Raw genomic sequence first — 93024 nt, 5'->3', positions numbered from 1 at the left:
TTCTTGATCCTCGTGCTCATGCGTCGGCCTTTCGGGTGGTGATCTCGACGAAGGGCAGCGGGCAGCAGTCGCTGCTCGCGCACTGGTGCAGGTCATCACAGCCGGCCTCGAGCGCAGCTCGTAGGTTGTCCCGGATCGCGGCGAGGTCGGCCATGCGGGCCTCGACCTCGAGGAGCTTGGCTTGGGCGCGCGCCTGGAGCCCGGAGTCGCGGCCGCGTCGGCGGCCCACCTCGATCAGGTCGGCCGCCTCGTCGAGGGTGAACCCGAGCCGTTGTGCGGCCTTGATGATCCGCAGTGTCTGCACGGCCCGCTCGTCGTAGAGCCGGTGGCCGCCGGGGCTGCGCTCGGGCTGTTCGATCAGCCCGCGCCGCTCGTAGTAGCGCAGCGTCTCGCGGTTGACGCCGGCCGCCTGGGCGACATCGTTGATCCGCAGGCTCACGCCGCCAGCTCCCGGGCTCGCTCGGCCAGTGCGTCGAGGATTTCCTGGCGGGCCGGCGGCACCGAGATGTCCAGGGTGAGGTCCTGGTCGGTGCCCTCGACGGTGAAGGCGAAGAACGAGCAGCACGACGTCTCGCGGGCCGTCAGGGCACGGACCCGCTCGGCGAGGCCGTCCTCGCCGGCAAGGCGCATCCGTACCTCGTCGCCGCGCCGCTCGACGCTACGGACGGTGGAAGCGAACAACGCATCGAACTCTGCCAGCCGCAATGGCCGCTCGGTGGTAGGCATCGTGCAGGCATCGGTGTTCAGCAAGGTCTCCATGCGGCAACCGTAAACCTGGACCCAGGTACAAGTTGCAAGTCGTCGGAAGGAGAGGGGTGTTCGGAAATCGGCCGTTTGCTGTCGCAGCAGGCCTTGACAAATCAGCGCCAATTGACTCTATTATCGCCGAATGGCGATGATAGAGAAGAGTGCGGCGCCGGTCGACGCGCATGAGGTCGACGAGGCGGCCGCTGGCCGGGCTGCAGCCTGTCTGTTCCGAGGGATGGGTGATCCCTCGAGAGTGGCGATCTTGCGCCATCTGCTGCTGGGTGAGCACAACGTGGCCGAACTGACAGCACACCTCGGCCTGGCGCAGTCCACGGTGTCCAAGCACCTCGCCTGTCTGCGGGACTGTGGCCTGGCCGAGTCCCATCCATCCGGGCGGTCCTCGGTCTTCTCCCTGGCGCACCCGCAGGCGGTGCTGAAGCTCTTCGCCGCGGCCGAAGAGCTCCTGGCCGCCACTGGCGACGCCGTCGCTCTGTGTCCCACCTACGGCGAAGAGGCGAACCGATGAGCACTCTCGCCGACCACGTGCACGCGGTGACCTACGTCGAGGATCCGAAGCGTCGGCAGCAGCTCGGCCGCCGTGCCCAGCTGCTTGCGGCCGCATCCGTGACCTACAACCTCATCGAGGCGGTCATTGCCATCAGCGCTGGACTGGTGGCCGGCTCGATCGCCCTGGTCGGGTTCGGGCTGGACTCGGTCGTGGAGGTCAGCAGCGGGCTGATCATCCTGTGGCAATTCCGCCACCCACTGCCCGAGTCCCGAGAACGGCGAGCGCTGCGCCTGATGGCGCTCTCCTTCTTCGCCCTGGCCGCCTATGTCACCTTCGAATCGGCTCGGGCTCTGATCGGTGGCCACGAACCCGACCACTCCACAGTCGGGATCGCCCTCGCCGCGGCCTCACTGGTGATCATGCCGTTCCTGTCGTGGGCACAACGCCGCACCGGCAAGAGCCTCGGATCCAACGCGGTGGTGGCCGACTCCACCCAAACCCTGTTGTGCACCTACCTCTCCGCGGTGCTGCTGGCCGGCCTCCTCCTCAACACCACCCTGGGCTGGTCCTGGGCCGACCCCATTGCCGGCCTGATCATCGCCGCCGTCGCCGTGCGCGAGGGCCTGGAGGCCTGGCGAGGAGAAGGCTGCGCCTGCGGCCCCACCCCTGCTGGCTCCATCCCCGCAGATTCAGCCAGCACGAGCTGCTCGGACGGATGCTGCGCCAGCGAGAAGGCGTGACCAGAAACGGCCGAAGTCGAACGCTCTCTCGGCACATCCCGGGGAGCGGGTCGGGGAGCAGGGGCAAAACGAGGACCGCGAGCCCCAGGTCTGTGCCGGGGCCCGCGGCCGATGGCGCACATCGTGGTGTCACGCTCCCGAGAAACTGCAGGGGAGTAGGCACCCAGACCGCACTATTGATGCGCCACGGTACCCACGCCTGCGCCTCGGATGCGCGAGGCCGAGGAGCTCGCGTGCGTCGCGAAAACGGCGAAGGGTCGCGCTGAGCACCTCAGGGCCGGTGGTGAGGCATGGGGGCGGGGCCGCTCTAGGTGTGATGCCCAGCCAGGTTGTTCAACCGGGTGATGGGTGCGGCCTTCCCGATTGCTGAGTGGGGCCGGTGGTGGTTGTATTCGTGGACCCATGCTGGCAGAGCCGCGAGTCGGGCTGACTCGGAGTTGTAGAACTTCTTGAATGCCCAGCCCTCGGCCAGGGTGCGGTGGAAGCGCTCGATCTTCCCGTTGGTCTGTGGCCGGTAGGGACGGGTCTTCTTCGGGACGATCCCGAGGTTCGCGCAGGTCTCGAGCCACATGCGGCTGCGGTAGCAGCTGCCGTTGTCGCTGAGAACCCTGGTCACGGTGACGCCGCGTTCTGCGAACCAGGCGACCGCGTTCTTGAGGACCTCGGTCGCGGTCTCCTTGGTCTCGTCGTCGTGGGCTTCGACGTAGGCGACGCGGGAGTGGTCGTCGATCACGGTGTGCAGATAGCAGGTCCCCGTCAGTGGATCGAACCGCTTGCTGCGCTGTCCGGTCCGCTCGGCGGTGAGGGCCTTGTTCCGCCTGCCCTGGTGGCGACCGACGTAGCGCCAGCCGCCGCCGTCGGGGATCTTGCCGAGCTTCTTGACGTCGACGTGAATCAGGTGGCCCGGCTTCTCGTGCTCGTAGCGGCGGATCGGTTCGCCGGTGGCCCGATCGATGTGAGTCAGGCGGTTGATCCGGCAGCGGACCAAGACGGCGTGAACGGTCGAGGAAGGCATGTCGAGTCGGCTGGCGATCTCGACCGGTCCGAGTCGCTGCTTCCAGCGCAGGTGCACGATCTTGCGGACCACGGGTGCCGGTGTCCGGTTCGGCTGATGGTGTGGCGCCGAGGACCGGTCCAGCATCCCGGCCGGCCCCTCGTCGCGGTAGCGGTCAGCCCACTTCTTCGCCGTACGCCAAGAGACGTCGTATCGCTCAGCGGCGCGAGCGGGCGGCCAGCCGTCCTCGACGATCAAACGGGCGAGTCGCAGGCGGGCGCGAGGGGTCAAAGCCGCGTTGGCATGGGTAGCGTGGGACATGAAGGCATCTCCTGGTGGCGGCACTGGTTCCTAGACAGCTCCACTCCACACCAGGGAGGCCTTCACCCATCTACACCTCAGATCGTGTCGTCACACGATCTCGACCAACGTGCCTGGGCATCACATCTAGGCCATGAACTTCAGAGCGGCCCCACGCGCGGGCCTGCCGCGACCACCTGGGTATGTGTGGCCTTTGCGAAGGGATGGCTTGGCCCGGCCTTGAACGTAGGCCGGACTGTCCGTCCTCGCAATCGCTATTGGTGCCAATACCCGATCGGGGGGAGGCCGCTGCCGTCCAGAATCGGCCATTTTCGAGCCCCCGCGGTACGCACGACCGCCACGCGTTCTAAACCCCCGTCCGCAACTCGGTGCGCTGAACCATCGCCCAATGCGTCACCGCGCTCAACGGGTTCGCTGAGGCCGGCTACGCCGCGGACACCGGTGGCCCCTGGGGCAGTCAGCCGCGCAGACTCGGCTTGGCAAACAGTGCTGGCTGGAAGGTCGCGACCGACGGCTTGACTCTGGAGTCGGCTCCAAGGTTTAGCGTGACCGCGCACCCCGGCCGGTTATCGCGAGTACGACGACGCTGCCATCGACCGTCTGAACTTCATCCAGGGCGCCCAACGCCTCGGCCTGACATTGACCGACATCCGCGACCTGCTGTCTGTGCGGGATACCGGCGAGTGTCCGTGCGAACCGGCCGAGCAACTGCTCGCCCGCCGGATAGCCGAGATCGACACCCAGATTGCCCGGCTGACGTCCCTGCGCACCGAGATGGCCGCCATGCAAGAAGCCCTTCCTGCCGGAGACTGTCCCCCGCCGACGCCGGGGACATGGCGCCCAACGAAGGGAGGTGACGACTCATGATCAAGCACGTGACCATCGACTGTTGCGACGATCCGACCTGCCCGCCCGAGGAGTGCGGCTGCGACTGCTGATCTCGCACGGGGAGGGGGCCACCCGCGGCCCCCTCCGCAGGCCGGTAGGACGGCGGTGCTGGGGCCAGTCGTCGCAAGTAGGGGTGAGGCTCGGGCCGGTGTCCGGCGTGGTCCGTCACACTGGCTTGCATGACTGCCGCTACGACATCGGCGGTGCGAGTCACCGCCCGCCGCCAGTCGGTGACATGGCCTTTCGCGGCCGGAGCGCTGATCGGGATCCTCGGTGGCCTCATCGGGCTGGGCGGCGCCGAGTTCCGGTTGCCGCTGCTGATGGCGCTGTTCGGGTTCGCCGCACTCCAGGCGGTCATCTTGAACAAGGCCATGAGCCTGGTCGTGGTGATCGCGGCGCTGCCCGCCCGAGCCTTCGCCGTCCCGTGGGACGACGTCGCCGGCCACTGGTGGATCGTGGTGAACCTGCTCGCCGGGTCCCTGGTCGGCGCCTGGGCGGCCGCGGGCTGGGCCACCCGGATGCACTCACGCACCCTGCACCGCGTCCTTGCCCTTCTCCTCGTGGCGATCGCCCTTGTGCTCGCCGGCACCCACTACGCCCAGCTCGGCAGCCTCGACCTCCCGCCGGCGGCCCGAGTCATCGCCGGCGTCATCGCCGGCGTGCTGATCGGCATGGTCGCCGCCTTCATGGGCGTCGCCGGTGGCGAGCTCCTTATCCCCACCATCGTCCTGCTCTTCGGAGCCGACATCAGGCTCGCCGGCAGTCTCTCGCTGCTGGTGTCGCTCCCCACCATGCTCGTTGCCTTCACGCGCTACAGCCGCGATGGTGGGTTCACCGTGCTCCGGCCGAACCTGCGGTTCGTGGCCCTCATGGGAGCAGGCTCCGTCGCCGGTGCCGTGGCCGGCGGTGTGCTGCTGCAGTACGTCGCTGGACCTGCCCTGATCGGGGCACTGGCCCTCATCTTGCTCGTCTCGGCTACCAAGGTGTGGCGCCATTCCGACGACACCTGAGCGGCGGCTCCGCAGAGCGGTCTGAATCATCACGTCCCCAGGGCCGCTTCCGCCGATAGTTACCTCTATCGGCGGAACCACCCCGCCGGGACCGCCGATAGAGCGGCCCGAGACTGTCGGTGCTCAGCGGTAGCGTCGCCGGCGACCTACCGCCGATAGTGCGATCCGCCGTCGATCGCAGAGGGGAACCGCCATGACCGCCCACCAAGGCGACCTGGAGAACTGCAGCCTGACCGGTGAGCTCACCTGGGTCGACAGGGCAGCAAGCGGTGTTTTCGCCGGAACGGCCTCCATGGCTCTCGGGGCTGGTCTCGATCCGGCTACGGCCTCAGCTGTGGCGCTGTTCGTCACCCCGGTCGCGACCGAGGCGCTGAATGCGATCCTCAGTCACCACACCAAGACGCAGTTCGCGAAGGCCGGCGCGGTTCTGAGCATCGCGGCCGACAGACGCCAGGTGGATCCAGACCAGCTTGCAGACCTGGCCGACAATCCGTCGAAGGAGTTCCTGGTGGCGACCGCCCTACGTGCTGGTGCGAACTCGACGATGCCGGCGAAGGTTGTTGCGTTGGGCAAGGTGCTGGCAGAGGGACTGTCCAACGACGACGCCAAGGTCGACACCGCCACGATGCTCGCACTCGCCTTCGGTGACCTCGAGGTAGCGCACATCCGTGTGCTCGACTACCTCGCCGGCGAGGCTGGTCCACACGGTCCGAAGAGGGCGGTGTCCGTCGTCGACTTCCTCGAGGCCAACCCGGGCTACGGATCTTCGATCTCGGCCATCGTGGCGACCCTTGAACGCCACGGGATTATCCGGACCGACGGAGAGCCGCTGAAGAACCTCGCATGGCGAGTCACGCACATGGACCACGCCCAGCTTCCGTATCGCTACGGCGTCACCGTGTTCGGGCACGAGCTACTGGCTCGACTCCGCGAAGCCGTCGATGGGCCAGCCGCGGTGCAGCCTCTCGCCGCTGAGGACGAGCAGTGACCGCGACCTCCAGCCGGCCCACGCTGCAGAAGCTCCCCAGTGCGTACGCCGCGCACCTGGAGCGCCTTCCGATCTCGGAGCACACCCGGCGCAGTTACGGCCAGGCGGTGACCCGGGTTCGTCGACTGGTTGCCGTTCCAGCTCAAGCATGACTACGACCAGGTGGTGGCCGACCCGATCGCGGCCACCCACGCGGTGCGCGACTACCGCCGCTACCTGCTCACCCAGCGCCGGCTGGGCGCCGAAGTCGGTCGACGCGGCGATGACCGGCATCGCGAACCTCTACCTGTGGTTCGGGATGCCGCGCCCTGACGTACGTTCCGCGGCCCCGAGCCGCCGGCCGGCGCCGCAGTCGCTCGAGGAGGACCAGGTGCGCGACGTGCTGCGCGCGGCCGAGCGCCGCGGGATCCGCGACCACGCCCTGGTCAACCTGCTCCACGCCTCCGGCGTACGCATCTCCGAGGCTGTCGAGCTCGACGTCGACGACGTCCCGTTCGGCGAGCGCAAGGGCATCGTCCATGTCCGTCTGGGGAAGGGCGAGAAGCCGCGCAGCATCCCGCTCGCCGGCCCGTCGTCGGCGCTGCGCGCGCTCGCGGCCTGGTGCGCCCACCGGCGCGACCAGCTCGGCATGCCCGACGACGCCGGCCCGCTGTTCGTCTCCCGCCGCGGCGAGCGCCTCGCCGAGCGCTCGATCCGCGACGTCGTGACCAAGGTCGGCACCGCGGCCGGCGTCGAACTGAGCCCGCACACCCTGCGGCACACCTTCGGCCGCGGCCTGGTCGACAAGGGCGTCGACCTCCCCACGGTGGCCACGCTGATGGGCCACAACGACGTCAACACCACCATGGTCTACACCGGTCCACGCACCGACCACCTCGAGGCGGCCACCCGGCTGATCGCGGTCGACTACTGAAGGAGCACCACCCGCGCGTACGCGCGGGTGGTGGCACCCGCGCGTGAGACGGGCTACTGGTGGTCCCGAGGAGTTTCCGGAGCAGGCAGCTCGGCCTTGATTCGCTCCCACTCCTTGTCCTGGTCTGCCTGCTCTTGCGCACGCTTCTCCAGGAGCCGGTCAACAGCCTCCTCTGAGTAGCCGGAGGCCTCGATCCTCTCGCCGTCTCGCTCGATGACGAAACGCTTCGAGTCGTGGCGCTTGATCATGGTGTTAATGACCGATGCGAGCGCCGCGAGCCCACCGCCCGCGCCCAGGGCCACGACCGCCTCAATGGCCAACTGCGGCCCCGAGGAGAACTCCAGCAGCTCGCCGTGAGCGAGATCGTGCTCGTCGAGCAGCGCTCGCACCTCATCGGCGATCGACGGAGACATGCGGAGGTTGAGCGAGCCGTCGCCAGGATGCCCGAGCGTTACGTAGAGCTTGAGCGTGTCGTCGGTCATCGAGAGCTACTCCTTACGGGCAGGGAAGGGGTTCGATAGAAGCCGGGACCTTGGTCCCAACCCTTAGCGACGAAGAGTAGTTACTTTTTCGTAAGTTTCGGAACTTGGGTTTCGTAAGTTTCGCAATTAGCCTAGCCTCTACTTCTACGAGAAGGTACGCGAGAACGTTTGGGAGAAGGTTCTCGTTTAGTTCCTAGCTCTCTTCCCCGTTGAGTCAGAGGTGAACAAGATGACCGCAGTTGCGCACGAGAACGCCCTCCCGAGCGAGGAGCTTGCCGAGCAGAGCGCCGAGGTTCTTAGTTTCATCAAGGCCCACGAGTCTCGGCACGGGAAGAAGCCGGAGCCGACCTACTTCCTCTGCGGCGCCGATGAGCACGACCGAGTCGAGCTGACTGAGGGCATCTACGAGATGTTCAAGGACCTCATCGGCGCGCTGGCCGAGCGGAAGTCGGTTCAGATCCTTGCGCTCGACCAGGAGCTCACCACCCAGCAGGCAGCCGAGCTCCTCGGCCTGAGCCGACCCACCGTGGTCAAGCTCATCAAGTCGGGCGAGATCCCGGCACACGTCCCCGGGGTGAACCGCCGCAAGCTGCGGCTCGCCGACGTCCTGGCCTACAAGGACCTGCTCTACAAGCAGCGCAACGAATTCATTGCTGAGTCCTCGGCCGCCTACGAGGTCGACGAGGACCTGGTCGACGTCGACGATCTCATCAACGAGGCGCGTAAGAACCACTGAAAGCCCGGTCGAGTGTCGGAGGTGTCTGCGACACTCGACCGGTGTTCCGCGCTGTTCTCGATACCTGTGTGCTCATCCCCAGCATGCAGCGCGATTTCCTGCTCCAGTTGGCCACCGAGGGTGCCTACTCGCCGCTGTGGGGGAGCGGCATCATCACCGAGCTCGACTACGTCCTGGAGCGCCTCGACCAGGCAAAGGGCCGTGACCCAGAGGAGAGCGCGAAGTACCGCCAGCACCTGCTCGAGCAGATGACGCGCTACTTCCCTGGCTCGACGATCGAGGCCCCGAAGACGCGCGAGTACCACTACGACATCGCCGACCCCGACGACGGGCACGTCGTCCATGCAGCGATCATCGGCAAGGCCGACGTCATCGTGACCAGCGACCAGCGAGCTGGGATGGAGACTTCGTCGGTTCTGGCTGAGGCCGCTGTCGACGTCCTGTCTGCCCATGACTTCGCCGCAAACACGGTCGCCGCCCACCCTGAGGCCGGCGCCCGGGCGGTCCTGGCGATCTCTACGCGGCTGAAGAACCCTCCACGCTCGCCAGCGGAGCTGCTCGAGCTGCTCGCCACAAAATGCAACATGTCCGAGGTCGCCGAGATCCTTTTGCCGCTGTTCGCCGACTGACAGATCCTGCGTTCCCCGCACCCAGCGGCCGCTGGTGTTCGAGTGGGCTGGGCCGACTTGGCAACTGGACCCCCAAGGAGCCGGCCAAAACTGTCGGTGCTCGTCAATAGGGTGCGGGGTATGACGAATCTGGCAGGGCTGGAAGCAGCTGACGAGTTCGATGAGATCGCAGAGGCTGGTCAACTCGAGGAGCCGGCGGCCGACCAGGTCGAGGAGCCGGCAGAGGCCGACGAGATCGAGTTTCTGCCTCCGGACAACGGCGATCACCAGCTGCGGCAGTTGGTCGCGGCGATCAACAAGAGCCCCGGCCTGGAGGTCCCGTTCACTCTTCACGTGGGCGGCGGCATCGTGACGGGGAGTCTTGTCTCGCTGAGGACGTACGCAGCAGGGGTCGCAGAGACAATGCGAGCTGCGAACCCTGATTCGCCTATCGGCGACGCGCTGGCGGGATACTTCGATTCGATGGTGGAGGAGCACGAGGCCGCGCGCGACGAGGACGAACATCCCGACGAGTGGGTGAACACGCGCTGCGTTCACCTGCGTGACGCAGTGTTCTGCGACTCGAAAGGCAACCGCGGAACGACGATGCCGTGGTGGCGTGGCCGGATCGGCGCTGTAGCTGGCTGGAGCATCGGGTTCAGGGGCGACCCCGACGATCGGGCGAACTGAGCCGGACATGCCTGCTGATCCGGACCTCATGGAGGAGATCTACGCCTTCGCCCGCGCCCGCGCCGTCGAGCGCACCCAGCGGAAGGGCATGGATCTCCAAGCTCGCCAGTTCGCGACCTCCGACCTGCGGTACCTCCAGACCGCGTACGCCAAGACCAAGTGGGACGGGACCAATGCCGCGATCTCGGCGGCCATCGACGTGTTCCGCAAAGCAGCGATGAGGGATAGCGACCACCCGGACTACGACCCGATCTGGACGCTGCCCGAGAAGTAAACTTGCCCGTGGGGTCGCTGCGCTGGCTCCTACCGTCCTTGAGAGGGCTGTAGGGCCTGGAGGAAGCCCAATGACCACACCGCGCCCGCGTCCCGAGCTCTCACGAACGGACGGCATCACCGCCGCTCGGCTGACCGGCACCGCCCAACGTCATGCCCGTGCCGGCCGCGAGCTCACCGAAGACCAGATCGCCACCGCGATCGCCGAGCTGCTCGGGATCGCCACCGAGCCCTACCAGCCACCGCGGCGCGGCCGACCTGGCCGACGTCGCCGGCTACGCCTCGACCCGCTCGAGCACGCCGCCGGCGGCCTCCTCGGAGGCTGGCTTCACAGCGACGTCTCCGGCTGGGACGGCCGCGCAGCCGCGCAACTCCTGATCCGCGCCGGCGCGGATCCCAAGACCGTGCAGGCGTACGCCGAGGACGTGTGTGAGCGCCGAGACCGTGAGCAGGGTCTGTCTGGCATCGGGAACCCACAGCCCCCACACCGGTAGCCCAACCAGCGCGGCTACTTCATCGTCGAGCGCACCTGTACGGGGCTCACGACCGGGCGTGCTGGCCGCGCGGGTGGCGCCTGACGGTCATGACTCCCGACAGACTCCATGGCGCCCGCCAGTTCATCGTCGCAGTGCTGAGTGCGGCCGGACCGCCCGCTCAGCTGTCGTGCCAGAAGTGGGTCAGCGCCAGGACCAAACGACCCACCCCGACCACGAAGTTCGCGAAGGCCAAGCCTGTACGGATTCGGCCCGCGCGGTCCTCTCTGCGGCACTCTGGGCTGCCAGACCGGCCGACGTGCTTATCATTGTTTGTCATCACAGTTCCTACCTCGTGAAGGGCTGGAGCCTGCGAGACATTTGCGGTCATGAGTTGCAGCTCATGACCGCGTCTCGCATTTGGACCATGGTCTTTCATCTCACGCGTATGCGCATCAGGTGCCGCGGGGTTTGATGCGTTTTGCCTGGTGGCACGCCGACTTCGTGTCAACCCGTGGCACGTCGTACCGCCCTGTCATCAGGCAAAACGCAATGGCTTAAGACCATGAGCGGGGTCTGGCTGAGCAGCGAGAACCCGCCGCCCGGGTGGTCCACCCGGCGCGGCTACTTCAACCAGAACACCTGCTCCCAGACCATCGCCGGCGCGTACGATCATCTTGTCCGTGGGGTCGCTGCGTGGCATCTACCGTCCTCGAGAAAGGCTGTAGGGCCAACCGCCCAACGTCACGCCCGCGCCCACCCCGAGCTCACCGAAGACGAGATCGCCGCCGCGATCGCCGAGCTGCTCGAGATCGCCACCGAGCCCTACCAGCCACCACGCCGCGGCCGCGCAGCTCCTTATCCGCGCCGGCGCGGATCCCGTGACCGAGCAGGTGCACGCCGAGGATGTGTGAGTGCCGAGCTCGTGAGCGGGGTCTGTCTGGCGCCGGGAACCCGCGGCCCCAACACCAGTAGTCCACCGGCGCGGCTACTTCAACCAGAACATCTGTTCCCGGTCGTGGTGACCTCGACGTTCGCGGATGACATGATAAGTGTCATTATCATGTCATGATTTGGTGACTGATCTGGCGCGACCGAGAGGGGTTCCGAGGTGGCCGGCAAGCGACTGCAGCAGTCTCGTCGACGCGGTGGGCAGCTCCCCGCAGGCGCGAAGAGCGTCGCCGGCACAAGCCGGTGGGCCAACCCGTACCGGCCGACCAGCGGCCACCGATCGCCCGAGGCCAACGCGGCCGCGGTCGCGGCCTACCGCGACCACCTGTCCGAGCACCCCGAGCTCGTCGACCAGGCCCGTGAGGAGCTCGCCGGCTACGACCTGGCCTGCTACTGCGAGCCCGACCTGCCGTGTCACGTCGACGTGCTCCTGGAGATCCTCGCCGCGGGCACGGAGGTGCGGCCATGAACGAGGACATCGACCAGGGCGACCGTGAGGCGGAGGCCGTGACGGCCGCGAACGTCCCCGAGGCGGAGGTCGAGCCGGTCGCCGGCGAGATCGTCGAGGCCACGCTCGACGACGTACGCGCGACGTTCCTTGAGCCGCTGTGGCAGCTCCCGCGCGAGCAGCGCGCGGGAGCGCTGAGCCAGCGCTTCCTGCTGAGCTACTCCGGGCACACCCGCCGGGCGTACGGGCTCGATCTGATCGACTGGTTCAGCTGGTGCGCCAGCCTCGGCATCGACCCGCTCGACGCGAACCGAGCCGCCGTCGACGGCTACCGCCAGCACCTGGAGACCAGTGCGGCACCGGCGACGATCGCGCGCCGGCTCTCGACCCTCGCCGGCTTCTACAAGTACGCCGTCGCCGAGGGAGTGCTCGCTAGTTCCCCGCTCGAGCACGTGAAGCGGCCCGGCATGCCGGCCGACTCGCCGACCTTGGGTCTGGACCGCGTCGAGGCCAAGGCGCTCCTGGCTGAGGCCGGGGAGCACTCCTCGCGCGCACTCGCGCTGGTGGCCCTCCTGCTGCACGACGGTCTGCGGATCTCCGAGGCGCTCAACGCCGACGTCGAGGATCTGGGGTCGGTCCGCGGTCACCGTACGCTCAGCATCACCCGCAAGGGCGGCGCGCGTCGCGACGTCGTGCTCGCGCCGGCGACCGCAGCGGTCGTCGACGCCTACGTCGGAGACCGGGGGCCCGGCCCGGTGTTCACCACCAAGAGCGGCAACCGGCTCGACCAGCCCGGGGCCTTCCGGCTGATCCGGCGGATCGCGAGGGCGGCCGGGATCGAGCACGCCGACCGGATCTCCCCGCACAGCCTGCGGCACACCTTCGTGACCCTCGCCCGCGAGGCCGGCGTCCCGCTCGAGGACGTCCAAGACGCGGCCGGCCATGCCGACCCGCGCACCACCCGGCGCTACGACCGGGGCCGACACAACCTCGACAGGCACCCGGCTTACACCCTGGCGGCCTTCCTCGCCGACTGAGATGACCACCGAAAGGGCGGTCTGGTCCCTGGGCGCGCCGTCGCGACGTACGCGGATCTTCACGCAGGACCGTTCAGTCCCAGTGCCCCTGCTCCTTGGGGCACTCGGGCACGCCGCCTACCTCGAGCTCCGGAAAGGCCTCGTCGACGGTAGGAGCTGCGGGATCGTACCGAGGAGCGTTCACGCTGCTAACCGGCCGGATTCGGAGAGTCCTGCCTCCCGGCGAACGCCACTCGATGACGTTGACCATCGCTCGCCTGACGTCACTCCGGTACCAACGATCGTGATCGTAGAACTGGATTAGGCCGCAGTTCTCGCAGGGGCTTTCATCAGCTGGTCCTGTGATGAAACCCCACCGATGGTTGCGCCGGCCCCGCCCTCGCCCTGGCTGAGGACCGACGCCGCAACATCTCCCGCAAGACCAAGAAAGGCCTTGACGCTGCACGCCGCCGAGGACGCGTCGGCGGCCGACCAACCGTCGTCGACGACGACAAACACCGCGCGATCATCGCCCGCCGCGCCGAAGGCCCAGAGCCTGCGGACCATCGCCAGAGGCACCGGAATCAGCCTCGCCGTCGTGCACCGCGTCACCACTGAGCATGAGACCCAGAACCACTCCGAGCCGCCTGAAACCGCCTCGGAACCGCTCCCAGCGAACTGACAAGCATTTCGGGACGACCCTGGTCGCCTCGAAATTCACTCAGCGTCGATCTTCTGCGTCGATCTGAGGCCCAGTCGTTCGCCGCCAGCCGTGGAGCTCCGGGCCTACAGGTAGCGGCAGACCTGGTCGGCGGTGCAGGTGTCGGGCTCGGGGTCTGAGGCTTCGTCGCGAAGGGTGGCGAGGTTGTCGTGCAGCGCGGTCAGCTGGGCGATCTGTTTTTCGATGTCTGCAAGGCGTGCGTCGAGCAGGTCACGGACGTGGCCGCAGGGGGCCTGGCCGTGGTCGCGGATGTCGAGGATCTGCCGGATCTGGGCCAGTGTGAGCCCGGCCGCCTGGCCGCGGTGGATGAAGTCGATACGGGCAACGGCCCCGGACGTGTAGTCGCGGTAGCCGGTCGGGGTGCGTTCGGTCGGCGGCAGCAGGCTCTGGTCTTCGTAGAACCGAAGGGTCTTGGTGGTGGTGCCGGTCTTCTCGGCGAGCTCCCCGATCCGCATCCCGTTCTCCCATGTGTCGCAGGTCGCTCTTGACCTTCCCCTGTACTGGAAGGTCCAGTATTGCCGCATCAGATGAATTTCCCAACCAACCGGAGAGGTATCGCGATGAGTCCGACGTACGACCTTGCAGTGATCGGGTCAGGTGGCGCAGCGTTCGCCGCAGCGATCCGCGCGAGCGGGCTGGGCAAGTCGGTGGTGATGGTCGAGCGCGGCACGTTCGGCGGCACGTGTGTGAACACCGGGTGCGTGCCGTCGAAGGCCCTGATCGCTGCCGCCGAAGCACGCCACGTCGCAACGGACGCGGGTACCCGGTTCCCGGGCATCGCTGCCACCGCCTCCGCGGTAGACATGCCGGCGCTGATCGGCGGCAAGCAGGACCTGGTCGAGGCGCTGCGCGATGAGAAGTACGTCGACGTCGCCGACGCTTACGGGTGGCGCGTCGCGCAGGGCGAAGCCTCGTTCACTGGGACCCCGGAGGCGCCGCTGCTTCAGGTCACCGCAGCCGACGGCAGCGTCGAGGTCATCGAGGCCGCCCACTACCTGGTCGCCACCGGCGCGAAGCCGTGGACCCCGCCGATAGAGGATCTGGAGGAGGTCGGCTACCTGACCTCCACCACGGCGATGGAGCTGACCGAGGTGCCGGAGTCGCTGCTGGTACTCGGCGGCGGGTACGTGGCCCTCGAGCAGGCCCAGCTGTTCGCCCGTCTGGGGTCGAAGGTGACTCTCCTGGTGCGGTCCCGGCTGGCATCGAAGGAGGAACCGGAGGTCTCCAAGGCACTGGCCGAGGTCTTCGCTGACGAGGGGATCCGGGTTGTGCGCCGGGCCCAGCCAACGAAGGTCACACGCGATGACTCGACCGGCCAGGTAGTCGTGACCGCGACCGTGTCCGGGGGCGTGCAGGAGTTCAGCGCCGACCAGGTTCTGGTGGCGCTGGGCCGCCGTCCGGTCACCGACGGGCTCAACCTCGAGGCGGTGGAGCTGAAGACCGGCGAGTCAGGGGAGATCGTGGTCACCGACCAGTTGCAGTCCTCCAACCCGCGGATCTGGGCTGCCGGAGATGTCACCGGGCACCCCGAGTTCGTCTACGTCGCGGCCTACCACGGCACGATGGTGGCCGAAAACGCTTTCGCCAGCGCCGAACGGTCGGTGGACTACACCCGCCTACCGCGGGTGACGTTCACCAGCCCCGCGATCGGCGCAGTCGGGATGACCGAGGCCCAGGTGCTCGGGGCCGGGATCCGCTGCGACTGCCGGGTCCTGCCGCTGGGCTACGTGCCCCGGGCGCTGGTCAATCGCGACACTCGTGGGTTCATCAAGATGGTCGCCAACGCCGATACCGGCGAGATCCTCGGCCTCACCGCGGTCGCTAAGGACGGCGGCGAGCTCGCTGCGGCCGGCGTCCACGTGCTCGGTAAGACCATCACAGAGGTCGCCGACTCGTGGGCCCCGTACCTGACCATGGCCGAAGGCATCCGGATCGTCGCCAAGGCCTTCACCACCGACGTCTCGAAGCTGTCCTGCTGCGCCTGACCCCGCGCACCAGACAGCCCACGCCACCCACTTACGAGAAGTGAAGGAATTGCAATGTCGAACCTCAGCATCGACCTGACTGACCGGCTGGCCAATACCGAGGAAACCGGCCTCGACGCCGGCCTGTTGATCCCGCTGCTGCGGCTGCTCGTCGACGGCAACCCCGTCACCGTCGAGCAGCTCGCCACCGCATCGGGCCGAACCGTTGGCGACGTACGCAGTGGCCTGGGCGCCGTGCCGGACACCGAGTACGACGACCAGGGCCACATCGTCGGTCAGGGCCTCACCCTGCGCCCGACCCGCCACCGGTTCACCGTGGCCGGTGAGGAGCTCTACACCTGGTGTGCCCTGGACACCCTGATCTTCCCCGCCCTCATCGGGCGACCGGCTCGCGTCGAGTCGGTTTCGCCCGTCAGCGGCGAGACGATCCGAGTCACCATCGACCCGACCGCCGGCACCACCGTGGTCGAGCCAGCAACCGCGGTGGTGTCCCTGGTCAACCCCCGCCAGATCACCTCGATCCGCTCCATGTTCTGCAACCAGGTGCATTACTTCACCTCTCCTGAGGACGCCGCCGACTGGCTGGCTGGCCACCCGGGCGCCGAGATCGTCTCCGTCGCTGAGGCATACCAGATCGGCATCGCTCTCAACGCGAGCTTCCATGACCGAGCTCAGGCCGAGTCCGTCAACAACACCGGCTCCCCCGCCTGCGACTGCTGACACCAATCGCCATTGGACAGGACCGAAACACCGATGAAAGACAACCGTGGCCACCGGTCTGGAGGCGGCGGCGTGCTCCTGGGTGTGGGCGCCGCGATCCTTATGATCGCCTGCTGCGCGCTCTTGCCCCTCCTGATCGCCGGTGGCGCCATCGCGGGCCTCGGCGGCTTCATCCGCAACCCGTGGGTGGTCGGCGTCGGGATTGCGGTGCTGGTCCTCGTCGTGATCACGAGCGCCAAACGACACCGCCGCTCCGACGACCACGACTGCTGCCCGCCCGCTCCGCCCACCCTGCCGACCCGGAACGACGACGCCGACACGAAGGACGACCAGAACCGATGAAGGTCACCCAGATCCGCCGCACGGCCCTCCCAATGGCCGCGGCCCTGGCAGCTGCGAAGCCGCCACCGCCGCCGAGAACGCCCTGCGGACCACTCACGGCGCCACAGGCAGGCACCGAAGGGCCTGCGCCCGGCCCGCAGCAGGGAGGGCGCTGCTGCTGACCAGAGGCCCGGCCAGCCTCAGTTAGCGTTTCAATCCTGGTCCGATCCTTCTCGACCCCGTACTTTGCCCCTGGGGACACGTTCGGGAGTTCCGGGCCGTCATGCTCCGTGTGCCGCTCGCCGCTGCCGCGCGAGCTGCTTCCCGTAGAACCCGTCGGGTGCCGAGATGATGCGCCTCGTCGCGTCCTCGATGTTAGGTCGCTCTTCGTAGACCGTCTTCATCGTCTGGCACGGGCAGTCCAGGGTGCCGCGGCCGAGGGAGATGCACGTCTTGCAGCGGACCAAGACGATGTCATCACCGTCCTCGATAACCTCGCGGTAGGGCACCAGCTTGCAGTCGTCGTAGGGGTCGACGAGGTGGAGCAAGTCCACTCGCATCTCTCCGCAGCAGGTGCAGCGGCTGCCGCGGATATGGAGCGCGGCGAGCTTCCGCAGCCGCGCACGGCGCTTGGCAAGAGGAGTGACGATCGTCGGTGTCACCGCTTGGACCGAGGCGATCGCGGCCTGGGCCGCGGGCACGAACTCATCGCTGGGCGCGAGATGGATCGCAGCTCGCAACTCGCCAACGGCGACATCCATCGCCGGCGACAGTCCGTCGAGCTGGTCGGCGAGGTGGGTCAGGAACGCGACCAGGTCTTCCACGTCCTGCCGGAGCTTCGTGACGACGTCGATCATCTCGACGACTTCGCTGTGCAGCTGCTCGACGTTCTCAAACGGTTCCAAGATCGATCCCCCAAGGATGCGGACGTACCCGAGTGCGACTCGCGAAAATCGTCTCACGCTGTACGTCCGTTTGCACCCCGGCTCTAGCAGGGCCAGGTGCTGAGCCCGAGCAGTTGCCAGCCTTCGGGGACCCGGGCGTCCACGGCCTCGCGCGCTTCGGCGTAGGTCGCGCGGGTAACGGTGATCTCCTGGCGCTGGCCGTCGTCGACGCCGTCGACGGGCTTAGGTCGTGCCTTGGCGTAGAGCGTCACCAGGTCGGATTCGGAAGCCACGAGTAGATCGTACGTCTGTTCGGTCCCGGCCCGCTCAGTGCAGCGGCTCGTCATGGAAGGCCTCGAGCAACTGCGTCGCGGCCGACGAGGCGGCCATGATCTGCTGGTCGTCGCTGCCGCACATCCGAAGGCAGGTGGTCGCCACCGCCTCGGCCATCCGGGGGCCGGCGGGCTCGCCAGCGCAACGCACGTTGATTACGGTGTCGACGACCTGGACGAGCATCTCGCCCAGGCTGCGTCGACCGACGAGGTCGACGATCGTGGCTCGCGCGATCGAGGCGCCAAGGCGACCGTAGGCATCGACGAGTTCGGACCGGTCGTTGCGGAACTGCTCGAAGGCCGCGCTGCTGGTGACGTCGGGGAGGCGGGAGAGCACGCCGATGTTGTTGGGCGCGGTGGCCAGGGTGCGTACGTCGACCAGGGCGAGGAGGTAGAGCGCCGTCTCGTGGGTCTCGGGTGGGACCAGCTGCTCGATCTTGTCGATCTTGTCGACCGTAGGTCGCACCGACCGCTCCAGCAGCTCGGCGAGGATCTCGTCCTTGTTCGCGAAGTGGTAGTAGAGCGAGGCCTGCCGGATCCCGACAGCGTCCGCGATCTCGCGCGTCGAGGTGGCCGCGAAGCCACGCCCGACAAACAGCCGCGCTGCAGCGTGGAGGATCTGCTCCCGGGGCGGTGCGTCGCCGCCGTACGCGATGTGTCGCGGCCGACCAGGTCGACCACGCCGCGGCGTCATCGGGCACCTCCCTGCAGCGCCAGGTCGACGACACCGTCGCGCTCATCCTCGTGACCATCGGAAGCCACGCTGTAGTCGTGGCTCTTGCTGGCCACCTCGCGGTGCTCGCGGGTGACGGTCCGATACTCGTCGAGGACCAGCTCCTCGGGAGCGGCGCCACGATCGAGCTGGTTCGCCAGCGTGAGCGCAAGCGCAGCCCGCGCTCGCCTCGCCGACTCCGTCTGCTCCTGGCGGCGCGCGCGGAGTGCCGCGCCGGCGTCTGCGGCCCACATCAGCTGGCCGCCGTGACATCAGAAGTGCGCTGGTTGGTGCTCAGAACTCTCATGGGTCTACACCTCGAACTCGGGCTATCCGGTTGTCCTTACTTCATCTTGCCTAGCCTGGCTAGCCAAGTCAATAACGATTGGTCTATTCAACCTAGGCAAGTTGTTACGCTGGTGCGGTGAGCCTTGACCCCGACGACCCTCGACCGCCGTATCAGCAGATCGCCTCGGCGCTGCGCGCCGCGATCCTGACCCGCAAGATCGGGCCGGGCGAGAAGCTGCCGAGCCAGCACGAGCTGAGCCAGACCTACGGCGTTGCTCGGATGACCATCCAGCAGGCGCTGCGAGTCTTGAAGGACGAGGGCCTCACCGTCTCGCGCCAGGGCAGCGGCGTGTTCGCTCGCGTACGTACCGAGCGACCCGTCGGCCTGCGGCCGCACATCGAGGCGGCCTTCGAGGCCGAGCACGTCACCATCGACTTCGTGGGCTACACGTCGGAGACGTTGTACGGCGTGCTCGCCGAACCGCTGGACAAGGTCCGCGCCGGCCGGCTGACGCCGAAGTCGCTGCAGATCCGGCTGCTGCTCTCGGACATGAGCCGGCCGCTGTCGCTTCCCGTGCTCGCCAACAACCGGCCCGAGGACTCAGCCGCGGTCCGTGCCCGGATGGCCGACATCAGCGCTCGCTACGCCGGCGCGCTGCACGAGAGCGTCCTGGAGCTCGCCGACCTCGAGCTCATCCCCGAGGCGAGCATCGAGACCCGCCTCCATGGCACGGCACCCTTGTTCAAGGCGTTCATCATCAACGGCACCGACGTCTTCTTCGGCTTCTACCCCGTGGTCGCTCACGACGTACGCATCGACGGTGAGACCGTTGCCATCCTCGACCCGATGGGCAAGGATGCCGCGATGTTCCAGCACACTGATGACGGCGACCCAGAGGCCGCCGATACGCAGTTCGTCGACCAGACTCGGCGCTGGTTCGACAGCATCTGGACCACGGTCGCGACCGAGGAACAGAGGTCACTACGACACCGACGACCTGAGGATCGTGCGCACGGCGAAGGAGCTCGCCGAGTTCGGGAGACAGGCGCGCCATCTGCCGCGCACCAGTGACCACCGCGGCCAAGCTCCTCGCCGACGCCGAGGCGCTCCTGCTCGACTTCGACGGGCCCCTTGCTCGGCTGATGCCGACGCCGGTCAACGCGCGCGCCGCGGACGCGGCTCGCGAAGTCATCGGCCAGCTGGACCTTCCGCCGGCGATCGCCACGACCACCGACCACCTGGCAGTCCTGCGGCACGTCCTCGAGCACCATCCCGAGCAGGTCGCTGAGGTCGAAGAGGCCTGCACCCGGGCCGAGGTCGCCGCGGCTCGCACCTGTGCCCCGAGCGTCCACGCCACGAACCTCTTCGAGCTCATCAGCCGCCGACGCATGCCGGCCGCGGTCGTGAGCAACAACTCCGACCAGGCGGTCATCGCCTTCCTCGAGCGCCACGGCTGGACCCGACACGTCGCCGTGCTCTCGTGTCGTCGCCCCGACGATGTCGGCCGGCTGAAGCCGGATCCGTTCCTGGTGCAGCAAGCGCTGCGCTCGCTCCGGGTCGACCCTGGCGAGGCGCTGTTCCTCGGCGACACCACCAGCGACGTACGGGCCGGCGCGGCCGCCGGCGTCGGCGTCCTGGCGTTCGCCAAAGACGAGCACCTCCGCAGCGAGCTCACGCGCGCCGGCGCGGCGGCCGTGACAAGCCTCGGTGATCCCCGAGGCCTCGAAGCGTAGACTCGGTCGCCTAGGGGTCGATCCAACTACTGGAGGCGACCCCTTGCCATACCCGCACCACCGCGAACGCCGCTACCCGCCGACGCCGTACCCGCCGCACTCCACGGCGACTGACGCGTATCGGACGGCGTACGACCTCGGCATGAAGCACCTGGGCACCATCAGCGGCCCAGACGTCCTCAGGTACGACGCCGGCCTGACGCCCGGCTCGCCGGAGCAGCGCGGCTACCGCGACGGAGTCACGGCCGCGTACGTGCGCCTGCAGAAGCTCGAGAAGTTCGGACGCGAGCAGGCCCATCGCGACCTGGCCGAAGCGATCGAGGAGCGCCGGCGATCGGCGCATCAAGAGCGTCCTTACTGACCGGCTAGATGGTCAGTGACACCCCGACGAGCCCATCCAGGAACCAGAGCCCGAATCCGCCGATCCCGATGATCAGGATGAGCCAGCCCCAGTCGTAGCTGCGCTGGTTCGGGGTGCTCTCGATGAGCAGGAGTCCGCCGACTCCGATGGCGGTCAGAGCGAACAGCAGGACGGTCATGGTTCCTCCGGGGTGTCGGTTCGATGGCTCGGTCCGACCCGGATCTCGGGTCTTCCCTCGGCTCCGTTTCGGGGCCGATCGTCTGCCACCTGTCGGTGACGGACCTCTGCCATCTCGGAGCTGTCGCACACCTCCCCGCTGCCCCCGATACCGGCTAGGACCAGGGCGCGGCGGAGTGCGTCAACCCGAAGGGCGCGGGCACGAAAGTTCTGACGCGAAATAAGCGAGCGCGAGCGAGCGCGTGTCAGAAGTTTCGGGGTCGCGGGGCGCAGCCCTTGACGCAGTCTGTCGGGTCCGGATGATGTCTCGCCGGGGGCAGCCCTCCCCCGTTCCCGCGCCCGCAAGGGCGGCCCGCGGAGCGGGCCATCGTTGTCGGCGCCCGAAGGGTGCCGGCAGTCCGTCGCGAACCAGCTCTGCGGCGAACCGAACGCTGCGCGTCTCAAGGCACTCCGTGAGCAAGTAGAGGAACAGATATCTGATCCTTGCGGCTGTCGCCGCGGCCTGAGACCATGGGTCTCAGGATTCAACGCTGCGCTAGGCCTGAGAGACGTCAGGAAGGAGGCCGCCGATGCATCGTCGTGAGCGCGTCCCGGGCGGCCGCCCGGTCCAAGTCTTGGTCCGTCTGACCGAGGCAGAGGCTGGCGAGATCGGTCGGCGCGCCGACGCGGCCGGCCTGACAGCGGCGTCGTACCTGGCGGTTGTCGGGATGGCAGAGGAGGCCCCTGACATGGCACCCCGCGCCGGCGGCGCGGGTGCGGTGTCAGGTGGCAGGGGCGTGTCGATGGCAGTGTCACTGGAGTGGCGGAACGCGGCCGCGGCAGAGCTGCTGGCAGTAGTCCGTCAGGCCCGTGGTGTCGCCCGCAACCTGAACCAGCTGACCCACTACACCCACAGCGAGCGACACCTGCACGCGGAGACCGAGCAGGTCCTGGCCGAGACCCTGCAGCTGATCCGTCGAGCCGTTCAGGTGGCGAATCTGCTCGACCCGCGACGCCCGAAGGACGAGCACACCGACCCCGTCGAGGAGTCGCCGGCGGCCGCCCCCGAGAGGGCCGGCGAGTGATCATCAAGGAGGCCCCGCGAGGGTCGCGGATCCAGGGCCTCGTCTACTACGCGTTCGACGAGAAGGGCTTCACCCACGCCCACGAGAACTCGCACCTCGTGGCTGCTTGGGATGAGTCCTGGAAGACCGGTGAGCAGCTGTCGAAGGCCGAGCTCTACCAGCTCGGCCAGGAGCTCGACGCACCTCGTCGGCTGGCAGGCCACCGTCGCAACAAGGGCGACGTGATGCACCTGGTGATGGCCGTCGACAAGGGCGTGGAGGGTGAGCGAGGCTCCGACCGGCTGCTCTCCGATGAGGAGTGGCACAAGGTCGCCCGTGCCTCGCTGGCCGAGCTCGGCCTGGCCGAGACCCCCGACAAGGCGGGGGTGCCGTGGGCGCTGGTTCGGCACTCGGACAACCACGTGCACCTGATGCTGACGTTGACCCGGGAGGACGGCACCCGGGTCAACGAGGGTGAGCTGTGGACCTCGAAGGGTGTCGGTCCCGGGAAGCGACTGCGCGCGATCGCCGAGCGGTTCGAGGACGAGTTCGACCTGTACCGCACGGGCCGCGGGGCGGGCACCCGCGGGCTGTCGCGCGGTGAGTACGAGCGAGCCGGGCGCGCGGCCGAGGAGACGGCCACCCGAGGTCAGGCTGAGCCACGCGAGCCCGGGATCGAGATCCCCGCGGCCCGGTCGGCAGCGTCGTACGCGCCGACCCGTGAGCGCCTCGAAAGCCTGCTGCGCTCGGCGGGGGCCCAAGCCACGAACGAGGCTGAGTTCGTCGAGGCCCTTGGTGACGCGGGCGTGCTGGTCTTCCCGAACTGGGGTCGCGGGGCCAGGACCGAGGCCAAGGGCTACTCGGTGGCGCTGGGCCCGGCCGAGACCGACGGCACCCTGGTGCGGATCTCTGGTCGCAACGTCGCCAAAGACCTGTCCCTGGTGCAGCTGCGGAAGCGGTGGGAACAGCCCACCGAGGACCAGGCCGCGGAGAACGCGGCCGCCTGGCGAAGCGCTCAGGATGCCTCCGAGGCGGGTGCGCCTGCCCGGTCGACGAAGTCGCTCGGCCGTGACGCGGAAGCAGCCACCCCGGATGAGGCGGTGGAGGCTGAGCTGTGGCGCTCGAGCGCCAAGGTGATCGCCGGCACTCGCAAGAACCTCGAGCAGGTACCCGCCGGCGACGCCGCGACGTGGTCACGGATCGCGTCGGATGCAGCCGGCACTCTCTCGGTGCTCGCGGACCGGCTCGAGCCGGATGGGCGGGGTCCGCTGCACCGGGCCAGCCGGTCGCTCGCGGCCTCGGCGCAGCACCAGATGGGTGCCGGGCAGCCCGCGCTGAAGCAGTCCCTGATTGGGCCGGCGCCCTTCGCCACCGCGGCACGAGCCATCGGTGGTGCCTACCTGGCGTCGCGGGGTGGCTACGCCGCGGTGTTCATCTTGATCGCCCAGCTGGGGCGCACCGCGATGGCCATCCAGGCGGCGCACGAGCAGGCGGGTCGACTGCAGCACGCCCGACGCGCCCAAGCGGCCGCCGACCAGCTCCTGTCTGCCTACCGCGACGGCGAGTCCCGCGGCCTGGTTGCGGTGGCCGAGGCGCAACGACCGGCCGAACAGGCGAACACGCAGAGCGGCTCGGCGCCGCAGCGGCCGCCGACGATCGCGGAGCAGCTCGCCTGGCAGAAGGAGCAGGCCGCGCGAGGGAACACGGGTACGGGCGTCCCGAAGACGCCACCGCGCCCAGGCCAGCGACAGCGCGACGGCGAACGCGGTCACGAGCGATAGCGGGGTCGTTTCACGATGCCGCCAGCCACCCGGAGCAACTGCGGCATAGAGAGCCGCATAGAGCAGTAGAGATCACCCGACCAACACGATTCAGGGGGAAAGATCCATGGAAGAGGTCACCAGGGAGATGGGCGGCAAGACAGCCGCCGCGCTGCAGGTCGCGCTCGCCGCGGCCGAGCAGATCGCGATCCGCCGAGCTCGCGCACTGGCCACGGCCCAGGCCGAGTCCGAGACCCGCACCGAGCAGGTCCGCCGTCAGCTCCAGGCCGAGGCGGAGCTCGCCGCCGGCGCGTGGGCGGCGGCCGCCAAGGCGGGCCCCGACTGGATCGACGGGTACGCATCCGCAGTCGCTCACCGCGAGCTGGACCCACGGGCCGCGCAGGCGGCCGCCCAGATCGAGGAGCAGCTGCGCGCCCGGGGCATCGACGTGCCGGACACCAGCCGGATCAGCGAGGCCAACAAGGCTGCGCTCGAGGCCGGCTACGCCGAGGATCTCGGCGAGCGCGCTGCTCACCGCGAGGACGCGGAGACCCACGAGGAGCGTGCCCGGGACGAAGAGGCCCGGGCGGCCGCGGTCGACGAGCGGGAGCAGGCCGAGGAGTCGGTCCAGAGCCCGGCCGAGGCCGAGCACGCCGAGCCGGCCGCCGAGGGCGCGGGCGAGCCAGCTCATGCCTCACGGCTGGCCGATGAGTCACACCCGCAGCCGGTCGAGCGCCAGCTGTCGGCGTGGCAGGCATCCGGCGGGCGCCAGACCTCGAAGAAGAACCTGATCCATCAGAAGAACCGGGACCAGCAGCGCGGGCAGGCACGTACCCGCTGACGAACGCTGAATCCGCCGTGACCGAGACGGGCCAGTTACTGTCCACAGGCATCGTTCGCGACTGAGTTATCCACAGGTTCGAAGATTGGCCTCGATCCAGCGGGGAGAACAGCGCACGATGGTGCACATGAACGCTCCCAGCAACGAGCCCGACCTCGAGGCCGATCTCCAAGCCCATCTCGCGACCAGCGCCGCCCGGACGTCGGCTGATGCGATCCTCGCCGCTCTGCCACTGGAGCTGATCGGGCTGAGGGCCCAGACCCTGCTGGGGCAGGCCTGGGGTGAGCTCGACGACTTCGGCGCCGCGCCTCCCGCCCGCGAGATCGCCATCGACGAGCCGACCACCCGTGAGGAGGCCGGCGAACTGCTCGACCAGCTGGTCGACCACCTGCGGACGGTCGGGCTCGACGCGCTCGACCTGCCACATCGGTTGCGGGCGCTTCGCGCACTGGTCCTCGCGGAGGAGGCTCGCGCCGTCTTCGGTGACCACCCCGCCGCCGGCGTGAGCGCCTAGGCAGGATCTTCGTCGCATGCTCGGGACCTACGGAGAGCACCAGGAGGCCGCGGCCGCGGCGCTCCACGAGCTGCTCAGCCACATGAGCGCACGTCGCCACTCAGGGAGAGATAGCCACGACTTCGGCACCGACGCCCAGCGGCGACTGCTGCTGCAGCGCAGAGAAGCCGTCCTCGACGCGCTCTCGGACCGCATCCGGCTCTGGGCGACTCCTGGCACGCAACCCACGACAGCAGCAAGGGTGAAGGTCTCCAATCTGGGCCATGAGACCCTGCCGCTGCTCATGGGCGTGATCGAGGAACGCGGCCGGCTGCCCCGAGAAGAGCGGCAGAGCCCGCTCGACGTCCTGAGACCGGCCGCCGGCGAGCAGAGCTCGCCAGGCGAGAGCGCCCGTGTCGACGAAGAGCTGGAGCTGTGGAGGCAGGCCGCCATCGAGCTCGCGGCCGCGAACCACGTCCTCACCACCGGTGAGCAGGACTGGTTCTACCAGCCGGCAACGCTGTGGCCAGTCCTGGCCGACACGGCCACCGCTGCCGAGGCCGTCGTCGTGCTCGATGAGGGGCTGCGCCGATCTGGCCTCCAGGCCACCGATCCCCACAGCCCGGGCGCCGCCCGTCAGGACGCCCTCACGGCGCGCCTCATCGCGGGGCACACCGTGCGGGTCGCACGCTGGCAGACCACCAGCGAGGCCGCCGACACCCTGCGCGCCCAGCCCTTCGAGTCCGTCGACGACTCCCTTCCGACTGGACCAGCAGGGCCAAAGGTCCGGCTGGTGCGCGGCGTCCACGACATCGCGCCGGCGATGCAGCAGCTGAGCCGGCTCGTAGCCCCGATCAGACTGAGCTCGGCCGCGGCCGACCAGGAGCCCCAGATGGGGGTACGCCTTCTGCGGCCCTTGGCCGCCTCATGGATCGAGGCCCTCGAACACGTCGAGCGACTGGCCGGGCCAGCCGGGGAGGGTTACCAGTTCGACAACCACCGTGACTCACTCGGCAAGCTGTACAACGCGATGCGGACCATGGTCGACACCGACCCCAAGGCTGCCGCTGCGGCGAGCCGCGACGTCGTCGCCCAGCAAAGCGAGATCGTACGTGGCCTGGCTGTCGTAGCCAAGGCCACCTCCAGCGACATCACCCTGGCTGCAGCCGAGCAGCGCGCCCTGATCGCGGCCGCCCACGAGGTTGGCCATCAGGTCGGCCGTCGCGCCAACCAGGAGGTCGACCGCCCTGACACCCAGCTCCAAGGCCGCGGCGGTTTCCCCCTCGCCTCGAGCCGCGGACGCGGCCAGGCGGCCGGCGCCGCTCGTGCGCTCACCGAGATCCCGCGACCCCCCTCGGTCGTCGAGGCGGCCAGGGCCCGACAGTGGGAAGACGCTCCACGGCCACCAGGTCGGACTGCACGGGACGGCCTACGCGCAACCCTCGATACGACACCGTCGCCGGGGACGGCCTCCGGGATCCCGGGCGGCCTCGCCGCGGAGTCCTACGCTGTGAAGGTCAGCGACCAGCTCCACGACGCCCTCACCCCGGACCAGGTCGCTGCCTACGACCGCAACGCTGCCGACCGGACCCGCAGCGGCCGGCGGCGGCGCAATTCCGACAAGGAATCGGAGCGCGATCAATGATGATGACCCTGGCAATGAGCGTGCTCGTGATCTGCGCGATGGTGTGCACCGTTGGTGCGGGGCTCCTTTGGTGGATGACGTACGCCCAGGAATGGGCGGGGCACGAGTTCGGGCATCCTCGGCTGCTGCTGCCCTCGGCGACGGTGCTCGCGAGCATCGGGGCGGCCACCGTGTGGATCGGCGTCGCCGTCCTGCAGCTCCCGTGGGCTACTGACTGACGACTCCGCAGATGCGAGCCGAGGAACGGGCTCGGCCTAGTAACTGTGGGAGCGCACGACGATGCGGCTCCTCCCCCGCAGTCGGCCGTCCCCGGGCCGCTCATCGACCTTAGGCCGCGCCGGGCCGGCGGCAAGGGAAGCGATGCCCAGCTGCGCTGGCCTTGCCACCGGCCGTACCTATGCGGCCTGGAACAGGTCACGTGGCTCGGGGAAGGCCGACTGCGGGTGGGGCGGAAGCCCCGCCTCACCCGCAACCCCAGACAACTCAAGACCCACCCAAGCTCCTCGGGGAGCACGTAGCTCGGGCCACCGAGCACGAGGGCTTCGCCACGCGGCCCGCTGCTCCCCGAGTGCCCCTCAAAGCCCGGTACTCCCGAAGCTGTCGCCGAGTGACAAGTAGCGGTCGCAGGTTCTGGCGTGTCGTCGTCAGATGTGCCTACGGTTCGTCGTTGTGCGCACCGAGTGGTCGGCCGAGGATCTGGCTGGTTCGTGGACCTTGGTCGACGAGGACTGGCTCCTTGTCGGCAACAAGTCCGGGGCGACACGGCTCGGGTTCGCCCTGCTGCTGAAGTTCTTCGAGTTAGAGGCACGTTTCCGCGTTCGGCTGAGGAGCTGCCGCCTCCGGCCGTGGCGTACGTCGCGCAGCAGCTGGCGGTTGAGCCCGACCTGCTCGCTGACTACGACTGGCAGGGTCGGGCGTTCAAGCGCCATCGGGTCCAGATCCGTGGTGCGTTCGGGTTCCGCGAGTTCAGCGAGGGCGACGAGGACACGCTTGCCGACTGGCTGGCCGCCGAGGTATGCCCGGTCGAACTGCGTGAGGAGCACTGCTCGAGGCGCTGCTGGTGCCACCGTTCGCGGGCGACTGTGGTGCTACGCCCGGCGCTAGGTGCGTACGTACTCGTGACCAGGGAGGTTGATCGGTGGCTGGGACGAGTTCGAAGTCATCGTCTGCTCCGGAACGGTTATCGTGCCGGGCTGGCTCAGCGGCGCGGCGTGAACTCGTTCAGCAGGAAGGTCGAGAGCTGCCGTGTGACGGGGGTTTCGACCGTCGCGCCCCAAGCGAGAGCGATGTCTCGTTGGTACCGGTTCCCGGCTAATGGGCGCTCTACGGCGCCTTCGGGGAGCTGTTCGTCGCGGGGAAGTAGGCCGATGCCGAGGCCGCGGCTGATGAGTGCTCGTACGGTGGTGAACTCGGTGACTTCGAGGGTGATGGTGGGGACGAATCCTGCCTCTTGGCACCATGCTTCGGTGAGTTGGCGAAGGTTGTAGCTAGCCGGGTTGGCGATGAAGACCTCGTCTTTCAGATCGTGGATCTGGACGCTGGTGCGATCGGCGAAGCGGTGTTCGACTGGGAGTACCGCATAGATCTGCTGTGTTCCGATGATCTGGTGTCGAAGGCGCTGGGGTGGCGGGATCGCGATCGCCAGGTCGAGGCGTCCCGCGAGCAGGTCGGTCGAGAGCTCAGCGCCGTGGGCCTGTTTCAGCGCCACTCGGATGCCGGGGTGGCGTCGCCTGAAAGCGGCGAGCAGGTCGGCAATGAGTACTGATCCCATGGTGAGGGGAGAGCCGAGGCTGACGGTGCCATGGTCGGGGTCTGCTTCGCCTGTGATGACCCCGACAGCCAGGTCGAGTTGACGCAGAGGGTCAAGTGCGGCGCGTGCGAGGTCCTGGGCTGCGGGGGTGAGCCGGACGATCCTGCCGTCGTGGATCAGCAGGGGCACTCGCAGTGCCTGCTCCAGTGCGTGGACGCGGCGACTCATCGACGACTGAGGGACACCGAGCGCTTCGGCTGCTCGGGTCATGTGGCCGTCGTATTCGGCCAACGCGACCAAGGCTGCCAGGTGGGGAGCGAGCCGCTCTGACCATTGATGCATAACTGGATTGTATGACGGAAAAAGTTCATTGGACGGAACGATGGTTGGAGAGTCAGGCTGGAAACACGCGTCCACGAGGACGGTTGCAGGCAACGTCCAGGAGGACGCCAGATGACACACGAACTCAACCGAGCGGCAGCGGGGCAAGAGGCGATCGACGCCGACATCGACGCCGACATCGTGCTTGTGGGAGGCGGAATCATGTCAGCAACGCTGGGCTCCATGCTCGCGGTGCTTGAACCTGATTGGAAAGTGATCCTGGTCGAGAGGGCTGACGCTCTGGCGACCGAGAGCAGCGGTCCGTGGAACAACGCTGGGACCGGCCACAGCGGCTACTGCGAGCTGAACTACATGCCTGAGGCCACAGACGACACGAAGCCGACGACCATCGCTCAGCAGTTCTTGGTGACGCGGGAGTGGTGGGCCTACCTCGCAGACCTTGGACTGCTCGACCCGGACTTATTCATCCACTCGACACCGCACATGAACGTGGTCTTCGGCGAGCACGATGTCACCTACCTGCGCCAGCGGTTCGAGACCCTCACCAAGAATCCGCTCTTCTCGCGCATGGAGTTCAGCGAGGATCCGGCGACCATTGCTGCCTGGGCACCGTTGTTGATGGCGGGCAGGGAGCCAGGCGATCGCATCGCGGCCACTCGCGTCGCTGACGGCACCGACGTCGACTTCGGTGCGTTGACGCGGGCCATGGTGCAGATCATCGATCAAGCCGGCGGAGAAGTCAGGATGGGCCACGACGTACGCACATTGACCCGCGAGGCCGACGGGCGATGGCTCGTCGGCGGCATTCGCGGGGGCAAACCGTGGACGATGCGAAGCCGACGGGTCTTCATCGGTGCTGGGGGATACGCGCTCAACCTGCTCCAGAAGGCCAAGGTCCCAGAAGTTCGAGGCTACGCGGTCCTCCCGGTCGGGGCGGCCTTTCTACGCTCCGAGACTCCTGCGGTCGTAGGTCAGCACGACGGCAAGGTCTACAGCCAGGCCCGAGTGGGTGCACCGCCCATGTCAGTGCCACATCTGGACAAGCGCATCGTCGACGGCAAGGGCTACCTCATGTTCGGCCCGTACGCGACGTTCAGCACGAAACTGCTCAAGCACGGCCGTTTGAGCGACGTCTTCCGCACGCTGCGCTGGCACAACCTGCACGTGATCGCCGCGGCGCTTGTTCAGAACCTGTCGCTGGTCGGGTACTTGATCGGGGAACTTCTCGCTCGTCCTCGCACCAAGTTCGACCAGCTTCGACGATTCTACCCAGATGTTGACCCCAGCGAGTGGGACCTCGTTCCCGCGGGACAGCGAGCTCAGCTCGTCACTCCGAACAAGCACCGGATCGGCGTTCTACAGCAAGGCACCGAGCTTGTCGTGGGCGCAGACGGCACCGTCGCTGGACTGGTGGGAGCCTCCCCGGGGGCATCCACTGCCGTACCGATCATGCTGGACCTGCTCAAACGATGGTTCCCTCAGTGCTATGTGGCCGAGTGGCGGGGCACGCTGACCCGGGCCGTGCCCGGCCAGTGGACAAGATGGGATGACCGTGCCGTCGAGTCATCGCTTCACAGCACAGCTCAGTCCCTCAATCTGAACCCAGTCCGGTCGGGTCCGTGACCGATGTCGACGCCCGAGGTCGAGGTTCGAGGTCGAGGTTCGAGGTCGCGGCAGAAGTTCATCGCAGTCTTCGACTTCGAGGCAAACCCCAACGTCAACCCCGCCATCATCTTCGCCCTCGCTACCGGCGAGCGGGTCCGCAAGGGCCAGCCGCTCTGCCTGATCGGGGACTCCGGCACCGGCAAGTCCCACCTGCTCATCGGGCTCGGGAGCGCGGCCTTGGAGAAGGGTCCTTCGCCAGGTGGACCAGCAGCGACATGCTCGCTCGCTACACCCGCGCCGGGGACTCCGAGCGCACCGCGGGACGCTGGGCCTCGGCCTCGGTGCACTCCGACGAGATCGCTCGCTGGCACGGTACCCCAGTTCCACGCCGATGTAACCGTGGTTACAATGGGGTCCGCACCGCGACTGGCGTTGTGGCGCAAGCTCAAGCGGCTTGGCGTCGCCCAACTCGCCGACGGCCTGGTCGCGCTGCCCGCCGACGCCCGCACCCGAGAGCAACTCGAGTGGGCCGCGGACGAGGCGATCCGCGCCGGAGGATCTGCCGGGGTCTGGCTCGCACGACCCATCACCAGAGCGCAGGAGCGCGAGCTGGCACGATCGATGAACGAAGCGCGCGCCGCGGAATACGACGCACTGATCGACCAGGCGACCGGTGCACTCACCGCGACCGGCGTCGAGCGCGCCCGCATCCTGCGGCGCCTCCGCGCGGAGAACAACCGCATCCGCCGGCGCGACTTCTTCCGACCCGCCCAACGCGAGCAGGCCCGCCAGGCGCTCGCAGTGCTCGCATCCACGCTTGTCGGTTCCGACAGTGCCGACCAGAACTGGAAGGACGTGGTCCGATGAAATGGGCCACCCGCGCCGGAGTGCACATCGACCGGGCCGCCTGTGCCTGGCTGATCCGCCGCCACATCGACCCTGACGCCGAATTCGTGTTCGTCACCGACCCCGACGACGTACCCGACGACTCCACGCCGTTCGACATGCGCGGCATCGACCTCGGCCATCACGGCAACGACTGCTCGTTCGAGACGATCCTGCGCCGCTACGACCTGGCCGACCCGGTGCTGTGGCGGATCGCCGCGATCGTGCACGAGGCCGACATCGAAGACGACGTCTACGACGCCCCCGAAGCCCCCCGGCTTCGACCTGATCCTCCGTGCCCTCTCGATAGCCCATGCCGACCCCGAAGTCCTTGAGCTCACCGCCCCGATCTTCGACGCCGTCCACGACCACCTCCGACGGTCCCTACTCACCGGAACGGACACCCCTTGACTCTCCTGAAGACCCGCCCCGACGACGTCATCCCGCTCGGCGAGGCCACGAAGGCCTGGTTTGGGATCTCCTTGCAGACCTTTGGCGGACCTGCCGGCCAGATCGCCGTCATGCAGCACACCCTGGTCGACGAGAAGCGATGGATCGGCCAGAAGCGGTTTCTGCACGCCCTGAACTTCTGCACCCTGCTCCCCGGCCCCGAGGCCCAGCAACTCGCCACCTACGTCGGGTGGCTGCTCAACGGCACCCGCGGGGGGCTGATCGCGGGCGGACTGTTCGTCCTGCCTGGCATGCTGGCTCTATTGGTGCTCTCGACGATCTACGTCGCCTTCGGTAACTCCGGGACCGTCACCGCCCTCTTCGCGGGAGTCGCCCCCTCGGTCATCGCCATTGTCGCCCAGGCCGTCCACCGCGTCGGCAAGCGGTCCCTGACCCATCCCGCACTGATCGCGCTGGCCGTCGGGTCTTTCATCGCGCTCACGCTGTTCGGCGTTCCCTTTCCGGCCGTGGTCTTCGCATCCGGGTTCCTCGGCTGGCTGCTGTCCCGACGCATCAAGGAGTTCGCCGAAGGCGGCAGCCACGGGCCGGCCGACGACGGGCCCGCGCCGCTGATCTCCGACGACCACCTGCACCACGAGTTGCCCTCGAAGCGCAAGTCCTTCGCAGTTCTGGCGATCGGGCTCACGCTGTGGTTCGTTCCGGTGGCACTCTTCGCCCTGTTCGTGCGCTCGACCCCCGTCTTCGTCGACCAGGGGCTGTTCTTCTCCGGCGCCGCGGTGGTCACCTTCGGCGGCGCGTACGCCGTGCTCGCCTACGTCGCCCAGCAGGCCGTCTCCGTCTACCACTGGCTCGCGCCGGGGGAGATGGTCCGGGGCCTCGCGCTCGCCGAGACCACGCCAGGGCCGCTGATCATGGTCGTCCAGTTCGTCGCCTTTGTCGGCGCCTACCGCCACCCCGGCGACCTCAACCCCTGGGTCGCCGCGGTGCTCGCCTCGCTGCTGGTGACCTGGGTGACGTTCGTGCCCTGCTTCCTGTTCGTGATCCTCGGGGCGCCGTACGTCGAGCGGCTGCGGGGCAACAAGAGCATCGCGGGCGCCCTGACCGGAATCACGGCCGCCGTCGTCGGCGTGATCGGGAACCTCGCCGTCTACTTCGCGCTGCACACGCTCTTCGACCGGTCTCGCTCCGTCGACGCTGGCCCGCTCCACTTCGACCTGCCGGTGGTGTCGTCGTGGGATCCGGTGGCGTTCGCGATCACCGCGCTGGCCTGCTACCTGATGTTCGCTCGCAACTGGAAGTCGATGCGAACCATCGGCCTGTGTGCCCTGATCGGGCTTGGCGTCTTCGGTGTCCAGTCCGTCTTCTAGTCCGTCTTCTAGGAGAACTCGATGAAGTGGATCACCCGTGAACGCCCCAAGACCGACCGGATCGCCTGCCCGTGGCTGATCCGCAGATTCATCGACCCCGAGGCCGAGATCATCTACGTCCCCGCAGCGGATGTCCTTGCCACGGCACAGGAGATCGGTGCAATCAGCTTCGACGCCCCCGGCGCGACATACACCCACCAGCCGAACCCCGCCGGTGGCGAGTGGTGCACCTTCGAAACGCTCATCGACGCCTATGGCCTGACCGACCCGGCACTGACGACGATGGCCCATATCGTGCACGCCGCCGACGTCAGCACTGACGTCGACACCCACCCGTTCGGCGCCGCCCTGGCCGCACTCGGAGCGGCCGGGCCCTTCGTCGAGGCCGACGACCAGGTGCTCCTGGGGCGCGCGTCCTACATCTACGACGCGCTCTACACCCACTGCGGCCAGCGCCTGAGGGCGGAGACTGAATCATGACCCGCTCAACACCTCACCGACGGCTCAGTTCCCTCGGCGCCGGCGTCCTCGCGCTGGCCCTGACGAGCGGCTGCGGGTCCTACGCGGATAACGGACAAGACAGCGCTGATGGCGGTGCGGCCCCAACACCCGCTGCGCTGACCGCATCCACCCGTTGGGACCTTCCCAGCGACCCCTCGGCCGGCCGCCGCCCGGCGGACCAGACACCCGATGTACCCAGTACCTACGCCTTCACGAACGGGCTCTGATCAGCGGTGGACATCCGGGGTACGACGATGGAGAAGTTGTGCAACCTAAAAAATACTCTGGCTCCGTTGGAGTCCCTCGGGAAGGAAAGCACCATGTCGTTCATGATCGCCCGCACGGTTCGTCGGGGAGCCATACCGCTGGCAGCACTGCTGCTGGTCGGGCTCGCAGCTTGCGGGACGTCCACAGACACAGTTGAACCGGCGGCAGCGACCCACTCCAGTCCGGGTCACGGGCGCCACGAGCCGATTCCCACAACGGACGCGGACTGGAAGCCTGTAACCGACGCGCTGGGGCGGACCGGGACGTTCGGCGACAACAACACCGTCTACCGGATCGGCCTGCCTCGCACCGACCTGCACGTCACCTCGCACGGCGTGGCAATCAAGCCCGGCCTGTCGCTGGGCGGTTACGCCGCCTTCGCCAAGTACCGCGACGGCGTCATGCTCATGGGCGACCTGGTGGTCACCGAGACCGAACTGCCCAAGGTCACCGACGCGCTGCAAGCCCACGGGATCGAGCAGACCGCAGTACACAAGCACCTCCTGCGGCAGAACCCGGCGATCTGGTGGACCCACATCCACGCCATGGGCGATGACCCCGCCGAGCTCGCCCGCGGGCTCAAGGCGGCGCTGGGTGCCACCGGGATCCCTGCACCCGCGCAGCCCGCGCCGCAGCCGCCGGTCGACCTCGACACTGCCGGCATTGACAAGGCGATAGGCCGCACGGGCACCGCCGATGGCGGGATCTACAAGTTCAGCGTCGCCCGCGCCGAGACCATGACCGCAGAGGGTCACGTCCTGCCCCCGACGCTCGGACTCACCACTGCGATCAACTTCCAGCCCCTCGGCGGCGGTCGCGCAGCGGTCAACGGCGACTTCGCCATGACCGCACCGGAGGTACAGCAGGTCATCCGTGCGCTCCGCGAAGGTGGCATCGCCCTCGTCGAGGTCCACAACCACTCCTTCACCGAGGAACCCCGGTTGTTCTACGCCCACTTCTGGGCGACCGGTGACGGCATCACACTGGCCAAGGCGCTCCGCCGAGCGCTGGACTCGACCGACATCCAGCCCGCCAGTTGAGCAGCGCGGCTGGTCCAACCACGATTGAGACCTGATCATCGATGCGAAAGATCGAGGGAATCGGATTCTTCCGGAAGGCCACCGCGCCGCTTGTGCCGATGTTGCTCCACGCGTTGATGGCGGGATGCTCGTCCGAGAACAAGGCGCCGACGCCGCGCAGGTCGTCTTCGGGGTTGCGCCACCGCAGGCCGCCGGCGACGTATACCTCGCGGCGGCGGACCGCGTCACGCAGCGCGACCAACACGCACAGCTCGTAGGGGACCCGCTCCATGCGGCCCTGCTCGTCGACCACCGCTTCGCGCCACGCGGCCGGGACCACCCCGTCGATTGGCGGCTGGTCGGCTGGGGCGTAGAAGCGGTGCTTCCCGTCGACGCCGTCGTAACGGGCCAGCAGATCGAGGGCGTCCATGACGGGCCGGTAGACGGTGTTGTTGCACTGGAATTCCAGCGCCGCGAGCAGCGGGGCAGCATCCGCCGGTAGTGGTGGGCGTAGCCGGAGTGCAGCACCGTACGGACACGGGCCTGGGAAGGCCCGCTGGTTGGCCTTGGCCTCACGCACCAGGTCGCGCAGGGTGCCCTCGCCGACCACCGGGAACGACGCCGTACGCACCATCTCGTCCGGGTGCTCGACCGCCGCTTGGGCGAGCACCCGGACGAGATGCCCTCCTTGCCTCGCACCCGGCGCAGATCCTCGGTCAGCTCACGCTCGACCTTCGGGTCTGCGCGGGTGTTGATCTTCAAGATCGGCGCGAGCAGCTGATCGACCAGCGCATCAGTGATCTCAGCCTGCCGGGTCCAACACAACGCCGCCAACAACGTCAGCCGCACCGGCCGCGCTGCGGCGGCCAGGTCCGAGGGATACGACCTGGTCGCCCGCGCCCGCCACGCCTCGACCAGACGCAACCCTGCACGATGCAGCCGGGCCCTGGAAGCCGATGGGCCCCGCGAGAGACGCTCGCGGGGCCCCATCCAAGTGCCGTTGTGTGTCTTCCTAGGTGCCGCTCTCATCGGTGCGCCGATGCGTCAAGATGGCTGACGTGGGCTGCATCGCGGCGAGCGTGTCGGCGATCGCCTGGGCGGCCGCGCGTGACTCAGCCGCCATGCTGTTCAGCTCAGCGACCTGACCTTCGTCGGCGCCCGTCTTGGCGAGCCAGTCGACCAACCTGTCCGAGCCGATCTCTTCGAGCTCTGCCCGGTGGAGTCGGTCGGCCGCTCGCTGCACGGCCATCACCTGGTCGCGGTACTGCTGGAGCGCGGCCAGCCGTGCCGTGGTCGAATCGAGAAGGGCCTTGCGCATCTCCGCGCTGGTGACGTTGCCGCCGCTCGTGCCCGAGGTCAGCACCCGGACACGCTCAGCGACCAGTCGGACCTCCTCGACCAGGTCGACCCGTACGCGATGCGTGTCGAACATCTCCGAGGACCAGACCTCACTGCGGGCGATCGACGACGCCGCAGCGCTCGCCCGTTGCAGCAGGGGCCGCCCTTCCCAGGAGAGTGGCTCCTGGCTCACGCACCCCGTGATGATGCCCAGCGCGCGGCGATGGCTGGTCAGGGCTGGGAGCGTCGTCTGGTGAGTGAAGAGGTCGCTGACGCTGACCTCGGCGACCTTGACGCACCAGACACCCAAGGCGGCCGCCATCGCGGCCAGGGTGGCGATGACGACGGTCGTGCCGGAGGCGAGGCTGTCGAGGAAGTCCAGATCAATGAGCTCGGCCCCTGACCACACGACGCCCAGGAGGAGGGCCGCTGCGAGGGTCAGGACGGCGGTGACGGCGCCTACTGACGCCGTCGTACCGCGCAGCTCGCGGCCCTCGGCCAGCTCATTCGCGAGGGCGTTCAAGTCCGGCACCACCAGGCCGGCGTCAGCCAGCTCGGCGCGGCACCGCGCCAGGTCGAGCACGCTGACGTCGGTGATCCGACCTGCTTGGCTCAGAGCATCCATCAGATCGTCTGTCGGCTCGAGCTCCTTGAGCGGTTTGAGCAGATCGGCTCCGGTCACCTCGGTGAGATCGTCGGCGTCCTCGGCGCGGTGGATGTCCTTGGTCATCGCGGCTCCTGTCGCATGCTGAAGATGTGGTGGTCGGGGGTGGACACCATGGCGTGGATCCCGAGGGCCATATACAGGTCGATGGGCTGCGCGACCGATGCGATCGCGAACCCGAGGCGGCGGTAGAACGCTGCTCGGCTCGGTTCGCAGCTGCCGAAGGTGATCATGCCGAGGTTGCAGCGCCGGATGACCTGCAGTGCGGTGCTGACCAGGTCGGCGCCGATCCCCTCGCCACGGAGATCCTCGCGCACGGCCACCGCGACGATCTTCGAGATCCCCAGTTGAGCCTGCAACACGAGCTTCCTCTGCTCCTCGAGGGGGAACCCGTCGAGGATATTGCTCAAGAAGCTGTAGGGCGGGCACACCGTCACCGAACCGAGGACGTCATCGTCATCGTCGTCGTCGACGGCCACCAGGGAGAAGCCCGCGACGATCCGGCCATCACCCGTCCCGGTTCCGACCTGAGTCCACTCCTGCGCGAGACCCGTGATGAAGCCGTCCTTGCCCTCACGCATCCCCGCGGTGATCGAGGGGCAGGCGATCGGGATCGTCTTGGCCGGATCGGCGACCTCGGGGTCCTCGGTCGCCTCCATGATGTAGCGGCGCAGCGCCGGCTCATCCTCGGGGCGCGCGAGCCGCACGCGAGTCTGAGTGCTGAGAGTGACCCCGTCGACGAGACCGGGCCACAGGTTCACGGTGCGGCGGTCGCGGACCATCGCTCCACGTGCTGTGGCGGCCGCCTGGCGACGTGCCCTGTTCCTGGCACCTTTACCCATCGTGGTTCCTCCCGAGTTTCCCGTTGGTGTGAGCACGCTCAGTTCGCGCGGTCACCGAGGAAGCGGTACAGAGTCCGCTCGCTCATGGCCAGTCGCTTGGCGATGTCCTTGTTCGTCAGCTCCGGGTCCTCCTCGCGGAGCTCGGCGACCCGCTGTCGGACCGTGGCTGCTCTGGCGCTGCGGGCGCGCTGGGTCGGTGCCGTGGCCGCGGTCGAGGTGGCCTTGCTCGTCCCCTCAGCGGGCACCTTCACCGTGACCAGGTGCGGTCGGGTGGAGGCCTGGGCGGACTGTGCCCGCTCGACTTCGGTTTCTGCGGGCTCGTGGTCGCCCTCGGCACCGTTGAGCTCCCCGGCGATCGTCGGGGCCTCGGCCGCAGGGAAGAGCTGCTCGACGTGCACGGTCCCGGTGTTGTGGGCCAGGTCGCGGGGCGCGCGCAGCGCGATCAGGCGCCGGCTCTCGTGGAGGCGGATGTCGGTGGTGGCGTCGGCGACGTCGACGACGGCGGCGCGCCACTCGGTGACGGCGGCGCGGACGTCGGCCGGCGGCACGGTGTCGAGGACTCGATCCTCGGCGCGGTCCTGGCGGGCCTGGGCGCGCTCGAGTTGCCGACTGGTGCGCGTGGTGTTGGCGAGCTGGTGCCGGTGGTAGGCCCGCTCAGCGATGCGGGTAGCGCGGAACATCACGGCCAGGCGGGCGTCGGCGCGGAGCTGCGCGAAGGTGCGGCCGCTGGCGAGGTGCCGATCGCCGATGAGGGCCAGGTGCCACATCAGCGCGGCGAGGAGCGGCACGATGAACCGGAACGCGGCGGCCGCGACGGGGTGACCGAGGTGGATCTCGTGCCAGCCGGCGAAGAACCCGGACGCCAGAGACATGATCCACGTGAGGGTCAGCAAGGTGCCTGCGGGGCGGCCGTGCTGGCTGGCCTCGCGAGCCATCAGCGCGACGGTGACGAGCGAGAGCTCGAAGACGCCCGCGAAGGCGAAGGCGGTGATGGTGCCCATCGCGAGCACGTCGAGGCCGAATCCGACCATCGCCTGGTAGGCCGCCGCGGTCGAGATGAGCGCGACCGAGACGGCGCCGAAGAGGATGAGGCCGCGCGATCGCTGCTGCGCCGGTGCTGCGGGCTGTGCGGTGGTGCTGGTCATCGGGATTACCTCTCCGAGTGCGGGGGACGTTGGTCAGGCGGCGTTGGAGCCGGCGTTCTTGGCGAGCCAGGTGGTCGGATTCTGGGCCCCGTCGATGACGCCGGGGCTGGATGCCGGGGTACGGACCTCCAGGTGCAGGTGGCAGCCGGTGGAGTTGCCCTCCGAGCCGACGCGCCCGATCTGCTGGCCAGCCGCGACGCTCTGTCCATTGCCGACGTCGGCGGCCTGCATGTGCGCATACCAGGTGGTGACCTGGCCATCGGTGACGCCGATCATGTTGGGGCCACCCCACGAGGTCGGCTTGTGGATCACTCGGCCGGCGTTGACGGCGTAGACCGGGGTGCCGCAGGCGACCGAGAAGTCGGTGCCGGTGTGGACGTGTGCCCAGTTGGAGCCAGACTGCCCGTAGTTGCGACGGTCGGAGCCGATCAACGACGCCGGGACGGGGTAGACGTAGGTTCCGTCGCCAGCCAATCCCATCACCGGTTCGGTGCACATCGGCGAGTTCAGGGTACCGAGTGCTGCGACGACCGAGGACCCCTTCAGCGCGGCGGTGACCGCCACGGCCTGGTCCCAGTACTTCGTGTAGTGGTTGGGGTCGGCGTTGCGCTGCGTGCTGTGCGCGACCTGGGTCGGGGTCATCGTCTCCCACTGGTCGACCTTGACCATCGCCTTGAAGAAGTTCGTCGCCGACGTCGTCGGATCCATCCGATCGTTGTAGGAACCCCACGATCCGTTGCCGCGCTGCTGGAACAGCCCGCGGCTGTCCGGGCCGACCGCGTCACCGTAGTCGAGGACCCGCAGCCCGGACTCACCGATCGCGGTCATCACCCCGATCGCCCAGGCGCGTGCCGGCAGTCCGTCGGGATAGCCGGCGTAGACGTTCTTGGCCTGGGCGGCAGCGATGATCGCGGCCGCGTTGCGCAGCTGCTCACCATCGAGCCCCGAGACCTTCGGCAGGCCCGCGGCGGTGTCGGCCGCGGGCGCGGCGCTCGGCTGCTCGCCGGGCTCGGCGAGGTCGATCTCGGCCGCGATCCAGGGGTGGTCCGAGATCATCGGGCCGGACCACGACCTGGTCGAGGTCGCACCCTGAGCGGCCGGGTAGAAGACGAAGTCGACCGCCTTCGCGTAGCTCTTGTAACCGAGCGCGCTCATCTTCGCCGGCGCAGCCCACGACTCGCGCTGGTTCGCCGAGACGTTGAAGTCTCCACCTACCAGGACCGGTCCCTTCGCCCCGAGGGTCGTGATCAGCCCGGCCAAGGCATCCATGCCCTGCCCGTAGAGCTGAGCGCGGCGAGGCCGGTCGGGCCCGTACTTCGCCGGGTTCGTCATGTGGTGAACCGAGACGACCGAGACCATCTCGCCGGCGTCGTTGGCCAGCAGCGCCCAGGTGGCGTAGCGGTTCCAGGTCCGTACCGCGCCGTTGTAGCTGACCCGATCGCCCTCGACGACCTGCACGCGGCCCGCCGAGACCTGCTCCCAGGTGTCGGCGCGCCACAGCACCGCCGTGTCGAGCGCTTGGCCCTGCTGGCCCCGGGGACCGGCGTCGTCCGAGCGGAAGCCCGCGTACCCCGGCGCCGCCGACAGGATCTGGTCCATGCTGCGGCCGGCCTGCTCGTTGAGCGTGATGAAGTCCGGCTCCACGCTGAGCAACCGGCTCATCGAGGTGCGGTAGCCGCCCATCCCGGAGCGCTGCGGGATGTTGGCCTGCGCGACCCGCACCTTCCCCGAGGCCGAGGACGCCGGCAGCGTGCCCAACGCGGTGTTCACGCCGGGACCGCAGGCAGCGGCCTCCTGGCCGGCCGGTGTCAGCAGCATGACCACCACGAACACGACCAGCACGAGCCCCGCCGTGCCGGCCCCGATGATCGGCTTTGCCCCGAGCTGCGCCATGGATCAGTGCACCCCCTCGGGGAAGGTGACCTCGGCGACCAGCCAGGCTGCAGTCTCGGATGTGCGCGACATCCGAACCCCGAACTCGCCCAGGTCGGTCGGCTGCCAGACCGTGACCGCGGTGGCCACGCTCGAGGCCTCCACACGCGGCTTGCCCGTGAGGGTGAGCGTAGGCAGGTTGGCCGGGTCGACGGCGGCGTAGTCCTGCTGCCCCTGCGGGGATAGCAGCGGCTTAACGCGCGGCCACCACTGTCCATAGGACAGGTCCGGGTTGGCCCAGGTCGTCAGAAACCGGCGGGCCGCTGTCGCGGAGTCCTGCTCGGCGGCTGGCGCGGTGGTCGGTGGCGCCTCGAGCTCGTCGTGGGGCGCCATGGTCGCCGGGGCGGAAGAGGCGCCGGCGGAGGGGGATGATGTCGGCGCGGGGTCACTCCCGCACGCGCTGAGCAGCAGCGCTGAGATAGCGAGTGATGCGGCCAGGGCGCGTCGGATCGACGTAGGCCTGATCATGACTGCTCCTCGTTGCGGATCTCGCCGGTCGCGGGGTCGTAGGCGACCTCCGCATCTGCGGTCTCGTAGGCGTTGGTGATCTGCGCCGCGGCGTCGGCGGTGTACGGCTCGAGCGGCAGCGGTGCGATCACGTCGGCGTGCCCGTCGCGGCACACGGCGAACGGTCCGGTGTAGCGGTCCGTGATCGCGGCCATCATCGGGTCGAGCACGCTGAGCCACCAGCCCGCCATCGCACCGGGGTCCGGGGCGATCCTGGCACCCTCCCACGCGCGCCAGGTCGCGCTAAGGCGGTCGACGACCTCCTCGTGCGCCCACCAGCGGGGGCACCAGTGCAGGTCATCGGCACCGCCGAGCTTGGTGTTCACCCGACGCCGCAGCATCGGGGCGAGCCACTGCTCGACGAACTCGACCACCGAGGAGAACCGCGGCTGAGGCTCCTCCGCTGCGGTCTCCGCGGGGGCAGGGGCAGCGCCGGTGTCCGGTTCGCTGGGGGCGTCACGGTCGACGAGCTGGCCGTCGGCGACGTCGTCGACGGCCAGCTCGTCGACGCCGAAAGGATCGGTCACCACGGAAGCTCCTTCGGGGCCAGCCCGTCAAGGCTGTGGACCAGGTGGGGCAGAGTCCGCGTCCCCAGCGCCTCGGTGAAGGCTTCCTTCGAGGCGGTGACGACGCGTGCAAGCTCGGGGTCACGGAAGTAGGGGGCCAGCTCGAACATGGCCGGTCGACCGGCCTGGGTGAACATGACGGCGCGCCACTTCGGCAGGGAGCCGAGGTCGTCGACGTCGAGGGTGAACTCGCGGGCGTGGTGCTCCGAGAGCGTCACCCCGCGCGGGCCTTGCCCAACCGATCGGGTGCGATCGATAACGGTGTGGCGGCCGATGAGCTCGGCCAGTGACCGCAGGAACTGAGTGTCGCCCTCTCCCCCGCCATAGACGCGGACGGTCGCGGAACCCCACAGGGCGTCCATGCCGTGCTCGCCCCACAGGTTGCGGCCCTGCTTGTAGGACTGGAGAAACGCCATGATGTTGATCCCGCGGGACCCGAAGTGGGAGTAGTACTCCGGCAGGTCTGGGAGACGGCACACGTTGGCCACCTCGTCGAGCACCGCCAGCAGGGACGGATCGAGTCGACCCATGGTGCCGGCCTTGGCCTTCGCCGCGTCGAAGATCCCCTTGACCAGCGACCCCACCAGGGCCGCCGCAGAGCCGGCACCCTTCTGGGAGTGCAGGTAGAGCGTGTTGGGGTTTTCGACGAACTCGACCGGGTCGAACTGGCGTCCGTTGCCCGGGGTCACCCACCGCGCCGTGTGTGCGTCGACCAGAGGCCTCAGCCAGATCCGAGGACCACCGTAGACACCGTCGCGCTGCTTGACCGTTGTCGTACGCAGCTCGCGCATGGAGAAGGCCGGCAGCTCGAACCCGTGATCGGCCAGCGTGCGCTCGGGCTCCTCGGTCTCGGGGTCAAGCAGCCACTTGTAGACGTCCATCAGGGTGCCGCCGCGGACCGCGGCCGCGAGCATCAGGTTCGCGGCCAGCTCCTTGCCGGCTGGGGAGAAGTACTCGTCGGTGCGCGCCTCGGGGTCTACTGCGGCGACGCGCCAGATCTCGGCCAGCTCGGCGGCCGCGACCGGCCCGTCGACCTGCGTCAGCGGGTTGTACCAGCACGCCGCCGGCGTGTTCTTGTTGACGATCAGGTGCTGGGGGTCGTAGAGGTCGACGCGACCCTTGGTCGCGCGGTGCTGCCAGGTCTCGGGGTAGAGCTCGACCTTGTTCGCCGTCGCGACCACCGGGCCGGGCGCGTCCAGGATGGCAGGGATCGCCCGCGCGGAGCTCTTGCCGCGTCGGGGGCCGTAGATGTCGATGGAGCAGTCCTCCCAGGACTGACGCAGCATCACACGACGCGGACCGGTCAGGGTCCGGCCGATCGCGGGACCAACCTCGCCATCGCCCTTCCCGAGGCCTCCGGGACGAAGTCGCTCAGCCTTCGCCCGGGCGCCGGCCGGCAGGAACTCCTCGAGGTCCTCCTTGCCGCGACCCATCCGGCCGGCGGCGTCGTCGAGGCGAGAACGCCCACGTCGTACGCCGCCACCCCAGCGGACCAGCGCGACCCACACGAGGGTCGCCGGGATCAGCACGAGCAGTGCGAAGACGATCCAGGTCGCCAGACCCGGTGCCGGCATGGAGCCGGTGACCTGCTCGATCGGCAACGAGAACGGCGTACGCCCCTGAGCGGCACCGGTGAGCAGCGCTGCGGCCCAGTAGGCCAGCAGCAGCGTCAGGACGCCGAACCCGACTAGCGGCCCGACCCAGGTCACCCAGTCGCCGGTCCGGTGCCGGTGCTCGACCGATTCGCGGCGGCTCATGCGGTGCCCCGCGCGGTCTCGCCGGCGATCGAGGCAGCCGCCGGGTCGCCGGCAGCCGAAGCCGTCGCCGGAGCCGAGGGCGCCGTGTCTTCATCGCGCAGACCCACCGGTGCCGGCGAGGTCGTGCGCGGTGGCACCCGCGTCGCCTGCAGCTTGCTCTCGGGCTCCCGCCACCTCGAGGAGGTGTCCATGAGGTGCGCGATCGCAGAGTGGTCGGTCCTGAACGGGACGCCGGGCTTGGAGCCGTACTTCATCAAGAACTTGCCCAGCGAGGCGGCGACCATCCGACCGGTGGCCGGGTCGATCGACTCTCCCTCGCCCCACGACTCGATCTCCTCGACCTCGCGTGCGGAGACCTTGCCGAGCGAGTCCCGCAACGCCTGCAGGTCGTGGGAGCGGACCTCGCCGACCACGACCATGCCCGAGCGCTCCACGAACCCTCGCGCCTTCTCTCGGGCTGACTCGTCTCGCACAGCCTCCAGGTCACGGAAGGTGTGCGTGCACAGCACGTTGGCGACCGCCTGGGTCCGGTTCGTCCGCGTGAGCGCGTCGACGCGAGCGGCCATACCGGCCGAGGCGCCGATGACCGACCACAGCTCGTCGAGCACCACCATCTGGTGACGGCGGGGGTGATGACCGGCATCGGCGATGAGGTGGTGGACCTCGATCGCCCCGAAGGTGTGTGCCCAGGACGAGTACAGGACGCCGGCCAGGAGCTTGTCCGAGGCGCCCTGCACCGCCGAGACGTCGATCGACATCGTCGGGTAGTCCATCGACACGTGCGCCGTCGACGCCCGGCCGAACGCGGCGCCGAAGTCACCTCGGTCGAAGGAAACCATGGTGCGGAGGAGATCGTGGATCGCCTCCGCGTACGCCTCCTGCGTCTCGGTCAAGGTCAGATCCCGCAGCGTCGGGTTACCGGTCCGGATCAACCGGATCAGGTCCGGCAACGTCGGGGTCGAACCCGACTCGTAGCCAGAGAGGACGATCTTGATCGCCTCGCGCAGCAGCTCGTCGTCGTTCTGGTCGAGCGGCGCACGGCGGTAGACCTCGAACATCGCCACCGTGATGTCCTGGGCCCGGCCGATCGCCTCAGCGCGGAGCTTCTCGGCCAGCTGCGGGTCGCGGTGCTTGTAGGTGTCGGCGGCCTTGAACGCGTCGCCGGGGTCCAGCATGTTCATCGATCCCGCCCCGCGGCCGAACTTGGTCACGGCCTGCGGGCCGGCCATCGCGGTGACGAACTGGGAGTAGTCGGGCTTCAGGTCGGCCGGGAAGAAGACCTGGTCACCACGCGCCAGGGCGCCGGTGGCCATCAGGGCGATCATCGTCGACTTGCCGCGCCCGGTCAGCGCGAGCACTGCGCAGCCCGGGTTCTGGATCATGCCCGCCCGGAACATCGCGAGCGGGTCACCGAACACGGCCTCACCGGAGTGCAGATGCTCCCCCAGCGGCGCACCGACGCCACCGGTGGAAGCGCCGACAACGTGCGGCCATAGGCCGCACGCCTGCACGCTGGAGGCGTGGTACTCCACCGGTGCGGAGACCCACGGCACTAGACCGCCGCCTGGCTTAGCCCAGCCGCGGCCAGGGCGCAGCGGCTCGTGACGGTCCTCGACGGCCTCGCGGTCGGGGTGCATCCCCGGAAGCGCACCCACGAGAGTGCTCGATTCCGAGCGGGTCGACTGCTGCCCACTCCCCTGCTGGGTCGTACGGCGCGCCATCAGAGGTTCTCCCGGATCACGCGGGGCATCACCGAGAGCTCGGCCGGGATGACCCCGACACCGAGCGCTGCGGTGAACCCGACCTGTTGGTGCCTCCAGCAGCGGCGCAGCGCGACGTCGGCCTGCCGGCCGGAGGCCTCCATCGCTTCCACCGTCGAGGAGACCGCGGACTCGTCGACCTCGGCGGGCATCGTGATGGTCAGGTGCATCGAGAAGTTCAGCAGCGCCGCGCCCTTGCGCAGCTCCCGCTGCGTCGAGCGGTGCGCCGACATGTCGAGGTCGTCACCGGCGTCGCCGATCTTGTCGGCGGAGGCCTTGAAGATCGAGGCCCGGATCGAGCGCTTCACCCTCGCCTGCGCCTTATCGGCTGGCTCAGGCCGCCAGGTGATGCACAGCCGCTTGCGCAGCACACCCGATTCGGCTGCCAGCAGCGGCAGGAGTGCGTTGCGGTCGACATCGCTCGAGGGTGCCTTCACCATCGACCACGAAACAGACCGACCTGAGTCGTGCAGCAGATCCCCCGGTCGCTCGATCATCGCGGCGGGGCCTGCGTCCTCCCACTCGGTAGTCCGGTGCCGGCTGATCCGCTGCTCGTCCACATCGCGCGCCGCGGCGGGGTCGTAGGCGAGGTGCAGTTCCTCGGCCAGCTCCAGGAGCTCCATCGGCCGCGCCACCCCAGCCCCCGCGGTCTGCAGGTCAGTGCAGATCGAGTTCAGCTTGGCCGCGACCCAGGTCGCCATCAGCTCGGGCCGCTCCTCCCGCGGCCGCGCCTTGATCGTCTCCGGCGTACGCCAGGTCACCGACGTCCGTGACCCGACCCTCGTCTGACCGGTGCCCTGCTTCGCGGCGGCGGCCCACATTGCTGCCTGGGCGGCCTCGGGCGCCGATGGGGTGATCTGCTTGACGATCGCGTCTCTCGCTCGGCCGCCCGGGTCCGGGACCAGCTCGACCAGCTGCTGGATCCCGACCACGTCCCTGTCGGTGGCGAAGCCTGCGAGGAACGAGCCGTGGCGGGCCACGCGGCGATCGAGGACGTCGTCGTCGACGAGGTCCTGTCCCTCGGGGTAGCAGGCGATCACTACGGTCCAGCGGTGAGCGCGGGTGTGCCACAACAGCGCGAAGCGGCGCCCGCCCGCGGCGAATTCGAACGCGTCGGTCGCTGTCAGCAGGCCCGGGAGCCGGTGGGTGCCGCCAGGCACGACCCCGAGAGGCCCTGAGAGGTAGGCGTTGTGCTTCTTCGCAGCCGCTCTAGAGCCCGTGATCGCGGCGAGCAGGCGTACCGCCGCTGGGTCGCCGTTGACTCGTATCACGAACGGGAGCGTGATCGCGGCAGTCAAGCCGAGCAGGATCAAAGGAACAAGGAAGGTGCTGGTGAGTACGAGCACCAGGATCGAGATCCCGATCCCGACTACTCCCAGCATGGTGGCCACGAGGCCCTGGCCCCACAGCCCCGCTCGCGGAGGAGCCTGGAAGTTGCCGTACGTACGCTCGTTAACCGTCGACGTGGTCACTGTGTCTATCCCCTAGGTCGAGTACCCCGAGAACGGGGTGGGCTTACTTGGTTGCTCCGGACGGCCCAGCCCCGCCACCGTCTTCGGTGCCGTGCTGGACTCCACGCTTGATCGCCGCACCGGTCTTGCGGCCCGCATCGGCGGCCACGACCGCTGCAGCCCCGAGCGGGCCTCCTGCAGCACCGGCGGCGGTCTTCGTCCCAGTGGCTGTTGCGGCACGTGACGCAGCCGGGCCGGTGCCCGTCTTCGCCCCCGCCCGTGCTGCTCCGGAGGGCTCGTAGGACTGCGTTCGTCCGTTAGGACCGGGGCCCTGCGTCATCGTCGCCGGGCCGGTCGCGGCGCCGGTCGACCGCGCGTAGGACGGGGTCGAACTCACCGGCACCGCCCCGGACGGTCCACCAGCTCGCATCCCGGATGCGAGGAGTCCGGCGCCACCCATGCCGCCTCCGCCGCTGGTGACGGCGGCGGCCGCGGGCGTGGTGAGCCGCAGCAGCGCGGGCAGCGCGAGCACTGACGCCACTAGGAGCGCGAGCCCCGACAGGGCGCCTCGCAGCCCCTCAGCGCCTGCGAACTGGACGAGGGCGGCCGCGTAGATCAAACAGGCGATCGGCTTGTAGAGGATCAGCGCGATTCCCCAGGCAAGTGCCTTGTCGAACCAGGGTTTGCCCCATTTGAAGAACGACACCGCGGCGGCGAGGGAGAGGGTGCCGGCGACGATCAGCACCAGCCCGTCACGGAGCACCGACAGAAACAACTGGACCAGGGCAGCGATCGTCGCGACGATCCCGATCAACAGAGCAGCCAGGATCGTTCCGCTGCCACCCGTTGCGAAGTTGCCTGCGAGGGCCTCGTCCGATGTCGTGACTTCGATCAGCTGCTTGCCGAGTGCCTGCTTGTCGACGCTGTCGAGGAACCACCGCCCGAGGCTGTCGCCGCCGGCGATCAGCAGCCCCATCCCTGGGATCGCTATCCACCAGCCGACGAGGAACCGGCCCATCCCGCCGGCGAGGATCTCCAGGCCGCGGGCTTGATACATCGCCACCATGACCCCTGCCACGACGACCCCGCATACGGCGATCAACGACGTCAGGTAGGAGAGGTGCGACTGCATCCAGGCCACGGTCCCCCGTGGCTCGGCGGACCCGCGCTCGGTCGGTGAGGCCGACGGATAGCGTGTCCACCACGTCAACGTCTCAGTCATGAAGGCGCCCGCCGTCGCCTGCGACTCCTCAGCCAGTTTCTGCAGCCACTTCGACGCTGCGTCACCAGCGATCTCGACCGCCGCTTCCTTGACCTCTTCCTTGCCCTTGTTGATGCCGCTCTCGATCAGGCAGCTCGGAGGCCGCATCGGCGCGGGGAGGTTGCACATCGGGTTGCTCGACTTGGTGTCCGCGGCCGTCGCGGAATCGCTCCAGCCCGGTGCGATCAGGACGAGTGCCACGACGATGGCCGCGAAGAGAGCACGGAAGCGGGTCCTCATAGGAGAGAGCCCTTCCAGTCGCTGTTCTTGACCACCTGCCAGCCAGCCTGCGTATAGGCCGCCGTTCCTGGCTTGGCGTACTGCGGCGCCTCCAACTCCTCGAGATCGGGCAACCGGGAGCCGGTGAGGTCGATCCACCAGCGGTCGCCTTCCCAATAGACCACCGCTCCGGTGGCTACGGGCACTTCAGAGGTGGAGCCGTCTCCCTTCGTGAGTTCGACACTCATCGATACGCTGACGAGGTAGACATCCGTCGCCACTGCCTCCCACTTGATTCCCTCAAGCTCGGCAGCTGCTGATGGTCCCGCTGGCGCAGGCCCATTCAGCTCCACCCCAAGATTCTTTCGCTGGAGCGTGACGAGGTTCTCGGCTACGTCGGAGTAGCTCATCTCCGCGGTGGGAGCTATGTACAGCGGGGCCCACGATTCGGCTTTGTCATAGTCCAGAAGGGCGACCTGCGACACCTCGTACGCGGCCACGAACGCAGCGGCGCCTTCGTCATTGTGCGGGTATCCGATCGGATACCCGTTCTCCGAGGTCGCTGGCGCTGGCAGCGTGACAAAGCCCTCAGGCACGGCGGGCGCCGTGGAAGCGGGTGAGCCGCTGGTCGCCGGGTCACCTCCCCCGGTGGGATCACTTGTCGGAGCGCCATCCCGGTTGCTGAACACCAGGGCAGCAGCGAGGACGATCACGATGACCAGCAGGCCACCGATGGCGGCGGTCACGAAGATGGATCGCTGCTTGGTGTCATCTCTGTCGGGCTGATTAGCCATCTGTCTGTCGTCCTCTCGGAGACTGGGTGGGTTAGATGAGAGCGCTGACGAAGCCGGAGGCGGAGCCGACCACGATGCAGCCGACGCACGCCCAGCCGAGTGCCTTGACGCCACCGGGGATCTGCTCGCCGTCGCGGTACGCAGCGGCGATCCGGACGCCGGCGATGACGACAAACACGACTAGCGCGAGGATCGCGAGCACCAAGACCCACCCGGCGATGGTGTCGAACTTCTCCATCCCGGGAGGTCGCCGCGGGCTGATGTCGGGTGCCGTCCCGCTTGGGAGCCCCATGGCGTACGTCTGGATCGAGGCTGTCGCCTCGGTGGCCTCGAACATGAATCTGGTGAACATCACTTCCCCTTCGTGGTGATCTCTACTTGGTCTGGTCTCTACGGCTGGTCGATCTGTACGACCTGAACGCCCGGCTGGACGCCGGCTCCGGCGCCCACCTCGAGGCGCGCCACCGGCGGGGCCGGCGGAGGTAGCTGCGGACCGGGTGCTGTGGCCGTGGTCGACGCCATCGGCAGCAGTTCCAGGTCGGTGCGGATCTCATCGGCGATCGCCGAGGGTGCCCACTCGCCATCGAAGGTCCGAGTCGACCAAGTCGGCTCCCACGGGAGGGTCCATACCCGGGGAACCAGGCTCTGCACGTGGGCAAGGCGGCGGCGTGCGTCCCGCGGTTGCCGCTTCCCCGGCATCTCGACGGCGAGGACGCCGGCCAGGCCGGCGTCGGTCGAGAGCTCCTGGCGGGCGTGCTGCGTCGCAGCGGCCATTGCTGCCTCGGCTCCCCCTACGGTCGCCCAGCAAACGATGACGACCGTCGCGCGAGGACCTGCGCTCGGCGGCCCGACGTAGGGCGGCCAGATGCTCTGTGCGTCCTCGCCAAGTCCGACGGTGGCCTTCACCAGGCCGACCGGGGCTTCAGGGACACCGACGCCGAGCCACCACAGGCCGCCGGTGGCGCCGGTGCCCGGTCGCCCGGACGGGAGCTGGCCGTAGCCGAGATGGCTGATCCCCATCTTGAGACCCCAGCCTGGGGCGAACACCTGATTCGCCATCTTCATCGCCTCCCGAGCGACTGCGAGTGGCCTACGACGCGATCCGTCCCCGCCACGGTAAAGCGCAGCGCCGACACCTTCGGCCAAACAGATGTCTCTCCATGCCCCTGGCCGCAGCCCGAGCTGGTGCTGGTCATGCGTTCCCTCCCAGATTTGGTGAGTCTCCCTTTGTTATTCCCCGGATTCGCGAGTTCAAACATGAAGGAACAAAAATTGTTTCGTTTGAGACAGGTTCGGCGAAAACCTCTTACGTCAGCCGTAGAAGCACCCTCCCCTGCAGGCTCTACGCTAACATAGTCCCGTGTTAAACACGGGACAAACGCGAAAGAGCAAGCCCCCAACCGATCGGCCCCTGCCGCAGGCGTCGGTCGGCAGCGGCACAATGGCGTCGTGCCCCGCCTCATCCGCCCCGATCCTCCTCCGCCCATGAGCGTGACAATCGCGGTGCGGGTGTTCGGATCGGAGACCTTGGTGGCACTGATCCGCTACTACTGGACCTCCCCTGGATCCCAGCAGGACGCCGCCACGACGCTCGACATTCCGAACCAGCTCGTCTCGACCAACACACGGCTCCTCCTGGACGCCGGCGTGGTGATCGCTGACCCACCGGCCCGTGGCCGGAGGCCTGGTCGGTACGTGGTTGATCAGGACCGCGTGCACCATCTCCTCGAGGCGCTCCGTCGATACAGCATCCCTGAGTGAATTTGCGCCGTTTTTAACGCGGGGCGAGATCGGCGACACGCCGCGTCAAATTGGGCCGTTTTTTCGTCGATACCGGAATGATCTGAGTTCAACGAACTACTCGACATTCCGGAGGTGAAGCCCGATGCCAGCTGTTAAAGGTCGCCGCCACGGCGAGCATCGCCGTACGGCCCAGATCAAGGGGACGATCCGTACGTCCACCCGCGAGAAGGCCAACGCTGCCGCCGATGCACTCGGGATCTCTGTGTCCGCGTACCTCGACGCACTCATCGACCAAGACCAGGTCGACGCCACCGGAAAGCCCCTCTGGGGCAGCAAACTGGGCCGCGACCCGGAGTTGGAGCTCCGCATGACCGGCTGACTTGATCGGGGCAAGACCCCGAAAACGCCCGAAGGCCCGTCTGCTACCAACAGAGGACCTTCGAAGAGTTCGGACTGAGCTACCAACTCAGGGATTCCGACTTATGACAACCCGTTCCCTTTTCCCAGAGGAGATCGAGGTGGCTTTGTGCTACCTACTCTAACAAGCCGCGCACTGAATGCGCCACAAGTCCCGGCGCGTCGTGTCGGCAGTGGCGTACCGGGCGTCCCCAATCGCGCGGAGCAGGTGTGGGCGACGTTGGCGCCCCGCCTCGCAGCCCGGGGTCGCGTCCGAGTCGCTCGCGACGGCCGCAACTACCGGCGCAAGCACGAGCGCACGATCACCGGCACCCTGCCGTCTCAGCCTGCCGCGGTGCTCCTCTACGACGACAACGGCTGCGCCCCAGTGTTCGTGGTCGACCTCGACGCCAAAGGCCCCGAGCCCACCGTCGAGCGCGACTTTGTCGCGCTCATCGGGCTCCTGGAGGCCGCTGGACTGACCTCGTGGTTCTCCGACCACTCCCCCAGCGGCGGCCGGCACCTGTACGTGCCCGTCGCTGGCGGCATCCCGTTCACCGAGGCCCGCGACGCCTCCCGGATGCTCGAGCACCGGCTGACCAGTGCCGACAAGCTGCCCATGTCCGGGATCTCCGAGGGCTGCATCCGCCCGCCGGGCTCGGTCCACCGCAGCGGCGGTCACCAGGTCCTCGACTGCACGCTCGAGCACGCCGTCGCCGTCCTGGAGAGCCCCAACGCCTCTGAGGCCTGGGATCGGTTCACCGCCGAGCTGCAGCGTCACCACGGCCCGCTGCCGGCTCCGGCCGCATCACCGATCGAGCTGGTCGACGACGAGACCCAGCTCGACCCGCTGCCCGGATACACCGCAGCGCCCTCGGACAACTTCCAGGCCGTCGCCCGCACCGGCGACTACGACTCCACCCGGTACGCCAGCCCGTCTGAGGCGCGCCAGGCCGTCCTGTGGGCGTCCGCGGCCGCGGGCTGGCGGCTCGTCGACGTCGCCCGCCGCATCGAGGACGGGACCTGGCCGGGCCTCGCCTCCTTCTACGCCCGCTACTCGGCCGGCCACCGGCACAAGGCGCTGAGCCGCGACTGGCAACGCGCCCTGTCCTTCGAAAAGCGACGTCGCGAATCACACCGGGATAACTCCGTTCGCCTACGCACCACAAGCCCGCATAAGACACAGCGGGGGCAGCGACCAGGGTCTGCGATAGTGCAACGTCCCGCTGCGATCTCCCAATGGGTCCGGGAATGGCTGGCTGCCGTCGACTTCCTCCACGGACCCGAGACCCATCTCGGCGTACGCGCGGTGCTCTACGCGCTGGCCGAAGCCGCCGCCCTCACCCAGAGCCGCGTCGTCGAGCACGGCAACCGCTCCCTCGCGATTGCCACCGGCCTGGATCACAGCACGGTCGGCCGGGTACTGCGGCTGCTGGAAGACCAGCCCTCCGACCGGCTCCTCCTGCAGATCGTCCGTCGGGCCAAGGGCGTCCACGCCCACGCGTACGAACTCCGCATCCCGCCTCTCCTGGCCGCTAAGTGTGCGGAGAAGCCGTGGCGAGCCGGCCGGATCCACGCGATCCGACCCGTCTTCCGCGACCTCGGCCTGCCGGCCGCGTTCGTCTACGCCGCTCTCGAGCAGGTTCGCCACCGTGGCGAGGCCTCCATCGGCGGGCGCGAGCTCGCCAGGCTCGCCCGCGTCGGGGTCACCAGCACCTACGACGCTCTCCAGACCCTCGCCACCCACGGCCTGGCCGAACGCGTTCCCCCAGATCAGGGCGGTGGGTGGTGTCTCGGAGACGCCTCGCTCGCTCAGCTCGCCGAAGCCTGGGGCATCACCGACGCCATCCGCGCCCAGATGGCCCGCTACCGAGCCGAGCGCGCCATCTGGCGCCACTGGCTCACCACTCGCGGCCGCCTCGACCCGCAGCTGCTCGCCGCCGGCGAGCAGCCAGCCCAGAACCCTGACCCTCCCTCACGCCTCGACAGAGGACCCGATCAACCAGCCGATCCCCCGCCACGATGGTTCGATGACACCACTAGCCTCCTGGAGCTCCTCGAGCGCGAACTCGGTGCCGTCGCCGTCTGAGAGACTCACCCACCTGACGTGAAGGAGCAACGCTCGTGAGCACGCCCGCCGTTCCCGACGGATACGCCGAGGTCCTCGCCCGGCTCAAGGACCGCGTCCGATCCGCGCGGCTGAGCGCCGTCCGCAAGGTCAACACCGAGCTCCTCAGCCTCTACTGGGAGATCGGCCACACGATCCTGGAGCGCCAGGCCCGCGACGGCTGGGGCACCGGGGTCATCACCCAGCTCGCCGCGGATCTACGCCACGAGTTCCCTGACATGCGCGGGTTCTCACGCAGCAGCCTCGAGTACATGCGCAGATTCGCCCGCGCCTACCCGGGCGACGCATTTCCCCAACAACCTGTTGGGGAACTTCCGTGGGGCCACGTCACCGTGCTCCTGGACAAGCTCGACGACCAACCGACCCGTGACTGGTACGCCGCCGCGGCCGCCGCGGAGGGCTGGTCGCGCAACGTGCTCCTCAACATGATCATGGGCCCAGCTCCACCGCCGGATCGGCGCGGCTCCCTCGAACTTCACCGAGGCGCTCCCCGCCACCCAGACCGATCTCGCCCGCGAGCTGACCAAAGACCCGTACGTCTTCGACTTCCTCGCCCAGACTCGGCCCCGGCTCGAGCGCGACCTCGAGCAGGCCCTCATGGACCGGATGCAGCAGACCCTGGCCGAGCTCGGCAGCGGCTTCGCCTTCGTAGGCCGCCAGGTCCACTTCGAGGTCGACGGCGACGACTTCTACATCGACCTGCTCTTCTTCCACGTCACCCAGCTGCGCTACGTCGTCATCGAGTTCAAGAGCGGCAGGTTCACACCACGAGACGCCGGCCAACTCGGCTTCTACGTCGCCCTCGTCGACGACCGACTCCGAGACACCGACACCCATGCCGAAACCGTCGGCATCCTCCTGTGCGCCGACAAGCACGACGGAGTGGTCGAGTACGCGCTGAAGACCATCGACCAACCTGTCGCGATCGCCCGCTACACCTACGACACGCTCCCCGACGACGTACGCGACCTGCTCCCCTCCCCCACCGAAGTCCTCGGCGCGATCGACGGCGCCGACGACTCCAAGGCCGGGCAGGCAGGCCGGAAATAGCGCGGACCCGGCTGGCCCACCGTCCGGAGGGCTGCCGGGTCTACTTCGCGGGCCTACAAGGCCGTTGCCGCTCCATCCTCCCACGCTCAGGCTCCCCGCCGGGAGAGCTTTTCAACCTCGACCACACCGGCCAGCCTCATGCGGTGTCGCGTGACCCCGCGACACTAGCCGCCGACAAGCCCCAAGGTTCGCCGCGTGACCCCAGAATCTGTCGGTGCCATCCGAGACAATCACCCGGTGAGCAACGAGCAAGCCGACTTCACCCTCCACGCCTGGGTCGACGAGTCGATCCACCTCGACGCCGGCTTCTACCTCATCGCGGCCGCCATAGCCGACCCCACCGACTGCGACCAGCACCGTGACACCGCGCGAGGCCTGGTTCGCCGAGTCGGCGGTCGCCTCCACTGGCATCACGAGCTCCCCAAGGCCAAGGCCCGCATCGCGGAGGCCTTCGGCCAGCTCGATCTCGCTCACACGATCGTCGTCGCCAGCCCGATCGATCCCCGCCGGCAAGAGCGAGCGCGCCGCAAGTGCCTCGAACGACTCCTCCCAGAGCTCGAGCACACCGGGATCACCCAAGCATGGTTCGAGACCCGCACCGCACGACTCAACCGTCAGGACTTGAAGATGGTCGACGCAATGCGAAGCAGCGGAACGCTCACCGGCGCACTTCGGGTCGACTTCGCCAACCCGAACGTCGAGCCGATGCTCTGGATCCCCGATGTCATCGCCGGCGCTGTCGGAGCAGCACGCCGGGGCGACCCCTCGTACAAGAGCAGTCTCAGGGCACCCATCGACGAACTCGACGTCTACCTCTAAAAGCGCGAAACCTGGGTCCCGCCCTACGGCGGTATCCCAGGCTCACTTCCTCACACCCGCGCCGGGGGAGGCTACGCCTTCAACTTTACAGGCTGAACCTGTAACTGCCCAGCCTCTAGCTGTACCCAGCCATCACGTTGGTGTCAGTCGGCTGATCGGCGGGAGTCCTCCAAGTGCGCTGTGGCGGCGTTCAGTGTTGTAGTGCTCGAGCCAGGGCGCAAGAGCTGCTGCTCGCTCGTCGTTGCTGGCGTAGACCTGTCGGTAGGCCCATTCGTTGGCCAGGGTGCGGTTGAGGCGCTCGACCTTGCCATTTTGTCAGGGGCAGTGGGGCTTGATGAATTTCTGAGTGATCTCGTGAGTGGCACACAGGTCGCGTAGCGACCATCGATAGGCCCAGGCGTTGTCGGTCATCAGTCGTTCGATCCGGGTGATGCCATGGGCAGTGAAGTAGGCGATCGCACGGTCGAGGAACTCCGCGCAGGTGGTCCCTTTCTCATCGCGCAGCACCTCGCTGTAGGCCAGACGGGAGTGGTCGTCGACCAGGGAGTGGACATAGTCGTAGCCGATGGGGTTGGCACGGCGTTGACGGGTCCGGCCCATCTCGCGGCCATGGGCTCGCCAGCCGCCGCCGTCAGGGATCCGGCCGAGCTTCTTCACGTCCATGTGCACCAGTTCGCCGGGCCGGTCCCGTTCGTAGCGCAGCGCGGTCTGTTTCGAGGAACGTATGACCTCGCCGGTGATCGGGTCGCACGCACGCAGGTACGGCACACTGTGGCGGCGCAGGATCCGCGAGACCGTGCGGGGCGCTACCCCGACCTTCGGGCCAAGAACGTCGGGCCCACCACGGTGTTCGGCGCGGGCCGCGAGGACTTCCTGTTCGACCTCGTGGCTGGTCCTTGTCGGCATCGTGTGGGGCCGCGAGGACCGCGTGGCCAGACCTGCTTCGCCTTCGGCGGCGTAGCGGTTGATCCAGGTCGTCACGCACTTGCGCGAGACCCCCATCGCCGCAGCGATGTGAGCTTTGGGCCAACTGGCCTGGTGGCGTTGAACGATCAGCCGACGACCATGGACGGTCAGCCGGGCACTACCGTGGGACACGAGAACCTCCGGGTTGGAGTGGGCCTTAGACAAGCCACATCCCATCCGGGGGTTCTCGTACGTTCAACCAGGCTCGCCGCTACCAACCTCATGGCCGGGTACATCTAGCTCACCGAGATCAACCGGCGACGAACGGCCAGCTTGCGCTCCAGATCAAGAGCGGGAAAGGCCCACGGCCCGGCTCCGCCGGGATCGAGCCGGCGTACGCCGGCACAGCCCTTGTCTTTTTCTCCCTCCCCGGACGTCCAATCATGACGGCCGCGCTCCTCCACGCAACCACCGCGCCTACGGCGCCGGCCTCCACCCAGGAACATCGGTCCGGCGCTCCGCAAGCTCCGCTTATTTCCTCCCCGATGTTCCTGGCCTCCAGCCGGTGCCGGTGGTTGCGCTCCGTCGCTCCACCGGCCGTCCTGCTTCTCCTTGCCCGGGGAGGGCGAAAAAAGGGTCGGCAACCCAGAAGCCACCCACCCTGTCCCGGCGCAGGAAGGGTCAGTCATGACCACCACTCAGAAGAACACCAGCAAGATCCAGGCCACGCCTGAGGCGTACGAGGCAGGGACCACCGTGCACGTGGCCCCCAGCACCCTCCTCCTGGAGCGCAACATCCGCACCGTCCCCCGTGACGAGGCCTTCGCGGACCTCACGCGGTCGATCACCGAGGTCGGAGTCCTCGAGCCCATCGTGGCCGTCACCACCGCCACCGGTGACCTGCTGGTCCGGTTCGGCGAGCGCCGCACCCTGGCCGCGATCGAGGCCAAGCGCGAGACCGTGCCGGTCTACATCGCCGGAGCCGACTCCACCGAGACCGCCGACGAGGTCGCCCGCGTGATCGCCCAGCGCGACGAGAACACCCACCGCGCCGGTCTGACCACCTCCGAAGAGGTAGGAGTCGTCGAGCAGCTGGCTGCCTTCGGCCTCTCCCCCGCCCAGATCGCCAAGCGCACCCGCATCAAGCGCGACACCGTCGACACCGCCCTGGCCGTGTCCGGCTCGGAGATCGCCCGCAAGGCTGCAGCGCGTTACGACACGCTCACCCTCGACCAGGCGGCAACCGTGGCCGAGTTCGAGGACGACGCCGAGACCGTCAAGACGCTCGTGCTCGCCGCCCACGACGGCCAGTTCGAGCACGCCGCCCAGCGTGCCCGCGACGAGCGCATCATGGCTCGTGCCAAGGCCAAGGTCCTCGCCGACCTCGCCGCCGCGTCCGTGACCGTCATCGAGCAGCCCGGATACGACGACAACAGCGCCAAGGCCCTGACCCGGCTGCAGATCTCCTCCGAGGACACCACCACCCTCACGGTCGAGACGCACGCCACCTGCCCCGGACACGTCGCCTGGCTCAGCCAGGCCCAGGTGTGGGTCGACCGAGACGGTGACCCGGTCGTCCTGCCGGAGGAGCCCGACGAGGACGCCGACGACGAGGCATGGAGCACCTACGACAGCCAGGTCGCGGACCTCAAGGCCGACGCCCGCAGGATGTCGCTGCCTGCCCCGGTGTTCGGATGCAGCGGCTGGCGCAAGCACGGTCACCACGACTCCTACTCCTGGGGCAGCAGCACCAGCACCAAGGTGAAGGCCTCGGACATGAGCGAGGAGGAGCGTGCCAAGGCAGCGGCCAGTCGCAAGCTCGTGATCGAGAACAACAAGGCCTGGGCCGCGACGCAGCCCGTACGCCGCGACTGGCTGGCCACCTTCGCCAAGTCCAAGACCACGCCGAAGGGCACCGCAGCGTTCCTCGCCACGGCGCTCTGCCACGACGCCGAGATCCTCCACGAGCGCGACGCCAACCGGCTCGCCGCCACCTGGCTCGGCAAGAAGGAGCCCGAAGGGTACGCCCGCGCCGACCTCTCCCCCGCCAAGTCCGCCACCGACCAGCGCGCCTACATGGCCGTCCTGATCCAGGTCCTGGCCGCCCACGAGGTCGACATCCGTGACAACTCCTGGCGTCACGACGGCACCAAGAACGCCGTCGGCCGCTACCTCCGGTTCATCGCCAGCGCCGGATACGGCCTCTCCGAGGTCGAGAAGTACGCAATCTCAGCCGAAACCGCCTGATCCGAAATCCTCGATCTGAGGCCCTGGGAGCCGCAAGCGGCTCCTAGGGCCCACCGAGGGGCCTGAGATCGCCTCAGAACGCCCCTCGCGACGCCGACAGGCATCAACGAACCACGCCCGACGACCGAACGAGTCACCAACTCTCAATTCAGAGTCGGAAGTCTGTAAGTCCCGAACTATCGGACTCTGTCTGACATACCCTCGGCATCTTCACTCCAGAATCAGGCTCTTCCGGAGTCTGTAAGTCACAGACTCCGGACCTCTGGAATATGGCCTCTCGATACCGAACTAACAGAGTCCGGAACTACCAAAGAAACAGAGAACCGAACATCGGAAGTAACGGAGTACGGAACTTCCGATGTTACGAAGTAACAGAATCACAAACTCTGGAAGTTACGAACTGCCGAACTTGCAGACATTCGGAGTGTCGGACAGACAGAGTGCCTGAACTCCGGTACAACCGGAGTCACGAACCTTGGGAGTCCGGACCTCCCGGACTCCGAAAGATCCGGAAGATACAGACCTCCGGAGTTCCGGAACTCCGGCACTAACGAACATCGGTAGTCCCGAACTACCGAAGAACCGGACGACCAAACTTCGGAAGTCCGCAAACTCCGGAAGTACCGAAGTAACAGACCCCCGCACTTCGAGCGCGGCTGACGTCGCGCTTGGAACTACCGGACTTACAGAGTCCCAAACTCACAGGAGCCTCGATATGTGGATCGTCGCGATAGCCGGTCAGAAGGGCGGCATCGGCAAGACCACGACGGCGATGAACCTCGCCGCCGTACTTCAGCAGAGCGCCCGCGTGCTCCTTGTCGACGTCGACAACCAGAAGTCGGCCGCCTACTGGGCCGACCAGGCAGGCGACAACCTGCCCTTCGACGTTGCCGACGACACCGACCCCAAGAACCTCTCCCACCTGCGCCGGCTGGCCGACTACGACGTCGTCGTCGTCGACACCCCAGGCTCGCTCGACGGCAAGGACGTGCTCAGCACCGTCCTGAGCCAGGTCGACTTCGCCATCCTGCCGAGCGAGCCCGCGCCCCTCGCGATCCCTCCGCTCATCCGCACCATCAAGGACCTCGTCGTTCCCGCAGGCGTCGACTACCGCGTGGTGATCAACAAGGTGCCCCCGCGCGAGCTCCAGGACGCCGAGGACGCCGCCGAGCTGCTCAAGTCCGCGGGCATCCCGCACTTCCGCAACTTCATCAAGGAATACAAGATCCACAAGTACGCCCCCATCGAGGGCAAGGTCGTCACCCAGTACGGCAGCAACCGCGAAGCCGTGCGGGCCGCCGAGGACTTCCGCAAGGTCGCCCTCGAGCTGATGACCCACTGGGCCAACAACCCAGCTGACGTCACGAGGGACTCCAGCCTGAAGGCGGTCAACTGATGGCACGACCCAAGCTCACCAACCTCATCTCCAACCTCGAGGGCACCGCCCCCGAGCCCGTCGAGGCGTCCGAACCGCGTGAGGAGACGCCGGCAGAGGACGCCGGCTCAGCGCCGGCGCTGCAGAGCGTCCCCTCCGCACCCGTGGAGGCACCCGTCGAGACGCCGGTCGTCGTGGAGACGGCCGAGCCGAACCCTGCGCCGGCACCGAAGAAGCAGAGCGCCGCGAAGCCCGCGACCACCAAGACCGCGGCCACCAAGACCGCCGCCACCAAGACCAAGCCCGCGAAAGCCGCCCCGGTCGTCGAGGACGGCGGCCCGCGCTACCTCCAGCTGACCCGCAAGGAGGCCCGGTTCACCGAAGAGCAGCTCGACGGACTCACCGTCCTGACCCGCCGGCTCAACAAGCGCCGCGGGGGAGCGGGGGAGCGGTTCACCGACAACACCTTGATCCGCGTCGCCGTCGACCTGCTCCTCTCCGAGGCCGAGACCCTTCTAGGCGGCGGGGTCGCCACGACCGAGGACGAGATCCGCGACCTCCTCGGAGTCCGCGCCACTTCGTAACCACCACCACAGACGCAGCGCGAGCAATCTGGGAGCACGCGCAGCACCGCCCCGGCGAGCAATCTGGGAGCACGCCAGGGCAACAGCAGGCCCGGCAACCAATCCACTCCGGATGGTTGCCGGGCCTTCCTGCGTCTCGACGCCGCCGGCCTAGGGCCTCTCTCCTCCTCCTCCTCCCCCCCAGGCCGAAGCCGGGGGAGGGGGAGTCGCTTGTCGACTCTCAATATGCAATTAGGTATTCAGTTTAGTATTTAGTTCGGTTCGGTTATTTGGTGTGGTAGAGTGACCTTATGACCTCGACGCCAGCACCCACCGACCAGCAGACCTGCCGGTTCCCCGGCTGCGGCCGTCCGACCGCCCCGGCGCCCGAAGGGGCCGGGCGCCCTCCCGGCTTCTGTGACAACCCTGCGCACAACAAGGCCAGCGCGTGGAAGGAGCGCCAGCGGCTCAAGAACAGCGGCAGCGCCGAGCCGGTCGCGCCGGAGGAGCGCCCGGTCACCGGCGCCCGGCAGCGTGCCGCTGAGACCGCGGCCCAGGTGATCGGGATGGCCGAGCTGCTCATGGAGCAGATGCCCCGCATCGTCGAGGAGCTGCGGACCGCCGGCGACCTCGACGCCGCCGAGGCGCAGATCGAGACCGTGCAGACCGAGGCCGAGGAGCGCATCGCCTCCGCCAGCGCACGTGCCGTCCGCGCCGAGCAGGCTCAGCGCCGCGCCGAGACCGACCGCGAGGAGGCCGACGCGGCCGCGACCGAGGCCCTGGCCCAGGTCGAGCAGCTCCAGGCCGAGCTCGCTGACGTACGCACCGAGCTGGAGCAGCGCGGCACCGAACTGGAGCAGGCCTACGGCGCCAACGACAACCTACAGAGCGTGCTTGAGCAGGAGCGTGCTGAGGCCGAGAGCGCCAAGGCAGCGCTCGACCAGGAGATCTCCACCCTCAAGGCTCAGCTGGCCACCGCAGTGAGCGAGCGCGACCAGCGCACCAGCGACCTCGAGGCCGCCCGTACCCAGCGCGACGAAGCAGCTGGCCGCGCCGAGAGCGCCGCCAGGCAGGCACAGCAGGAGGAGCAGGCTGCACGTGAGGCGCGAGCCCAACTCGACATCACGCGCGCCCAGGTCGACCAGCTGCAGAGCCAGATCGCCGACCTACGCAGCGCCGAGGCCACCGCCCGGGCCGAGCGTGACGCGGCCAGGGCCGACATCGAGCGCGAGCGCCAGCACGCCACCGAGCGCATCGAGGACGTACGCTCCGGGCTGACCGAGCAGGTCAACCGGCTGCGCGCTGACCTCACCGAGCAGCGCGCCGAGGCGGCCGCCGCGGACAAGGCTCACCGCGAGGAGCTCGACGCGATCCGCGCCGAAAGCAGCAAGACTCGGAAAGCCACGAAGGACTGACTCTCGAACGACAGCGATTCCCGGCCCCGCAACACGACCGCGCGACCAGGGGAAACTGTCGGTCCCAACTTCTACGATTATCCCCATGGGGTATCCGTCGCTCACCGACATTCAGCTGAAGATCCTCGAGTACATTCACGGTCGGCCCGAGCAAGAGGCCGACTACAGCGACGTGGAGATCCACCTGGGCCCTGATCTCGTCGCAGACCTCGAGCACTTAGCGGACATCGGTCTCCTGCGGCGCGATAACCGCAGCGAGGGGTTCTATCACCTCCCAGTGAGCGGGCGGACCGAGGTCGACGCGCTGCTGAAGCGCCGCGAAGACCGCAGTTACCGACGAACCCAGTGTCGTGACGATCTGCTCGCCTGGCTCGACAAGACCACGGAGGCCGATGATGCGGGCACCCGTGTCTCGCTCGACAAGTTCGCCGGGGGCGCCGACGGCGTCGCGTTCACGGAGAAAGAGGTCGACCTGGCCGCCGACCACCTGGTGACCGAAGGCCTGATCAAGACCCTTGGAGGCTCCTGGGGTCGCAACCATCTGCTGGCGTACATCACCGGTGCGGGACAAGAGCGTCTCGACGAAGGAAACGGCGCAGCTGGGATCACTGAAGTTTCCCTGGCGCCCAGCGTCGTGCAGCACATCACCATCACCGGTGACGGGAACATCGTCACCTCAGCTGCGGGATCCCACAACGAGGTCCAGGCCAACATCGACGACTTCGATCTCGTGAAGGCGCAGAGCCACTCCGAGGCCATTCGAGAGGCGCTGCCGGCGCTGGAGGAACTCAAGGATGAGATCGTTCCGCTCCTGGATCAGATCCAGACCGACGACCGCAGCCTCGCCCAGAAGGCGACCTTCGGTCTCTACCAGCTCCTCACCGGAACCGGCACGGGTGCCCTGGGCGGTGCGCTGGCCCTTCCTCTCGCGCAGGCCCTCGGCCTCGCCTGAGGCTGAGATGGGATCCAGGTACCAGCTCGCGCTCGAGGAGGCGCGACGTAGCTACGACGCGCAGCTGGCGCAGCTCGAGAACCTTCGGAGCCGTGGCACCTGGACCGTCGCCGCCGGCGCTCTCGCCCTGTCAGTGATCGGGGTCGACACGAAGGGCGCGGGCTGCTGGTCCTATGCCTGGTCCATTCTCGCCTTCCTCTGCTTCGCCACCGTGGTCATCGGCACCGTGGTCATCGCGTGGCCGCAGAAGGTGTGGGCCGGCCAGAAGCCACATCTCCTCGTCCAGTGGGTCGAGCTCGACGACGCCTCGACCGATGACCAGATCCGTGATCTCGCGCTACATCTGGAGCAGCAGTCCGAGGCCAACGCCAAGGTCATCGACCGCCTCCAGAAGTGGCATGGGACGGTGCTCATCGCGCTCCTCGTGGAAGTTCCGTTCCTCCTCCTAGGAAAGCTCTGGGAGGGGGTGAACCAATGAGCGACGACAAGAAGGACTCGGCGTCGTCCGAGAAGCGGCCTCAGGACCAGCCGGCCGAGCGGCCGCGCCCTCAGCCACGTCTGGCCAACCCCGGACGGCTTGAGAACCGCTACGAGTCCCTCCCCGGCGAGCGCCGAGCATCCACACGGCGCCCGGTCCGACGAGTCACATTCGACAGCAGCAAGTCGGACAACGACTGACGCTAAAACTTCTGGGGGCCGCAGCTCCCATGGGGAAGCTGCGGCCCTCTCAAGTGAAGACATGTTCCGTTGCTCAGGCAGCCACCGCTGCCTTGACGGTCTCGCCCAGGTGGTCGACCACGACCGTGTCTCGCCAGCGGCGCTTCCCGTCGCCATCGGTCCAGGACTCGGTCTCGACATGGCCGACGACGACCACGCTCGATCCCTTCGACATCGACCCGAGCGCCTCGCCGCGACGGCGCCAGGCCTTCAGGTAGTAGCGGGTGGGCTCCCCATCGACCCACTGCTCACCGATGTCGGTCTCCTGCTTGGTGCGGTGGTTGACGAGCACGACCGCCTCGCACACGGAGGTTCCGGTGTTGGGGGTGTGGGTCAGCTCGGGGTCGGCCGCGAGCCGGCCTTCGAAGCACACGATGATCGGCATGATCTCTCACTCCTTACTGGTTGCGGCCCTACCGGGCACTTGGGTTGCCGGCAGTGACCTCACGGTCGCGAGCCGGGTCGTTCCTGGTCCTGTTGGCCACTCGGACCCCGTGCTCCCGATAGAGGCCGCCCATGCGGCCGGAGTGTTCGGGCAAGGGTCGCCGGAGGCGACATGTTCAGCCCTTGCCCGGTTCTCCGGCCGTGTCATCGTGGGTGCCTCGGGAGCACGGGATTCCACCTTCAGGTGGGGGAGTAGCTCGGTCGTCACCGTGAGGTGACGTCCTCGCCGGCGTACGCCGGCCTCCAGCCGTCCGCTGGTGCTTTGTGGTCGCCGAACCACCAGCCACGCCACCCGCGTGGCAGTGGCCCGGCGACCAGTCCTGGGGGTCTCAGAGCTCATCGAAGACTCCGATCAGAGGTGCGGCCTCCTCGGCGGCCGCGTCGACGCGGCCGGAGGAGATCCCGCACAGGCGTAGCCCGCTGCGGGCGATCTGGTCCGCGACCGGGGGAGTGACCTCGCGGCCGCCGACGCGCATCCGGACGACGACCTCGGCCAGCTGCAGCAGCATCGAGCCGAGGTTCAGCGTGCCGGGCTTGGCCGTCGGCGGAGGAGCGAACTCCACCAAGGCCTCCTCAGCCCGTGCCTGCGACCCAAGGCGCCCGTACGCCTCGCCCAGCTCACTGCGGCACGCCTGGTAGCGCCCGAAGTAGGGCATCTTCTGCACTTCGGGCAGGCGCGCGAGGACGCCGGCGTTGTGCGGTGCCCGGGCCAGGGTGCGCACGTCCAGGAGCAGCAGGAGGTACAGCAGCGCGGCCGGCGAGGCCGTGCCGTGAGGAGCGCCGAGCAGCTCGACCTTCTCGATCTTGTCGAGGGTCGGTCGCAGTGATCGCTCGAGGAGCTCCTCGACGATCGCGTCCTTGCCGGCGAAGTGATAATAGAGAGAGGCCTGCCGGATGCCGATCGTCTCGGCGATCTCGCGCGTCGACGTGTTCGCGACGCCCTTCGAGGCGAACAGCCGTGCGGCCACGTCGAGGATCTCGTCGCGCGGCGGGACCGCGGCTCCCTGGTGCCCCGTGTGGCGGGGGCGGCCCGGCCCGCCGCTCATGGGGCGTCCAGCGACGGGCCGCTGCTCAGACGAGCAGCGACACGCGAGTAACTGCCGGGAGTCGAGGGCATGGGTGTACTCGACCGCAGGTCAGGGGGACACTCCCACACCCTCTCCTGACCATTTAGGGACGTCTGAAACGTCCCAAACGTCCTCACATTTCCGAGAAACGCTCTCGGGCAGCTGCCGCCTGCGTGGCGCGGTCAGGCGGCGGCAAATCGTGCCAGATGCCGACGTAGCTCGATGGTGTCGCTCAGGTCCTGCATGACGACCGTAGCGCCGGCCCGGGTTAGCTCCTCAACCGTGTGCGCACCGGTCGCCACCGCGACCACGTGCGCTCCGCCGCGCCTACCCGCGTCGACGTCGCGGGGTGTGTCACCGATGAGCACCGTGTTGCGTCGGCCGAACTCACGGCGGTAGCGGTGTGCCGCCCGGCGCTGGGCGACCGGCACCAGGTGGGCACGGTCATCGGCGTCGGCGCCGTACGCGCCCACCGCTAAGTCGACGCCGTCGGCCAGGTCCAGGGCCGCCAGCTTCATCTCGGCGTTGGGCTGGATGTTCCCCGTCAGCACCGACTGCACCACGCCGGGGTCTGCTCCGAGCGCATCGATCGCGGGGCGCACGCCGGGGAGGACCGACCCGCGCAGCCGCATCGCCTCGTACCGCTCCGCGCCGGCCTGCTGGAGCGCATCGGCGACCTCGCGCCACGGGGGCGTCGGCAGCGCGTGGTCGGCGAACATCGTGTGCATGATCGCTCGATCCGTCCGGCCGCCGGTCCGTGCGGCGTGCCGTGGCTCGATCCCGCTCAGCGCGGCGAACGCCGCGGCGTAGGTCTCCTTGCTCACCCCAGCGTTCTCAACCAGCGTGTGGTCGACGTCCCACAGCACCAACAGCACGGGGGAGTGGACCAGCTCCTGCAGCCGGGTCTCCGCCGGCAGGGGAGTCTCGGAGATCAGGGACATGCCCACGACTCTACGCATCGGTCTCCGGCCGGTCGCGCGGGAAACGTCCCGCAAAGGTCCCGTAGGCTGGTCTCTATGAACGAGCGCCTCCGGGGAGCGCTGGCCCAGCAGCGGATCTCCGCTGCCGAGCTCGGCAAGCAGATCGGCGTCGACGAGAAGTCGGTGCAGCGCTGGATGAGCACCGGCCGGCGACCGCACGCGCGCAACCAGCGCGCTGCCGCCAGCGCGCTGGGCGTCTCCCCGGCCTACCTGTGGCCGGGATCGGAGCACCACGACACCTACGTAAGCCCTGGGTCCCGCTCCGAGATCGTCGCTACCTATCCCGACCGGGCCAGCGTGCCGCAGACCGTATGGCGCACGCTCCTTGAGCGCGCCGAGGAGCACATCGACGTGCTGGTCTTCTCCGGCACGTTCCTCGCTCAGTCCAACCCGCGACTGCCTGCCATGTTGGGCCGACGCGCCGCCGCGGGCGCCAAGGTCCGGTTGTGCTTCGGCGACCCCGACAGCGCCGCGGTGGCGCTGCGCGGCGAGGAAGAGGGCATCGGATCCGCACTGGGCGCGAAGATCCAAGCCAGCCTGAGCTACTTCACCGACCTCGCCCGCGCACCAGGCTGCGAGGTCCGTCTGCACGGCTGCGCCCTGTACGCCTCCATCTTCCGTTACGACTCAGATGCCATGATCAACCCGCACATCTGGGGCAGCCCGGCCAGCGCCAACCCACTGCTCCACATCCGTGACGCCGGAGAGGACTCCATGTTCGACAAGTACGCCGAGAGCTTCGAGAAGGTCTGGGACCGGGCCAAGCCATGGGGTGCTGCGTGAACACGCGCATCGAGCATTGGCGCAACCCCGACGCGCCCAAACCCAACTCGCTGGTGCCTGCCTCGAACCTCCTGGTCGTCAACGAGGCCGGCGACATCCTGCTCCAGCGCCGCCGCGACACGGGCCAGTGGGCGCTGCCCGGCGGCAAGCAGGAGTTCGGCGAGACGCCCAGCGCCTGCGCCATACGCGAGTGCGAGGAAGAGACCGGCATCCTCGCCGAGGTCACTGGCCTGCTCGGTGTCTACAGCGACCCCGACCACCTCATCGAGTACCTCAGCGACGGCGAGGTCCGCCAGGAGTACGAGGTCACCTTCCTCGGACGGCCCGTCGCGGGTGCTCCCACGGCCAACGACGAGGCCTCCGCCGTCCACTGGGTTCCGCCCGCCAAACTCGCCGACTACGACATCCACGCGACCATGCGCCGCCAGATCGAGGACTACCTCAACAAGCGCTACCCGTTTGCAGACTGAGCCACCCGCTCAGCTCGTACCTCAGCGCGTACGTGAGCGCGGTGTACGGCCTCACCAACAGCCCGCTCGGCCACCAGCCACGTGCGATGCACGACGCTGCCGGGCGCGTACCTGGTTCGGATCTCGGCGAGCCGCTCCTCCAACGTGAACCGTTCGCCTCCTGGGCCGGTGGTCATGTCCGCGGCCGCGAGCAGGTCGTCGAGGTCGCTGTCAGCGAACGCGAACTCGCCCAGTTCGGCCACCAGCCCGCGCTCGACCGACTCGAAGCGCGCGCCCGAGTGGTGCGCAACCAGGCCCACAACGGAGGCCGGCCACCCCTGGTCACGCAGCCAGCGGGCCCCGTCGAGCGGGTGAAAGCCCGTGGTGGCGATCTCGGGCGCGTACCCGACATCGTGCAGCCATGCCGCCGCGACGACGGCCGCGGCGTCGTCGGCGCGGACGCCGACGCTCAGCTCGAGCGCGCGACGAGCGACGCCCTGGACATGCCGCCACCGGCGGCCCAGGGGAGCGACGTAGTTCTCGGCGAGGGCGGCCGCATCCGCCACCAGATCATCCACGCCGATCACGGTAACCCGGCACCCAGTTCGCCTCACGGCCCAGCCCCATCCGCCTCGAGCCGCAGATCCCGGACACCTGCCGTCCTGATTAGGACCATCCCCAGCACCGCCGACTCTGACAGCCGCGCCACCCCGGTCAACCACCGCGCCCCTACGGGCCGCCGGCCTCCACTGAGAAGTTCGCTACGGCGCTGCGCTGCGCTCCGCTGATTTCCTCCGCGAACTTCTCAGCGCCGGCCGGTACCGGAAGTTGACCGGCCTGGCTCCATCGGCCGCCTTTTCTCACCGTGCACGGGGAAGGCCCAGAACGGCAGGCACCCAGAGCCAGCCACCCGCCCCAGTGCAGGAAGGGTCAAGCTGATGTCCGACTACACCATCGAGACCGCACCCCCGATCGTCGACGGGATGGTCCACCTGACCTATTACATCCGCGAGGACCAGCTGAGCTTCGTCTGGTCCGGCCGCATCACCGAGCCGATCCACGTCCAGCACGGCGGGTACGGCGAGGCCACCGTCGCGCTGATCAACCCCGAGCCCGACTATCCCGCCGGCGAGAAGTCGCCCGTCGAGCTCTTCGACTGGTTCCACAACCTCTGCGACCGGTGGAACATCGCCTGGGACGGCATCCCGGACGTCCCCACCGCCACCGGCGACTACGCCGGCGTCGAGCAGATCGTGCCCGGCGTCTTCATCGTGAGGATCTGATCCCCATGAGCCGCCGCTACTTCCACGTGGCGGCGGCCTCGGAGCTCCTCTTCGAGGCCGCAATCGCCTGCCCCGCCCACCCAGGCATCACCTTCGACGGCCTCGCCGTCGACCACACCTCGGCCGGTGACCAGGTCTTCGTCATCGTCTCCATCCACGACGGCGAACTCCGGGCCTACCTCGGACCCGACCACGACACCACCCAGCGCCGCGGGTCGCTGGTCGCCGCCGGCCTGATATCCAACCCGGACATCCGGCTCGAGGTACAGGAGGCGGCCGAAGTCCTCAGCTGGCTGACCGACTGCTGGGAAGTCGCGCGCGAATGCCTCGACACCGCCGCCGAGGCCGACGCGGATCTCGTGCTCGCACAGATCCCCCTCGAACGGATCAGCGCGGCCTGAGCCCGGACTGGGAGGAGAGCCGAGGGGGGCTCTCCTCCCAAGGGGCGCGCTGCCCTGATCGCGGCCGGGCTAGATCACCCCGAGAGCGAGTAGCACCTCGACCACCGCACACAGCGCAGTGACCGCAGCCGCACCAGCCGCGATCGCGGCCGCCGCAGCCTTGAGGATTCCCCACCGGCTCTCCGGCGGCTCGCCATCGCCGGGCGCTCGCGTGACCTCTTGGGTCATGATGGACCCACCTCTCCCTTCACCAGATGAGACGAGGTAACCGATGGCCTTCGGGATCCGACCCCGGAGGCCATCACCTCGTCAAAGACAGTCCGGCTGCCTTCGACGCGAGAGTCTCACGGAACCTGATCAGATTGTTTCCTCTGGGGAAACCTGAACTTTCTGGGTCACGGGCCGGGGCGAGAGCGGCCGACGGCCCGATGCGTGCGTTCCTCCGGATCGGAGAACGTACGACGCACAGACCGCCAAGGGCGTCGGAGCAAGGCACCCACCAGGGCCCGGCCTCCGGCCGGGGTGGAGCCGGCGTACGCCGGCACAGCCCTTGTCTTTTTCTCCCTCCCCGGGGCTCCGATTCTGACGGCCGCGCCGCTCCGGTCAACCACCGCGCCCTTCGGGCGCCGGTGCACCCGGACGGCGGTCGCTGCGCTCCCTTATTTCCTTACCGGGCCCACCGGTCCCGGTGGTTGACCTCCACGGCTCCACCGGCCGTCTGACTCTCCACTGCCCGGGGAGGGCGAAAAAAGGGTCGGCAACCCAGAAGCCACCCACCCTGTCCCGGCGCAGGAAGAGAGAGCGCTCATGGCTCACGAGATCGAGACCCACGGCCGACAGGCCGCCGCAGTCTTCGCCCGCGAAGACGCCTGGCACCGCCTCGGCACCACCCTCGAGGACGTCTTCACCGCCGAAGAGGCAATGACCATCGGTCACCTCGGCGGATGGAACGTCCGCAAGACCCCGCTGCAGGGCATCGACCTGGACGAGAACGGCGCGAACCTCGTCGACGTCCCCGACCGGTTCGCCACCGTCCGCACCAACCCGTTCACCGGCCAGGCCGAGGCCCTCGGGGTCGTCGGCACCTCCTACGCCGTCATCCAGAACGAGGAGCACGCCGAGACCCTCAACCAGCTGGTAGAGGACTCCGGAGCGATCTTCGACACCGCCGGATCGCTGCGCGGCGGCCGCCAGGTCTTCGTCTCGCTGCGACTGCCCGAGACCATGCGCGTCGGCGACTCCGACGAGATCCGCACCAACATCGTCGCCCTCAACGGCCACGACGGCACCCAGGCCTTCCGCCTGCTCGTGACCCCGGTCCGGGTCGTGTGCGCCAACACCCAGGCCGCCGCGATCGCCAACCACACCGCGAGCGTCTCCATCCGGCACACCACCAACGCGAGCATCCAGGTCGCGCGCATCCGCGACGCCCTCGGCCTCTCCTTCCGCTACATCGAGGCCTTCGAGACCGAGGCCGAGAAGATGATCCAGCAGACCATGACCGACGCCGCCTTCGCCGGCATCGTCGAGCAGCTCTACGGCACCCCCGACCCCCTCGGGTCGCGCCGCAGCCGCACCGCCGCCTACGAGCGCACACGCGAGCTCCAGCGCCTGTGGAGCGACGCCGACACCCAGGCCAACATCCGAGGCACCGCCTGGGCCGGCTACCAGGCGATCGCCGAGTACGTCGACCACTACGCCCCCGTGCGCGCCAAGCACGAGAAGGCCACCGCCCGGGCCGCGCGACTGCTCACCAGCGAGGAGCCGACCCGGCTCAAGGAACGCGCCTGGGACCTCTGCGCCGCCAGCTGACCCACCACCAGGGGGAGGGCCGCAAGGCCCTCCCCGCCCATCCCCTGGAGGACCCGATGAGCACCATCACCACCGAGGCCGCCGAGCCGCAGTGGATCCACGTCGCCAGCGCCGACCGATACCTCGAAACCGGTCCCGTCTACCTGGCCGAGGCCCGCCGCGACGGCACCCACTTCAACGCCTGCATCACGCCGGGCAACAGCACCACCGTGCACGCGCCCGGCTATCAGCTCGAGGTCGCCAGCAACACCGGACCCAGCTGGTCGACCCACGCCGAGACCCTCGCCGAGGCCCAAGGCGACTTCGCCGCCTACCTCCGCGCCGACCCCGACGACGTCGACGACTCCGCCGACGCGTCCAACAACGAGAACACCAACACCACCAAGGAGACCAACCGATGAGCACGATCGCCACCACCCGCAACCGCACCCCGCTCGCAGGAGCCTTCGACGAGATCCGAGGCCTCAACCTCGGACTCCTGCACCCGGCCAGCGGCCCGCTGGCCCGCATCGACTGCACCAACGGCGGCATCTCCGCAGCCCTTTAGAAGTTCCCGCGAACATTGACGGTTCTGCGACGAACCTGAGCATGCGCAACCTCGTCGACGCGGCGCGAACACTCGGGTTCGACGAGGTGGTGGAAGCGTACGTACCGGATACGGAGCGGTCACCGGGAAGCTCTCCGGACGGGCCATCCGGGACGGTTGCGAAGTGATGAGCATGCTGGCCTGCTGGTTGACCGTTGCGGGTTCCCGCTGCGGTCATTCCATGCGTGGGTATGCGACGCCGGCAGCGCCGCGTTGGTCGACGTACCTCGAGGCGAGGATGGCTGGGCTACGAGTGGTCGATTGACCCGGGCGACGCGGTGGCGTGGATTGCAACTTGGCTCACGTCCATTTGACATGCGCGGTAGGATTCGCGTGATTTGCTACGCATTGGAAGTGAGTTCAACGCTGGGCCATCATCATTCCGGCCTGCATCTCCGCCCCAGTGTTCCGCCTCGACCGATCGACGTCGGGAGGACCTTCCGAGACCGTCAGGAGCAGTGTCGATGTCCTTTTCGATCCGGCCAGTCAGGCAGCGCCAGTTGCCTGCGAGGATGGCAGTACTCATCGGCACCCGGACAGAGCTTGCCGCGCCGCTGATCGCGGACCGCCATTGCCTATCAGCGGCCGGGCGCGCTCAGAGTCTTGCTCTCAGCCTGTGAGCGCAGTCGACGTCGCTCTTGTGGCGATCGGGCTGGTCATCTTGGTCGGTGGCGGTGAGCTTCTGGTGAGGGGGGCATCGGATCTCGCGGCTCGTGTCGGCCTCTCCTCGCTGGTCATCGGGTTGACGGTGGTGGCCTTCTCCACGTCGTCGCCAGAGATGGCCGTCACTGTCGGCGCGGTCTTGGAAGGGCAACCCGACTTGGCGGTCGGCAACGTTGTGGGCAGCAACATCGTGAACGTCCTACTGATCCTGGGTGCCTCCGCGCTGCTCCTACCGTTGACGGTGCGCGCACAGTTGATTCGTCTGGACGTGCCGGTGATGGTCGGGGTGTCAATGTGCTTGTTGCTGCTGTCGCTGGACGGCCGCCTGAGCCTTGCTGACGGGTTCTTTCTGGTCACGGTGATAGTCGTCTACACCGCGGTGTCGGTCGTTGTGGGGCGACGCAGTGCGCCGTATGTCCGCGAGTCAACAGTGGGCGAGAAGGAACGACCGGTGTGGCTGCTCCTCCTGGCGGTGCTCGGCGGGGTGGCGCTGTTGGTCGTCGGAGCGCAGCTGCTGGTCGAGGGTGCGGTCGGCATCGCTGAGGGGTTTGGGGTGAGTGGCCTGGTGGTCGGGCTCACGGTGGTTGCGGTAGGTACCTCGCTCCCTGAGCTGGCGACGTCCCTCATTGCTGTTCGACGCGGTGAGCGCGACCTGGCGGTCGGCAACATCGTCGGCAGCAACATCTTCAACATCGCTGCTGTGCTGGGCGTCGCCGCCTTGGTGGCCGATGACGGGGTACCGGTCGCAGACGCGGCCGTGGCCCTCGACATCCCGCTCATGATCGCCGCAGCGGTCGCGCTGCTGCCCGTGGCTTTCACCGGGATGGCCATCGCCCGTTGGGAGGGCGCGCTGTTCGTCGGGTTGTACGCCGCGTTCACCGCTTACGTGGTGCTGGCAGCCACCGAGCACGACGCGCTCGGGGGCTTCACGGCCATGATGATCTGGTTCACCTTGCCGTTGGTCGCGATCACCTTGGTCGTCCTCGGGGCCTACGAGATTGGTCGGCGTCGCGCGGCTCGCGAGCCGCTGGCGCCGTCCTGAGGCTCCGGATGTCCGACGAGCGTCACGACCGGAGGAGGCCGACGTGCTGCTCGCCCTGAGCGCCTTGACGGTCTTGGCCGTCCTGGCTCCGCTCCTTGCCCGCTTGGGCTTGGGCCGGGAGCTCGGCTACGTGTTCGCCGCTGGTTTCGCGGGGGTCGCGATCCTGATCGCGTTCCACGTGCCGCAGATCCTTGACGGGGGCACGGTCGAGACCTCCATGGACTGGTTGCCGTCGTTGGGGGTCTCGTTCGCCCTGCGGCTCAACGGACTCTCGTCGCTGTTCGCGTTGATGGTGCTCGGCGTAGGCGCCTTGATCATGGCCTACTGCCCTCGCTACTTGAGCTCGCACGATCCCCATGGGGCCATCTACGGACTGCTCACGCTGTTCGCGGCCGCCATGCTGGGGCTGGTGCTTGCCGCCGATGTTGTGCTCCTCTTCGTGTTCTGGGAGGCCACCACCTACTGTTCCTTCCTGCTGCTCGGGCTGGCCGGGGGCCGGGCCACCCGGCCGGCCCGGCGGGCTCTGCTGATCACCGCAGCCGGCGGTCTGGCCCTGCTGGTAGCCGTGGTGCTCCTCACCGTGGTCACCGGGAGCACGGCAATCAGCGACATCCTGGCCGACCGCGAGGTGATCCTCGCGTCACCGCTGGCATTGCCGATCGGCGCCCTGATCGCGTTCGCCGCGTTTACCAAGTCGGCCCAGGTGCCGCTGCATTTCTGGCTACCCGGTGCGATGGTGGCGATGACCCCGGTCAGCGCCTTCCTGCATGCGGCGACGATGGTCAAGGCCGGTGTGTACCTGCTGATGCTGGTCTCGCCCATCTTCTCGGGCGTGCCCGCATGGTCGGCGCTCCTGGTCTCGATCGGATTGACCTCGGCGTTGTGGGGCGCCTTCATGGCCCTGCGCCAGCACGATCTGAAGGCCATCCTCGCCCACTCGACCGTCAGCCAGCTCGGGCTGCTGGTTGCCGCCATCGGCGTCGGCACCCCGATCGCTCTTGCCGCCGCCATGCTCCACACCATCGCCCACGCGCTGTTCAAGGCGACGTTGTTCATGCTCGTCGGAATCATCGACAAGGAGGCAGGTAGTCGCGACATCCGGGAGCTGTCCGGGCTGTGGCGGGTGATGCCGGTGACCGCGACGATGACAGCGCTGGCCGGACTCTCGATGGCCGGCATCGTGCCGATGCTCGGCTTCGTGAGCAAGGAATACCTCTTCCAAGGAATCTTCCAGGCCGACTTCGCCCCAGCGGCGGGGCTGGTCGCCGGCTCGATCGCAGTCGCCGCATCGGCGCTGACCACGGCCTACGGGCTGCGCATCGTCTACGGCGCTTTCGGCGGCAGCACTCACCAACCCGGCCTCTACGAGCCGTCGCCGGCGTTCCTGGCCCCAGCGGCGATCGCGGCGTTGGCCGGGTTGGTCCTGGGCGCCGGCATCGACTTGTTGAACCCGCTCGTGGCACGAGCCGGCGCCGATGTCGTGCCTGGCGAGCCATTGGGGGCGTTCCAGTTCTGGCACGGACTCAGTCCTGAGATCGTCATGTCCGTCATCGCATTCAGCTCTGGGCTGATGCTCTTCCTGCGTCGACACCAGGTGGACCGACTGCTCGACCGGGTCGTGGTTCCCGACGCCGGGGCAGCGTTCGACCGGGCCCACGCCGGACTGATTGCGTTCGGATACCGGGTCGGGCAGCCGGACCGCGCGGGCGGGACGATGAGCCACCTTGTCCGGCCCCTTGGTGGCGTCGTTTTTCTCGCGGCAGTCGGATTCGTGACGCTGCGCAACCTCCCGCCGGTGCGACCCGCCGACACGGTGGGTGACTGGGTGGTGGTCGGCTTGTTCGCTCTCGGCGTCGCGGCCGCAGTGGTCGCCCGTGACACCCTCGCGGCCGTTGCTGCGCTCGGGTTCGTCGGCTTGCTGATGGCGGCCCTGTTCGTGACCGCTGGCGCGCCGGACGTCGCGCTGACCCTCGTGCTGGTCGAGGTGTTGACCGCCGTCGTCGTGGTCTGGGTGCTGCGTCGGCTGCCGGCGCGATTGCCCACCGGGGACGGGCCGCGACTGCCGTGGTCGGTGCTGCTCGCGCTCGCCTGCGGGCTCGCCGCCGCATCGGCGACGTACGCCCTGACCGGGCGGCGAGGTCCGTCAACCGCCTCGTCGTTCTTTCTCGACAACGCCGAGGCGGCGACCGGAGGCACCAACGTGGTCAACACCATCCTGGTGGACTTCCGGGCGATGGACACCCTTGGCGAGGCAGTCGTTCTCGGCGCGGTCGCGCTCGGGCTGCTCGCTCTGCTCGGCTCCACCGCCGCAGATGATCACACCCCGGAGCCACCCGCCGACGCCGACCATCTCAGCGCCGCCGCATCGGTGTTCCTCCAAGTGAGCGCACGGCTGGTCGTGCCGGGCGCGGCGCTGGTGGCTGCCTACCTGCTCTACGTCGGCCACGACGCCCCCGGCGGAGGATTCATCGCCGCCCTCGTCGCAGGCGCCGCGGCCGCGACCCACCAGATCGCACACGGACGGCTACCGAGGTGGTCGCGACCTGAGCTGCTAGTCGGGAGTGGGATCTTGGTCTCCCTCGGCACCGGACTGCTGGCGAGCGCCAAGGGCGAGGCTGTGCTGGCGCCGTTCAAGCTGCCCGGACTGGACGCGGTCGGTGTCGGCTCGGCACTGCTGTTCGACATCGGTGTCATGCTCATGGTCCTCGGTATGCTGACGGCCGCCCTCGACCGCTTCGCGGCGCGCACCCACCGGCCCGAGTCGTCAAGGGTGCACCCGTGACCGCGGCGATCATCGTCGGCCTGCTGGTGGCCGGCGGGGTGTGGTTCCTCGCACAGCCCGGGCTCCTGCGCGTGATCCTCGGATTCGTGCTCCTGGGCCATGGCGTCAACGTGCTGTTGCTGGCGTCGGGTGGTCTCGATCGCCGCCGGGCGCCCTTCGTCGGCGATGGTGCCGGGGACCCCGCCGCCTTGGCGGACCCGCTGCCCCAGGCCTTCGTCCTGACCGCCGTGGTGATCACGTTCGGGGTCAGCGTCTATCTGCTGGCGATCCTGCGCGCGGAGTCCGTCGAAGACCCGGACGTGAGCGCAGCAGATGACATGGACGAGACGGACGAACCGAGGGCGGGCCGATGAGCCCGATGCTGCTGGCGCTGCCGGTCTTCGCTCCCTTGGCAGGCGTCGGAATGGTCTTGCTCCTGTCCCGACGCGGCGCGGGCTCGGCGGGTGCCCCGCCAAGGATCGCTCGAGCGGTCGGGTGGGGCGTCACGGTCGTTGTGCTGGTGGCGTCCATGGTGTTGCTGACCTCCGCCCTCGACGGGGACATAGCGACCCTGCGGCTCGGGGGCTGGCCGTCCGGCATCGCGATCGTGCTCGTCGCCGATGTCCTCGGCGCCCTCATGATGGCGGTCACGTCGCTGCTGGTGCTGCTGAGCCTCGTTTTCGCGACTGTGACAGGCGAGGACGACGGCCACTTCGTCGCGTTGGCCCTGGTGCTCTCCACCGGTGTGTACGGCGCGATGCTCACCGGCGACCTGTTCTCGTTGTTCGTGTTCGTCGAGGTGATGCTGGTTCCGAGCTACGTGCTCCTGATCCGATCCGGAGGGCGGCGTCGGCTGGCGGCCGGACAACGCTACGTCAGCGTCAACCTGCTCGCCTCCACCCTGTTCCTGGCTGGCGTCGGCCTGCTCTACGGCGTCACAGGCACCGTCGACCTCGGCGAGCTGGCAGGTGCTGCCCGCAACCCGGCGGCTGCGCTCGCGACCGCAGTGGTGCTGTTGGCCCTGGGGATCAAGGCCGCGATCGTGCCCCTGCACAGCTGGCTCCCGAGCAGCTACGCCGTAGCCGGCCCCGCCGTGGTCGTACTCTTCTCCGGTCTTCTCACCAAGGTTGGTGTCTATGCGCTGTTCCGGATCTATGCCGTCGTGTTCGACGGCGACCGACGCTGGTTGTGGATCTTCCTCGTCCTCGGGCTGCTCACCATGGTGGTCGGCGTCCTCGCTGCACTGGGGGAGCGCTCCGTTCGATCTGTGTTGACCTTTCACATGGTCAGCCAGATCGGCTACATGCTGCTCGGCCTGGGGTTGTTCACCACCGCCGGGTTGGCGGCCGGCATCTTCTTCCTCGTCCAGTACGTCCTGGTCAAGGCAGCGCTACTGATGTGCGCCGGCGCCATCGAGGTCCGCCACGGCACCGACGAGCTGCGTCTCTTGGGCGGAATCGGCCGCACGGAACCCGTGCTCGCGGGGGCATTCGGGATCTCCGCACTGGCACTGGTCGGTGTCCCGCCGCTCTCCGGCTTCGTCGCCAAGCTGAAACTCGTGCAGGCAGCCGTCGCCGAGCACCAGTACGCCGCAGTGGCAGCGGTGGCGGTCGTCAGCCTGCTCACCTTGGTCTCGATGCTGAAGTTGTGGAACGCCATCTTCACCCAGCCCGAGCCCCAGCCCGAGTCCCAGCCCGTGACGAGACCGGGTGCTGGACCGTCGACCGAAGCAACGATCATGGTGGTCCCGTCGCGCTCTGGTCCGATCCTGCCCCCGGCCGATGCGATCGCGTCGCGGCCGCTGCTGCTGGCCCCCGCGGTCGTCCTGGCCGGGGTGGCGGTGTCGCTCGGCCTCGCTGCGGAGCCGCTGCTCGTTGTCTGCGAGCGGGCGGCCGATGGTCTGGTCGACGTCGGAACGTATGTCGAGGCGGTGACCTCGCCATGACCGGGGCCCGTGCTCCTCGTCCTGTCCGCCTGGCTCTGTTCGTGGTGGTCTACGGGTGGCGCTACCTGAAGGCCAACGTGCAGGTCGCAGCGACCATCCTGACGGGCCGGCCGCGGCTCGCGCCGGCCCTGGTCGAGGTGCGGCTGCGGTGCCGGACCGACGCAGAGGTGGCCGCCTACATGGGCTTGATCACCCTGACTCCCGGCACTATGGCCGTCTCCCTCAGTCCTGACCGCACGCGGCTGATCGTGCACGGCATGCACGCCTCCGACACGACGGCATTTCGCGCAGACCTGGCGCGGCTCGAGGCGGAGCTGCTTGACGCCGTCCGCCGGCTGGAGCGGGGCGGCACGGCCCCCAACGGAATGGAAGAAGGGTGAGTGGCGTGGAGCCGTCTCTGGGCTCGGTGCTGGACCTTGCGCTGTTGGTGCTCGCAGGCACGCTCGTCGCGGCCATAGTGCGGATGGTGCGCGGCCCCACCGACGCCGACCGGGCACTGGCGGCCGACGTTGGCTTCGCGGTTCTCATCGCCGCCGTGGCGCTCCTGGCGGCGCGACTCGACGAGCCGACCCTCTACAGCCTCGTCATGGTGGCAACCCTGGCCGGATTTCTCACCACCGTCGCGCTTGCGCGGCTGGTCGATCGGCGTTCGCCGTGAGTGCCCAGGAGCTGGCCGCTGGAGTGCTGGTGCTCGTGGGCGTCGCGCTGTTCGCGAGCGCCGCGGTAGGACTGCTGTGGCTGCCCGACGTATACGCCCGAATCAACGCGGCCGCGAAGGCCGCCGGACTTGGCGTGGTCAGTGTGTTGCTCGGTGTCCTGATCCTCGACCCGAGTCCGGCCTCGGTGATCACTCTCAGCCTCGCGATCGTGCTACAGCTGCTCACCGTGCCTATTGCCGGCATCGCCATCGCCGAGGCGGCCTGGCTCTCGAGAGCCCCTCGGACACCAAGCACCCAGGACGAGCTCGAATCTCCACCCTGAAGGTCGTGCAGCCCGTGAGGGGCGAGTTGGTGGTCGACGAGCGAGTGGGCCAGCGCGGGAACTGACGTAGCCACGCTCGCGGACCCCGACTGATCAGCTCGGCGACCGGGTTCCATAACCGGGACGGGAGAGACCACTCCTGATCACCATCCGGGCAACGAGGCCCGGACCGACGACAACGGTGGTGATCAGCATGGACGACCTACTCATCCTCCTCGGACTGGCTCTCTGGCTCGGCCTCTGGGCGGCTCGTCAGCTCGGCTGGTGCGGTGTCAGGCGCGGGCAGGCGAGCGCAGCGGCACGGCGCAACCGGCGACACTCGTCCCACGGGTCCGTGCCCGAGGGTGGTTCCGACGGCCCGTACGTCGACGCGGCGGGGAGGCGTCCATGATGCTCCTCAGGCTGTCTGGTGCTGCGATGCCCGCGAGCGGCGACCCGTTCCACCCCCACGTGCGACTCCCTGTCTCGGGTGCCTGGTCGCGCACGGATGCTCGACGAGGTCGTACGTCATCTCCAGGCAGGGTGCTGCGTGCACGTGACCCTGACGATCCCGCACCGCGGACTGCTCTCGTTCGTGCGACGGCGCAGCACTGCCACGGCGGACAGCAACCTTCGCGACCGTCTCGAAGACCTCGCGGGGGTTGCGGGACCCGACGCGAGTCGCGTGACGGTGAGGTTCGAACACGAGCCGAGCGCGTTGAGGGGGGGCCTGGAGGGCTTGGGCATGGCGGCGCGGCATCGGAGGACCTGGACACCCGCGCTCGAACGAATGTGCGCTCGACACACTCCTGGCTCCGGCCGAGCCCCACCCCGCTGAAACGACGGCCCATCGGGGCGAATCGACGCTGCGAGGGCAGGCCCCACGTGCGCGCCGACGCAGGAATGCCACTGTCGTGGGACGTCGTCGATGAGCTCCACCGCTGGGTGTCCGTCGGCGATGAAGCCCACCTGGTGCTGACGGTGCCCCACTCCCCGGTCTCGCGCGACCCAGACCTCCACCTCCTGTGGGAACGACGCATGACACTCGACGTCGCCGACCGCGAAGGGGAGATTGCCCAGCTGTGGCCGGGAACCCCGCTCGTGCGGATCGACATCGTCAGGACCCACCCCACCGCGGGCCGCGTTCGAAGGGCACGCCGGTTCGCCCGGCGGACGCCATGACGGTCAGCGAGCGGCGTACCGCCGCAGTGCAAGGTCCGGAAGGAGAAGGATCATGATCCATAGTGACCGGCGCGGCGCCTCAGTCCACGCTCCCGATATGGAGGATTCGCCCCTCACCACGGTTGCCGACCACGTCGGCGGGGGCGGCCGAGCCATTCCCCGGGACCTCACACCGGAGGCTGCCGCGCATCTGACCGCGGCCGGTGGTTACCCCTGCATCTCCGTGCTGATGCCGACGACCCCGGCTGCACGGATGGCGATCGCGGACCGCGAACGCCTCGAAGGCCTGCTCCTCGACGCCGAGCGACGCCTCGACGACCAACCGTTGGGCGACCGCGAGGGGTTGATGTACGAACTGCGACGACAGGCCCGCATGGCCCAGGACTCGAGCACGCAGAACGCTCTCGCGCTCTTCGTCAGCCACAGCGTGTCGCGAGCCTGGACGCTTCCGGTGGCGGTCCACCAGAAGGTCGTGGTCGAGTCCACCTTCGCCACCCGTGACCTGCTCCGGGCGCTGCACCGGACCCCACCGCACCTGGTCCTACGCGTCGACGAATTCGGAGCTCGCGTGTACTGGGTTGCCGCACGCGTCACGCTGCTCGACACGATTGAGTGTCTCCCCGTAGGCAGTGCGCGGCTGGTGGCCTCGCCGAATCTCGAAAGGCCCTACCCGGGGTCGGGGCTCGGGCTCGGCGCGGAGAGCGAGGCCGACGACCGCAGCGACCTGCTCGCCCGGATCGACCCCTGGATGGCAGGCCTGCGAGCAGAGCGCCCGGCTCCGCTCGTCCTGGCCGGCGACGCGGTGCTCGTGAACGAGCTGAGGAGAAGTGCGCGGTGGCTGCATCGGCTCGCGGGGGCCGTCGTCGGCCCCACGGCCAACAAACCTGACCAGCTGTTCACAGCGACAGCGTTGTGTCTGGAGGACTACCTGCACCGACGGGGTCAGCAGACTCTGGAGACTCTGCGCGAGGCTGCCGTCAACGATCCCGAACAGGTAGTGGCCGGGCTGGACCAGTGCTGGACGGCCGTGGCAAGCCGGACCCCGGGCACCCTTGTCGTCGAGCAGGGCTACGTCCACCCTCGACCGCCCGGAGAAGGTGGGGGGCCTGTGTCCCACGACCTGATTGACGACCTCCTCGAGCACGCAATTCAAGCCGGCAACCTCATCGCCTTCGTCGACGACGCACAGCTGCATGAGTTCGGGGGAATCGCCCTCCTGAGGTCCAGGTGAATGGAGGCCGCAAGGGTGTTCGCCCGTCACGAACGCAGCGCACGAGGTGCGACACACGTGCGCCTACATCCGACATGCCACACGAACAGGAGGCCACGTGAGCGTCAGCCGATCGGGAGCTGATGGCAGTCACCCCACCGACCCCCGACGGCAGTCCACGGCACGCGAGGACTTCTCACCACTGGAACCATCTCGAGACATCGGATGGCTGTTGACCCTGCTGAGCGCAGTGGGAGCGCTGTGGTCCTCGTGGGGGCTGTTCCCCAACGATCCGGTGGGTAACGCCGCTGGGTATTGGGTCTCCGCCGCAACGACCATCGCCATCATCGGCACCATGTGGTTGCGCGCGACCGACGCCTCGTCGGCAGTAGCAGTCACGGCGCTAGCAGGTGGAACACTGCTACTCCTTGGCGCGCTTCGCGAGTACCCCACCTCCGTCACCGTCACCATGGTGGGCGGTGGCGCCGGCATCGTCGTGGGCGCGATCATGCAGGTTCGTCACGCCCCCGGAACGCGTTAAGCTCACGCAAGGCCCACGCATTGCTGATCGCCGGGGACAGCCCACCCGCCGCAGACGGAACGCCAGGGCCCACGAGACATCCGCACCCACTGATCAGCCGCCAGGCATGACCAACCTCCAGCCCTGCGGCGCGTCCTGGAATCGACGCAGTATCTGGCCATTTTCGCTTGAGCAGGCGGAAGGCCGTCCAGTTCATGGCAGCCGTGACCTTCGCACTGGCCCACGGGAGGACCCCTTGGTCTACCTCTTCGAGAGCATCGACACGGTCCTCGCCGGTGTTGTGCTGCTCCAAGTGGGCTTGGGATTGTGGGAGCTCTGTGTCGGCGACCTGGTTTTGCCGGAGAGTCTGGCAACCCACACCTTCGACGAACTAGAAGCCAAGGTCGCCGGAACTTTGGTGCTTGTGCTGGTGGTGCGCTTCCTGGAGGAACTCGTCCAGGACCCAGAGCCGCAACAGTTGCTCGGACGGCATCGCGGTCACTCTCGTCCGCGGGCTCCTAGTTCCTCTTCAGGCGCTGGCGCCACTGACCGGCGCCCACCGCCGTTCCACTGGAACTGTCCCGATGAGCGATGGGCTCGCGGAGCGACCCGGTGCGCGATCGTCACGCGGAGCGTGACCACAGCCGGATGGCTCACCGCGGTTGGGAACTCCCCGCACCGGGCGAACGCCAAGCACTGTCGGTGCTGTTGGCTGCTCGCCGCTTCGCGATCAATGCCTCCACCGAGGCCCAGCAGCAGGTCTTCAGCCTGGTCATCGCAGCACCCGAACCCATCCGAGTCAGGTTCCGCGGCCAGAAGCTTGCCGCGATACTCAACACCGCCGCGAACCTGCGCGTGCACGCCTCCTGGGATACCGAGACGACCAGCACGGTGGTGGCGCTGCGGACCTTGGCTCGTCGCGCGCACGCGATGTTGAAAGAGGCGCGCGAGTTGCAGAAGGCGATCGTGGCCATCATCCGCAGCTGGCGTCCTGATCTGCTCGAGGAGTTCGGCGTCGGACCGATCGTGGCCGCGACGGTGTTGTGCGCCTGGTCCCACCCCGGTCGGATCCGCTCCGAGGCGGCGTTCGCGATGCTTGCCGGCGTGGCACCGATCCCGGCGAATAGCGGCCAAGTCACCACCCGGTTTCGGCTCAACCGCTACGGCGACCGCCAGGCGTCAACAACGCACTGCACACCGTGGTCCAGAGCCGAATCCAGTATCAGCCAGCCACCCGCGACTACCTCGCCCGCCGCACCGCCGAAGGTAAGGCAGCCGAGATCAAACGCTGTCGTGCTCGCTACGTCGCCCGCGACTCTACCGTTTACTGGAAAGCGGAGCCGCCGCGGCTTGACGAAGCATAGGAGCGTCGCGCCACCCTCAACATGCGCCTCTAGAGCCGGCCGGGGGGATGGCAAGATGGGTGCGTGGCATCGGACTCTCGGATGGTGGCATTGGGCTTCGGTTCTCTTAGTGTCGAGACACGTGAGCCAGCGGGAACGACATCTTCGTGGTCGCCGTGCTCATCCCGACCTTCGCGCTCATCGTGGTGATCGTACTCGGGACCCTCTTCGGCGGCTTCTGAGCACAGACGCCACAGGACCCTCACGGCGGTGCCGTGAGGGTCCTGTCGTGTCGTGCGCGCTTGGTCAGCGGCCGGAGTGCTCTGAGTCCTTGTGGCCGCGCAGCGATCCGGCGTGGGCCACGGCGTCGGGGTCCTTGCGGGTCTTCGCGAGGCTGGCCACGGTCACGACCGTCAGCACGACGCCGATGAAGATCAGGCTCAGCGACGTCGAGATCTCGGGGACGTCCGTGGAGATGTCCACGTGCGCCCAGTGCAGGATCAGCTTCAGGCCGATGAACGCCAGGATCAGCGCCAGACCGGCGGACAGGTAGACCAGGCGGTCGAGCAGACCACGCACCAGGAAGAACAGCGCGCGCAGGCCGAGCAGGGCGAACGCGTTCGCCGTGAACACGATGTAGGGCTCTTGCGTCACGCCAAAGACCGCCGGGATGGAGTCGAGGGCGAAGAGCAGGTCGACGCTGCCGATGGCCAGCAGCACCACGAACATTGGCGTCACCATCCGTCGGCCGTCGACGCGAGTGATGATCTTGCCATCGATGAAGTCGTCGGTGACCGGCAGGAACCGGCGGGCGGCCTTGACCACCACGTTGTCCTCGACATCGGGGTCCTCGTCACGGTGTCGGTAGAGCTGGACCGCGGTGAAGATCAGCAGCAGACCGAACAGCAGGAACATGAACGAGAACAGCGAGATCAGCGCCGCGCCGAGCGCGATGAAGATGGCCCGCATGATCAGCGCCAGGATGATGCCGAACGTGAGCACCTTGTGCTGGTGCCGCTCGGGCACCGCGAACGTCGTCATGATGAGGACGAACACGAACAGGTTGTCGACCGAGAGGCTCTTCTCGACCAGGTAGCCAGCGAAGTACTCCGACCCCAGCTGGGTGCCGTAGGTCGACATGAACCACAGGCCGAACGCCAGCGCTATCACGACGTAGAACACCGACCACGCGGTGGCCTCGCGGAACCCGACCGCGTGCGGCTTGATCCATCCCAGCAGCAGGTCCAGGGCCAGCAGCCCCACGATGACGGCGACCGTCACCACCCAGACCGTCATGGTGATCTCAGCCACAGATACCCCGCCTATCGAAGTTCTCCATACCGGCAGCAGCGAGTGCCACCGCCGGTCGATTCACGAAATGTTGTTCGGCGGTGGCGCGGGAGCGAGCGATCAACGCCGCGGCTCCGGCGAACCGGTCGCCGTCGATCTCTCGCTGCCAGCGCTGCCAGTCCGGCTCGTGGCCGCGGTCGGACTTGCCGCGGGCCTTGATGATGTCGCTGATGGCCATGCACGCCACGGCACCTCCCCACATCGCCACGCCGACGAGCCCCACCGCTTCGCCGGCACTGAGGTCGTTGCCGTCATCGGCCAGCCACGAGTTGCGCAGCGATGCCGGAGCGCTAGTCGTCATCTCATACCTCCATCGGATCTGTCCACGATGAAGGTCTTCTCCAGCCGGGTTCTGGCTCCGCGCGCCGGGCGAGAGCCGGAATGACGACATCGCGGGTAAGGAGTACTCCCCTTCGAGGTGGACTGTAGCCGATCTCGCCGGGGATCGCCGAGTCCTGTGCCCACGAAACCGCCTCTTCTTACCTGAGGCGGACTGACCAGCCCCCACCTCAAGTAAGAAGAGTCTTTCACGGTCCGGGTGGGAACCTCACCCGTCAGGCAGGGAAGCTGGAGGGTCGAGGCCAGCCGGAGCGCCAGTGCCGAATACTGCAGCCGAGGCGGGCTCGGCGCCGGGGCGCCGCGGAGCTGGACTAACGAGACCGTCGAGCGGCGCGGGGGTACCTCCGCCGAGCTCGCCGCGGCCGGTGTTCCCGAGCCGGCGCGAGAGGCCAAGGTGACCGCCGATCACCTCAACGGCACCGGCCAGGCGGTGGCCGCCGCGCGAGGTCGTCCCAGTTGAGGAACCTCAAGCGGCTCGCACAGCAACTCAAAGCTGCGCTAGGTCGTCTCTGTCTCGCTAACCGGATGGGGATCCGCTTGCGGGACTTCTCCTCACCGCTCGAGCGACCGGCTGTCAAGAAACTCGTCTTGGGTTTCGGGGGGACGCTGTTTGACCTGCGCAAACGTCGCCCGGGTTGCTGCGTCCCCCCGCGGTTGAAAGACGTGGGGGGACGGATAGGGGGACGCTGAGGGGCCACGCTTCGGCCCATGTTCGAGTCCGACCGGTCCCGCGTGTTTGAATCGGCCACGTCACGGTCGCTTATCCGTGGCGTGAGGATGTTGCGACGACTGCTAGCTCGCGCCGCCCGGTTGCGACAGGCGTGGTCATGGTCGAGTGCCGGCCCGGTCTACGGTGGTCAGGTCGGGGTGCTCGATGGTCTTCAGGTAGCGGGTAGCGCCTTCGACGCTGAGGCCGAAGAGGTCGTAGATGCGGCGCACGTCGCCACCGGTGGCGTGGATCTCGTGCAGAATCCGGTCTTCGCGCAGAGCCCGCGGGCGGATGCGGCTGTCCTTCCAGGGGAAGGACGGGCCGGCGACGACGAGGCGCGGCGCGGTTCGTCGGTTGATGAGCAGGTGTGGGTTCGCGGTGTCCGGCCAGGTGCGGTTGCGGTGGTCGAGCCAGGCTGCGAGCCGGGTCCTGACGGGTGCGGCGAGCGGGATGTCGCGGCCGTCGAGGTGGAGCCGGCCGTCGACGATGTCGGTGAGTTGCAGCTCGCGGACCTGTTTGCCGGTCAGGCCGTGGAAGGCCACCAGCGCCACGGCGAGCGCGACAGCCGGGTTCGGCGAGTCCAGCTCGGCTCGGATCAGTGCGGGGTCCAGCGGCAGCGGGAGGTTCGTCGGCACGCGGGTCAGGTCGATGCCGCGCATCGGGTTTGCGAAGACGAGTCGGCGGCCCTTGAGGACCTTGAACAGCGACTTCAGGCCGATCTCCGCGAAGTGGCGTTGGCTGGTGCCGACGGGCAGGCAGGCGAGGGCGGCCAGGACGTCGTCCTTGCTGATCTCGGCGAACGACTGACGCCCGGCTTCGACCCAGGTCTGCACTACGGGCGCGAGCCCTTGGATGTGGATCTCGACGGTCTCGGGTTCGCGAGGCAGCTGGCGGGGTGCTTGCCGGGATCCGCCGAGCATGATCTGAAGCCACAGCTTGAGGTGCTCGCGCATGATGTCCGGAAGGGCTCCAATTGCGATGAACTTGGCGTTGAAGTACCGCTCGACCCGGGTTGGGACGTCCTCGATCAGGAGTCCGGCTTCCGCGAGGACGTCGAGGGTGGATGTGATGGTGCCGTCGTATCGACGCAACGCCACGACGTCACTGGCGCGGACCTTCGCAGTGGGCGTAGACCGCAGGATCTGCAGCAGGCGCAGGGACTGGATCACGGCATTGCGCTGCCTGACGCTCCAGCCATAGCGGCGGGCGTGGTCGGCGACGATGGCCGCGCAGTACCGGGTCAGTTCGCTGTCCTCGACCAAGAGGCGTTGGCGCAGCACTTCGGGATCGGGGTCCATGTTGAACAGGACCAGCTGTTCAAGCGCGTGCTCGTCGAACCGGGTGTCTGGCTTGTAGGGCAGCTGATTCTTGTTCTTCTGCGACCACCGGCCGTCCCAGCGGACGTAGTCGGGCAGCGGTGTCACGCGCCGCTTGAAGACCATGTTGGCGAAGAACAGCTGCTGGCTGTCGTTGTTCGCGCCGACCAGATCGGGGGCACGGGCGGGCCCCTGCTCGAGTCTGGCGTTCTCGAGGCACAGACGACAGGCTCCTCGGTCGCTGACGTGGCTGGCACGGCCGCAGTAGGCGCAGGTGCCCTTGGGGTAGTGGCTCTGCCACCAGCGGCACGACCAGCAGGTCCAGTTATGGCGGGGGTAGACGCCCCAGGCCAGGCAGCCCTTGCAGGACCCGATGTGCTCGGGGCTGCGGGGATGGCACCGGCTGCACAGTCCCTGACTGAAGTAGTCGGTGCTTGCCCTGCAATGGCCGCAGGGCGGCGGCGGGAACGGGCCGCCGGGCAGGCACTGGTAGCAGAAGTCGACCCTGGGGCTGGTCCACGCGACGCGGTTGCTCTGACAGGCGTTGCATTTGGGCGGCAGCCGCAACGCCGCGTTGGGTCCGGGCGCGGGCATGCGGTGCTCGTCGTCTCCGTGGTCGATGCGGGCGCGGGCTACATCGGCGGGGTCGAGCGGGGCTTGCCGAGCCGCGGCGTGACCGACGGTGTCGTGCCGCCGTTGCCGTTCGGATCGCCATTCCCGTTTCCGCCGTTGCCGTTGGCGGCGTCGGTGTTGCGGGGACGGCGCGCGGCGACCTTGTCCGGTTCGGGTGTCATCAGGTCGTTCGGGGTGCAGTCGAGCACGGCGCACAGCACGTCGAGTTCTTCGAGGCGCATCGTCGGCGGGGTCCCGGCCCACCAGGACGACATCTTGCCGGCGGAGATCTCGAGCCCGGCCTCTGCCAGCATCCTGCGCAGCTGCGCGGACTTCCAGATCCCTCGTTCCGCGGCCCGCAGCCGCAGGCTCCACTGCATCTGGATCCTCTCCTTCGGTTCGTCGGTCGGGTCAGTCGTTGCGAAGGCCCAGGCGGGCTTCAATGCGGTCGCTCGCGCTGTTCCACGCGCGTTCGATGTGGTCGCTGCGGACGTGAAGGTAGCCCGAAGTCGTTGCAAGCCACTGGTGTCCAAGGAGCTCTTGGAGCGCCTTGATGTCCATGCCGGCCGCGTACAGCGACGATGCGCAGTAGTGCCGGAGCACGTGTGGCGTCATCCGTCCCGACCAGGCGGGAAGCCACCGGTCGACCTGGATTCCGAGGGCGCGGCGCAGCGCGTTCGCGCCGACACGTCCGCACCGGTCGAGATCGCGGTCGAACCGCTCAGACGGCAGCAGCGGGGCGTCCATGTCGCCCCAATCCTCGCCGTACTGGGGGCGGACCTCGGCCAGCCACCAATCGAGGAGTTGGTTCGCGCCGTTGATCGCTGGCACCAGCCGTGGTTTGGGCCCGCGGCCGTGGGAGCCCTTGCCGTGGCGGACGTGGAGCTTGCCGAACTCGCCGAGGTCGGGGCGCCAGTCGCGGATGTCGAGCATGACGGTCTCGTTGATGCGCAGCCCGAGGCGGCGCCACAGCGAGGCCGCGAAGTAGTCGCGGGCGGCCGGCAGGTACTTGCGGGCATGCGGGACCGACCCGCGCCAGGCGGTGAACAACGAGTCGATCTCGTCATCCGAGGGCGGCACTCGGACCTTGCCCAGGGATGCCTCGGACTGGCGATTGAACTCATCGATCGGCTGCTCGACCAAGACGCCGGTCCCGCGGCGGATCGTGCCCTCGTAGCGGGCGATCACGAAGTCGTAGAAGCCCGCCAGCGCGCCGGCCTTGCCCGCACGGGTCGACACGCTGAGTCCCATCCGGCGCTGCTGGGCCAAGAAGTCGTCCGCGTCCGCGCAGGTGGCCTCCCACATTGGGGTCGACAGCGAGCGGGCGAACTCGATGACGATCGCCCGCGTCGAGCCGATGTGCCGGTCGGTCAGTCCCGCGGCGGACATCGCCAATGCGTACTGGTCGACGAGCTCCTGCTCGAAGTCGGCGACCGCCTGCGCACCTATCAGTGCCGGATCAGTAGCGCTGCCACCCAGCAGCGCCACCAAGCCCATCAGTCACCGACTTCAAGCGAGGCGATCATGCGTCGACACTACAACGAAACCGTCACTCAGGGTGACGTCTCTTCAATTCGGAGGCAGATGGGTGTCGAACCGGCACTACCTGCGCGAACTCAGAACCGAGCCCACAGACGTCCGATCGAACCTGAGCTCCTAGAGATTCCCGGCCACGACAGCATCACCCTCGTCGGCTGGACCGGGCACGACAACACCAACCCCACCCAGCCCGTCGACTACGTCGCCGGCCTGGAGCACGACAGCCAGATCTTCACCCCGTCCACGGCCTCCTGGCCCGTCGCCCTCCAGATCCGCAACACCTACGCCGGCACGATCGCCGCGCTCGTGCCCGTCTACGACTTCGACGGCCAGACCTGGACCCCGGTCCCGGGAACCATGGCCGGCGGGAACTACGCCACCGGGGACAGCCGCTTCAACGACTTGGTCAGCCAGCTGACCGGCCACGACTTCTACGGCGCCGTCGCCATCCACGACCGGATCGAGTAGCCACCACGTCGCACCGCCGGCCCCGAGGGGCCGGCGGTGGGGAGGGCTCCGCCCTCCCCACACCCCACCCGAACGGCACGACCCGCCGGGCCGACCTCACCAACACCAGCTCGTCGACCGGCGTACGCCGGGCAGCTCCACCCAAGGATCCAGACGCCCCCGGGGCCGACATCCGCCGGCCAAGGACACGGCCCTCCGGGCCGAGACAGCCTCACCGATCAAAAGCGTCTCGTTCCTTGCTCCCACAACGCCCAATCGTGATCGCTCGCTCCGCTGGTCAAGGGAAGCAGTGCCCGGCTCCGCCGGCCCTTGACCAGCTGCCGCTCGCGCGATCTTGGGCTGGTTGTTGGGAGCAAGGGACACGAGGGGTCACATCCCGAGGGTCACCTGGTCAGCTCTCCGTTTCCATCCATGCACCTCATCCAAGGGAGAAGAACCATGAACACGATCACCACCTTCGCCGGCAACCTCACCGAGGACCCGGAGCTGCGCTTCACCAACGGCGGCACCCCGGTCGCAAACCTCCGCGTCGCGGTCAACCGACGCGTCAAGCAGAACGACGAATGGGTGGACGCCACCCCAACGTTCCACAACGTCAAGGTCTGGGGAGCCCAGGGCGAGAACCTGGTCGAGAGCCTCACCCGAGGCGACCGCGTGCTCGTGCACGGCCAGGTCGAGACCGAGAGCTGGTCCGACAAGGAGACCGGTGAGAACCGCTACAAGGACGTCGTAGTCGTCTCCGACCGGTACGGCGAGATCGCCACCAGCCTCAAGTTCGCCACCGCCCGGGCCGAGAAGAACCGCGGCGGCAAGACCACCAACCCCGACGCGCCGGCGTACGCCGACAACGTCACCCAGCTCGGGCCCAGGCCCACCGAGCCCCCGTTCTGAGCGAACGGGAAAGACCCTGGGGGAGGGGCCGGCCAAGAGCCGGCCCCTCTTCTGGGCACCAACCCATCGACGAGCTCACCGCAATGAAATCGCAGTGCACCCCCGATGCAATCCGCCGGTCGTGCGGCACAGAAATGTCGGTGGCAGCACGCACAATCAGAACCAACTCCGTCTCACCCAGCAGGGGAGAGGCCTCGGACCGGAGGAACGACAACCCGTGATCTGCGAACCCTGCCAGCAGCCACACCAGCCTGAAGACTGCATCGACACCCAGGCCGGCCGCGAGTACTCCTGGCGACACTGCTTCTGCCAACACCGTCCCGTCGCCGGGTCGAACTCGGTGGCGCCCGAGGCCGGACACCCCGACTCATCGAGGGAGAGCGCATGAGCATGAACGCGCCGATCACCGCGACCCGGCTCCGCGAGCGTGCGAGAGCCGGGGTCACCGCCATGCATGGGTTCCGACGTACGGCACTCTTCTGGCTGCTCGTGCTGGCCTTCATGGGCGTGAGCTTTCCCCTCGGCGAGATGCTCATCGCCCTGGTGCGGATCTACAACTGGCCACTGGTGCCGGCAGCCGGGTCGATCGCCGAGCGAGTCGCCGCCGTCGTGCTCGGCCTCATCGTCGCGGTCGTAGGAACCAGCTGGTCCTACTTCACCGCCACCCTCCTAGAAGGTCTCATGCACAAGCGCGCCGAAGTGCTCCTCCTGGTGCGACCCGCCGGCGCGGCAACGGTGACGCTACGACCCATGGGACGGTGGACCAAAGCCACCTCGCTCGCCGGATGGCCCCGCGGCACCGGGCTCGGACGCGAGATCGCCGAGCACGCTCGAGCACACGCCTGGCGAGCCGGCCACCCGCTCGCCGCGTACGCCGTCGCCCCCATGGCCAGACGCTACGAAGCCGCCGGCATGATCGTCACCCGCCGCTGGCTCGGCGGCCTATGGTGCCGAGTCGAAGACCACCACGGACCCGCCAGCATCGGTAACGTCAACGAGCAATCAGCGTGATCCGGTCGCTGTCCACCAGGTGGCGGGAGCGCGTTTCGTGTCGCCGGTCGCAGCAGCCCGCGACGTAAGCACCCCAACGGCTCCATCGTCCGGTCGAGATCCCACATCCCGACCGGAAAGGGCTACGACATGCCCGAAATCCTTGCCGAGCTCCTCCCGCCGGTGCGCTCCCCGAAAGTGTCGGTGCGCCCAGGCAGACTGACCTCTGTGACAGATGCCCTGGAGACCGCCATCGGCAGCCTCTCCGCTCCGAACGTGCCCCTCCCAGACGCCCTGCGAGGTCTCTTGGTCGTGAGCCGCCGGATCGGCGCGGAGGAGCTGACCCTCTGGTTGGGCCGCGAGCTCCGCGGCTACTACACGCAAGGAGACGCGGCTGGCCCAGATCTGCCGGCGTATCGGAGCGGGGGATGGCCCATCAGGCTTGGGTTCGACGGGCCGTTTCGATCCAGCATCACCTCGGCGATCACCGAGGAGGGTCTTCCCGAGCAGCTCCGTGGCTTCTCGGACGGAGTCGGCCTCCGGGAGCCGATCGCTGAGCTCGAGGCCCTTGCCGCCGGCGAAGACGACCCCGAGTACCCGCTCCCCGCAGGGTGGATCGCGATCTTCCGCCAGGCGATGAGTCGTAATGAGGTGCGGCACCCAATCGGGTACGTCCTCAACCACGCCTCTGTCGTCCTCCCTCGTACGCACCTGCGAGGGGTTCTCGACCAGATCCGCACCACGGCGCTCGACCTCGCTCTCGGCATCGAGGACATCGCCCCGGACGCCGGCGAAACCGGCGGCCCGACCATCGCGAACGACCCACGTCTCTACAAAGAGGTCCACGTACAGATGACGAACATCTACTCCATCGGCGGCCCGGTCACCGTGGGCGACAACGCCACCGTCTCGACCGGCGACAACGCCACCATCGCGACAGGTGAGGGCGCGACTGCCGTCCGCGTTGCGCCGGGCGATGTCGCGGGGCTGCTCCAGGCTGCCCGCGAGCTCCTCAAGGATGAGGGCGTGATCGCCCTCCGGGAAGCGATCCAAGCCGATGGCGGGGAGCCGGCCGCCGCTACGAAGTCATTCCTCGACCGAGTGAAGGCCGGCAGCTACCTCCTGGCGAGCGGTATCACCACGAACGCGGCGTACGCCGGCCTGGTGGATCTGCTGCAGCAGACCTTCCCGAACATGGGCAGCTGAGCAGGGAGCCCCACCTGTCAACGCATCACGAAGCTGCCAAGATCAGCTGGCGCGTGGGGAGTACATGATGACGGCGACCCCGACCAGGCAGATGAGGGCGCCGGCGACGTCGTATCGGTCGGGTTTGAAACCGTCGAGTGCCATCCCCCAGGCGAGGGAGCCGGCGACGAACACGCCTCCGTAGGCGGCGAGAATGCGGCCGAAGTGGGCGTCGGGCTGGAGGGTGGCGACGAAGCCGTAGATGCCGAGTGCGATCACGCCGGCGCCGATCCAGACCAGGCCGCGGTGTTCGCGTACGCCCTGCCAGACCAGCCAGGCGCCGCCGATCTCAGCGACGGCAGCGACGACAAACAGGGCGATCGATCGAAGGCTGTCCACACGGCGATCTTGTCAGTGACCGGTGCGAGCATCCTGGACTGCACCCGAGGGGCGTGGGGAGATGCTCAGGTCGACGGGACCGTTGCTGGCGCATGGGTCTGGGCGCGCTGCCTTGCGGTGCCGAGCCCAGACGGCGAGCAGCGCACCGGCCAGGACGACGGCCCCGAAGGCAAGGCCAGCGAACGCGACCGTAGCGAGCGTTGCGGCCAGTCCGGCACCTGCGATGCCGAGCAGGGCGAGGAGCGGGGGTGCGCAGCAGATCGCGCAGGCTGCGGTCCCGGCCCCGATGAGGTGCCGG

Annotated in this window: 105 protein-coding genes and 5 pseudogenes; 72 read left to right on the top strand and 38 right to left on the bottom strand. The window is 68.3% G+C overall.

Features of this window, described 5'->3' with window-relative positions; genetic code table 11:
• Positions 1-16 precede the first annotated feature (16 nt).
• Both BJ988_RS29555 and BJ988_RS29550 read right to left on the bottom strand, forming a co-directional pair.
• Positions 17-439, bottom strand: coding sequence for a MerR family transcriptional regulator (locus tag BJ988_RS29555; protein ID WP_179661832.1), 423 nt, complete (start codon positions 437-439; stop codon positions 17-19).
• Positions 436-759: a hypothetical protein gene (locus tag BJ988_RS29550; protein ID WP_179661831.1), complete on the bottom strand. Its 324-nt coding sequence runs from the start codon at positions 757-759 to the stop codon at positions 436-438. The genes BJ988_RS29555 and BJ988_RS29550 overlap by 4 nt, the downstream gene beginning before the upstream one ends.
• 136 nt (positions 760-895) lie before the next feature.
• Between BJ988_RS29550 and BJ988_RS29545 the strand changes: the two genes are divergently transcribed.
• Together BJ988_RS29545 and BJ988_RS29540 are read left to right on the top strand one after the other, a co-directional pair.
• Entirely contained in the window at positions 896-1273 is a 378-nt protein-coding gene (locus BJ988_RS29545) for an ArsR/SmtB family transcription factor (protein WP_179661838.1), read from the top strand.
• Positions 1270-1995 (top strand): cation diffusion facilitator family transporter, encoded by a 726-nt coding sequence (locus BJ988_RS29540; protein ID WP_179661830.1) that lies wholly within the window; start codon positions 1270-1272, stop codon positions 1993-1995. Before BJ988_RS29545 ends, BJ988_RS29540 begins: the two co-directional genes overlap by 4 nt.
• A 307-nt stretch (positions 1996-2302) precedes the next feature.
• On the opposite strand, the gene BJ988_RS29535 is transcribed toward BJ988_RS29540, so the two are convergent.
• Positions 2303-3310 (bottom strand): IS481 family transposase, encoded by a 1008-nt coding sequence (locus BJ988_RS29535; protein WP_179659998.1) that lies wholly within the window; start codon positions 3308-3310, stop codon positions 2303-2305.
• A 591-nt stretch (positions 3311-3901) separates the two neighbouring features.
• Here BJ988_RS29535 and BJ988_RS31630 point away from each other — a divergent pair.
• The 5 genes from BJ988_RS31630 (at position 3902) to BJ988_RS29510 (ending at position 7109) form a co-directional block, all read left to right on the top strand.
• A complete protein-coding gene (locus tag BJ988_RS31630; protein ID WP_179661837.1) occupies positions 3902-4177 on the top strand; it encodes a MerR family DNA-binding protein in 276 nt (91 codons plus the stop codon).
• Positions 4178-4377: 200 nt separating this feature from the next.
• Positions 4378-5208: a sulfite exporter TauE/SafE family protein gene (locus tag BJ988_RS29525; protein ID WP_179661829.1), complete on the top strand. Its 831-nt coding sequence runs from the start codon at positions 4378-4380 to the stop codon at positions 5206-5208.
• A gap of 193 nt (positions 5209-5401) precedes the next feature.
• Positions 5402-6196 (top strand): hypothetical protein, encoded by a 795-nt coding sequence (locus BJ988_RS29520; RefSeq protein ID WP_179661828.1) that lies wholly within the window; start codon positions 5402-5404, stop codon positions 6194-6196.
• A 129-nt stretch (positions 6197-6325) separates the two neighbouring features.
• The gene (locus BJ988_RS29515) at positions 6326-6508 is read left to right on the top strand and encodes a hypothetical protein (protein ID WP_179661827.1); all 183 of its coding nucleotides are present in this window, start codon (positions 6326-6328) and stop codon (positions 6506-6508) included.
• Positions 6459-7109 (top strand): tyrosine-type recombinase/integrase, encoded by a 651-nt coding sequence (locus tag BJ988_RS29510; RefSeq protein WP_179661826.1) that lies wholly within the window; start codon positions 6459-6461, stop codon positions 7107-7109. The genes BJ988_RS29515 and BJ988_RS29510 overlap by 50 nt, the downstream gene beginning before the upstream one ends.
• Before the next feature lie 53 nt (positions 7110-7162).
• Here BJ988_RS29510 and BJ988_RS29505 read toward each other — a convergent pair whose 3' ends face one another.
• The gene (locus BJ988_RS29505; protein ID WP_179661825.1) at positions 7163-7591 is read right to left on the bottom strand and encodes a hypothetical protein; all 429 of its coding nucleotides are present in this window, start codon (positions 7589-7591) and stop codon (positions 7163-7165) included.
• 229 nt (positions 7592-7820) lie between these two features.
• On the opposite strand from BJ988_RS29505, the gene BJ988_RS29500 reads away from it, so the two are divergent.
• The 8 genes from BJ988_RS29500 (at position 7821) to BJ988_RS29465 (ending at position 13468) form a co-directional block, all read left to right on the top strand.
• Complete coding sequence (locus tag BJ988_RS29500) at positions 7821-8327, top strand: excisionase family DNA-binding protein (protein WP_179661824.1); 507 nt, start codon at positions 7821-7823, stop codon at positions 8325-8327.
• A 41-nt stretch (positions 8328-8368) separates the two neighbouring features.
• Entirely contained in the window at positions 8369-8956 is a 588-nt protein-coding gene (locus BJ988_RS29495; protein WP_179661823.1) for a PIN domain-containing protein, read from the top strand.
• A 96-nt stretch (positions 8957-9052) separates the two neighbouring features.
• Positions 9053-9625 carry a hypothetical protein gene (locus BJ988_RS29490; RefSeq protein ID WP_179661822.1) on the top strand — a complete coding sequence of 191 codons (573 nt, stop codon included), beginning with the start codon at positions 9053-9055 and terminating at the stop codon, positions 9623-9625.
• 7 nt (positions 9626-9632) lie between these two features.
• Entirely contained in the window at positions 9633-9899 is a 267-nt protein-coding gene (locus tag BJ988_RS29485; RefSeq protein ID WP_179661821.1) for a hypothetical protein, read from the top strand.
• Between the two features lie 70 nt (positions 9900-9969).
• Entirely contained in the window at positions 9970-10392 is a 423-nt protein-coding gene (locus tag BJ988_RS29480; protein ID WP_179661820.1) for a hypothetical protein, read from the top strand.
• Positions 10393-11482: 1090 nt separating this feature from the next.
• The gene (locus BJ988_RS29475) at positions 11483-11791 is read left to right on the top strand and encodes a DUF4326 domain-containing protein (RefSeq protein WP_179661819.1); all 309 of its coding nucleotides are present in this window, start codon (positions 11483-11485) and stop codon (positions 11789-11791) included.
• Positions 11788-12807, top strand: coding sequence for a tyrosine-type recombinase/integrase (locus tag BJ988_RS29470; RefSeq protein WP_179661818.1), 1020 nt, complete (start codon positions 11788-11790; stop codon positions 12805-12807). Before BJ988_RS29475 ends, BJ988_RS29470 begins: the two co-directional genes overlap by 4 nt.
• Positions 12808-13240: 433 nt before the next feature.
• Positions 13241-13468, top strand: a complete 228-nt coding sequence (locus BJ988_RS29465; protein ID WP_218861835.1) for a hypothetical protein — start codon at positions 13241-13243, stop codon at positions 13466-13468.
• Positions 13469-13572: 104 nt separating this feature from the next.
• Here the strand turns inward: BJ988_RS29465 and BJ988_RS29460 are convergent, their stop codons facing one another.
• Positions 13573-13962: a heavy metal-responsive transcriptional regulator gene (locus BJ988_RS29460; protein ID WP_179661817.1), complete on the bottom strand. Its 390-nt coding sequence runs from the start codon at positions 13960-13962 to the stop codon at positions 13573-13575.
• A 105-nt stretch (positions 13963-14067) separates the two neighbouring features.
• Between BJ988_RS29460 and merA the strand changes: the two genes are divergently transcribed.
• Genes merA through BJ988_RS29445 form a run of 3 tightly spaced genes read left to right on the top strand, consistent with a single transcriptional unit; the run spans position 14068 to position 16554 of the window.
• Positions 14068-15492 (top strand): mercury(II) reductase, encoded by a 1425-nt coding sequence (merA, locus tag BJ988_RS29455; protein ID WP_179661816.1) that lies wholly within the window; start codon positions 14068-14070, stop codon positions 15490-15492.
• Between the two features lie 54 nt (positions 15493-15546).
• On the top strand, positions 15547-16212 hold the full coding sequence (gene merB / locus BJ988_RS29450; RefSeq protein WP_179661815.1) for an organomercurial lyase MerB: 666 nt from the start codon (positions 15547-15549) through the stop codon (positions 16210-16212).
• Between the two features lie 33 nt (positions 16213-16245).
• Positions 16246-16554 carry a hypothetical protein gene (locus BJ988_RS29445; RefSeq protein WP_179661814.1) on the top strand — a complete coding sequence of 103 codons (309 nt, stop codon included), beginning with the start codon at positions 16246-16248 and terminating at the stop codon, positions 16552-16554.
• 260 nt (positions 16555-16814) lie between these two features.
• On the opposite strand, the gene BJ988_RS29440 is transcribed toward BJ988_RS29445, so the two are convergent.
• From BJ988_RS29440 to BJ988_RS29425, 4 genes are all read right to left on the bottom strand, one after another.
• Positions 16815-17438 (bottom strand): hypothetical protein, encoded by a 624-nt coding sequence (locus BJ988_RS29440; protein ID WP_179661813.1) that lies wholly within the window; start codon positions 17436-17438, stop codon positions 16815-16817.
• An 83-nt stretch (positions 17439-17521) separates the two neighbouring features.
• Complete coding sequence (locus tag BJ988_RS29435; protein ID WP_179661812.1) at positions 17522-17710, bottom strand: hypothetical protein; 189 nt, start codon at positions 17708-17710, stop codon at positions 17522-17524.
• Between the two features lie 34 nt (positions 17711-17744).
• Positions 17745-18443 (bottom strand): TetR/AcrR family transcriptional regulator, encoded by a 699-nt coding sequence (locus BJ988_RS29430; RefSeq protein ID WP_179661811.1) that lies wholly within the window; start codon positions 18441-18443, stop codon positions 17745-17747.
• Positions 18440-18715 (bottom strand): hypothetical protein, encoded by a 276-nt coding sequence (locus BJ988_RS29425; protein ID WP_179661810.1) that lies wholly within the window; start codon positions 18713-18715, stop codon positions 18440-18442. Before BJ988_RS29425 ends, BJ988_RS29430 begins: the two co-directional genes overlap by 4 nt.
• 170 nt (positions 18716-18885) lie before the next feature.
• Between BJ988_RS29425 and BJ988_RS29420 the strand changes: the two genes are divergently transcribed.
• The 3 genes from BJ988_RS29420 to BJ988_RS29410 are packed head-to-tail and all read left to right on the top strand — an operon-like array spanning position 18886 to position 20844.
• Positions 18886-19821 (top strand): GntR family transcriptional regulator, encoded by a 936-nt coding sequence (locus BJ988_RS29420; protein ID WP_343051853.1) that lies wholly within the window; start codon positions 18886-18888, stop codon positions 19819-19821.
• A complete protein-coding gene (locus BJ988_RS29415; RefSeq protein WP_179661809.1) occupies positions 19818-20483 on the top strand; it encodes an HAD family hydrolase in 666 nt (221 codons plus the stop codon). The genes BJ988_RS29420 and BJ988_RS29415 overlap by 4 nt, the downstream gene beginning before the upstream one ends.
• A 43-nt stretch (positions 20484-20526) precedes the next feature.
• Entirely contained in the window at positions 20527-20844 is a 318-nt protein-coding gene (locus BJ988_RS29410; RefSeq protein WP_179661808.1) for a hypothetical protein, read from the top strand.
• Between the two features lie 4 nt (positions 20845-20848).
• Here BJ988_RS29410 and BJ988_RS29405 read toward each other — a convergent pair whose 3' ends face one another.
• Positions 20849-21022: a hypothetical protein gene (locus BJ988_RS29405; protein WP_179661807.1), complete on the bottom strand. Its 174-nt coding sequence runs from the start codon at positions 21020-21022 to the stop codon at positions 20849-20851.
• Between the two features lie 568 nt (positions 21023-21590).
• On the opposite strand from BJ988_RS29405, the gene BJ988_RS29400 reads away from it, so the two are divergent.
• From BJ988_RS29400 to BJ988_RS31625, 7 genes and pseudogenes are all read left to right on the top strand, one after another.
• Positions 21591-22085 (top strand): MobC domain-containing protein, encoded by a 495-nt coding sequence (locus tag BJ988_RS29400; RefSeq protein WP_179661806.1) that lies wholly within the window; start codon positions 21591-21593, stop codon positions 22083-22085.
• Positions 22082-23845: a hypothetical protein gene (locus tag BJ988_RS29395; RefSeq protein ID WP_179661805.1), complete on the top strand. Its 1764-nt coding sequence runs from the start codon at positions 22082-22084 to the stop codon at positions 23843-23845. Before BJ988_RS29400 ends, BJ988_RS29395 begins: the two co-directional genes overlap by 4 nt.
• Before the next feature lie 106 nt (positions 23846-23951).
• Complete coding sequence (locus tag BJ988_RS29390; protein ID WP_179661804.1) at positions 23952-24665, top strand: hypothetical protein; 714 nt, start codon at positions 23952-23954, stop codon at positions 24663-24665.
• Between the two features lie 127 nt (positions 24666-24792).
• A complete protein-coding gene (locus tag BJ988_RS29385) occupies positions 24793-25179 on the top strand; it encodes a hypothetical protein (protein WP_179661803.1) in 387 nt (128 codons plus the stop codon).
• 16 nt (positions 25180-25195) lie between these two features.
• On the top strand, positions 25196-26803 hold the full coding sequence (locus tag BJ988_RS29380; RefSeq protein WP_179661802.1) for a hypothetical protein: 1608 nt from the start codon (positions 25196-25198) through the stop codon (positions 26801-26803).
• Positions 26800-27021 carry a hypothetical protein gene (locus BJ988_RS29375; protein ID WP_179661801.1) on the top strand — a complete coding sequence of 74 codons (222 nt, stop codon included), beginning with the start codon at positions 26800-26802 and terminating at the stop codon, positions 27019-27021. The genes BJ988_RS29380 and BJ988_RS29375 overlap by 4 nt, the downstream gene beginning before the upstream one ends.
• Before the next feature lie 417 nt (positions 27022-27438).
• Positions 27439-27804: pseudogene (locus BJ988_RS31625) on the top strand (DUF4158 domain-containing protein); the annotation flags it as partial.
• Between the two features lie 197 nt (positions 27805-28001).
• On the opposite strand, the gene BJ988_RS29365 reads toward BJ988_RS31625, so the two are convergent.
• The gene (locus tag BJ988_RS29365) at positions 28002-28988 is read right to left on the bottom strand and encodes a LysR family transcriptional regulator (RefSeq protein WP_246322216.1); all 987 of its coding nucleotides are present in this window, start codon (positions 28986-28988) and stop codon (positions 28002-28004) included.
• A gap of 18 nt (positions 28989-29006) precedes the next feature.
• Here BJ988_RS29365 and mqo point away from each other — a divergent pair, with 18 nt between their 5' ends.
• The 7 genes and pseudogenes from mqo (at position 29007) to BJ988_RS29330 (ending at position 34971) form a co-directional block, all read left to right on the top strand.
• Positions 29007-30518, top strand: a complete 1512-nt coding sequence (gene mqo / locus BJ988_RS29360) for a malate dehydrogenase (quinone) (protein ID WP_179661800.1) — start codon at positions 29007-29009, stop codon at positions 30516-30518.
• A gap of 3 nt (positions 30519-30521) precedes the next feature.
• Positions 30522-30737, top strand: a pseudogene (locus BJ988_RS29355) (ATP-binding protein); the annotation flags it as partial.
• A 171-nt stretch (positions 30738-30908) separates the two neighbouring features.
• Complete coding sequence (locus BJ988_RS29350) at positions 30909-31367, top strand: Chromate resistance protein ChrB (RefSeq protein ID WP_179661835.1); 459 nt, start codon at positions 30909-30911, stop codon at positions 31365-31367.
• Positions 31364-31720 (top strand): chromate resistance protein ChrB domain-containing protein, encoded by a 357-nt coding sequence (locus BJ988_RS29345; protein WP_246322215.1) that lies wholly within the window; start codon positions 31364-31366, stop codon positions 31718-31720. Before BJ988_RS29350 ends, BJ988_RS29345 begins: the two co-directional genes overlap by 4 nt.
• A gap of 72 nt (positions 31721-31792) precedes the next feature.
• Complete coding sequence (gene chrA / locus BJ988_RS29340) at positions 31793-33163, top strand: chromate efflux transporter (protein ID WP_179661799.1); 1371 nt, start codon at positions 31793-31795, stop codon at positions 33161-33163.
• A 21-nt stretch (positions 33164-33184) separates the two neighbouring features.
• Complete coding sequence (locus BJ988_RS29335; RefSeq protein ID WP_179661798.1) at positions 33185-33643, top strand: chromate resistance protein ChrB domain-containing protein; 459 nt, start codon at positions 33185-33187, stop codon at positions 33641-33643.
• A 341-nt stretch (positions 33644-33984) separates the two neighbouring features.
• The gene (locus tag BJ988_RS29330) at positions 33985-34971 is read left to right on the top strand and encodes a DUF1259 domain-containing protein (RefSeq protein WP_218861834.1); all 987 of its coding nucleotides are present in this window, start codon (positions 33985-33987) and stop codon (positions 34969-34971) included.
• On the opposite strand, the gene BJ988_RS29325 is transcribed toward BJ988_RS29330, so the two are convergent.
• The 14 genes from BJ988_RS29325 to BJ988_RS29260 form a co-directional block, all read right to left on the bottom strand.
• A complete protein-coding gene (locus BJ988_RS29325; protein WP_218861833.1) occupies positions 34910-35620 on the bottom strand; it encodes a hypothetical protein in 711 nt (236 codons plus the stop codon). The genes BJ988_RS29330 and BJ988_RS29325 overlap by 62 nt on opposite strands.
• A gap of 342 nt (positions 35621-35962) precedes the next feature.
• Positions 35963-37018: a hypothetical protein gene (locus BJ988_RS29320; protein WP_179661797.1), complete on the bottom strand. Its 1056-nt coding sequence runs from the start codon at positions 37016-37018 to the stop codon at positions 35963-35965.
• Positions 37015-37734, bottom strand: coding sequence for a GNAT family N-acetyltransferase (locus tag BJ988_RS29315; protein ID WP_179661796.1), 720 nt, complete (start codon positions 37732-37734; stop codon positions 37015-37017). The genes BJ988_RS29320 and BJ988_RS29315 overlap by 4 nt, the downstream gene beginning before the upstream one ends.
• A 98-nt stretch (positions 37735-37832) precedes the next feature.
• Positions 37833-38939: a DUF2637 domain-containing protein gene (locus tag BJ988_RS29310; protein ID WP_179661795.1), complete on the bottom strand. Its 1107-nt coding sequence runs from the start codon at positions 38937-38939 to the stop codon at positions 37833-37835.
• A 33-nt stretch (positions 38940-38972) separates the two neighbouring features.
• Positions 38973-40832 (bottom strand): peptidoglycan DD-metalloendopeptidase family protein, encoded by a 1860-nt coding sequence (locus BJ988_RS29305; protein ID WP_179661794.1) that lies wholly within the window; start codon positions 40830-40832, stop codon positions 38973-38975.
• Positions 40833-40835: 3 nt separating this feature from the next.
• A complete protein-coding gene (locus tag BJ988_RS29300) occupies positions 40836-41339 on the bottom strand; it encodes a hypothetical protein (protein WP_179661793.1) in 504 nt (167 codons plus the stop codon).
• The gene (locus tag BJ988_RS29295; RefSeq protein WP_179661792.1) at positions 41336-41905 is read right to left on the bottom strand and encodes a DUF4913 domain-containing protein; all 570 of its coding nucleotides are present in this window, start codon (positions 41903-41905) and stop codon (positions 41336-41338) included. The genes BJ988_RS29300 and BJ988_RS29295 overlap by 4 nt, the downstream gene beginning before the upstream one ends.
• Positions 41902-43701, bottom strand: a complete 1800-nt coding sequence (locus tag BJ988_RS29290; RefSeq protein WP_179661791.1) for a type IV secretory system conjugative DNA transfer family protein — start codon at positions 43699-43701, stop codon at positions 41902-41904. The genes BJ988_RS29295 and BJ988_RS29290 overlap by 4 nt, the downstream gene beginning before the upstream one ends.
• Complete coding sequence (locus BJ988_RS29285; protein WP_179661790.1) at positions 43698-45422, bottom strand: hypothetical protein; 1725 nt, start codon at positions 45420-45422, stop codon at positions 43698-43700. The genes BJ988_RS29290 and BJ988_RS29285 overlap by 4 nt, the downstream gene beginning before the upstream one ends.
• Positions 45422-46933, bottom strand: coding sequence for an SCO6880 family protein (locus BJ988_RS29280; protein WP_179661789.1), 1512 nt, complete (start codon positions 46931-46933; stop codon positions 45422-45424). The genes BJ988_RS29285 and BJ988_RS29280 overlap by 1 nt, the downstream gene beginning before the upstream one ends.
• 43 nt (positions 46934-46976) lie before the next feature.
• Positions 46977-48413, bottom strand: a complete 1437-nt coding sequence (locus tag BJ988_RS29275) for a hypothetical protein (protein WP_179661788.1) — start codon at positions 48411-48413, stop codon at positions 46977-46979.
• Complete coding sequence (locus BJ988_RS29270; protein ID WP_179661787.1) at positions 48410-49186, bottom strand: hypothetical protein; 777 nt, start codon at positions 49184-49186, stop codon at positions 48410-48412. The genes BJ988_RS29275 and BJ988_RS29270 overlap by 4 nt, the downstream gene beginning before the upstream one ends.
• Before the next feature lie 31 nt (positions 49187-49217).
• Positions 49218-49538, bottom strand: coding sequence for a hypothetical protein (locus BJ988_RS29265; RefSeq protein WP_179661786.1), 321 nt, complete (start codon positions 49536-49538; stop codon positions 49218-49220).
• Positions 49539-49576: 38 nt separating this feature from the next.
• Complete coding sequence (locus BJ988_RS29260; RefSeq protein WP_179661785.1) at positions 49577-50245, bottom strand: hypothetical protein; 669 nt, start codon at positions 50243-50245, stop codon at positions 49577-49579.
• Positions 50246-50671: 426 nt separating this feature from the next.
• Between BJ988_RS29260 and BJ988_RS29255 the strand changes: the two genes are divergently transcribed.
• From BJ988_RS29255 to BJ988_RS29235, 6 genes and pseudogenes are all read left to right on the top strand, one after another.
• Positions 50672-50947, top strand: a complete 276-nt coding sequence (locus BJ988_RS29255) for a hypothetical protein (protein WP_179661784.1) — start codon at positions 50672-50674, stop codon at positions 50945-50947.
• Positions 50948-51071: 124 nt separating this feature from the next.
• The gene (locus BJ988_RS29250) at positions 51072-51308 is read left to right on the top strand and encodes a hypothetical protein (RefSeq protein WP_179661783.1); all 237 of its coding nucleotides are present in this window, start codon (positions 51072-51074) and stop codon (positions 51306-51308) included.
• Between the two features lie 258 nt (positions 51309-51566).
• Positions 51567-53414 carry a MarR family transcriptional regulator gene (locus BJ988_RS29245; protein WP_179661782.1) on the top strand — a complete coding sequence of 616 codons (1848 nt, stop codon included), beginning with the start codon at positions 51567-51569 and terminating at the stop codon, positions 53412-53414.
• A 35-nt stretch (positions 53415-53449) separates the two neighbouring features.
• Positions 53450-53872 (top strand): annotated as a pseudogene (locus BJ988_RS31620) (DUF1016 N-terminal domain-containing protein); the annotation flags it as partial.
• A gap of 34 nt (positions 53873-53906) precedes the next feature.
• Positions 53907-54503, top strand: a complete 597-nt coding sequence (locus tag BJ988_RS30225; RefSeq protein WP_343051854.1) for a PDDEXK nuclease domain-containing protein — start codon at positions 53907-53909, stop codon at positions 54501-54503.
• 237 nt (positions 54504-54740) lie between these two features.
• Positions 54741-55322 (top strand): Rossmann-fold NAD(P)-binding domain-containing protein, encoded by a 582-nt coding sequence (locus BJ988_RS29235; RefSeq protein WP_179661781.1) that lies wholly within the window; start codon positions 54741-54743, stop codon positions 55320-55322.
• A gap of 132 nt (positions 55323-55454) precedes the next feature.
• On the opposite strand, the pseudogene BJ988_RS29230 reads toward BJ988_RS29235, so the two are convergent.
• Positions 55455-56420: pseudogene (locus BJ988_RS29230) on the bottom strand (IS481 family transposase).
• A 495-nt stretch (positions 56421-56915) separates the two neighbouring features.
• Here BJ988_RS29230 and BJ988_RS29225 point away from each other — a divergent pair.
• The 7 genes from BJ988_RS29225 (at position 56916) to BJ988_RS29195 (ending at position 63458) form a co-directional block, all read left to right on the top strand.
• Positions 56916-58475 carry a ParB/RepB/Spo0J family partition protein gene (locus BJ988_RS29225; protein WP_179661780.1) on the top strand — a complete coding sequence of 520 codons (1560 nt, stop codon included), beginning with the start codon at positions 56916-56918 and terminating at the stop codon, positions 58473-58475.
• A gap of 715 nt (positions 58476-59190) precedes the next feature.
• Complete coding sequence (locus BJ988_RS29220) at positions 59191-59871, top strand: nucleotide-binding protein (RefSeq protein WP_179661779.1); 681 nt, start codon at positions 59191-59193, stop codon at positions 59869-59871.
• The gene (locus tag BJ988_RS30220) at positions 59871-60434 is read left to right on the top strand and encodes a hypothetical protein (protein ID WP_218861832.1); all 564 of its coding nucleotides are present in this window, start codon (positions 59871-59873) and stop codon (positions 60432-60434) included. Before BJ988_RS29220 ends, BJ988_RS30220 begins: the two co-directional genes overlap by 1 nt.
• Before the next feature lie 290 nt (positions 60435-60724).
• The gene (locus BJ988_RS29210; protein ID WP_179661778.1) at positions 60725-61828 is read left to right on the top strand and encodes a coiled-coil domain-containing protein; all 1104 of its coding nucleotides are present in this window, start codon (positions 60725-60727) and stop codon (positions 61826-61828) included.
• Between the two features lie 85 nt (positions 61829-61913).
• Positions 61914-62780, top strand: a complete 867-nt coding sequence (locus BJ988_RS29205) for a hypothetical protein (protein WP_179661777.1) — start codon at positions 61914-61916, stop codon at positions 62778-62780.
• A 7-nt stretch (positions 62781-62787) separates the two neighbouring features.
• On the top strand, positions 62788-63258 hold the full coding sequence (locus BJ988_RS29200) for a hypothetical protein (protein WP_179661776.1): 471 nt from the start codon (positions 62788-62790) through the stop codon (positions 63256-63258).
• Positions 63255-63458, top strand: a complete 204-nt coding sequence (locus BJ988_RS29195) for a hypothetical protein (RefSeq protein ID WP_179661775.1) — start codon at positions 63255-63257, stop codon at positions 63456-63458. Before BJ988_RS29200 ends, BJ988_RS29195 begins: the two co-directional genes overlap by 4 nt.
• A 73-nt stretch (positions 63459-63531) precedes the next feature.
• Here BJ988_RS29195 and BJ988_RS29190 read toward each other — a convergent pair whose 3' ends face one another.
• From BJ988_RS29190 to BJ988_RS29180, 3 genes are all read right to left on the bottom strand, one after another.
• Positions 63532-63882: a single-stranded DNA-binding protein gene (locus tag BJ988_RS29190; protein WP_179661774.1), complete on the bottom strand. Its 351-nt coding sequence runs from the start codon at positions 63880-63882 to the stop codon at positions 63532-63534.
• Between the two features lie 388 nt (positions 63883-64270).
• Positions 64271-64987, bottom strand: a complete 717-nt coding sequence (locus BJ988_RS29185; protein ID WP_179661773.1) for a TetR/AcrR family transcriptional regulator — start codon at positions 64985-64987, stop codon at positions 64271-64273.
• 203 nt (positions 64988-65190) lie between these two features.
• Positions 65191-65949 carry an HAD hydrolase-like protein gene (locus BJ988_RS29180; RefSeq protein ID WP_179661772.1) on the bottom strand — a complete coding sequence of 253 codons (759 nt, stop codon included), beginning with the start codon at positions 65947-65949 and terminating at the stop codon, positions 65191-65193.
• A 75-nt stretch (positions 65950-66024) separates the two neighbouring features.
• On the opposite strand from BJ988_RS29180, the gene BJ988_RS29175 reads away from it, so the two are divergent.
• Positions 66025-66771: a helix-turn-helix domain-containing protein gene (locus BJ988_RS29175; protein ID WP_179661771.1), complete on the top strand. Its 747-nt coding sequence runs from the start codon at positions 66025-66027 to the stop codon at positions 66769-66771.
• Positions 66768-67241 (top strand): NUDIX hydrolase, encoded by a 474-nt coding sequence (locus BJ988_RS29170; protein ID WP_343051852.1) that lies wholly within the window; start codon positions 66768-66770, stop codon positions 67239-67241. Before BJ988_RS29175 ends, BJ988_RS29170 begins: the two co-directional genes overlap by 4 nt.
• Here BJ988_RS29170 and BJ988_RS29165 read toward each other — a convergent pair.
• A complete protein-coding gene (locus tag BJ988_RS29165; protein ID WP_179661769.1) occupies positions 67223-67798 on the bottom strand; it encodes an HD domain-containing protein in 576 nt (191 codons plus the stop codon). The two genes, BJ988_RS29170 and BJ988_RS29165, sit on opposite strands and share 19 nt — an antisense overlap.
• A 360-nt stretch (positions 67799-68158) precedes the next feature.
• Here BJ988_RS29165 and BJ988_RS29160 point away from each other — a divergent pair, with 360 nt between their 5' ends.
• A complete protein-coding gene (locus BJ988_RS29160) occupies positions 68159-68503 on the top strand; it encodes a hypothetical protein (protein WP_179661768.1) in 345 nt (114 codons plus the stop codon).
• 5 nt (positions 68504-68508) lie between these two features.
• Positions 68509-68904, top strand: coding sequence for a hypothetical protein (locus BJ988_RS29155; protein WP_179661767.1), 396 nt, complete (start codon positions 68509-68511; stop codon positions 68902-68904).
• Between the two features lie 69 nt (positions 68905-68973).
• Here the strand turns inward: BJ988_RS29155 and BJ988_RS29150 are convergent, their stop codons facing one another.
• Positions 68974-69132, bottom strand: a complete 159-nt coding sequence (locus BJ988_RS29150; protein WP_179661766.1) for a hypothetical protein — start codon at positions 69130-69132, stop codon at positions 68974-68976.
• 579 nt (positions 69133-69711) lie between these two features.
• On the opposite strand from BJ988_RS29150, the gene BJ988_RS29145 reads away from it, so the two are divergent.
• The 16 genes and pseudogenes from BJ988_RS29145 to BJ988_RS31610 form a co-directional block, all read left to right on the top strand.
• Complete coding sequence (locus BJ988_RS29145; RefSeq protein ID WP_179661765.1) at positions 69712-70716, top strand: DUF932 domain-containing protein; 1005 nt, start codon at positions 69712-69714, stop codon at positions 70714-70716.
• Between the two features lie 56 nt (positions 70717-70772).
• On the top strand, positions 70773-71117 hold the full coding sequence (locus tag BJ988_RS29140) for a hypothetical protein (protein ID WP_179661764.1): 345 nt from the start codon (positions 70773-70775) through the stop codon (positions 71115-71117).
• Entirely contained in the window at positions 71114-71263 is a 150-nt protein-coding gene (locus BJ988_RS29135; RefSeq protein ID WP_179661763.1) for a hypothetical protein, read from the top strand. Before BJ988_RS29140 ends, BJ988_RS29135 begins: the two co-directional genes overlap by 4 nt.
• A 655-nt stretch (positions 71264-71918) precedes the next feature.
• On the top strand, positions 71919-73007 hold the full coding sequence (locus BJ988_RS29130) for a calcium/sodium antiporter (protein WP_159901085.1): 1089 nt from the start codon (positions 71919-71921) through the stop codon (positions 73005-73007).
• A gap of 43 nt (positions 73008-73050) precedes the next feature.
• Entirely contained in the window at positions 73051-75789 is a 2739-nt protein-coding gene (gene mbhE, locus BJ988_RS29125) for a hydrogen gas-evolving membrane-bound hydrogenase subunit E (protein WP_159901083.1), read from the top strand.
• Entirely contained in the window at positions 75786-76142 is a 357-nt protein-coding gene (locus tag BJ988_RS29120; RefSeq protein WP_179661762.1) for a sodium:proton antiporter, read from the top strand. Before mbhE ends, BJ988_RS29120 begins: the two co-directional genes overlap by 4 nt.
• Complete coding sequence (locus BJ988_RS29115) at positions 76139-77713, top strand: monovalent cation/H+ antiporter subunit D family protein (RefSeq protein WP_159901079.1); 1575 nt, start codon at positions 76139-76141, stop codon at positions 77711-77713. The genes BJ988_RS29120 and BJ988_RS29115 overlap by 4 nt, the downstream gene beginning before the upstream one ends.
• A complete protein-coding gene (locus tag BJ988_RS29110) occupies positions 77710-78093 on the top strand; it encodes a Na+/H+ antiporter subunit E (protein ID WP_159901077.1) in 384 nt (127 codons plus the stop codon). The genes BJ988_RS29115 and BJ988_RS29110 overlap by 4 nt, the downstream gene beginning before the upstream one ends.
• A gap of 5 nt (positions 78094-78098) precedes the next feature.
• Entirely contained in the window at positions 78099-78371 is a 273-nt protein-coding gene (locus BJ988_RS29105; protein WP_211675446.1) for an MrpF/PhaF family protein, read from the top strand.
• Positions 78368-78694, top strand: a complete 327-nt coding sequence (mnhG, locus tag BJ988_RS29100) for a monovalent cation/H(+) antiporter subunit G (RefSeq protein WP_068324857.1) — start codon at positions 78368-78370, stop codon at positions 78692-78694. Before BJ988_RS29105 ends, mnhG begins: the two co-directional genes overlap by 4 nt.
• A gap of 193 nt (positions 78695-78887) precedes the next feature.
• On the top strand, positions 78888-79085 hold the full coding sequence (locus BJ988_RS29095; RefSeq protein WP_179661761.1) for a hypothetical protein: 198 nt from the start codon (positions 78888-78890) through the stop codon (positions 79083-79085).
• A gap of 473 nt (positions 79086-79558) precedes the next feature.
• The gene (locus BJ988_RS29090) at positions 79559-79855 is read left to right on the top strand and encodes a hypothetical protein (RefSeq protein ID WP_159901075.1); all 297 of its coding nucleotides are present in this window, start codon (positions 79559-79561) and stop codon (positions 79853-79855) included.
• A gap of 97 nt (positions 79856-79952) precedes the next feature.
• Positions 79953-81086, top strand: a complete 1134-nt coding sequence (locus tag BJ988_RS29085) for a hypothetical protein (protein WP_179661760.1) — start codon at positions 79953-79955, stop codon at positions 81084-81086.
• Between the two features lie 211 nt (positions 81087-81297).
• Positions 81298-81606 carry a hypothetical protein gene (locus BJ988_RS29080; RefSeq protein WP_159901071.1) on the top strand — a complete coding sequence of 103 codons (309 nt, stop codon included), beginning with the start codon at positions 81298-81300 and terminating at the stop codon, positions 81604-81606.
• 106 nt (positions 81607-81712) lie between these two features.
• Complete coding sequence (locus tag BJ988_RS31615; protein WP_425490924.1) at positions 81713-82522, top strand: YqhA family protein; 810 nt, start codon at positions 81713-81715, stop codon at positions 82520-82522.
• Positions 82516-82707 (top strand): annotated as a pseudogene (locus BJ988_RS31610) (transposase); the annotation flags it as partial. The gene BJ988_RS31615 and the pseudogene BJ988_RS31610, both read left to right, overlap by 7 nt.
• 527 nt (positions 82708-83234) lie before the next feature.
• Here the strand turns inward: BJ988_RS31610 and BJ988_RS29070 are convergent.
• From BJ988_RS29070 to BJ988_RS29050, 5 genes are all read right to left on the bottom strand, one after another.
• Positions 83235-84239: a TerC/Alx family metal homeostasis membrane protein gene (locus tag BJ988_RS29070; RefSeq protein WP_179661758.1), complete on the bottom strand. Its 1005-nt coding sequence runs from the start codon at positions 84237-84239 to the stop codon at positions 83235-83237.
• Positions 84232-84579 carry a hypothetical protein gene (locus BJ988_RS29065; protein WP_179661757.1) on the bottom strand — a complete coding sequence of 116 codons (348 nt, stop codon included), beginning with the start codon at positions 84577-84579 and terminating at the stop codon, positions 84232-84234. The genes BJ988_RS29070 and BJ988_RS29065 overlap by 8 nt, the downstream gene beginning before the upstream one ends.
• 863 nt (positions 84580-85442) lie before the next feature.
• A complete protein-coding gene (locus BJ988_RS29060; protein ID WP_179661756.1) occupies positions 85443-87236 on the bottom strand; it encodes a hypothetical protein in 1794 nt (597 codons plus the stop codon).
• 38 nt (positions 87237-87274) lie between these two features.
• The gene (locus BJ988_RS29055; protein WP_179661755.1) at positions 87275-87634 is read right to left on the bottom strand and encodes a helix-turn-helix domain-containing protein; all 360 of its coding nucleotides are present in this window, start codon (positions 87632-87634) and stop codon (positions 87275-87277) included.
• A gap of 31 nt (positions 87635-87665) precedes the next feature.
• Positions 87666-88751, bottom strand: a complete 1086-nt coding sequence (locus BJ988_RS29050) for a tyrosine-type recombinase/integrase (protein ID WP_179661754.1) — start codon at positions 88749-88751, stop codon at positions 87666-87668.
• An 87-nt stretch (positions 88752-88838) separates the two neighbouring features.
• On the opposite strand from BJ988_RS29050, the gene BJ988_RS29045 reads away from it, so the two are divergent.
• The 4 genes from BJ988_RS29045 (at position 88839) to BJ988_RS29030 (ending at position 92348) form a co-directional block, all read left to right on the top strand.
• Positions 88839-89261, top strand: coding sequence for a hypothetical protein (locus BJ988_RS29045; RefSeq protein ID WP_179661753.1), 423 nt, complete (start codon positions 88839-88841; stop codon positions 89259-89261).
• A 438-nt stretch (positions 89262-89699) separates the two neighbouring features.
• Complete coding sequence (locus tag BJ988_RS29040) at positions 89700-90152, top strand: single-stranded DNA-binding protein (RefSeq protein WP_179661752.1); 453 nt, start codon at positions 89700-89702, stop codon at positions 90150-90152.
• A gap of 384 nt (positions 90153-90536) precedes the next feature.
• Positions 90537-91163 carry a hypothetical protein gene (locus BJ988_RS29035; protein ID WP_179661751.1) on the top strand — a complete coding sequence of 209 codons (627 nt, stop codon included), beginning with the start codon at positions 90537-90539 and terminating at the stop codon, positions 91161-91163.
• A 207-nt stretch (positions 91164-91370) separates the two neighbouring features.
• Positions 91371-92348 carry an AbiTii domain-containing protein gene (locus BJ988_RS29030; RefSeq protein WP_179661750.1) on the top strand — a complete coding sequence of 326 codons (978 nt, stop codon included), beginning with the start codon at positions 91371-91373 and terminating at the stop codon, positions 92346-92348.
• 42 nt (positions 92349-92390) lie between these two features.
• Here the strand turns inward: BJ988_RS29030 and BJ988_RS29025 are convergent, their stop codons facing one another.
• Both BJ988_RS29025 and BJ988_RS29020 read right to left on the bottom strand, forming a co-directional pair.
• A complete protein-coding gene (locus BJ988_RS29025) occupies positions 92391-92726 on the bottom strand; it encodes a YnfA family protein (RefSeq protein ID WP_179661749.1) in 336 nt (111 codons plus the stop codon).
• A gap of 12 nt (positions 92727-92738) precedes the next feature.
• Positions 92739-93024, bottom strand: a 286-nt coding sequence (locus tag BJ988_RS29020) for a hypothetical protein (RefSeq protein WP_179661748.1), incomplete at its 5' end; no start/stop codon positions are given.

It is taken from the genome of Nocardioides panzhihuensis, assembly GCF_013408335.1.
Classification (GTDB): Bacteria; Actinomycetota; Actinomycetes; order Propionibacteriales; family Nocardioidaceae; genus Nocardioides; species Nocardioides panzhihuensis.
The sequence above is the reverse complement of the archived record's forward strand: the minus strand, read 5'-3'. Positions and strand labels throughout refer to the sequence as shown.

What these genes read in the sequence shown, in the direction of transcription:
- BJ988_RS29210 (WP_179661778.1), top strand. Translation starts at nt 60,725, where the DNA reads ATGACCTCGACGCCAGCACCCACCGACCAGCAGACCTGCCGGTTCCCC.
- BJ988_RS29505 (WP_179661825.1), bottom strand. Translation starts at nt 7,591, where the DNA reads ATGACCGACGACACGCTCAAGCTCTACGTAACGCTCGGGCATCCTGGC.
- BJ988_RS29185 (WP_179661773.1), bottom strand. Translation starts at nt 64,987, where the DNA reads ATGAGCGGCGGGCCGGGCCGCCCCCGCCACACGGGGCACCAGGGAGCC.
- BJ988_RS29315 (WP_179661796.1), bottom strand. Translation starts at nt 37,734, where the DNA reads ATGGTCCGCGACCGCCGCACCGTGAACCTGTGGCCCGGTCTCGTCGAC.
- BJ988_RS29425 (WP_179661810.1), bottom strand. Translation starts at nt 18,715, where the DNA reads ATGTGGGCCGCAGACGCCGGCGCGGCACTCCGCGCGCGCCGCCAGGAG.
- BJ988_RS29550 (WP_179661831.1), bottom strand. Translation starts at nt 759, where the DNA reads ATGGAGACCTTGCTGAACACCGATGCCTGCACGATGCCTACCACCGAG.
- BJ988_RS29430 (WP_179661811.1), bottom strand. Translation starts at nt 18,443, where the DNA reads ATGACGCCGCGGCGTGGTCGACCTGGTCGGCCGCGACACATCGCGTAC.
- BJ988_RS29065 (WP_179661757.1), bottom strand. Translation starts at nt 84,579, where the DNA reads ATGACGACTAGCGCTCCGGCATCGCTGCGCAACTCGTGGCTGGCCGAT.
- BJ988_RS29270 (WP_179661787.1), bottom strand. Translation starts at nt 49,186, where the DNA reads ATGGCTAATCAGCCCGACAGAGATGACACCAAGCAGCGATCCATCTTC.
- BJ988_RS29115 (WP_159901079.1), top strand. Translation starts at nt 76,139, where the DNA reads ATGAGCCCGATGCTGCTGGCGCTGCCGGTCTTCGCTCCCTTGGCAGGC.
- BJ988_RS29385 (WP_179661803.1), top strand. Translation starts at nt 24,793, where the DNA reads ATGAACGCTCCCAGCAACGAGCCCGACCTCGAGGCCGATCTCCAAGCC.
- BJ988_RS29375 (WP_179661801.1), top strand. Translation starts at nt 26,800, where the DNA reads ATGATGATGACCCTGGCAATGAGCGTGCTCGTGATCTGCGCGATGGTG.
- BJ988_RS29305 (WP_179661794.1), bottom strand. Translation starts at nt 40,832, where the DNA reads ATGGCGCAGCTCGGGGCAAAGCCGATCATCGGGGCCGGCACGGCGGGG.
- BJ988_RS29400 (WP_179661806.1), top strand. Translation starts at nt 21,591, where the DNA reads ATGCATCGTCGTGAGCGCGTCCCGGGCGGCCGCCCGGTCCAAGTCTTG.
- BJ988_RS29180 (WP_179661772.1), bottom strand. Translation starts at nt 65,949, where the DNA reads ATGTCCCTGATCTCCGAGACTCCCCTGCCGGCGGAGACCCGGCTGCAG.
- BJ988_RS31615 (WP_425490924.1), top strand. Translation starts at nt 81,713, where the DNA reads ATGACCAACCTCCAGCCCTGCGGCGCGTCCTGGAATCGACGCAGTATC.
- BJ988_RS29285 (WP_179661790.1), bottom strand. Translation starts at nt 45,422, where the DNA reads ATGGCGCGCCGTACGACCCAGCAGGGGAGTGGGCAGCAGTCGACCCGC.
- BJ988_RS29480 (WP_179661820.1), top strand. Translation starts at nt 9,970, where the DNA reads ATGACCACACCGCGCCCGCGTCCCGAGCTCTCACGAACGGACGGCATC.
- BJ988_RS29145 (WP_179661765.1), top strand. Translation starts at nt 69,712, where the DNA reads ATGGCTCACGAGATCGAGACCCACGGCCGACAGGCCGCCGCAGTCTTC.
- BJ988_RS29160 (WP_179661768.1), top strand. Translation starts at nt 68,159, where the DNA reads ATGTCCGACTACACCATCGAGACCGCACCCCCGATCGTCGACGGGATG.
- BJ988_RS29335 (WP_179661798.1), top strand. Translation starts at nt 33,185, where the DNA reads ATGAAGTGGATCACCCGTGAACGCCCCAAGACCGACCGGATCGCCTGC.
- BJ988_RS29485 (WP_179661821.1), top strand. Translation starts at nt 9,633, where the DNA reads ATGCCTGCTGATCCGGACCTCATGGAGGAGATCTACGCCTTCGCCCGC.
- mqo (WP_179661800.1), top strand. Translation starts at nt 29,007, where the DNA reads ATGACACACGAACTCAACCGAGCGGCAGCGGGGCAAGAGGCGATCGAC.
- BJ988_RS29460 (WP_179661817.1), bottom strand. Translation starts at nt 13,962, where the DNA reads ATGCGGATCGGGGAGCTCGCCGAGAAGACCGGCACCACCACCAAGACC.
- BJ988_RS29220 (WP_179661779.1), top strand. Translation starts at nt 59,191, where the DNA reads ATGTGGATCGTCGCGATAGCCGGTCAGAAGGGCGGCATCGGCAAGACC.
- BJ988_RS29520 (WP_179661828.1), top strand. Translation starts at nt 5,402, where the DNA reads ATGACCGCCCACCAAGGCGACCTGGAGAACTGCAGCCTGACCGGTGAG.
- BJ988_RS29205 (WP_179661777.1), top strand. Translation starts at nt 61,914, where the DNA reads ATGGGGTATCCGTCGCTCACCGACATTCAGCTGAAGATCCTCGAGTAC.
- BJ988_RS29380 (WP_179661802.1), top strand. Translation starts at nt 25,196, where the DNA reads ATGCTCGGGACCTACGGAGAGCACCAGGAGGCCGCGGCCGCGGCGCTC.
- BJ988_RS30220 (WP_218861832.1), top strand. Translation starts at nt 59,871, where the DNA reads ATGGCACGACCCAAGCTCACCAACCTCATCTCCAACCTCGAGGGCACC.
- merA (WP_179661816.1), top strand. Translation starts at nt 14,068, where the DNA reads ATGAGTCCGACGTACGACCTTGCAGTGATCGGGTCAGGTGGCGCAGCG.
- BJ988_RS29470 (WP_179661818.1), top strand. Translation starts at nt 11,788, where the DNA reads ATGAACGAGGACATCGACCAGGGCGACCGTGAGGCGGAGGCCGTGACG.
- BJ988_RS29250 (WP_179661783.1), top strand. Translation starts at nt 51,072, where the DNA reads ATGCCAGCTGTTAAAGGTCGCCGCCACGGCGAGCATCGCCGTACGGCC.
- BJ988_RS29060 (WP_179661756.1), bottom strand. Translation starts at nt 87,236, where the DNA reads ATGCCCGCGCCCGGACCCAACGCGGCGTTGCGGCTGCCGCCCAAATGC.
- BJ988_RS29085 (WP_179661760.1), top strand. Translation starts at nt 79,953, where the DNA reads ATGGAGGATTCGCCCCTCACCACGGTTGCCGACCACGTCGGCGGGGGC.
- BJ988_RS29290 (WP_179661791.1), bottom strand. Translation starts at nt 43,701, where the DNA reads ATGAGCCGCCGCGAATCGGTCGAGCACCGGCACCGGACCGGCGACTGG.
- BJ988_RS29345 (WP_246322215.1), top strand. Translation starts at nt 31,364, where the DNA reads ATGAAATGGGCCACCCGCGCCGGAGTGCACATCGACCGGGCCGCCTGT.
- BJ988_RS29300 (WP_179661793.1), bottom strand. Translation starts at nt 41,339, where the DNA reads ATGATCAGGCCTACGTCGATCCGACGCGCCCTGGCCGCATCACTCGCT.
- BJ988_RS29330 (WP_218861834.1), top strand. Translation starts at nt 33,985, where the DNA reads ATGTCGTTCATGATCGCCCGCACGGTTCGTCGGGGAGCCATACCGCTG.
- BJ988_RS29040 (WP_179661752.1), top strand. Translation starts at nt 89,700, where the DNA reads ATGAACACGATCACCACCTTCGCCGGCAACCTCACCGAGGACCCGGAG.
- BJ988_RS29545 (WP_179661838.1), top strand. Translation starts at nt 896, where the DNA reads ATGATAGAGAAGAGTGCGGCGCCGGTCGACGCGCATGAGGTCGACGAG.
- BJ988_RS29525 (WP_179661829.1), top strand. Translation starts at nt 4,378, where the DNA reads ATGACTGCCGCTACGACATCGGCGGTGCGAGTCACCGCCCGCCGCCAG.
- BJ988_RS29200 (WP_179661776.1), top strand. Translation starts at nt 62,788, where the DNA reads ATGGGATCCAGGTACCAGCTCGCGCTCGAGGAGGCGCGACGTAGCTAC.
- BJ988_RS29150 (WP_179661766.1), bottom strand. Translation starts at nt 69,132, where the DNA reads ATGACCCAAGAGGTCACGCGAGCGCCCGGCGATGGCGAGCCGCCGGAG.
- BJ988_RS29190 (WP_179661774.1), bottom strand. Translation starts at nt 63,882, where the DNA reads ATGCCGATCATCGTGTGCTTCGAAGGCCGGCTCGCGGCCGACCCCGAG.
- BJ988_RS29140 (WP_179661764.1), top strand. Translation starts at nt 70,773, where the DNA reads ATGAGCACCATCACCACCGAGGCCGCCGAGCCGCAGTGGATCCACGTC.
- BJ988_RS29310 (WP_179661795.1), bottom strand. Translation starts at nt 38,939, where the DNA reads ATGACCAGCACCACCGCACAGCCCGCAGCACCGGCGCAGCAGCGATCG.
- BJ988_RS29175 (WP_179661771.1), top strand. Translation starts at nt 66,025, where the DNA reads ATGAACGAGCGCCTCCGGGGAGCGCTGGCCCAGCAGCGGATCTCCGCT.
- BJ988_RS29350 (WP_179661835.1), top strand. Translation starts at nt 30,909, where the DNA reads ATGGGGTCCGCACCGCGACTGGCGTTGTGGCGCAAGCTCAAGCGGCTT.
- BJ988_RS29050 (WP_179661754.1), bottom strand. Translation starts at nt 88,751, where the DNA reads ATGGGCTTGGTGGCGCTGCTGGGTGGCAGCGCTACTGATCCGGCACTG.
- BJ988_RS29255 (WP_179661784.1), top strand. Translation starts at nt 50,672, where the DNA reads ATGAGCGTGACAATCGCGGTGCGGGTGTTCGGATCGGAGACCTTGGTG.
- BJ988_RS29195 (WP_179661775.1), top strand. Translation starts at nt 63,255, where the DNA reads ATGAGCGACGACAAGAAGGACTCGGCGTCGTCCGAGAAGCGGCCTCAG.
- merB (WP_179661815.1), top strand. Translation starts at nt 15,547, where the DNA reads ATGTCGAACCTCAGCATCGACCTGACTGACCGGCTGGCCAATACCGAG.
- BJ988_RS29035 (WP_179661751.1), top strand. Translation starts at nt 90,537, where the DNA reads ATGAGCATGAACGCGCCGATCACCGCGACCCGGCTCCGCGAGCGTGCG.
- BJ988_RS29055 (WP_179661755.1), bottom strand. Translation starts at nt 87,634, where the DNA reads ATGCAGTGGAGCCTGCGGCTGCGGGCCGCGGAACGAGGGATCTGGAAG.
- BJ988_RS29135 (WP_179661763.1), top strand. Translation starts at nt 71,114, where the DNA reads ATGAGCACGATCGCCACCACCCGCAACCGCACCCCGCTCGCAGGAGCC.
- BJ988_RS29405 (WP_179661807.1), bottom strand. Translation starts at nt 21,022, where the DNA reads ATGACCGTCCTGCTGTTCGCTCTGACCGCCATCGGAGTCGGCGGACTC.
- BJ988_RS29500 (WP_179661824.1), top strand. Translation starts at nt 7,821, where the DNA reads ATGACCGCAGTTGCGCACGAGAACGCCCTCCCGAGCGAGGAGCTTGCC.
- BJ988_RS29045 (WP_179661753.1), top strand. Translation starts at nt 88,839, where the DNA reads ATGGGTGTCGAACCGGCACTACCTGCGCGAACTCAGAACCGAGCCCAC.
- BJ988_RS29535 (WP_179659998.1), bottom strand. Translation starts at nt 3,310, where the DNA reads ATGTCCCACGCTACCCATGCCAACGCGGCTTTGACCCCTCGCGCCCGC.
- BJ988_RS29540 (WP_179661830.1), top strand. Translation starts at nt 1,270, where the DNA reads ATGAGCACTCTCGCCGACCACGTGCACGCGGTGACCTACGTCGAGGAT.
- BJ988_RS29260 (WP_179661785.1), bottom strand. Translation starts at nt 50,245, where the DNA reads ATGGCGAATCAGGTGTTCGCCCCAGGCTGGGGTCTCAAGATGGGGATC.
- BJ988_RS29320 (WP_179661797.1), bottom strand. Translation starts at nt 37,018, where the DNA reads ATGACCAAGGACATCCACCGCGCCGAGGACGCCGACGATCTCACCGAG.
- BJ988_RS29510 (WP_179661826.1), top strand. Translation starts at nt 6,459, where the DNA reads ATGACCGGCATCGCGAACCTCTACCTGTGGTTCGGGATGCCGCGCCCT.
- BJ988_RS29265 (WP_179661786.1), bottom strand. Translation starts at nt 49,538, where the DNA reads ATGTTCACCAGATTCATGTTCGAGGCCACCGAGGCGACAGCCTCGATC.
- BJ988_RS29110 (WP_159901077.1), top strand. Translation starts at nt 77,710, where the DNA reads ATGACCGGGGCCCGTGCTCCTCGTCCTGTCCGCCTGGCTCTGTTCGTG.
- BJ988_RS29275 (WP_179661788.1), bottom strand. Translation starts at nt 48,413, where the DNA reads ATGAGGACCCGCTTCCGTGCTCTCTTCGCGGCCATCGTCGTGGCACTC.
- BJ988_RS29225 (WP_179661780.1), top strand. Translation starts at nt 56,916, where the DNA reads ATGACCACCACTCAGAAGAACACCAGCAAGATCCAGGCCACGCCTGAG.
- BJ988_RS29155 (WP_179661767.1), top strand. Translation starts at nt 68,509, where the DNA reads ATGAGCCGCCGCTACTTCCACGTGGCGGCGGCCTCGGAGCTCCTCTTC.
- BJ988_RS29390 (WP_179661804.1), top strand. Translation starts at nt 23,952, where the DNA reads ATGGAAGAGGTCACCAGGGAGATGGGCGGCAAGACAGCCGCCGCGCTG.
- BJ988_RS29445 (WP_179661814.1), top strand. Translation starts at nt 16,246, where the DNA reads ATGAAAGACAACCGTGGCCACCGGTCTGGAGGCGGCGGCGTGCTCCTG.
- BJ988_RS29095 (WP_179661761.1), top strand. Translation starts at nt 78,888, where the DNA reads ATGGACGACCTACTCATCCTCCTCGGACTGGCTCTCTGGCTCGGCCTC.